Below are 114150 nucleotides of genomic sequence, written 5' to 3' on the forward strand. Positions count from 1 at the left end.
CCACTGCTCGCCGCCAGCGCGCGGCAGATGCACTGGCGCGTGCTCGCAAGCTATGCGGTCAAGATTCGGCGCAATACATACGCGAAATGCAGCGCGAATAGGCCAACAGCGGCTGTTCATAGCGCGCGAGCATATCGAGTTGCCAACGCGCACGTTGCATTTGCCGCTCGCCTGACGTGCGACTTGCTGCATCGCCAGCAGAACTCAGTCCGACTCCAAGCGCACCACGCAAGTCACTTCCACAACGGCCATCAAGTCCGTTTACACGATTTTTATATCTCCGCTTCATCTCTTCTCAAGTCCTTTACGTCCCTTCTCGTACGCTCCAGCCTGTCTTGAACTGCTTCGAAGGAGAACACGGCAATGGACTTGCTCTACCTCGCCGGGATCGTCCTCGTCTGGGGACTGTGCGCGGCACTCACGAGCGGCTGCGAGCGATTGAGCCGCCGCACGACGGGAGGCCATCCATGAACGCGTGGATGATCTGGCTGGCAAGCGCCTCCGCGCTGCTGCTTTTCGCGTACCTCGTGTACGCGCTGCTTCGTGCGGAGGACCTCGAATGAGCACCAACGCGATAGTGCAGATGACCGTGTTCATCGTCGTGCTGATCGGCCTGGCGATTCCTCTTGGACGCTACATGGCCAGCGTGCTCGACGGTTCATCGGTCGTCGTGCGCAAGTTCGGCCGCCCCGTGGAGTCGCTGTTGTATCGGCTTGCCGGCGTCGATCCCGGCGTCGAAATGTCGTGGAAACACTATGCGCTCGCCGTGATGCTGTTCAATGTGCTCGGCGCGCTGGTGCTCTACGGCATCCTGCGTCTGCAAGGCATGCTGCCGGCGAATCCGCAGGGAATGGCCGGCATGACGCCCGATGCGGCGTTCAATACCGCCGTGAGCTTCGTCACCAACACGAACTGGCAGGACTACGGCGGCGAAAGCATGCTCGGCTATCTGGCGCAGATGCTCGGGCTGACCGTGCAGAACTTCGTCTCGGCGGCCACCGGCATCGCGGTCGTGACTGCGCTGATTCGCGGCTTCAAGCGTCACGGCATGCAGACCATCGGCAACTTCTGGGTCGATCTCACGCGCACCACGCTCTTTATCCTCGCGCCGCTCGCGGTGATCTTCGCGCTCGTTTTCGTGAGCCAGGGGGCGATTCAGAACTTCAGGGCCTATCAGGACGTGCCGACGCTGCAAGTCACCACGTATCAGGCGCCGCAGACGGACGCCGAGGGCCACGCGATGAAGGACGCGGCGGGCGGCCCCGTGATGCAGGACATCAAGGTCGACAGGCAGACCTTGCCCATGGGCCCGGTCGCATCGCAGGAAGCCATCAAGATGCTCGGCACCAACGGCGGCGGCTTCTTCAATGCGAACTCGGCGCATCCGTTCGAGAACCCGACGCCGCTCTCCAACTTCCTGCAGATGCTCGCCATGCTGATCATCCCGGCTGCGCTATGCGTCGTGTTCGGGCGCACGGTCGGCGACGCGCGGCAAGGCTACGCGGTGCTCGCGGCGATGACCATCGCGTTTGCCGTGGCTTGCGGAAGCGAGATCGCGTCGGAGCAGGCCGGCAATCCCGTCTATGCATCGCTCAAGGTCGATACCCAGGCGTCCGCGCTGCAGGCGGGCGGCAACATGGAAGGCAAGGAGACGCGCTTCGGCATCGCGCAGTCGGGCATCTTCACGGTGGCGACGACGGCCGCTTCCTGCGGCGCGGTCAACGGCATGCACGATTCGCTCACGCCGCTCGGCGGCCTCGTGCCGATGCTGCTGATCCAGCTCGGCGAAGTGATTTTCGGCGGCGTCGGCTCGGGTCTTTACGGCATGCTCGCATTCGCCCTGCTCGCGGTGTTCGTCGCGGGACTGATGATCGGCCGCACGCCCGAGTACGTCGGCAAGAAGGTCGAATCGTTCGAGATGAAGATGGTGTCCATCGTCATTCTGCTGACGCCGCTGCTGGTGCTGGCGGGGACGTCCATCGCCGTGCTGACGGCGGCGGGGAAGGCTGGCATCGCCAATCCCGGCGCGCACGGTTTCTCCGAAGTGCTGTATGCGTTCAGCTCGGCCGCCAACAACAACGGCAGCGCGTTCGCCGGTCTCTCGGTGAATACGCCCTTCTACAACGTGCTGCTCGGCATCGCGATGTGGTTCGGACGCTTCGGCACGCTCATTCCGATTCTGGCCATCGCAGGGTCGCTCGCGGCCAAGAAGCGCCTCGCCGTCACGGCGGGCACGCTGCCCACGCATGGACCGCTGTTCGTGGTGCTGCTGCTCGGCACGCTGCTTCTGGTCGGCGCGCTGACCTACATTCCCGCGCTCGCCCTCGGACCGATCGTCGAGCACATCACGATGGTCCACGGCCACTGATTTCGAGGACAGCATGACTCAACAGACGCAAACGCCGCTGCACGCTCCCGGCCAGTCGGGGCGCGTGCGGACGGCTGCTCTTTCGATGTTCGACCCGGCGCTGCTGAAGCCGGCGATCGTCGATTCCTTCCGGAAGCTCGCCCCGCGCACGCAGTTGCGCAACCCCGTCATGTTCTGCGTGTACGTGGGCAGCATCCTGACCACCGTGTTGTGGATCGCCGCGCTCGCCGGCCAGGCGGAGTCGTCCGCCGGTTTCATTCTGGCGATCGCGCTGTGGCTCTGGTTCACGGTGCTCTTCGCCAACTTCGCCGAGGCGCTCGCGGAAGGGCGCTCGAAGGCGCAGGCCGCGTCGCTGCGCAGTGCCAAGCACAACGTCATGGCGAAGAAGCTCAACGAGCCGCATCCGAAGTCGCCCATCCGCATCACGACGTCGACCGACCTCGTCAAGGGCGATGTCGTGCTGGTCGAATCGGGTGACGTCATTCCCGCCGATGGCGATGTCATCGAGGGTGTCGCCTCCGTCGACGAATCCGCGATCACCGGCGAATCGGCGCCGGTCATCCGCGAGTCGGGCGGCGACTTCTCCTCGGTGACGGGCGGCACCCGCGTGCTGTCCGACTGGATCGTCGTGCGCGTCACGGTGAATCCCGGCGAAGCGTTTCTCGACCGCATGATCGCGATGGTCGAAGGCGCGAAGCGGCAAAAGACGCCCAACGAAATCGCGCTGACGATTCTGCTGGTCGCGCTGACCCTCGTGCTGCTGCTCGCGACGGCCACGCTGCTGCCGTTCTCGATGTTCTCGGTGGAGGCGGCGGGGCAAGGGCATGTCGTGACGATCACGGCGCTGGTCGCGTTGCTCGTCTGCCTGATCCCGACGACGATCGGCGGGCTGCTGTCGGCGATCGGCGTCGCGGGCATGAGCCGCATGATGCAGGCGAACGTGATCGCCACTTCGGGCCGCGCGGTGGAAGCCGCGGGCGACGTCGATGTGTTGCTGCTCGACAAGACCGGCACGATCACGCTGGGCAATCGCCAGGCGTCGGCGTTCACCGCCGCGCCGGGCGTGGACGAACGCGATCTCGCGGACGCGGCCCAGCTTGCGTCGCTCGCGGACGAAACGCCGGAAGGCCGCAGCATCGTCGTGCTCGCGAAGCAGAAGTTCGGCATTCGCGAGCGCGACATGGCGACGCTTCACGCGACGTTCCTCGCGTTCAGCGCGCAGACGCGCATGAGCGGCGTCGATCTGTCGCCCGGCAAGGCGTACTCCGGCGCGCCGGACCGCGAGATTCGCAAGGGCGCAGCCGATGCCGTGAAGAAATACGTCGAGCAGCATGGCGGGCGCTTCCCGCAGGAAGTGCAGCATGCGGTCGATGACGTGGCGCGTCGCGGCAGCACGCCGCTGGTGGTAGCCGAGCACAGTGAAGGCAAAGCGCGCGCTCTGGGCGTGATCGAACTGAAGGACATCGTGAAGGGCGGCATCCGGGAGCGTTTTGCCGAGCTGCGCAAAATGGGCATCAAGACGGTGATGGTCACCGGCGACAACGGCCTGACGGCGGCGGCCATCGCGGCGGAAGCGGGCGTGGACGGCTTTCTCGCGGAAGCCACGCCCGAGACCAAGCTCGCCACGATCCGCGCGCATCAGTCGGAAGGGCGGCTCGTCGCGATGACCGGCGACGGCACCAACGACGCCCCCGCGCTCGCACAGGCCGATGTCGCGGTGGCGATGAATACCGGCACGCAGGCCGCGAAGGAAGCGGGCAACATGGTCGATCTGGATTCGAACCCGACGAAGCTGATCGAGATCGTCGAGATCGGCAAGCAGATGCTGATGACGCGCGGCGCGCTGACGACATTCTCCATCGCCAACGACGTGGCCAAGTACTTCGCGATCATCCCGGCGGCGTTCGCGACGACCTATCCGCAATTGCGCATGCTCGACGTGATGCATCTTGCGTCGCCGTCGTCGGCGATTCTGTCAGCGGTGATCTTCAACGCGCTCATCATCGTGTTCCTGATTCCGCTTGCGCTGAAGGGCGTGAAGTATCGCGCGCTGGGGGCGGCGTCGCTGTTGCGCCGGAATCTGCTGGTCTACGGGCTCGGCGGGATCGTTCTGCCGTTTCCGTTCATCAAGCTGATCGACATGGCCATTTCGGCGCTCGGCTGGCATTGAACCGGGCATCACTTCAAAGGATAGCGACATCATGAAAAGCCTTCTTCGTCCGGCGCTGGTACTGTTCCTCGCGCTGACAGTCGTGACCGGGCTGATTTATCCCGCAGTCGTCACCGCGATCAGCCAGGCCGCGTTCGCGCATCGGGCCAACGGCAGCCTCATCGAGCGCGACGGCAAGACGGCCGGCTCGGAGCTCATCGGACAGCAGTTCGACGCGCCGCGATACTTCTGGGGGCGGCTCTCGGCCACGACGCCGAATCCGTACAACGCGGGCAGTTCGGGCGGCTCCAACCTCGGCCCGACCAATCCGGCGCTCGAAAGCGAGATCAAGACGCGCATCGATGCGCTGCGCGCGGCCGATCCCGACAACGCGACGCCGCCGCCCGTCGATCTCGTCACTTCGTCCGGCAGCGGCCTCGATCCCGACATCAGCCCGGCTGCGGCGGCGTATCAGGTGACGCGGGTGGCGAAGGCGCGCGGCATGACCGTGCCGCAGGTCGAGGCGCTCGTCGCGCAAGCCACGGCGGGGCGCCAGTTCGGGATCATTGGCGAGCCACGGGTGAATGTGCTAAAGCTCAATCTTGCGCTGGATGCCGCGAGACCGTGAACGCACCTTGACCACGACGAGCAATGACGATGACCCGCCCCGACCCCGATGACCTGCTCGACAAGCTCCAGCGCGATGAGCAAAAGCGCCGGCGCGGGCGCCTGAAACTGTTCTTCGGCGCATCCGCGGGCGTGGGCAAGACCTACGCGATGCTGCAGGCCGCGCGCCGGGCGCAGGCTGACGGGCGCGATGTCGTCGTCGGCGTGGTCGAAACGCATGGCCGCCAGGAAACGCTTGCTTTGCTCGACGGACTCGAAACCTTGCCGCTTGCGCGCATCGACTATCGCGCAAAGGTGCTGACGGAGTTCGACCTCGACGCCGCCCTCGCGCGCAAGCCGCAACTGCTGCTCGTCGACGAACTCGCGCACACGAACGTCAAGGGCGCGCGTCACACGAAACGCTGGCAGGACGTGCAAGAACTGCTGGACGCGGGCATCGACGTGTACACGACCGTCAACGTGCAGCATCTGGAAAGCATGAACGACGTGGTCGGGCGCATCACCGGCATTCGCGTGTGGGAGACGGTGCCCGATCGCGTGTTCGATCACGCTGACGAAGTGACGCTCGTCGATCTGCCGCCCGAGGAACTGCTGGACCGCCTGCGCAACGGCAAGGTGTATCTGCCGACACAGGCCGAGAGCGCGGTGCGCAACTTCTTTCGCAAGGGCAACCTGATCGCGCTGCGCGAACTCGCCTTGCGCCGCACGGCGGACCGTGTCGATGGACAGATGCGTGAGTACCGCGCCGACCGTTCGATCGATCGAATCTGGCGCGCACGCGAACGGCTGATCGCCTGCGTGGGGCCGGGGCCGCAAAGCGCGGCGCTGGTCCGCGCGGCGGCGCGTCTTGCAGCCGCGCTCAAGTCCGACTGGCTCGCGGTCTATGTCGAGACGCCCGCGCTGGAACGGTTCTCCGACGATGCGCGCGCCCGCACGCTCGATGCCCTCAAGCTCGCCTCCGAACTCGGCGCGGAAACGGTCACGCTCGCGGGCGCCGATGCCGCCGCCACGCTCATCGACTATGCGCGCATGCGCAACGTGTCGAAGCTGGTGGCGGGCGTGTCATCGACGCAACGCTGGCGGCGCTATTTCAGGCGATCCGTGAGCGAACGCATCGTCCGGCAGGCGGCGGATATCGACGTGACGCTGGTCCCGGCGGGCGTCCGCGAAGGCCAGCCGCAGCCGTCGCGTTCGTTCGCCGCGTTTCGGAAGGACATGCGTTCGCCGCCGCGCGCTTATGCTTTCGCGCTCGCGATCGGTGCGGGCATTACGCTCGCCGCAAGCGTGCTGGCCTATCACCGGTTCGCGCTGACGAATCTGGTGATGCTTTATCTGCTGGGCGTGATATTCGCTGCGGTGCGGCTGGGGCGCGGGCCGGGCGTGTTGCTGTCGTTCGTGTCGGTCGCTGCTTTCGATTATTTCTTCGTCGCGCCGGTGATGTCGTTCACGGTCAGCGACACACAGTACCTGCTGACCTTCGCGGTCATGCTGCTGACGTCGCTCACGATCAGCCATCTGACGTCGAGTCTTCGGCGCGAGGCGCGCGTCGCATCGCTGCGCGAGCGGCGCACCAGCGCGATGTACGCGATGACCCGCGAGCTGGCCGCTGCGCTGGTGACCGAGCAGATCATCGAGATCGGCATGCGGCACATCGCCGATGTCTTTCACGCGAAGACGCTCATTCTTCTCCCCGACAGCGCCGAGAAGGTCCAGCAAAAGGTGATCGACCCGGACAAAGACGTCATGCTCGATGCATCGAGTGTCGATCTGGCCGTCGCGCAATGGGTCTACGATCAGCAAAAGCCGGCCGGCTCCGGCACCGACACTTTGCCTGCCGCCGATGCGCTCTATCTTCCGCTCAGGGCGCCGTTGCGCACGCGCGGCGTCCTCGCGTTCGTGAGCGAGCGCATGTCCGATCTCGACATTCCGGAGCAGCGCCGGATGCTCGAGACTTTCGCGGCGCAGATCGCGCTTGCGCTCGAACGCGTCCATTACGTGGAGATCGCGCGGGATGCGCTGGTCAGCATGGAGTCGGAACGCCTGCGGAACTCGCTGCTGTCGGCGGTTTCGCACGATCTGCGCACGCCGCTGACGTCGATCGTCGGGTTCGCGTCCGTGCTGGAAGAGCAGGGCCGGACAGGGGGCATGCAAGCGGAAAATGCTCAGGAGATCGTCCAGTCGATCCACGAGGAAGCGCTGCGCATGAGCAGCGTCGTCACGAACCTGCTCGACATGGCGCGCCTGCAGTCGGGGACGGTTCGGCTCAACCGGCAATGGTTCATGCTCGAGGAGATCATCGGCGCGGCGCTGGCCACGATGCGGCGCACGCTCGAAGGACGGCGTATCCGCGTGAATATCGAGCCGGAATTGCCCTGGCTGCAACTCGACGCAGTGCTGATGGACCGGCTGTTCGTGAATCTGCTGGAGAACGCGGCGAAATACACGCCGCGCGGCACGGACATCGAGATCGGCGCGAGAACGGAACAGGCTGCGGACGGGCGTCAGGTGCGCGTGTGGGTCGACGATCACGGGCCGGGCGTTCCGATGGAAACACAGGCGCAGCTCTTCGAGAAGTTCACGCGCGGCGAGAAGGAATCGCCGCAAACGGGCGTCGGTCTGGGCCTTGCGATCTGCCGCGCGATCGTCGGAGCGCACGGAGGCGAGATCGGCGTGGAAAACCGTGAGGCCGGAGGACGGGTGGGCGGCGCGAGGTTCTGGTTCACGCTGCCCGCGAACGCAACGCCGCCGGATGTCGCGGAAGAACAGCCGTTGACTGGAGCCGCGACCGGGCAACAGGCGATGCCGCGCTCGCAGGTCCCGTAAAAAGCGACACGCATTAGCGCGATTGCCCCGCTTGCGATTACGCCTCACCATTAAGTCACCGCGTCAACTTTCCGAGCGCCCGATGCCCGAATCCCCGAATACTGCGATCCTCATCGAAGACGAAAAGCAGATCCGCCGCTTCGTGCGCGTGTCGCTCGAAGCACATGGCATGACGGTCCACGAGGCGGAAACCGGGCAGCAAGGTCTGATCGAAGCGGCAACGCGCAAGCCGGATATCGTGATAGTGGATCTCGGCCTGCCGGACATGGACGGCATCGACGTGATCCGCGAACTGCGCACATGGACCGCTGTGCCGGTCATCGTATTGTCGGCGCGCACGCAGGAAGATCAGAAAGTCGCAGCACTCGATGCCGGCGCCGACGATTACCTGACGAAGCCCTTCGGCGTATCGGAATTGATGGCGCGTATCCGTGCTCACTTGCGCCGGCGCGATCAGGCGGGCGCGAAGGAATCGGCGGCGGTGACGTTCGGCGATGTCACCGTCGAACTCGCGATGCGCCGCGTCACCAGGGCGGGCAACAGCGTGCATCTGACGCCGATCGAATATCGCCTGCTTGCCACGCTCGTGCGTCATGCGGGCCGCGTGTTGACGCACCGGCAACTACTGCTGGAGGTCTGGGGGCCGTCGCATGTGGAGAGCCCGCACTATCTGCGCATCTACATGGCTCACTTGCGCCAGAAACTCGAGCGCGATGGCGCTCAGCCCGAGCACATCGTGACGGAAACGGGAGTGGGATACCGGCTGGTCGGCGCGGTGTGAGGGATGCCGGCCGGCGCGGCGTTATCGGCGCAAGACGACAGATCAGCCGGGCGGCGCCCGATCGCGCCCGCCCGGCCAGAGCTGTCGTTTACTGCATCGCGAGCTTCCTGATATGCATCAGCGCGAACAAGCTGACGATGGCCGCCGCGATGAGATAGAAACTCGGCGCAAGCTGATTTCCCGTCAAGCCGATGAGCGACGTGATGATGAACGGAGCGAAGCCGCCGAACACCGTCACCGACACGTTGTAACCGACGGACATGCCAGTCGTGCGGTTCTTCGTCGGGAACAGGTCGCTCAGCAACGCGGGCAGCGCACCGAAATAGGCAGCGTTGGCGACCCCGAAGAAAATCTGCACCCCGACTAACGCTCCGAATGTCGGATGGTCGTGCAGCAGTCGAAAAACCGGATACGCGCAGACGAGGAAGAACACGCCCGCCACGATCATGATTCGGGTTCTGCCGATACGGTCGGACAGGTGGCCGAAGAACGGCGCGCCGATCATCTGGATGACGCCCGTCGCGATCGTGGCAGTGAACGCAGCGGATGCCGGCAAGCCCAGTTGCTTCACGGCATACGTGGGCATGTACAGGATCAGGTACGTCGCTACGGTGCCCAGAACCACCGCTCCAATGGCCAATATGAGGCGCTGCCTTTGATCCGTGAAGGTATCGGCCAGCGGCGTTTTCGCCGTTCCTGTGCTGACGAACTCGGGCGTTTCGTCGATGTTCCGCCTGATGTAGTACGCAACGGGGCCGATGAACAACCCGAAAAGAAACGGCAATCGCCATCCCCAGCTCAGGACTTGCTCGGGCGTGAGCGCCGTGGTGAGCCACGTTCCCGCCAAAGCTGCAAGCAGGGTAGTGAGTCCTTGACTGGCCGCTTGCCAGCTGGCAAAGAATCCACGGCGTTGACCACCGTGTTCGGCAAGAAATGCAGTCGCACTACCGAACTCGCCGCCGGCGGAGAAGCCTTGAATCATGCGAGCGAAGACGATTCCGACTGGCGCGAGGATGCCGATCGTCGCGTAGGTCGGCATGACCGCGATAAGCAGGGTGCCGATCATCATCAAGAGGATCGACAGCGTCAGTGCGGCTTTTCTGCCCGCCTTGTCCGCGTAGACACCCAGCATGACCGCGCCGAGCGGGCGCATGAAGAACGAGACCCCGAACGTGCCTAGCGTCAGCAGCAGGGAGACAGTCTCGCTGCCGGCGGGGAAAAAGAGCTTCGAGATCGTGACGGCGAAGAATCCGTAAATGACCAGGTCGAACCACTCGAGCGCATTGCCGATCGATGCAGCCACGATGATTCGCCACGCGCGACGGCTCGGTGCGGTCTTTTCGAGCGAGAAGCTCGGTATATCGGTCATTCAGTCTCTCCTCTTTTCTATTGTGATGTGAACATACGCGGCGCGTTCCGTGAGCGGAATCGTCACCGGCGTTCAGACGCATTATCGACTGGAAATAATCTTCGGGATCGGATTCGTTGCCGATAGTGAGGCGCGCGGCGTGATAGGCTCCACTGTCTTTTCGGACACCGCAAACGGACCATCCGCGCGTCTGGCGATGCCGTCAGCGCCCTTGCAACGTTCGACTACGCAAATCTCCACGCGCTCGACGCATACGCGCCTGCAGCGCACGCACGACAAGGATAATCACGCTTTGATCAAGGCAATTCTGTGGGACATGGATGGCACGCTCATCGAGAGCGAGTCACTGCATCTGGCCACGCTCGTCGAGGCGCTGGCGCATCACGGGGTGGAAGCGGGCGATGAACTGCATCCGCTCGTCTTCGGCAAGACCGGGCGCGAAGTGCATGCGCTCGTGCGTGAACGCTTCGGATTGTCGGTCGACTTCAGCGAATGGTCGGCGTTCCGTGCGCGGGCATATCTGAACGGCGCGCCACGGCTCGTGCCTCGTCCCGGCGCGCTCGAGGTGTATCGCAAGGCGAAGGCGGCGGGCATGACGCAGGCGATCGTATCGAATGCGTCGCGCATGTTGCTCGAAGCGAACCTGCGCTCGCTGGGCATCGAAGATCCTTCGCTCATCACGGTCAGCGTCAATGACGTGCGTCACGGCAAGCCGAGCCCGGAGCCGTACGAACGCGCTGCGTGGCTGCTGCGTCTCGCGCCCGAAGAGGTCGTTGCTGTCGAAGATAGCCCGACCGGTGCGGGCGGCGCGATCGCCGCCAACATGCGGGTGATCGGCTGGCCTGTCGATGACGATGCCGCCGCGCTCTTTCCGCCCGAAGCGCACATCGTGCGTTCGCCGGACGAACTGGCGGCAGTACTTGGTTTGAACGCGATCCCGCTATCGAAGTTACCGGAGATGGACAGGTAACCGAACTATCGCGAGCCTTCTTTCAGAACCGGTCGATCATCCCGACCTGCACCCCGCGAACCGGCGCACCGGGGTAAGCGGGCGGGAGGCCGGTGACATTGACGCCTCGCAGCGTGAACGTCGCATCGCCGCGATTGCGCAGCATCGCGCCGCTCGCGTACAGCATCAGCTTCGGCGATACATCGTATTCGCAGGCAAGACTGAACTGGTCCGCGTCGTTGCCGCCGCCCGAGCGGTCGCGCGCATAGGCATAGCCGACCGATGCTCGCAGACGCGGGCTGAACGCATAGCGCATCGATGCGGACAGACCGTCGTCGTGATAGCGCGGCGAACCGCCATCGCCATTGAAGAACGACAGAAAGGCCGTCGCGTGGCCGAGCCGATACGACACCCCGCCGAGATTGGCTCGCAGTGTCGTCGCGCCGCCGTGCGTTTGCTGATGCGCGTAGGACACACGCAGCGGACCGTGACGCCACGCGAACGTTTCATAGTCGCCGGACAGGCCGTTACCGCTGCCGCTGTCGCGCAGTGCGATCATCACGGTCATCGTGAACCCGTGCAGATCGGGCGACAGGTACGTGATGCCGTTATTCGTGTACGGCGTAATCTTCGACAGATTGTTGAGCCCCGATGCGATGGTCCCCGCGCCGAACGCATCCAGTTGCCCCTTGAACGGAATGTAGATCGGCGAGTACTGACGGCCCGCGCGCACTTCGCCCCACGGTGCGCCCACGCCGATCCACGCCTGGCGATTGAAGAGCGTGCCTGCGGTGGACATCGTGCCGTCGGCGGAACTGAAGCCGCTTTCGAGAGCGAACAAGAGACGCGTGCCGGAGCCGAGTGCTTCGGAACCGCGCACGCCGAATCGCGAGCCGCGATATGCGCCCGAGTCCATGCGCGGTGTCCACGATGAACCGGGGTTCGTAACTTCGATACTCGTATCGATGACGCCATATAGCGTGACCGAGCTTTGTGCGTGAACCGCCGATGTGCAGATGCCGCACATCACGGTCAGGCAGATCGAAACAGAGCGCCTCGCAAAAGGGCGGCGCGTGAGAATCGTCGAACTCATGGAACCTTCGAGGGAGCCGCCGATATCGCGAAAGCGAAGGATTCGAACGGCGGCTTGCACATTGCGCGCAGCCGCCGTTCGTCTTCAGGACGGAAGCATGTGCAGCATGTCAGCGATTCAATGCATAAGCGATGACATAGTCTCCGCGATCAGGCGACTGACGCGCGCCGCCCGCGGAGATCAGCACGTACTGCTTGCCCGTCTTGGGCGAGACGTAGCTCATCGGGCCGCCCTGGCTACCGACGGGCAGACGGTCCTTCCATACTTCGCGGCCAGTTGCGCTATCGAACGCGCGCAGATAGTAATCCTGCGTACCGGCGATGAACACGAGTCCGCCTTGTGTCGCAAGCGTCCCGCCGAGCGTCGGCATGCCGATGGGCATCTTTGCACGCATCTTGATGCCGAACGGACCGGTATCCTGCACGGTGCCCGCCGGCACTTGCCACAGCAGCTTGCGGGTCTTCAAATCGACCGCCGACAAGGTGCCGAAGGGCGGCTTCTGACACGGAATGCCGAGCGGCGACATGAAGCGGTTCTTGTTCACCGCGTACGGCGTGCCCTTCAGCGGTACCGCGCCCATGCCCGTGTTCACCGCTTCCCCGCCGTTGCTTGCGGCTGCGTTGTCCGTCTTCTGCGGGATCATTTGCACCCAGAGGCCGAGGCGCATGTCGTTCACGAAGATGACGTGATGATTCGGGTCCGTCGACAGGCTGCCCCAGTTCATGCCGCCGAGCGATCCGGGGAAGCTGAGCGATACGTCCGTGTCAGGCGCGGTGAACAGGCCGTCATAGCGCATCGACTTGAAGCTGATGCGGCAGATGAGCTGATCGAACGGCGTCGCGCCCCACATGTCCGATTCCTTCAGCGGTCCGACGCCGATGGTCGGCATGTCGACCGAGAACGGCTGCGTATCCGGATACTGCTCATTTGCAATCGTGCCTTTCTTCACCGGGCGTTCCTCGACTTTCGTCAGCGGCTTGCCCGTCATGCGATCGAGCACGAAGATCTGGCCGGACTTGGTGCCGAACACGACAGCGGGCTTCGTCGCGCCGTCTTCCTGCGGGAAGTCGATGAGGCTCGGTTGCATCGGCACGTCGAAGTCCCAGAGGTCGTTATGGACCGTCTGGTACACCCACCTCTCCTTGCCGGTCGTCGCATCGAGGGCGAGGATCGACGTTGCATAGCGATGATCCAGCGGCGTGCGGTTGCCGCCCCACAGGTCCACCGACGAGCTGCCCATCGGAATGAAGACCGTGTTCATCGCCGGATCGTAGGACATCGGCGCCCACGAGTTCGGCGTGCTGCGTGCGTAGGTCTGGCCCGGCGCGAGGCGCGCGTTCGGATCGTCGTGGCCGGGGTCGAACGCCCAGCGCATCTGACCGGTGATCACGTCGAAGCCGCGCAGGACGCCGCCCGGCATGTCGGTCTGCACGTTGTCGGCCACGCGTCCGCCCACGACGATCGTCGTGCCGGCCATCGTCGGCGCGGACGTGAGCTGATACTTCGGATCGGCTGCGTCGCCGAGGCCCGCTTTCAGATCGACGAAACCATGATCGCCGAAGCCTTCGCACATCGCGCCGCTATCGGCATCGATGGCGACGAGGCGCGCGTCGATCGTGTTCATCAACAGGCGGCGCTGACAGTTCGCGCCAGCCGCGATCGATACGGGAGTGACGGGCGTCGCGCCGCTCAGCGCGGGCTGCGCGAGCGGCTGGGTTGCATCGAAGTAAGCGAGACCGCGGCAGCGATTCCACACCTGCGCCTGCGCGTTGATTTCGCGCTTCCAGATCTGCTTGCCGGTGTCCGCATCGACGGCGATCACGTTGTTATGCGGCGTGCAAAGATAGACGCGATCGCCGATTTGCAGCGGCGTTTCCTGATCTTCCGCGCCGTTGCCGGTCGGGCTGACCGGGACATCGCCCGTATGAAAGGTCCAGGCAACCTGAAGGTTCTTCACGTTGTCGCGCGTGATCTGATCGAGCGCGGCGAAGCGGCTTCCGCCCGGCGTGTTGCCGTAATTGCTCCAGTCCTTCTGCGCCTGATCTTTCGCGACAGGGACGAGCGGCGTCGGCGCGCCATCGAACGCGACGGTCGGATGCGGCTGGAACATCTGCACGAGCGTGATGAGCATGCCGAGTGCGATCAAAGCCGCAAGCGCGAAAGCCGGTTTCGTCGCCGGTGGCGCTGCATCGGCCTTGCGAAGCGACGGCCATGCAAACAGCGACAACACCATGAAGCCCGCAGGCACCATGAGCCGCGAGACGAGCGGCCAGAAATCGAGGCCGACGTCGATCAGCGCCCAGATCAACGTGCCGAGGAATGCCGCGCCATAGATGACGACAGCGGACCACTTCGCTCGAAAGAACTGCACCGCGGACACGACGATGACGACGCCCGCAACCAGGAAATACGCACTGCCGTGCAGTGACACGAGCTTCGCGCCGCCGACCACGAAAAACAGGCCCATTGCCAGCAGCACGAATCCCAGCAAACCACATCCGACCCTCAGCGCCGCCGAAGGACGGACTTTACTTTTGGACATCTGACTTTCTCTCTCTTCTCTCTGCAGGAAACCGGTGAACGCATCGCGCGCGCAGGCCAGGCGACTCAAGGGTTCCGTAAGCCGATTCCGCGCGACGGCCGAATTTTAAACAAATAGTTAAAATTCTGCACGAATCGCGGCGCGGCCCTGTTTTTCAGGGGCCGAAATTCGAAGAGAGCGAGGATGAAAGGGCGAACGGGCGTGCAGTCAGCGCATCACGGCGCGCTTGGCCCGTTAGAACGCCGTACGCTTGCGCAACGTCTCTGACGGCATTTCTCCATATTCCTTCGCATAAGCGATGGAGAAGCGCCCGAGATGGAAGAAGCCGCAGCCGAGTGCGATATCCGCGACACGCGCGTTTGGTCCGGCGGCGAGCAGCGCATGGCGAGCGTGCTGCATGCGGACGTCGCGTAAAAACTGCATGGGGCTGATACCGCGTGCGCCATGAAATCGCTCGCGCAACGTACGCGCCGATACACCCGCCGCCCGCGCGATATCTTCCAGTTGCAACGGCTCGTCCGCATGGGCGCGCACGAATTCCTCGGCGCGCCTGACGAACGCGGGCGCGACCGACGACTGCGCAACCGCGGCGCTTGGCGCACTCGGCAACGAGCAAGTCAGCAGATCGATCAACAGCCGTTCCATGTGCCCGGCGATATGCGCGTTCGAGCGTGCGCTTTCCAATAGCGCCGATGAGCCCGTGAGCGCCCGCAACTGCTGCATCCATCCCTGCAGAGGCGGGCTGTCTATGCATATGCGCGGTGACAGTAGCGCGCCGGCTTCACGGCTCGCTCTCCTGAAGGCGTCCGCATCGATGCGAAGCACGAACTGCTCGCAGTCGGGCGACAACGATGCGTCGAACGGCTGGCCGGGCGCGCACAGCACCGCGTTGTTGCGATCGACGGCGAGCGTCGCATCGAGCGTGCGGACCTCTGCGTGGCCGCGCAGACAGAACATCAGAAGATAGTAGCCATCGACGGATTCGACATCCACATGCATGGACGTGCCGAACGAAATAGCGCCGAGGCCGAGGCGGCCCAGCTTCACGAAGTCCATGTACGAAGGCCCGCGATCCCTTCCCGATGGCACGAGCACATGAGGTTGCATGACCCGCGAGATCAGGTCGCGCGTCTCGTCGAGATCGTTCGATTCGAAAAGCCGATAGCTGCGTAACGCGTCGGGCGCGAAAAAAGTCGGGGACATGGCTATGCGAGCGAAAGCAGATATGAATCGGACCAGCGAGTGCCGCGAAGACCCGGTCAATAAAAACCGCCGTTTATGGATAGTACGTGAATCAGCGCTGTTTTTGGTGGATAGACCCGCCATTCTCTCTCTTCAAAAATGCGATGACACCGTGACGCTTCGATTACGGCGCCCCCGCAACAGGAGAACATCCGTGGAAACGGCTGAACTGGTTTTTCGCCCGCAAGGTCCGACGGATTCGGATCACGTTCACTTCCCGCACGACGACGGCTCGCGCGTGCCCTACAAGGTCTTCAGTTCACAAGCCGTGTACGACCGCGAGCAGGAGCGCATCTATCGCGGCCCGACCTGGAATTTCGTGGCGCTCGAAGCGGAGATTCCCAAAGCCGGCGATTACAAGGGCACGTTCGTAGGCGATACGCCGGTCGTCGTAACGAGGCTCGAAGACGGCGGCCTCGCAGCGTGGGTGAATCGCTGCGCGCATCGCGGCGCATCCGTATGCCGCAAATCGCGCGGCAACGCGACTTCGCATACCTGCGTGTATCACCAGTGGAGTTTCGAGAACAGCGGCAATCTGCTCGGCGTGCCGTTCAGGCGAGGGCAGAAGGGCATGACCGGCATGCCGGCCGATTTCAACCCGAAGAATCACGGCCTGCGCAAGCTGCGCGTCGATAGCTACAAGGGTCTCGTGTTCGCGAGCTTCAGCGATGAAGTCGCGCCGCTGCCCGACTATCTCGGCGCGCAGATGCGTCCGTGGATCGACCGCATCTTTCACAAGCCGATCGAGTATCTCGGCTGCACGCGCCAGTACTCGAAGTCCAACTGGAAGCTGTATTTCGAGAACGTGAAGGACCCGTATCACGCGAGCATGCTGCATCTGTTCCATACGACGTTCAACATTTTCCGCGTCGGCATGAAGGCCCGCTCCATTCCGGACGCGACGCATGGCCTGCACAGCATCATCACCGTGACGAAGACCGGCGAGGACACGTCGTCCGCGTACAAGCAGCAGAACATCCGTTCATTCGATGAAGGCTTCGCGCTCGAAGACGATTCCATTCTCGGCCTCGTCTCCGAGTACGAAGAAGACACGACGAACCACATTCAGCCGATCTTCCCGCAACTCGTCGTCCAGCAGATCCACAACACGCTCGTTGCGCGCCAGTTGCTGCCGAAAGGGCCGAACAACTTCGAGCTGGTCTTCCACTTCTTCGGCTATGCGGACGACACGCCCGAGTTGCGCGCGCTGCGCATCAAGCAGGCGAATCTGGTCGGTCCCGCCGGCTATATCTCGATGGAAGATACCGAAGCGACCGAGCTCGTCCAGCGCGGAACCGTGCGCGATGCTGATGCGACTTCGGTCATTGAAATGTCGCGCGCCAATCCTGATCAGCAGGATACGGTCATCACCGAAAGCCTGATCCGCAAGTTCTGGGTCGGCTACCAAAAACTGATGGGCTATTGAGCAGCGAGGTGACGCATGGAACAAATGAAGTTGTGGTTCGAACTGCACATGCTGCAGGATCAATACATCAACGCGCTCGACAACGACAGGCTCGAAGCATGGCCCACGCTCTTCACCGAAGACTGCCTCTACGAAATCGTGCCGAAGGAAAACGCGGACATGGGCTTGCCCATCGGCATCATCCACTGCACGAATCAGAAGATGTTGCGCGATCGCGTCGTGTCGCTGCGGCACGCGAATATCTTCGAGGAGCATAGCTATCGGCACATGACGTCGGGGCTTACCGTGACGCGCGAGCAAGACGGCGTGATCGAAACCGAAAGCAACTACGTCGTGATTCAGACGCGCACGAACGGCGAGTCGAACGTCTATCAGGCGGGCAAGTATTTCGACAAGGTCGTGCGTACTGCGGACGGTCTGCGTTATCAGGCCAAGCGCGTGATCTACGACACATCGCGTGTGCAGACGCTGCTCGCGACGCCGATTTAGGGAGCCGACATGGAACAAGTGACGAATACGTGGCAAGCCATCGGCATGCTCGACGATTTCATGGAAGGCGAGCCGGCAGCGGTCGTCGCGGGCGACAAGCCGGTGGCGGTCTTCCGTATCGGCGATGAAGTCTTCGCGCTGCACGATCTCTGCACGCACGGACACGCGCGGCTGTCGGAAGGCTATGTTGAGGACGGCTGCGTGGAATGTCCCCTGCATCAAGGGCTTTTCGATATTCGCAGCGGCGCGCCGCGTTGCGCGCCGGTGACCGAAGCCGTGCGCAGCTATCGCATCCGCATCGTCAATGGACAGGTCGAGATCCATGTCGAGTAAGCCTTATGTGATCGCCGGCGCGGGACACGCGGCGCGTCGTGCAGCGGAGACGCTGCGTGCGCGCGATGCCGACGCGCACATCGTCATGATCGGCGATGAACGCGCGTTGCCTTATGACCGCCCGGAACTGTCGAAAGGCGCGTTGCTGTCGGAAGAAGGCGAGCGCCGCATCTTCATCCGCGATGCCGCCTGGTACGGCGCGCAACGTGTCGATATGCGGCTTGGCATGCGCGTGGAGGCCATCGATCGCGCGTCGCAAAGCGTCGTGTTGAGCGACGGTGCGCGTGTCGAATACGGACGCTTGCTGCTTGCAACGGGATCGCGCGTGCGGCCGTTTCCAGGCCATGTCGATGACGGCGTGAAGCTGCATTACGTCCGCACCGTCGACGATGCACGCGCGTTACGCGCGGCGCTGTCGCCGGGCAAGCGCGTCGCGGTGCTGGGCGGCGGCTTCATCGGGCTCGAAGTGGCGGCGTCCGCGATCAAGGCGGATTGCGCGGTCGTGCTGATCGAGCCTGCGCAACGGCTGCTCATGCGTTCGATGCCGCGCGAAGTGGCGGACTTCATGCACGCGCTGCATCGCGCGAAAGGCGTGGACATGCGGCTCGATACGAAGCCGCTCGCCGTGCGACGTGGAGCAGGTCATGCGATCGTCGAGACGGATCGCGGCGATATCGCGGCGGACATCGTCGTCGTCGGCATCGGTGTCGTGCCGAATGTCGAACTCGCGCAGGCGGCGGGGCTCGCTGTAAACAACGGCATCGTCGTGGATGAGCAATGCAGGACCGGCGACCCTTCGATCTTCGCGGCGGGCGAGGTCACGATGCATTTCAACCCGCTTCTGAAGCGGCATGTGCGCGTCGAATCGTGGCAGGTCGCGGAGAACCAGCCCGTTATCGCGGCGGCGAACATGCTCGGCGCGGAAGAGCCTTATGCGGAAATGCCGTGGCTCTGGTCGGATCAATACGAATGCAACGTGCAAACGCTCGGCCTCTTCGATGTTGCGCATGAGACTGTGCTGCGCGGTGATCCGTCGTCGGGTTCGTTCTGCGTGCTGGCGCTGAACGGCGCCGGTGCGCTGGCCGCCGTCGCCGCCGTCAACGCGGGCCGCGACATGGGCGCATGCAAGCGGCTGCTTGCAGCAGGCAAGCCGCTCGATATCGGCGCGCTTCGCGACACTAACGTCGCCCTGCGAAGCCTGATTGCCGCATGAAAACAGGCTGAAAAATGAGCACAGCGATCATCGAACGTATTGAAACTCGTCTCGTCGATTTACCGACGATACGCCCGCACAAGCTCTCCGTCGCGACGATGCACGGACAAACGCTCATGCTGGTCAAGGTGTTTTGCAGCGATGGAACTGTGGGAATCGGCGAGGGCGCGACCATTGCCGGCATGGCTTATGGACCGGAAAGCCCCGAATCGATGAAGCTCGCGGTCGATGCCTATCTCGCGCCTGCGTCTATCGGCAAGGACGCGACGCGCGTGCAGGCATTGATGGAGCATCTCGGCAAGCTCGTCAAAGTGAATCACTTCGCGAAGAGCGCGCTTGAAACCGCATTGCTCGATGCGCATGGCAAGCGTCTTGGCGTGCCGGTTAGCGAATTGCTCGGCGGACGCCGCCGCGACCGGCTGCCAGTGGCATGGACGCTTGCTTCGGGCGATACCGACCGTGACATCGCCGAAGCACACACGATGCTCGAAGCGCGACGCCACAACATCTTCAAGCTGAAGATTGGCGCCAAGCCCATCAAGGCCGACATCGAACATGTCGCAGCCATCAAGCGCGCACTCGGCGATCGTGCCGCCGTGCGCGTCGATGTGAACACGGCATGGAGCGAAACGCAGGCATCGTGGGCGATTCCCGCACTCGCCGATGCGGGCTGTGAACTCGTCGAGCAGCCGGTTGCATCGCCCGCAGCGATGGCGCGCCTCACGCGGCGCTTTCCTGTTGCATTGATGGCCGACGAAATTCTCCAGGGACCGGACAGCGCGTTCGAAATTGCGAAGCACGCCGGCGCGGACGTGTTCGCGATCAAGATCGAACAGAGCGGCGGTCTCTTCGCCGCGCAGCGTGTCGCCGCGATCGCGGATGCCGCCGGCATCGAGCTTTATGGCGGGACGATGCTCGAAGGCGCCTTCAGCACCGTGGCATCGGCGCATCTCTTCGCTACCTTTGCGAATCTCCAATGGGGCACCGAACTGTTCGGACCATTGCTGATTACCGAAGAGATCTTGACGCAGCCGCTTGATTACAGCGACTTCCAGCTGACGGTGCCGAATGGCCCCGGTTTCGGTATCGAGCTGAATGAAGCCGTAGTCGAGCGATTCACGCGCGATGGCCTGATAAAACTCACTCGTTAAGAGGATAAAAGCGATGCTGTTCCATGTGCGAATGGATGTGAACATCCCGGCCGACATGCCCGCTGATGTCGCCAATGAAATCAAGGCGCGAGAAAAGGCCTATTCACAGGCGCTTCAGCGCAGCGGCAAGTGGCGTCACATTTGGCGTCTCGCCGGAGAGTACGCGAATTACAGCATCTTCGACGTCGAAAGCAATGCGGAACTGCACGAGATTCTCATTGAATTGCCGCTGTTCCCGTACATGAAGATTTCGGTGGCGCCGTTGTGTCGCCATCCGTCGTCCATAAGGGACGACGCTTGAGCGTCAAAACACTCAATTCCCCAATACAAAACGGAGACATGAATCATGAGGGTCAAGGTATTCCAGAGCGAGGAAGTGCAGGCCTTGTTGAAAGCCGCGACGAACATCGCGAGCGATGCAGGGAATGCGCGCACGAAGCACATTACGCATCGCTTGCTGAGCGATCTCTTCAAAGCAATCGACGATCTAGACATGACGCCCGATGAAATCTGGGCTGGCGTGAACTATCTCAACAAGCTCGGTCAGGACGGCGAGGCGGCGTTGCTTGCCGCAGGTCTGGGCCTCGAAAAATTCCTCGACATACGCATGGATGCGGAAGATCGCGAGACGGAAATCAACGGCGGCACGCCGCGCACGATCGAAGGACCGCTATATGTAGCCGGTGCGGCGGTGCTGGACGGTGTAGCGAAGATCGATCTCGACGCCGATGAAAACGCGGGTCCGCTCGTCATTCGCGGAACGGTCACGGGACCGGACGGCAAGCGTCTTGCGAATGCGGTGGTCGAATGCTGGCATGCCAATTCAAACGGCTTCTATTCGCATTTCGATCCGACCGGCGCGCAAAGCGACTTCAACCTGCGCGGCGCGGTGCGAACGGATGCCGACGGCAAGTATGAATTCCGTACGTTGATGCCCGTGGGGTACGGCTGCCCGCCGCAAGGGGCGACACAGCATCTGCTCACCGCGCTTGGCCGGCACGGCAACCGTCCGGCGCACGTACACTTCTTCGTGTCCGCGGATGACTGCCGAAAACTGACTACGCAGATCAATATCGAAGGCGATCCGCTCATTTGGGACGACTTTGCCTACGCCACGCGTGAAGACCTCATTCCTCATGTGGTGGAAAAGACTGGCGGCAAGGCATTGGGCCTGAAGAGCGACGACTACAAGGAAATCGAATTCGATTTCAAGCTTACGCCGCTGATTCAGGGGAGAGACAATCAGATCGTGCAGCGCAATCGCGCAGCGGCTGCTTGAGGATCGATTGACCGAGCAGCCCCCGCCTCGCGGGGGCTTCTGTTTTGTTGCTTCAGAACTTGTGCCGAACGCCCAACTGCACGAACGTTTGCCGATCCGACGATGATGCCGTCAACGCATTGAGCGTGGCTCGCGCGGGTCGTCCCGTCGAGTCGGTGCCGCCCGCGAACTGGGTGCTGCTGATGATGTACACATCGGTGCGCTTCGAGAGGTAATAGTCGAGCGACAACGACACGTTGTTATAGCGCGACCTGCCAATGCTTCCCACGCCCGATCCGCGCGTGTAGCTGTACACCAGTTCGCTCAGCAAGGCCGGCGTCCAGTAATAGGTGACGTTGATCTCCGCCGTATCGAACTTTGCGGTGCCCGAAAGCCGCAGCGGGTTCCAACCCGACGATGTGTCGCCGAGATCCTTGAACTGCACGTTGCTATACACGAGGCCGATGGTCGCCGGACCGATCGTATAGCGGCCCGCCGCAGCGATCGCCTGATATGTGCGCGCCGATGCATAGCCGCTATAGATCGGGCTCGCCGTCATGTTGTTCAGGTTCGTGCCAGCGACGTTGGTCGGCGTGGCCGTGAAGAACGACTGATTCGGGTTGCGCACGTTCATGTAGGCGACGCCCGCCGAGAAGTTGCCATAATCGTAGCCGATACCGGTCGACCATATCTGGTTGCGCGAAAAATCGCCCGCCTGTCCGCCGAATCCATAGACGCCGCCGAACGTGAAGCCGCCCAGGCTCGGGCTCATGTACTTGATCGAGTTGTTGACGCGCTTGCTATTGTTGAGGTTGTCGAGATCGCCCGGATGCGCGGTGGTGCCGCCACCATAATTCGACGAGTTCATGCGTGTTTCGACGAAGGTTACGAGCGAATCGTATTGACGCCCGAGCGTGACCGTTCCGTAGGCATTGCTGGAAAGACCGATCCACGCTTGCCGTCCGAACTGCGCGCCGCCTTGCAACGATCTGCCATTGCCGAGATCGAAGCCGTTCTCTAACTGGAAGATGGCGGCGAGACCGCCGCCCAGATCTTCATTGCCTTTGAAGCCCCAGCGCGAGCCTTGCATGATGCCGCTCGATCCGCCGATGACACGGCCACCGCCGCTGTTGCTCTGATAATTGACGCCGTAGTCGATGAGGCCGTATAGCGTGACCGAGGCGGCATGAGCCTGCCCGATGCCGCATACCGAGAGAAGCGCAGCGATGGAGGTCGTTCTTATGTTCATTGGCATAACGAATGAAGAGTGATTGGGGTGTCCGCAAGCTCCACGGAATGCAGTGCCGATTCCGTCTTGCAACAGTACCGAGCCTCGACGAACTGCGTATTCGCAATCTATCAACGCGGGTTTGCAAGAACCGCAAGGCTGATTCGGGACCCCGAATGCGCAAACAAAAAGCGCGCTGCCCAACGGACAGCGCGCCCCCGATCACATCGCTCAATGAAACTTCAGATAAGCTTGCCTTCGCTCGATTTCCAGTTGCGCATCAGCGTATTCGTTGGCAAGGTCTCGTCGATCATCTTCTTCGCTGTCTGAATGCCTGCAACAGGAAGACCCGTTGGATCGAGTACGCCGATCTGCACGAGCACGGACGCCTGATCCCAGTAAATGTGCTCGTTGTACAGCTTGTCGCCGCGAAAGCAGACGACCGCGAGCATCGGCACCTCGAAGTATTTGCCGGTCGGCTCCAGCCCCGGCAGCAGCCAGTCGATTTCGCGATCATGCGTCGCGCAGAAGACGAACTCGTCGACGATGCGGTCCGCGCCGATCGTGCGCGAGACCGGGATCAGCTTCGTGTCTGCAGGATTGGCGTCGACGAAGTGATACTTGTAGAAGCGTTTCAACTGATCGTGACCGACGCCGCCGGTCATCGTCGGGACGTGATTGACGTAAGGCTCGGCGACCATCGTCGGCACGACTGCGTCGACGTCTCGCGTGGCGAACTCGTAATAGCAGTGGCGTTCCCACAGCGCGTTCAGATCGTGAATCGGACCGAGCACGCTTCGCAGCAGCGCGACCGTGCGCGAGTAGGCCATCGTCGCGGCGGGCTTGTCGTAATGGGGCCGCTCGGGCGTGGCGAACGCGTGGTCGCAGTCCGGATACACATGGGCCGCGATGTGCGGATTGCGTGCGAAGGCTTCGAGCAGACGGTCGCGCGTGTCGGGCGGACAGAACGCGTCATTGCCGGCGAAATGAAAGAGCATCGGACAGCGGATATGCGGTATCTCGCCGATATACGCATCAAGCCCGACGCCGTAATAGCTCGTCGCGCAGTCCAGGTCCAGACGCGCGGCGGCAAGCATCGCGAGCTTCCCGCCGAGGCAGTAACCGATTGCGCCGACCTTGCCCGCCTGCATCGGCAACGCGCGGAGTGCGGATATCGTCGAGCCGATATCCGCAATGGCGAGGTCGATGTCGAGCCGCTCGTTATAGCCGAGTGCCTCGTTGAAGTCCGCTTCGCCATAGCCGAGTTCGACGCCCGGCTTCATGCGCCAGAGGAGATCGGGAACGAGCACGACGTAGCCTTCTTCGGCGAAGCGGTCGGCCATCGCGCGCATATAGCCGTTGATGCCGAAGATCTCCTGCAGCAGCACGAGGCCCGGCCCCGAGCCTTGCGCCGGTACCGCCTGATACGCACGAAAGCGCTGGCCATCGTGACTGTCGATGTCGATGTAGGAACCCAATGTCGTCTCCGTCGTTGAACGCGGCTAGTAAGTGGAGTGAAGCCGGGCGTGTATCGCGGCGCGATCAGCGGCGAGACCCGCTGCAAGCTGCTGCGCCATCGCGCCGATAAAAATCTCGCTCGCGCTGCCCGCCAGCGCGTCGAGTGCAGCATCCGCAACATCGGCGGGCGAGAGCTTCGGGCCGTCGAAGTCGCGGCTCATCTCCGTATCGATTGCGCCGGGGAGCGCCGCAATCACCCGCACGCGATGAGGCGAGAGTTCCGCGCGCAACGATTCGGTCAGGCGCAACGCCGCCGCTTTCGATGCACATAATGAACCCATCGCGGGAAGCGCGGTGCGCGCAAGGATAGAGAGTACATTGATCATCGCGCCTTCGCTTGCTTTCAGTGCGGGCGCGAACGCTCGTGACATGCGAAGGACGCCGAAGTAATTGACTTCGATTTCGGCGCGCGCATTGTCAATCGCATCGGCGGCAAAGAACGCGGATTGCCGATTGACGCCCGCGTTGTTGATGAGCAGCGTCGTATCGGCGGCGACGATCGCGGCGCGGGCCACGCTCGCATCGTCGGTGACGTCGAGTGCGATGGGGACGACGCGGGCATCGCGGATCGTCGTATCGCCGGTACGCGACGCGGCGTACACCTTGCCCGCGCCGCGTGCCAGCAAGCGCACAACGAACTGCGCGCCGAGTCCGCGATTGGCGCCCGATACGAAAGCAACGGTCGTGTGATCGATCATGGACGTTTCGTTCAATCCGCTCAGGCAAGCGGGAAGTCCGCAGGCAACGTGACTTCGAGCAGTTCGAGATCGGCGCTGCAGTTTGCGAACGCATAGCGGAGTTGGCCGGGTATCGCGATGCTGTCGTCTGGCTCGAGACGCCATTGCTGGCCGCTCGCGCTGACATCGACGCTGCCCGCGAGCACGAAGAAGAAGCAGAACTCCGTGTCGTGCATACGCGCGGCTTGCTGGCCGGCCATCGACGGACGCACGACGCGCACGCCTGCGAGACCCCTCGTAGCGCGGCCGATGCCCGTATCGCTCGCGATGAAACCCGGCGATTTCCACGGCGTCCACGCTGCATGCTTCGCGACATGACGCACGAAGGTTTGACCGTTGAAGTCGTGCGCGGCATCGTAGCGCGCGTTGGGCAGGGTCATGTCGTGATCGGCCATCGTGATGTGCTCGGCGGGGCTGCCCAGTTCGATCACTTCCGCGCCCGCCGAACTCTCCAGCACGCGATGACGAATTTCTGGCGGCTGCAAGACGCAATCGCCCGCTTCGAGCAGGAACGGCTCGCCCTGTCCTTCGTACGCGAGCCGCACCCAGCCCTTGCGGCAGAAGATGACCTGAAAGCGGATCTTGTGGAAGTGCACGTAGTCGGGCACCGGACCGCCGTCGAGAATGCGGATATGGGATGCGATGAACGCGCCGCCATGACGCTCCGGCAGCAGATCGCGATAACGCATGCCCGCGCGCCCGACGCTCCAGTGCGCGGCATCGCCTGCATGCGACAGCACGAGTTGCTGGCGCGTCTCGGGCAGACGCATCGGCGGATTGGCGTGCACGAGCCGAATAGTCACGCCATTCGGTGCGATCAGCTCGCGCGTCTCGCCGGGCGTATCGGATGGATCGTCGCACAGCACCTGCAAGGTTTGCAGGCCGTCCTGCACATCGAGGCCGAGGCGGATTGTGAAGCTGCCGCGCGAGAGGATTGCGGTACGCGGGCCATCGGCGGGGAAAATGGCGTCGAGACGAAAGCCCAGACGCGCGATGAAGAATTGCATCGTCGCGGGAAGATCCGTGCAGCTCATCGGAATGAGGAAGCCTTGCACGCCTTCGATCGCGGCGTCAGGGAGAATGGATGCGGAAACGGTGATGTTCATAGGAGATCGCGTGAGTGTCGAGGTCGGACGGCGGCGCATGACGCATATCATGCACGGCGACGGCCGGCGGACCCGTGAGCACGCAAGCGATGCCGATGCGTCGCGGCGCACGCGAGCGAACGATGGCCGGCTTCATGCCGGCAAACATTGCGCGAGGCGGACGAGCCCCGCACGCGTCGTGCAGACTCCCGGCGAAAAGCGCAGCGTGCGGCCTCGCGAGTCGACGAATACACCCGCTTCCTTCAGTTGCACAACGAGCTTCGCGGCGTCGAGATGTGCGGGCGCTTCGGCCATGATGCTGCCGCCGCGCTCGTCGTCGTGGCGCGGCGAGAGCAGGCGATAGCCTTTGTCGTCGACCATCGCAATGAGTTCGTGCGCGAGCGCGAGGTTGTGCGCGCGAACGCTTCCTGAAGGCTGCGCGCGCAGCCACGACATGCCGGGCTGCGATGCGACGAAGGGCAGCACGGACGGCGTTCCGGTATCGAATCGTCGTGCGTCGCGTGCATAGGAAAACGAATCAATGTTCCAGTTGAACGGGTCTTCCTGACTGAACCATCCGCGCACGGCGGGGCTTGCGTTGCCTTGCAATGCGTTCGGCGCGATATACCCTAGGCCCGTGCCGGGCGCTCCGCATAGCCATTTCAACGTCGATCCGCATACGAAGTCGAAGGGCGTTTCGTTGAGATCGAGCGGCAGGATGCCGATGCCCTGCGTCACGTCGAGCGCGACGAGACTGGCGCGGCGTCGCGCGTGGGCGGACATCGCGGGGAGATCGACGCGCTTCGACGTCAGCGACGAAACCCACGTGACGAGCGCAAGTGCAACATCGTCGGTCCATGCTTCGATGAAGTCTTCGTCGCGCACATACGATTCCCCTTCGCGCACACGCACGGTCCGCAATTCGAAGCCGCGCCTTTGCGCGAGACCCGAAAGCAGGAAGTGCAGGCTCGGGAAGCAATCGGCGGCGACGAGCACGGTGCGATTTTTCAGCGTCGCGTCGGCGAGGCCGTCGAGATAGCGCGCGAACGCATCGGTGACGTTCTGCGCGCCGAATACCTCGGCATCGTTCGCGCCGATGAGCGCGGCCCAGTCGCCGAGCAGCCGCGCGCGTGCGGCCAATGCCGCGTCCCAACGCGTATCGTCGGCGGCGCACCAGGTGTCGGCGAAAGAGGCGAGGGCATCGCGCATGGCCTGACGATGTCCCGGATAGACGCCGACCGAGTGATACATGAGCCAGCCGCTGAAGTCATCGGTTCGGTTGCGAAGGTCGTGGTTCATGGTCATCGTTTAGATATGCTTGACGAGCTTGAAGTGATAGACCGCTATGCATGAGAGACTCAGTACCGCACAGGCCATCAGATAGAACGCAGGGGACAGCGGATTGTGCGTGGCGCCGATCATCGCGGTGACGAGCCAGGGCGTGAAACCGCCGAACGCCATCACGCCGATGTTGTAGCTGAAGCCCAGCCCCGTGCTGCGAACCGAAGTCGGAAACAACGAAGAGAGCACGGCTGCGAGCGGCCCGAAGTAGATCGCCTTGAGCGCGCCGGCAAGCACCATGATCGCCATCAGCACCGCAAAGGACGGGCTCGACAGCAGCCACGCGAAGCACGGATAGATGGTGGCAAACGTGACGATCGCGGAGAGCACCATCATGCGGCTGCGGCCATAGCGATCCGCGAGATGGCCCATCAGCGGCGTGAACAGCATCAGGATGGTCCCGGTGACGACCGTCGCCGCGAAGCCCGTCGATGCCGGCAAGTGCAATTGCTTGACCGCATAGGTCGGCATATAGAGGATCATCAGATAGCTTGCGGCCGTCGACACCGCCATGATGCCCGCCGCCAGAAAGATGCGGCCCTTGTGATGCGCGAGCAGATCGCGAACGGGCGCGGCATTGTGCGTGTGTTGCGACGAGGCGGGCAGCGTGTCGTCGATATGCTTGCGAATATAAAGTCCCACTGGGGCGACGAGCAGACCGAAGACGAAAGGCGCGCGCCATCCCCATGACTCGATCTGATCGGGCGAGAGCATCGTGCTCAATGCGAGGCCCGCGCAGGACGCCAACACCGTGCTCATGCCCTGGCTCGAGAACTGCCAGCTTGCGAGAAACGCCTTGCGTTTGCTCTTCTGCTCGATCATCAAAGCGGTGCCGCTGCCGAACTCGCCGCCCGTCGAGAACGAAATCAGAATGCGCGCCGCCATCAGCCCGAGGGGCGCGGCAAGGCCGATCGACGCATACGTCGGAATCAATGCGCAGATGAGCGTGCCGACGGTCGTCAGTGCGAGCGAGACGAGCAACGCGGCCTTGCGTCCGCGCCGGTCCCCATAGCGCCCGAGAACCAGCGCACCGAGCGGGCGAAACACATACGAAAGGCCGAACGTGCCGAAGGTCATCAGAAGGGACACGTTCTCGTCGTGCGCGGGAAAGAACAGCTTCGACAGCGTGACCGCGAAGAAGCCATACGCGGCGAAATCGAACCACTCGAGCGCGTTGCCGATGCTCGTCGCGACGATGAGCCGTCGCAACGGCTTGGCGCTTTGCGGCCGCGAGCGATCCTCGATGACAGTCGAATCCATGATGTGCTTCCAGTCAGAGGTGGAACTTCGAATGTGGGCTTAACGTGCGCCCGGAACGCCGGCCTCGCCGAGGTCCCAGAAAACGCCGGTCATCAATTGCAGCGCTTCGCGCATCACGGGTGCGAGCACGTGTTCGTCGGGCGCATGCTGACGGCAGCCAGGATACGAATGCGGAATCCAGATGGTCGCGAGATTCAGCGTATCGGCGAAGCATTCGTTGGGAATCGTGCCGCCGAGGTTCGGCAAAAGCGTCACGGGCCTGGCCGTCGTTGCTTCGATGGATCGCTCGGTGAACGCGACCCAGGGATCGTTCGGATCGAGACGCGTGGCGGCACCCGATGCTTCGACCGACACTTCGATGCCGTCGAAACCTTCGCGCGCCAGGTGCTGTTCGATCAGCTCTTTTGCGCGCAGCCATTCGGTGCCCACAACGAAGCGCAACTGGCATACCGCTTCGGCCGCACGCGGAATCGCACTGACCGGGTTCGCCACGTTGCCCGCATTCATCGCGAGCACTTCGAGCGTGTTCCATGCAAACACGCGCTCGGCGGGCGTGAGTCCGGGTTCACCCCAATTCGACGACAACGCAGGATCGCCTTCGTCCGCGCCCACTTCGAGTTGCGCGACGCGCGCGCGGACTTGCGGCGGAATCGGCGGTGGCAGAAGCCCGTTGATGCGAATGCGGCCGTTGCCATCGACAAGACTCGCGAGCGCATTGGCCAGCACGGTTGCGGGATTCGCGAGCACGCCGCCCCAGTTGCCCGAATGACGCGCACCAGCGGCGTTCGTCACGCGCAAGCGGAAATGCAGCGCACCGCGCGAGCCGAGGAAGATGGTCGGCGACGAAGCGCGCTGGCGCGGGCCGTCGGATGCGATCAACAGGTCAGCCGACAACCGCTCTCGCATGTTCTCGCAGATCGCGTCGAGGCCTGGCGATCCCACTTCCTCGCCCATTTCGAAGATGATTTTCGCGTTGAAGCCTAGTTCGCCGCGCTCTGCAAACACAGCCGCGAGCGCGGCGAGATTGATCGAGTGTTGCGCCTTGTTGTCCGCGATGCCGCGCCCGTACCAGCGATCGCCTTCCACGCGCACTTGCCAGGGCGAACGTTCGTTCGTCCAGTTCGATGCATCGCCATCGATCACGTCGCCATGTCCGTAGAGCAGCACGGTCGGCCGATCCGGGGATTCGATGCGTTCGCCCACGAGAAACGGCGGCATGCCCGCCACGGGGTTATCGACGATCTCGCAGATGAAGCCGAGTTTCGCCAGCGAAGCTTCGATTTCTTCACTCAGGTAACGGCGTAAAAGCGGCGCGGCGTCAGCGCGCTGGCTTTCGGTTGCGAGCGCCACGCGGCGGCTCAGCGTAACGAGGAAGTCGCCGCTGTCGAAGTGCGAGCGGGCGAGGGCGAGAGCGCTTTGTCGGGACATGTCGTGTGGTGTTGGGGTCAGCCTGGAGTCAGGTTAGCCCTGTAGCGGTATTTTTGTATTCGCAATCAAACAAGGTACATTTGCGTTTTCGTCAAACCTCCGGCTTTGCCGGTGATTCGCCATGCGCAAGCTGCTCGAACCGTCGCTTTACTATTTTTCGGTGGTGGCGCAGGCAGGGTCACTCAGTTCGGCAACCGAGAAACTCGGCCTGACCGTGTCGGCCTTGAGCCGTCATATCGCGAAGCTGGAGGGCGATCTCGGTGTGTCGCTGTTCGAACGGCATGCGCGCGGCATGGTTTTATCGCATGCGGGCAGGCTTTTGCTGCGCCATGCGCAGCGCACGTTGGCCGATGCCGAAGCGGTATTCGAAGAGATCCAGGGCGAAGAGCGGCGACGCGCACGCACGCTGACCATTGCCTGCACCGAAGGCTTTGCGTTCGACTTCTTGCCGGTATCGCTGGCGGCATTTTGCGCAAAACATGCCGATGTGGCGATTCAACTGGAAGTGGTGCAGTCGGATCGCGCGAGCCAGATGTTGTTGTCGGGAGAGGCGTCGATTGCCCTTGCGTTCAGCTTCAAACCGGAAGCGGGCGTGGTCGTGCAATTCACGCAGCGCGCGCCGGTAATGGCGTTGATGCATCTGGAGCATCCGCTCGCGCAGCGATCGAAGATCGCATTGAAAGAACTCAGTGCCTATCCCGTTTTGTTGCAGGACAAGGGGACGACGAACCGGCAGCTCTTCGACATCGCGTGCAACGTCGAGAGCATTGAGATTTTGCCGGTGATGACGAGCCGTTACGTCGCGGCGCTGTATCGTTTTGCTCAGGTGGTGCCGAACGCCATCATGCCATCGGGGTATGTGTCCGTCGCGAAGCGGCTCGCCGCTGACGATCTGACCGCCATTCCGTTTGACAATCCCTTGCTCACACAGCGGCGCTTGCAGGTCATGTCACTGGCTGGAAGACAACTCGACCCCATAGCGGAAGAGTGCCTGCGATGGATTATCGACGATCTGACGCGGACTTCGCAGGAGTCGCGGCGCGGGTGAGTCTCGTTACGTCGGCGCAGCATCTCGACGCGCGCCACGTGGTCTGTTCGATCTGCATGTATCGCAACAACATGGCGAGTTTCTTGTTGGCGATGCGCACCGGCTCACGGTCGTTGAACAGGCGATAATCCGCCATCATTCAGCGATGACAGCGACGGCCTTTATTTCCACGATGTAACCTGCCGCACCGCCCAGCATATGCGCGCCCACTGCCGTCCATGCAGGCAGTGGATGTGTATTCAGGTATCGGTCACGGACTTCCATGAAGAGCGGAAGATCGCGCATGTCGGTGTGAAAAGTGGTGACGTCGACGATGTCGCCGAGCGTCGCGCCTGCCGCTTCGAGCACGGTCTTGAGGTTCTCGAAAGCTTGCACGATTTGCGCTTCGCGTTCTTCCACCAGTTTCATGTTTCCGTCTCGGCCGATCTGACCGGAAACGTACACCGTGCTGCCGACTTTCACCGCCGGAGCGTAGCGAATCTTGTCGTACACCGCTTCCATTCCTGCGGGGACAATGGCTTTGCGTTCGTTCATCGTGGCGTCTCCTTTTGATTCCGTTGTCATGCTTCAGCCGTTGTCACCGCCTGCAACCGGCAGCACCGCGCCTGTGATGTAACCCGCTTCGTCGGACGCGAGAAAGAGGATCGGTGCGACTTGTTCTTCGAGCGTGCCGTAGCGTTTGAAGAACGTCGACTGCGTGACCTGCTTCACCGCTTCGCTCATCCAGACCTTTTCTTGCGCGCTGTCTCCTGCGGCGTTGCGAGGCACGCGCCGGGGAGGCGCTTCGGTTCCGCCCGGCGCCGCCGCAACGACACGGATGTTGTGCTCGCCGTACTCCATCGCGAGGGCTTGCGTCATTGCGTTGACACCGCCTTTCGCCGCCGAGTAAGGCACGCGACGAATGCCACGGGTCGCATTCGACGATACATTCACGATCGTTCCGTGACCTTGCGCGAGCATGTGCGGCAACACCGCGTGGCAGGCATAGAGCGTCGGCATGAGCGAGCGGCGGATTTCCGCATCGATCTGGGCCGGTTCGAATTCGGCATAAGGCCGCATGCGGATCGCACCGCCCACGCCATTGATCAGAATGTCGATGCGGCCAAACCGCTGTATGGCGAATGCCATCGCCGAGGCTGCGCCTTCGTAGGTCTCCATATCCGCGACGAAGCCGGCCGTATCCGCGCCCGTCGCTTCAGCCGCGACTTCCGCAACGAAGTCCGCGCGATCGACAAAGAGAACCTTCGCGCCTTCGGATGCCGCACGCAGCGCCACGCCCTGGCCGATGCCCTGTGCCGCGCCGGTGACGACCATTACCTTGCCTTCGAATCTATGCGTGTTCATGGGCCACCGCTGCGACGTTGGGAGTGAATTTCTCGTAGTGAAAGCTGTTTGGCGCGACGCCGTTATCGTCGAAATGCTTGCGCACTGCGTCGACCATCGGCGGAGGGCCGCACAGATAGACATCGACATCGCCATCGTTCAGGCATTCAGCGGGCATGTGCTGCGTGACCCAACCTTTGCGCGGATGACTGGATTCGGCTTCGGCAACCACGGTCGTGAACGTGAAGTTCGGCAGCTTCCCGGTGTAGGCCTGAATGGCTTCGACCAGCACGAGGTCGAGGTCTCGCGTCACGCCATAGATGAGATGAACCTTTTGTTGCGAGTTCGTGCGTGCCAGCACTTCGAGCATCGAGAGGAAGGGTGCCAAACCGGTGCCGCCTGCGAGAAACAATAAAGGCCGTTCGACGGGGCGCAGATAGAAGATGCCGATAGGTCCGGTCAATTCCACCTTGTTGCCCGGTTGCGCGGATTCGAGCCACGTGCTCATCACGCCGCCCGGAATCTTCTTGATCAGAAAGCTGATCTTCGATTCCCCCGGCGCACACGAAAACGAATACGAGCGATGCTGCCCGCTGCCCGGCACGTCGATATTCACATACTGGCCAGCGAGGAAAACGGGAGGAACGCTGTCCACATCGAGTTCGAGAACCACGGCGGCATCGTTATGCTGCTCGACCTTCGTGACCGTTGCCGCGAACTTGTTGTGCTCGGTCTTGCAAGACGTCGACGACGCCGGGACCGCGATGACGCAATCGCTTTGCGGCACCATCTGGCACGTCAGCACGAGACCGCTGTCTTTCTCGTCGTCGGAGAGCGCGTCTTCGATATAGTCCTCGCCGAGATCGTAATTGCCGCTTTCAGCGCGGCACTTGCATGTGCCGCATACGCCGTCGGAGCAATCCATCGGCAGATTGATCCTGGCGCGAAAGGCAGCATCGAGAACCTTCTCGCCGGCCTTGCATTCGACAAAGCGCGTCACGCCGTCTTCAAAATTCAGTGCGATGTTATAGCTGGACATATTGCCTCCTACTTCCTTTGTCTCGTCTCTTCAAAGCGCATCAGACGTGGTAGACGTCGAGCACCTGGCGGATATAGTCGTTCTTCAGCGCGATCTTCTTGCTCGAAATGAGCAGGCGGTCGTCGATCTTGCGGAAGGTGACGTAAGCGGTGCCGAAGAACTGGTCCGTGACCTTGTAGCGATGACTGAGCGTGTTGAAGTTGTACCGGACCTCGACTTCATTGTCGCGTTGGGCCAGTACTTCGACATTCGTCACGTTATGACTGGTCCGTGGCTCCGGCATCGACGCGCCGCTGCGCTCGGTCTTGATGCGGAACACGCGATCTTCGAGTCCGCCGCGATCCGCGTAAAACATCAACGAAATCTGGCTATGCGGGTCGTCGGTCAGCTTGTCGTCGTCGTCCCACGCGGGCATCCAGTACGTGACGTCTTCGGTATAGCAGGCGAGCCATTCGTCCCATTGCCGATCGTCGAGAAAGCGCGCTTCCTGATACAGCGCATTGCAGACCTTCTGATAGTCGATGCTCATGCTGTCGTCTCCGACTGTTCCTTTTGCAGGGCGTCGCGCATCACCCGCATCCAGTAATCGTGCTGAACCACGAAGAGGCCTTCGTCTTCGCTGCGCTCGCCCGAGATGAGCGGATTCAAGCCCATGCCCTTTGCATTCGCGTCGGGACCATGCACCCACAGCGGCGCGCCGCGCGACATGTCGTTCCACATGGATGTCGTGTTCGCGTAACCGGCCTGGCATGCGCGGAATTCTTCGAGATCGTCGCTCGTGCCCATCCCCGAGACGTTGAAGAAGTCTTCGTACTGACGAATGCGGATGGCGCGGCTCTCTGCGCTTTCGCCCTTCGGCGCGAAACAGAAGATGCTGACTTCCGTTTTATCGACGCTGATCGGACGGATCACGCGAATCTGCGTGCTGAACTGATCCATCAGGAACACGTTCGGATACAGGCAAAGATTGCGCGTCTGATTGACGATGTACTTCGCCTTGTCTTCGCCCACGCGTGCCGCGATTTCGTCGCGATGCTGATAGACCGGCCGCACTTCGGGATTCATCGTGTTGGTCCAGAGCAGGATATGGCCATGCTCGAAGCCATACACGCCAGCAACCGACTTGCTCCAGCCGTTTGCATCGACTGCCTTGGTGCCTTCGACCTTGCGGCGTCCCATCGTCGCGGAATAATTCCAGTGCACGGTGCTGACGTGATAACCGTCGCATCCGTTCTCCATCTGCATCTTCCAGTTGCCGTCGTAGATGTAGGAGGAATTGCCGCGCAGCACTTCGAGACCATCGGGCGCTTGCGACACGATCTGGTCGATGATGACCTTCGTTTCGCCGAGATAGTCTTCGAGCGGCATCACGTCGTCGCTCAGGCTGCCGAACAGGAAGCCGCGATAGTTCTGGAATCGCGCGACCTTCTTCAAGTCGTGCGAGCCTTGCTTGTTAAATTGCACGGGATACTCAGTGGTTTTCTCGTCCTTCACTTTGAGCAGCTTGCCGGCGTTCGAGAAGGTCCAGCCGTGAAACGGGCACGTGAAGCTGCCCTTGTTGCCGTGTTTCCGGCGGCAGAGCATCGCGCCTTTGTGAGCGCAAGCGTTGATGACCGCGTGCAGTTCACCCGTCTTGTCACGCGTAATGACGATAGGTTGGCGGCCGATCCACGTGGTGTAGTAATCGTTGTTGTTCGGGACCTGGCTTTCGTGCGCGAGATACACCCAATTGCTCTCGAAGATGTGCTTCATCTCGAGTTCGTACAAGTCGGGGTTCGTGAAGATGTCGCGACGGCAGCGGAAAACACCGTTTTCCTTGTCGTCCTGCACCGCGTTGGCGAGCAGGTCGTCGAGCTGTCGTGCTTTATCGAGTGTTGCGGACATGAGTCGTCTCCCTATGCGGGCTTCGTCGAGAAGCCCATTGCATCGGTTTGAATAGTCGTGCGGGGGTGCTGGCGATATGGCGCGATGTTGCGTCAGGCTGCGACGGCGACGCGAGTGCGATTGACCAACTGGTTGTCCTTGCCCTGCACCAGCGGAGTCAACGCGATGTCGAACACGATTTCCTTGTACGCATCGGACTTGAGGCCAAGGGCTGCGCCGCCGGTCTTCTCGACCACGTGCGGCACGAGTTCTTCGCGTGTGGCGTAAGCGAAGTCATCCCAGATCAGCGGATCGCCTTCGATGTTGATTTGGGTCGTCAGCTTGCGAGTCTTGTCGCTCGTCACGAAGAAATGCACATGCGCCGGACGATTGCCGTGACGCGCCATCGCATCGAGCAGTTGCTGCGTCGCGCCTTGCGGCGGGCAGCCGTAGCCAACGGGCATCAAGGTGCGGAATTCGTATGTGCCGTCCGCGCCGGTTTTCACGGCCCCGCGAAGATTGAAGCCATCCTGCGCGCCGGTCGGATCGAAGTGCGAGTAGAAGCCCTTCGAGTTGGCGTGCCAGCATTCGACGACCGCACCGGCAAGCGGCTTTCCATCCGGACCCGTCACCGTGCCACGGATGATGAGCGGGCCTGCATCTTCATCGGCGTTGATATCGATTCTGGAAACGCCATCACGAACAGGCGCGCCCGCGACATACAGCGGGCCTTCGATCGTGCGCGGCGTGCCGCCGTGAACATCGGCTTCGCGATCCTCGGCGTCCATGCGAATGTCGAGATACTTTTCGAGGCCAAGGCCGGCGGCGAGAAGCGCGGCCTCGCCATCTTTGCCGAGCTTGTTGAAGTAATTCACGCCCGCCCAGATTTCATCGGGCGTCATGTCGAGTTCGTCGATGGCTCTGAAAAGATCGCTCAGCAGGCGATGCGTGATCTGCTTGACGCGGACGTTGCCGTCCTGACTTCCCAAATTCGCAGCGGCCTTCAACAGGTCCTGAACTTCCTTCGAGTCGAATACCTTGGCACTCATGTCTGCTCCTGTGTCTCTGTCTTTTGCTGGGGTTAACCCTCGTTTCAAGCCGAAGCACGTATGCTCATAAGGTATAGTCGGGGCTTGAAACAAAGCGTGAATGCAGAATAAAGGACGGCAAACAGCATGGTCCAACACTGATTTAGTATCGGGCTATATCCCGGAGGTATCGTATGGAGCTGCGGCATCTTCGTTACTTCGTGGCGGTGGCCGAAGAGCGAAACTTCACGCGCGCCGCGCAGCGGCTTCACATCGCCCAGCCGCCGCTCAGCCGGCAGATACAGCAGTTGGAAGAGATTCTCGGCGTGCAACTCTTCGAAAGAAACTCGCGCCCGCTGAAACTCACTGAGACCGGCAAATTCTTCTACGCTCACGCGGTCCAGTTGCTGGCGCAGACGTCCGAACTCGAATCGATGACGCGGCGAGTCGGCAATATCGAGCGCAGCATGTCAGTGGGTTTCGTCGCATCGACGCTCTATGGCCTGTTGCCGAAAATCATTCGCCGCTTTCGCGACGAGAACCCGACAGTCGAACTCAGTCTGCACGAGCTATCGACGATGGATCAGATGCGGGCGCTCAAGGATGGACGGATCGATGTCGGCTTTGGCCGCCTTCGTCTCGAAGACGCGAACATCCGCCGCGTGGTTCTGAGAGAGGAGAAGATGATCGTCGCGTTTCCCGTGGGGCATCCGCTTGCGCTTTCGAAGCCGGTCTGCGCGCTGCGCGATGTGATCAACGAGACGCTCATCGTCTATCCGAAGACGCCGCGCCCAAGTTACGCCGATCAGGTGCTCGCCGCATTCAAGGACCGGGGACTGGAGCCGCGCAAGGTGTACGAGGTGCGCGAAATCCAGATTGCATTGGGGCTCGTGGCGGCGGGCGAGGGCATTTCCATCGTGCCGAGCAGCGTCTATGGCCTGAAGCGCGATGACGTCAGCTACCGGGAACTCGACGACCCGACGCTGGTATCGCCGATCATCATGAGCATGCGGGCGATGGACGAGTCGCGCGACATCAGGGAGATGCTCGAACTGATCTATCGGCTCTACAACGAGGCGCAGATTCCCCATGTGGCGCCCGCCGAGAAAGGGCAGTGAGTTCGTCATACCTCCGGGGTATCGCATTAGACGTCGATGGTCTTGGACAGGCGGAGATTGCCCGGGCAATACTTGAGTGACTCCTTCCACTCCGCCATTTCAGGTATGAACGCTCAAATCACGTCTGTCGAAGCGATTCTGGTCGACCTTCCGACCATTCGCGCACACAAGCTCTCCATGACGACGATGCAGCAGCAAACGATGGTCGTCATCCGTCTGCGATCGAGCGATGGCATCGAGGGCATCGGCGAAGCTACGACCATCGGTGGCCTGTCTTACGGAGAAGAAAGTCCCGAAGGCATCAAGCTCACGATCGACACTTATCTCGCCCCGGCGCTGATCGGGCAGGACGCGACCAACATCAATGCGGCGATGCTTACGCTCAACAAGGTCGCACGCGGCAACCGGTTCACTAAGTCAGGACTCGAGACCGCATTGCTCGATGCACAGGGAAAGCGCCTCGGCGTGCCCGTATCGGCGCTGCTCGGCGGTGCGGTGCGCAAGACGCTTCCGGTGCTTTGGACGTTGGCGAGCGGAGACACCGCCCGCGACATTGAGGAGGCCGAAATGCTTCTGAACGAACGCCGCCACAATACGTTCAAGCTGAAGATTGGCCGTCGGAGCGTGCGCGAAGACGTCGCTCACGTGTCGAAGATCAAAGCGGCGCTGGGCGATCGCGCGAGGGTCACGGTGGACGTGAATCAGGCATGGAACGAAGTGGATGCCGCTCTGGGTATCCAGGCGCTGGAGGCAGCGGGTATCGACCTCATCGAGCAGCCCACGCCGCGTGAGAATCGCGGTGCGCTTGCGCGGCTTGCGGCGCGCTTCATCGTTCCCATCATGGCCGACGAAGGCGTCACCGGTCCCGAGGATGCGCTCGACCTCGTGCGCGATGCCTGTGCCGATGTCTTCGCCCTGAAGATCGCAAAGTCCGGCGGCATCTACGGCATGATGCGCACGGCCGCCATCGCCGATGCGGCGGGTGTATCGCTCTACGGCGGGACGATGCTCGAAGGCAGCATCGGTTCGATTGCTTCGGCACATGGTTTCAGCGCACTTCCGCAGTTGGCGTGGGGCACGGAGCTGTTCGGCCCGCTGCTGCTCAAGGATGACATCGTGACGAATCGTCCGCAGTATCGCGACTTCGATCTTCATCTTCCGCCAGGCCCGGGGCTTGGATTGCAGATCGATGAAGACAAGCTCGCTTTTTACCGACGCGACAACAAGGCGTGAGCGACCGTCTCGTTCAACATGCAGTGTGAGTGTTACCCTTGAGGAGAAGTCATGCTTTATCTAGTAAGAATGGACGTCCGCCTGCCGCACGACATGCCGCCCGCACAGGCAGAAGAAATCAAGGCGCGTGAAAAGGCCTATTCACAAGAATTGCAGCGCGCAGGGAAGTGGCAGCAGTTGCATCGCGTCGTTGGCGAGTATGCGAATTACAGCGTGTTCGACGTCGATTCGCATGACGAGCTGCACACCATGCTGTCGGCTTTGCCGCTGTTTCCATACATGACGATGCAGGTAACGCCGCTCGCTCATCATCCGTCGTCGATTCGCTAAAAGGCGCTGAATCATTCCATGAGTCAGAACAAGAACGGCACGCTGGATTCCGTCAATCAGAAAGGCTTATGGTCGATATCGGCGGTCACGGCGGGGCTGCTGGCTGTCGTCATTTCCTATGCCGGCCCGCTCGCGATTTTCTTTCAGGCGGCGCATGCCGCGCATGTCGGCAATGACGTAGTGGCCTCGTGGGTATGGTCGATTTCGATGGGCGCGGCGGTATCGGGATTGACGCTGAGCTGGTGGCTTAAGCAGCCGGTCATCACGGCATGGTCCGCGCCCGGATGCGCGTTGCTCGTAACGCTTTTTCCGGGGATGCCCGTCAGCGATGCGATCGGCGCGTACATCGTGGCCGGTGCATGTATTCTCGCGCTCGGTCTCTCGGGCCTGTTCGATCAGATCACGAAGCGGATTCCAAAAGGCATTGCCTGCGGGATGATGGCGGGCATTCTCTTTCAGTTCGGCACCAGCCTGTTCAAGTCGGTGGCCATTCATCCGTGGCTCGCGCTCGGGATGTTCGGCAGCTATCTCGTGTTTCGGCGCCTGGCCGCGCGTTACTGCCTGATTCTCGTGCTTGCTTGCGGTTGCGCGCTGGCCGCGGCGCTTGGCTTGACGCATTTCGATACCGTGAGCGTTCAAGTGACTCATCCGGTGTTCACGCTGCCTACCTTCAACTGGCAATCGACGATCAGCCTGGCGCTGCCGCTGGTCATCGTGAGTCTGACGGGCCAGTTCCTTCCCGGCTTTGCGATTCTGCGCGTCTCCGGATATGAAACGCCGAGCCGGCCGGTACTCGTCGGAACCGGCCTCGCGTCGATTCTGGTCGCCTTCACGGGCGGCGTGACGATCGTCATCGCGGCGATCACTGCCGCGCTATGCACGGGTCCGGATGCACATCGCGACCCGCAGCGCCGATACATCGCGGGCATTGCAAACGGCTTGTTCTATTTGATCGGCGGAACCTTCGCGGGAACCGTCGTCATGCTGTTCGCCGCGCTTCCGAACGCTTTCGTGGCCGTTCTCGCGGGACTGGCTCTGTTGGGCGCCATCGCCACGAATATCGCGGGCATCGTCCACGATGAGGCGCATCGCGAAGCCGCGTTCATCACGTTTATTGCGACTGCCTCCAACATGACTTTTCTCGGTCTCGGTTCCGCGTTCTGGGGAATCGTCCTGGGAACGGTCGCGCATCTCGTGCTGAGAAGGACCGCTGCTACGGGTTAGTGAACGTTCGCCGCCGAATCCTCACGAATAAAACGACGGCTTCGGCGCACGCCCATTGAGCGCCCAGTCGCCCAGTTCGCGCACCTTGTAGTCGATCGGATCATGCAGCGTATGCACACGCACGTTGCGCCAGAAGCGATCGAGACGCAGCGCCGCCGTCGTCGAACGCGCCCCGGTCACATCGAACATGCGGCTCGCGACTTCCAGCCCTGCACGCGCCGCCGCGACCTTCGACGTCGCCACTGCAATGGCCACTTCGCCGCGCTCGCTCTCCGTCAGCGCAAGGCCGCGTTGCCATGCCTCGTCGAACGCTTGCGTCGCGCGTTCGGCGAGCAGGCGGGCGCCCTCCAGCGCGACCCAGAAGTCGCCGTAATGCGCAATCACATACGGATCTTCCGAGGGCCGCTCTGCCTGCGATGCGATCCACGGCCGCGCCTGCGCGAGCGTCGCTTCGCGCGCCGCCTGCAATGCGCCTTCGCCGATGCCCACGTAGATGTGGCTCAAGATCGCCTGTGCGAGCAGCGGTCTAAGGCACGCGAAAGGACTCGACAGCGGGCCGGGATCGTTCAGCAATTCATCCGGCGCGATGCTGACGCGCTCGAAGATCACAGTGCCGCTGTCGGTCTGACGCTGGCCCATGTTGTCCCAGTCGTCGAGCGCGGTGATGCCCGCGCGATTCGTCGGCGTCACGCCGATGAGCAGCTTGCCGTCGCTGTCGAATGCGGAGGCGAGCAGTTGATCGGAGTCTCGGGCGCCGGAACAAAAGCTCTTGCGGCCATCGAAGAGATAGCCGTTCGTTTCACCGGGAAGCGCACGCGTGCTCTTGTCGAGCGGATTGAGCGCATTGCCCCAGAACCAGCCCTGACTTACCGTCTCGGACAGCCAGTGGCGAATCTGCGTATCGCGGCCGAAGAGGCGAATCGTCGCGAGTTGCAGATGGTGAAACGCGAAGAGATGCGCGAGCGAACTGTCGACTTGCGCCATGCGCCTAACGATATCCAGCGTCGTCGACCATGAAGCGCCGTTGCCGCCGTATTGCGCCGGAATCGACAGGCGAAGCAGGCCGCTCTTGCGCAGCAGGTCGCGCTCGTGAAATGCGGTGCCGCCGGATTTGTCGCGCGCTGCGGCGGTTTGCGCCCATTCGCGCAAGAGCGCGTCGAGCGGCTCGGTCCACGGGGCGTTCTCGGTGCGGCTCATTGCGGTACCTCCTGATCGTGATGGGTCATCCGGCGTCGTGTGCGGGGCACGCGGTGCGTGACTGCAAGCGTATAAGACGCGCATGCCGAAATCCATAGATTGGTAGCGGAATTTCACGGGGAATTGCAGCTGTTTTAAGTGGACGTGGGGTCGCCGCGCAAGTCCGCCCGGGCCGCGGATTTCGCTCAGTGGATCTATATTTCTCAGCCAATAAGTCGGAGCGGTTCCAAAGCTTCCGAAAGAAAGTCGTGCCCGGATGAAGTTAACCGAGCCGCGCACCTTCGCCAGAGAGCTTTTCTCGCAGCTTGCCTTCTTTGTACGAGGTCTTATAGATGCCGCGCGTCTGCAGTTAGGCAATGACGATACGGATGAAATCCTCGTAACTTGCGGGCGTAAGCGTGCGCGTGAAATCGAAGCAGATGTTGCACCGTGACGCCGCGCTTGCCATCGGCTGAGAGAACCAGTTGCTTCGCATGGCTGTATACGCGGAGGCGCGAGAGTTCGCGCTATCGCCTAATGCTCAAACCTCAATTGGTTATCGTTAGAAATTGGATGGAGCGAAGCGCGGCTGACGTTAGCATGTGCTTCTCTCCAACTCGTCCTCCGGTTCAATCAAGCGATGTCCAATTCTCCCCGCTTCGGTGTCTGGGAGCTCGTTCATGGCAGCCGCGCGGCGCTGCAAGATCCCGAGGAACCTTATGACGCCTCCTGGGCGCGCAACAAGGCGCTCGTGCTCGAAGCCGAGCGCCTTGGGTACGACTCGGTGCTCGTCGCGCAACACACGATCAATCCGCACGACCCCTCGCTCGATCAGCTCGAAGCATGGACCGCATCGGCGGCTCTGGCGGCGCTCACGTCGCGTATCGAGATCATCGCGGCCATCAAACCTTATCTCTATCACCCCGTGGTGCTGGCGAAGATGGCGCAGCAGATCGAACACATCAGCGGCGGGCGCTTCGCGATCAACCTCGTCAATGCGTGGAACCGGCCGGAGCTGGAGCGCGCCGGTATCGGCTTCGCCGAGCACGATGAACGCTATGCCTATGGCCGCGAGTGGATCACGGTCGTCGATGCCCTGTTGCGCGGCGAAGCCGTGAAGCATCGCGGTGACAACTTCCGTATCGACGATTATCAGTTGCGCCCGGCCGACCCGTTTCGTGCGCGTCCACGCATTTACGTGGGCGGCGAATCGGAACCCGCGCGTTCCCTCGTGGCGGCGCATGGCGACGTGTGGTTCATCAACGGCCAGCCACACGATGATGTAGCCAGCCTCATCGCCGATGTTTCCACACGCACGCGTCCGGACGGGCGTGAGCCGTTGCGCTTCGGGCTATCGGCATTCGTGATCGCGCGGGACACGGAAGACGACGCACAGGCTCATCTCCAGCATCTCTTTGCGCTCGCGGAACTGGACAAGCCGCTGCGCGAGCGGCAAAAGGCCAATACGGATCCGAACGCGGTGATGCACAAAACGTTCGCACGATCGGCGCGCGTCGGATCGAACGGCGGCACGGCTGCCGATCTCGTCGGCGATTACGATACCGTCGCGCGGCGCATCGTCGACTTCCATCGCGCGGGCATCGAACTGTTCATGCTGCAATTCCAGCCATTCGAAGCCGACATGTCCCGCTTCGCGCATGAAGTCATGCCGCGCGTGCGCCGCCTTTTGAACGCGTGATTGCGACGCGCCTCCGCCGTGGTTCAGCGGAGGCGCGTCTCATCATCAAAAGAACGCGCCCGTAGGCGGCAATTGCCCGGTCAGCAGGTTCTGCCCGAGCAGGCGTTCCTTGTAAAGCCTCGGGTTGTGCGACGCGATCACCTTGATATTGCGCCAGTGCCGGTCCAGCGCACCGATGCGCGACACGACCGAGCCCGAGCCGAGATCGATCAGCCAGCTTGCAATTTGCGGCGCGAGATCATCGATGACGACCTTCGCTTCCGATGCTGCGAGCGTGGCGGCGAGCGTCGCGTCGTAATCGTCGGGCGTGCCGTGAGCGTCCCACGCGCGTTGTAGTGCATCCACCGCGCGGTCCGCAGTCGCCTCGACGCTCGCTGCATAGGCGCGAATGCGGCCAAGTAGTGATTGCAGAACCGGCTCGTCCGTGGGATGCGCCGCTTCGCCGTGATAGAAGTTGCGTCCCCGCGTTCGCAATACATCGACCGCGTCCAGCGCCGCGCGACGCACGATGCCCGCAATGCAGTTGGTGAGATACACCTGATGGAAAGTGAATCCCCAGGGCGCGGCTTCGTCGGACTTCGGCGGATCGGCCGGATAGAGATGCGCGGCGGGAATCGTCACATCGCGAAAGCGCGCGGTTCCCGAGCCTGTCAGCCGTTGACCGAAGCCTTGCCAGTCATCGTCGTCGCTGACGCCGGGGCCGCGTTCCAGCACGTATTGCACCGTGCGGCCCGCGCGGCTTTCCACTGCCACGCCGATGAACGCATCGTTATAGAGATTGCCCGTCGCATAGACCTTGTCGCCGGAGCCGACATAGACATCGCGCGATGCGTCCCATTCGAGCCTGCTCAAGACCTTCGCCGGTCGGGCGCCGGCCGCCGTCACGTCGCTGTCGACGAAACTCAGTCCGAGTGTCTTGCGCTGTCCAGTCAGTTCCAGCACGCGCGCATGGAACGGATGATCGCGGCGTCGTAGCGCGGCTTCGACCTGCCACAGATGATTGCGAAACGCATGCGCGATGTTCGAGTCCGCCGCGGCGACATCACGCGCGACGCCGAACATGTCGTGCAGCGATGCGCCGTGGCCGCCGGCATCGGACGAAAGACGCAGCGCGCCGAAGCCGAGCGCCTTGAGCCTGGCGATCTCTTCATGCGGCAGCCGATGCGCGCGTTCACGTTCGGCGGCCGTCGCGGCGATATCGTCGATGACTTGTGCGAAGCCGAGCGTTGCCGACACGGCGGACACGAGCTTCGGCGCCGCGAAGTGCGTGCGTTCGGTCATGATCGTTGGTCTCCTCGCATCACACTTTGATGCTGTAATCCGCGACCCGGATGCGCGAATTGATGATCTTGCGTTCCGCGAGCCAGTCGGCGGCGCGCTGAAACTGCGCGATGAAAGCGGCGTCGTCGGGCTCGTGAAACTGATTGACGCGCTTGAGGCTCGTCAGATACTCGCGAACCTGATCCGGGTACTTGCCCTCGCGCTGCACGAGCAATTCGGCGTCGGCGGAATGCGCAGACTGCCATGCGCCTTCGACGTAATAGGCGTCGATCACTGCGCGGACCAGCTCCGAATTCTCTTCGGTGAACTTACGACGCGAGACGAGCGAGCTATAGTCGATGAGAAACTCCAGATCGCGGCCTTCGTTGAAGATGTCCTTTGCATCGTTCGAGAAGCGCGAGATGTCGACGCCCGGCGACCACATCGACCACGCGTCGACCTTGCCTTGTGCAAATGCAGGCGCGGCATCGGGCGGATTGAGGTAGACGAATTGCACCTTGTCCCGGTCGATGCGATGCTTTTCCAGCGCTGCAATCAACAGGAATTCGCCGAGTCCCGAGCGGTTGACGGCGACCTTGCGGCCCGGCAGATCCGCGACGCTATTAATGCCGCTCGACTTCTTCGCGATGATGGCCGTCGAGCGCGGCGAGTAGATGTCGAATGCGTTGAAGACGATGGGCGAACCGGCGAGCATGGCGGCAAGCGCGGGCGTTGTCGATCCCCAGAAGCCGAAGTCGGCGCTGCCGCCGACCACGGCCTGAATCGAGGGTGCGTGGTTCGGAAACGGGCCGATCCATTCGACCTTGATGCCTTTGGCGGCGAGCGTTTTCTCGAATACGCCGCGTTGTTTGGCGATATCCGGCAGACTGCCATAACCCCAGCCGATACGCACGGTATCGGTGTTACGCGTGAGCTTGCGTGCCTCGGCCGCGTACGCCGGGAAAACACTGCTGGCGGCCATGCCGGCCAGCAAGCCACCCGCCGCGCGCAATAACTGGCGCCGGGTCATTGAAGAATCATTCATCCTTTCGGGTCCTTCTGGTCTTATGGGAAATCGGTCAGTGACGTTGCACGCCCAGTTCCGCGAGAAGCGTGGGCCGCAGCGCGAGAGGCGCGTGGTCTTCGGTGTCGAACGACGCCGCGATGCGTCCGGCGCGCATGACGAGGATGCGGTCGGCGAGGGCGAGTGCTTCGTCGACATCGTGCGTGACGATCAGCACGCCCGGCTGATGAAGCGCGACGAGTTCTTTCACGAGCCCATGCATCTTGATGCGCGTGAGCGCATCGAGTGCGGCGAACGGTTCGTCGAGCAGCAATAACGCGGGGTCGTGGATGAGCGCCCGCGCGAGCGCCACGCGCTGCGCCTGACCGCCCGACAGATTGCGCGGCCAGTCGTCCTCGCGGCCGGCGAGCCCGACTTCGGCGAGCGCCCGGGCCGCGCCGTCACGGCCAATCGTGTGTTCGTGACCGAGCGCCACGTTCTCCCACAACGTCGCCCACGGCAGCAGGCGCGGCTCTTGAAACACAACGGAAGGCCGCTCGGGCGCGTGAATCTTGCCCGCGTCGGGCGTATCGAGCCGCGCGAGCGCGCGCAGCAGCGTGGTCTTTCCGCAACCGCTCTCGCCGAGCAGCGCGACGAATTCGCCTTTGCGGATATCGAGGTCGAGCGAATCGATGACGATGCGGCTGCCATAGCGGCGTTGCAGCCCGCGCACGGACACGGCGAGCGCCGATGGCTCCTTGCGGTCGCGGGTCCGTGCCCCCGTCGCGATGGGTTCGATGCTTTGCGTCACTTGCGCGCTCCGTTGACGTAGTTCGCGTGCCAGGAGAGCAAGCGGCTCTCGAGCATGCGAACGAGTGCGTCCGCGACGACGCCGATGATCGCGTAAATGATGATGGTGAGCAGAATGACGTTGGTGTTCAGGAACTCACGCGCGTCCATTGCGAGAAAGCCGATGCCTTGCGTTGTCGCGAGCGTCTCGGCGATGACCAGCGCGAGCCACGCATGTGCCAGCGCATAGCGCACGCCGGTGAGGATCGAGGGCATGGCGCCCGGAATGACGATTCGCCGCACGACGCCGGCCCGGCTCATGCCGATCACGCGGGCAAGTTCCATCAGCTTGGGATCGATCTGCCGGATGCCCAGCATCGTGTTGATGTAGATGGGGAAGAGGACTGCGAGCGCAACGAGAAAGATCTTCGCAACTTCGCCGACGCCGAACCACACGATGACGAGCGGAAGCATCGCGAGAAAAGGAACGGCGCGGATCATCTGGATAGGGCGGTCGAGCAGCGCCTGCGCAAACGGCGAGAAGCCGACGAGGACGCCTAGCGCCAGCCCGATGCTTCCGCCGATGACGAAGCCTGCGGCAGCGCGCAACAGCGAGACGCCGAGATGAATGAATAGCTCGCCGTTTTGCGTCATGTTCGCGGCGGTCGCGAAGACGCTGCTCGGTGCGGGAAGCACTTGCGGCGCGATCAGTCCGAGCCGGGCGGCGGCTTCCCATAGCAGCACGACGATCGCGGGAACTGTCCAGGATAGCCATCGATAGAGCACGTGCTTCGAAACGCCCATGCGAGGAGGCGGCGTCGACGCATAGGTGTTGCGCGAGGAAGTCAGGTCGGCCATGTCGGTTTGGATTCAGCGATCGTTCGGACTCGATACGCCGGTCGGTGAATGCTTTTGCAAAGCAACGCTGCCGGATTGTCGAGAGAGAAAGCGAGTCATTAGAAGCCGGCATGCACTTGCGTAACAAACGATTTATTGTTGAATGCTTTTCAGTCCGGGAGTGGCAAGCAATCGTCCGGGCTTGATTCAGGTCATCTCGCGGCCCAATTCTTGCTGCTTAGCGCCGCGCTACGGCAGACACATCACGGGCGCTACAATTCAGCCATCGCAGCCAGAGCGTTCGGCAAACACGGCAGAAGCGCACACATAGCTGAATCAGCAAAGACCAGAGAAAGGGAGAAGTTGAATGGCGGGGGAAGGGTTGAAAGCGGTCTTGCTTGTCGAAGACAGTGAGAACGACATCGAGTTGACGCTTCTCTCGCTACAAAGGGCAGGCCTGGAAAATCCCGTCGATGTCGTCCGCGACGGTGTAGAGGCGCTCGAATATCTGCGTTGCGAAAAGAAGTGGAGCGACCGTCCCGACGTGCATCCGGCCGTCATTCTGCTCGACAAGAAACTGCCAAGGCTCGATGGTCACGACGTGCTCGCCGCCGTCCGCGCAGACGAGCAATTGCAGCACATTCCGATCGTGATGCTCACGTCATCGAGACAGGAGACCGATCTTCTGACGAGTTACGATCTCGGCGTGAATGCGTATGTCGTGAAGCCGGTGGAGTTTACGGATTTCATGGACGCCATCAAGGACATCGGCGCGTTCTGGCTCGTTTTGAACAAGCATCGCGCACGGCAGCCAGGCACCACGTCGGCCGCGCAGCCCGCAAGCGACGACGACTAATCACTCAGCGGCAAAGTCACGACGAACGTCGTGCCGCAGCCGATGCCCGCGCTGTGCACGTCGATGCGCCCATGCTGGCGTTCGACGAGCGTCTTGACGAGCCACAAGCCCAATCCCAGGCCGCTGACGCGCCCCGACGAACTCGGCTTCAATTGCTCGAAGCGATCGAATACCTTGTCGATCGCATCGGCTGAAATACCGCAGCCCGAATCGCTGACGGTGAGTACGGCATGTCCGTTCTCTGACGACACGGATACGTCGATCACGCCCGTATCCGTGAACTTGATCGCGTTGGTGACGAGATTCCAGACGATTTGCTTGACGCGCGCGGCATCGCCCTGAATGGTGCACGGGTCCAGCCGGGCGCTCGTCAATTGCAGCTTCTTGTGATCGGCCTGCAAGCGAAGATCGTTGACGAGATCCATCACGAGCCGATTCAGCGCGAGCGGCGCAAACTCGATAGACAGCTTGCCGGAAACGATTGCCCCGCTGTCCAGCAGATCATCGACCATTAGCGCCAATTGCTTGGCGTTGCGCTGAATGGTGGCGGTGGCGCGTGGCAGACCGGCCTTGTAGTCGGTGCGCTCCAGCAATTCGGCCCAGTTGAGGATCACGCTGATCGGCGAGCGCAACTCGTGTGACACCGCCGTGAGGAAGTGATCCATGGCAAGCGCGTTCCTGTCGCTTTGTTCCCGTGCGAGCCGCTCATCGCCTGCGATGCGCTGTTGATCGATCTCCTGCTGCTTGCGAGCGGTGATGTCGAGCACGAAGCCGAGCATCTGCGTGGGCTGGCCGCCTTCTCCATAGCGTGCGCGGCCACCGACCATGACCCAGTGGCCCGAACCGTCCGGCCATATGACGCGATATTCCACCCGGTAATCCCGATGCGCGACGATGGACGTCTCCAGTTCCTCGCGCACGCGCTCGCGATCGGCCGGGTCGATGAGTTCATTGAACAGGCGCTCGGTCGTCAACTCTTCGTGCGGTTTCAGTCCGAGATTGATTTTGGCTTGCGTGGTGCAGGTGATGACGCCGCTCATCAAGTCCCGCTTCCATGCGCCTACTTTCGCGAAAGCGAGAACTTCGGCCAGTTGCTCGCGGCTTTCCTGTAGCTGCCTTTCTTTCTCCGCAGCGATGATCTGGCGAAGCTGGGCTTGCGATCGCAGACGCGCTTTCTCGCGCTTGTCGGCCTCGCTGCGCCGCACGCGATCGGTGACATCGCTGACGCGAATGGCGTAGTAGGAACGCCCGCTATCGGCGGGCACGATCACGCTCGCCTTGATCTTCCAGAAGCGAAGCGCGAGCTTGCCATCCTCGTTCGAAGGCCATTCGGCGCGAAAGGGCGGCGATGAACGTGTCTCGCCCGGTTGCAGATCCGCGATTGCAGTCGCAACCCACTGGTTGCGGGCGGCGCGATGTGCTTCGCTTCCGTGTTGATTGATCTCGTAGATGGACCTGCCAATGACTGCCTCGCGTGTATGCCCCGTCAACTGCGTATAACTGGCGTTGACAAAACATATACGGTAGCTCTCGTCCAGGATGACGTAAGCATCGAGGATCGCTTCAAACCATGCTGCCGCGTCCGGGACATCTGTTTGAGAAAGCGATCTATTGAAGTCATCCATAGGAGCTTAAAGGAAAACGCGAGCGCGTTATTGATATTGTGCGCGTTGCAAGATGACATTCTCCCATTTTTCTCGATTCGTGTACGTTGCCGACTGTCATTCTAATCGCTGATTCACAGTGAAAGAGTGCATCGCATGAAGCGAATGACGTTCTGACGGACATTCACTTCGCTTTCTTTCTGCGCTTGTTTCTTCTTGTTTCTGTGAGTTCCGATCTCGGCGGCGGTTCCGTGTCGATTACATCGGCGGCCGTTAATGGTTGTTATACGGCATCCATCGGTGAGCCTGAAGCTGAACAGAAATTGGACGAGTGAGCGAAAACGTCTATCCAAGTGGTAAGCGTGCAAACAATGGCATTTGATTTGCTTGTCCATCGACAGCCCGGAGCGCACATCCACGGGTAAGATATGCGCGAACTCACTGACCTCTGTAAAAGGTTCCTGAGTGAACGAAACCCGCCGAAGCGTCCAACCGCGGAAACTCACTCGTGACTCTCGACTGCCGTAGAAATGCCCACGACCAACGACGACGCACTGGCGCTCGCGCTGCTGGAACTCAACCCGTCCGCATGCGCCATTCTTGCCCGGGATCTGTCTGTCATTGCGGGTAACAGGCATTTCGTCGAACGCTTTGGCGAGCCTGCGCCGGGGCGAGTATCGGAAGAAATTCTTTCACTTCTCTTGAAAGACGATCCTGCTTCGTCGAGGGACGAGTGGGGCGCCCGCGTGTTCGCCGTCGCAACAGAAGCCCTGCGGACGATGCAGCCTGCGATCGTGGTTGTGCCTGCATCCACCGCTTCGACGGCGGAACACGGGGCAGCGTGGACGCTGGAGTTCCGTCCGCTCCCGAAGCGCACGAATGCCGCTCGAGAGCCCGCGGCGCTACTCGTCGTGATGCCGTCCGGTGCGCATCCGGCGTCGATGGACATCGAGACCGCGCTGGCGGGATATCGCATGCTCTCAGAGGCAATGCCGATCATTTTGTGGACGGCCGGCCCGGATGGCCTGCTCGATCACATGTCGAGCGCGGCATTGCGCCATACCGGCGCAGAACAGCCGCTGCTCGGACGCGCATGGGAGACGTTGACTCACCCGAACGATCGCGAAGCAACGGTTCAACGATGGGCCGCATCCGTGCAGGACGGCACGGACTATGTCATCGATCATCGGCTTCGTCAGCCAGACGGGACGTTTCGCTGGATGCGTTCGCTCGCGACGCCGCTCAGGGATCGCGAAGGCGCGCTGGTGCGCTGGCTCGGCGCGACCATCGACGTCAACGAGCCTAAGAACATCGAGCTGGAGCGCTTGCGGCTCGAATCGCGATATCGCGCGCTCGTGACGGTGGCGAGCACGATCGCCTATGTGTGCGACGAAATCGGCCGCTTCGTGATTCCGCAGCCCTCGTGGGAAAGCTATACCGGGCAGCCGTGGGAAAAGCATCAGGGCTACGGATGGATTGAAATGATCCATGAAGCGGACCGCGCGCTGGCTCAGGCCGCGCTCGAGCGCGCCGTCAAGACGGATCAGCCTTATCGTGCCGACGTGCGCCTGTGGCATGCGGCGTCTTCGACGTTCCGGCGGTGTCAGGTTCGTGCGGCGGGCACGCGCGGCAAGGACGGTGATATCTACGAATGGGTCGGCATGATCACCGATGTCGAAGAAACGCTACGCACCGCACAGAGCCTGCGCGAGGAACGCGAACGTCTGGACTTGTCGATCGAAGCGGCGGAGATCGGGACGTTTCATTGTCCCATTCCACTCAGCCGAATCATATGGAATCCGAAATGTAAGGAGCATTTCTGGCTCGCACCCAACGCGGAGGTCGATCTGGAACTGTTCTATCAGATCGTTCATCCGGAGGACAGGCAAAAGACTCGCGTGGCCATCGAGCGGGCCGTCAACAAAGGCATTCCCTACGATATCGAATACCGCACGGTTTCGCCGGCCGGCGACGTTCGATGGATTCGCGCGAAAGGGCGCACCCACGTCGATGACGACGGCCAGCCGGTGCGATTCGACGGCATTACCATCGACATCTCGCATCAGAAGAGCCTGGAAAGCGAGCGCAACCGGCTGCTGGCGAACGAACGGCTTCTGCGCCTGGAAGCGCAGCACGCGAGCAGCCTGAAAGACACGTTTCTCGCGACCGTATCGCATGAATTGCGCACGCCGCTCAACGCGATGCAATCGTGGAGCTATCTTCTGCGTCACGAGAGCGGCAACGCGGAGCTGCGCGCACGCGGGATCGACGCGATCGACCGGAACGTGAAGTTGCAGGCTCGCCTCGTCGATGACCTGCTCGACCTGAGCCGCATCGCGGCCGGGCAGCTTCTCATCGAGATGGGAAAGGTCGATCTCGTGCAGCTGTTGGTATCGGAGATGGAAGACGTGGCGCTGGAGGCGGTGGCGAAGGAAATCGACATCGTTCATGAACTTCCCGAATCGCTCGTGATAGAGGGCGATTCAACGCGGCTCAGCCAGGTCTTCTCGAATCTGCTCGGTAATGCGCTCAAATACACGAAGCCGGGTGGCCGCATACGCATCGACGCACGCAGAAAAGGGGACGCTGCCGAGATCGAGGTGGCCGACACTGGCGAAGGAATTCCGGCGTCCTTTATCGAGCGCGTCTTCGAACCGTTCGCGCAGGCTTCGAACGCGACGGCGACGACGCGGGCGTTCGGCGGACTCGGGATCGGCCTCGCGATCGCGAAAAGCATCGTCAATCTGCATGGCGGTTCCATCACGGCGTATAGCGGCGGTGCAGGGCAGGGTAGTGTCTTCACGGTGTCGCTGCCGTCCAAGACCACCGACGATGCGCGATCCGGCGGCGTTGCCCCGTTGCATGCTGCTTCAGCATCGCATCGCGATATGCTCGACAGTCTCGACATTCTGCTGGTTGAAGACGAAGCCGACGCGCGTGATGCAATGATCGCCGTGTTGGGTTCCGTCGGCGCGCAAGTGTTCGGGGCGGAATCGGCGTCGGCTGCGCGGACTTGCCTCGCGACGCGGCAGTTCGACGTGGTGCTGTCGGACATCGGGATGCCGCACGAAGATGGTTACTCGCTCATTCAATCGTTGCGGCAGGCGGGGCATCGGACGCCGGCTATCGCCGTGACCGCCTTCGGCAGCGCGGACGACAAAGCGCGTGCGTTGCAGGCGGGGTTCGATTTGCATCTGTCGAAGCCCGTAGATCCCGCCCGTCTTTTTGATGCAATACGGAGTCTTATCTCCGAATCACGGATTAGCCAGCGGCGGTGATAGTTGGATCGTCGGCATGTTGCGGCAGTCGGGCTAGGCGTCGGGCGGTGCGTTGTGTTCTTTGACGAGTGCAGACCGCTGCGATTGTGTGCTTTGCTGCGCGCCGCGCGTTCGAACAGGCCGCGCAAACGGTGGAACGTCCGCAAAGGCGAACGCTGATCCAAGTCACTTGCAGCGACGCTTCCGGTGCAGGCTAATTTTTGCGTCGGCAAATGGATCGATACGGGCGCGTCGCCGCCGAGCGTCACTTCCGGAAGCCGGTGGCCTTTTTAGTTAGCCACTGACGTAAGAGCGCCTATTGCGCTGCCAAAAGGCAACCGTAATGGCTTCGGCGCGCCGTTCGTTCAGAAGCGTCGCCAACGCGCGAAGCTCGACGCGCGTGGATCAAGCTCGCCCCGCCAAGCGGCACTGCCCTTGAACGGAGCAAACATTTAAAAGTGATAAAATGAAAGAGTCGTCGAGGCGCGTCAACTCGACAGTTTTACGCCTTAGGCTGATCCAGCTTGCCTTGACAGCCTCAAAGACTCAACAATAGGCGACAATCGACTCTCGCAAAAAAATGATAAAAATGAAAGTGAAAAAGCCAGCGGCGCTCTCCATCAGCTATACTGTCGTTTTTGTTCTGCGGATATCGGCGGAACGTTCGCTCTCTCAGGTTCTGGCACGGCCCTCGGAATGGCCAGAACTTTCAAAGCCGGCTCAATGAGCCGGCTTTTTTTTGCCTGCCGCTCGCGCATCCGGCTGGACGCCGTTGCAAATCATTGACCGTAATAACGATATTGCGAAAAACGATGCGACAATGGAACCGGTTCCAAGTTATCCTGCCCGCGCAGCGCTGGAATTAACCGTGTTTCGGCCAGCTAGAACCTGAGAGAGAGCCGAGGATCAAAAGCCAACGGCCGGCGCTGCATCCCCGAAGGCAACCGCACGCGCCGCTGCCTTCGTGCTGTGATGCTCAGACTTGCGCCTGACCGCCGTCGACGAACAATTCGGCGCCGTTCACGAAACTCGCATCGTCGGACGCGAGGAAGAGCGCGGCTGCAGCGATTTCGTTCGGATCGCCGACGCGCCCCATCGGAATGCGCGACGCCAGATAGTCCAGCAAGCCTTGCTGCTGCGTCTCGTCCGGGCCTGCGAGTTCGACGAGTCCGGGCGTCTTCGTCGCACCGGGGCTGATGGTGTTCACGCGGATGCCGCGGTCCTTCAAATCGAGAATCCAGCTTCGGGCGAAGTTGCGGATGGCAGCCTTCGACGCCGAATACACGCTGAACGCCGCCGTCCCTTCGATGGTCGTCGTCGACCCCGCGAGGATCACGGATGCGCCTTTCGACAGCAGCGGCAGCGCCTTTTGCACCGTAAAGAGCGTGCCCTTCACGTTGCGGTCGAAGGTGTCGTGATAATGCGCCTCGGTGATCTCGCCGAGCGGCAGCATGCTCCCGCCGCCTGCATTGGCGAAGAGCACATCGAGCCGGCCCCTTTCCCCGCGAATCTGCTCATAAAGCGCGTCGAGTTGATCGAGTTTCGACGAATCGACGCGCACGCCGGTTGCCGAGCCGATCGCGTTGATGGCCGCGACCGCTGCATCGAGTTCGGCTGCGCGACGGCCCGTGATGTACACGTGCGCGCCTTCCGCTGCGAACCGCTTGGCGGTGGCGAGGCCGATGCCGCTGGTGGCGCCGGTGACGAGTGCGATCTTGCCTTCGAGCTTGCGTGCCATGGTGTTGCTCCTTGTGTGTCCGGTTGAAGTGTCATGTCGTGAAGCGATGTGAGAAGGATATCGACGAGCGCGTCCTTTCGAAATAGAATCGTCTGCAAACCATCGTTGCAGAAATGAAATGACGAAGCTACCGGATTTCGAGGGCCTGGCGATGTTCGCGAAGGTGGCCGAAGAAGGCTCGTTCGCAGCGGCTGCCCGCGCGATGGGCGTCTCCGTCGCGACGGTATCGCGCGGCGTGGCGCGGCTGGAGGATCGGCTAGGCGCGAGGCTGTTCAATCGAACATCGCGGCAACTGGCGCTGACGGAGTTCGGCGGCACTATCGCGGAGAAGGCCGGCGACATTTATCGGCAGGCGGAGGAAGCGGAAAGCGCCGCACGCGAGATGTCGGTGCAGCCGCGCGGACTGGTTCGTCTCGCCGTGCCGATGTCGTTCGGCTTGCGCTGGGTCGCGCCGCTGATGCCCGCGTTCTTCCGGGCGTATCCGGAAGTCTCGGTCGACTTGCATTTGTCCGATGCGACGGTCGATATCGTCGCGCAAGGTTTCGATGCGGCGCTGCGGATCGCCGCCTTGCCGGATTCGTCGCTGGTGGCGAGGCGCTTGTGCCCGGTGTCGCAACTCGTCGTCGCGTCGCCGGACTATCTGGAGCGATACGGCCGCCCGGCGCATCCGCGCGACCTCGCGGGCCGGCCGTGCCTTTCCTACGCTTATCGCGCGGGCAACGCAGTGTGGCGCTTCACGAACGATGCCGGCGAAGAAGAGCCGGTCACGCCGACGGGACCGTTGCGCGTGACGAACGCCGATGCGCTTCTGCCGATGCTGCTCGATGGGCTCGCCATTGCCGAATTACCCGAGTTCATCGCGGGCGAATATCTCGCCGATGGCCGTCTGGAAACAATCCTGACCGACTGGCGGCTGACGCGAGGCGGCCTGTACTTCGTCACGCCATCGGCGAGGGCGCGTCCGGCGAAGGTGACGGCCCTCGGCGATTTCTTCGCGGCGCATCTTTCCGAGCCTGCGTGGCTGCTGCACCGCTGACACGCCAATCACATCGATAACGCTCAGTGCTGCCGAGGATGCGCCAGAAAGAATCGCAGCATGGCGGCGCTGGCGTCGGGACCGGTGGGATCAGTATAGGAGCCGCGTGAACTGCCGCCTGACCACGCATGCGGCGCGCCGTGTATCGTCCAGAACTCCGCCCGCGTGCCTTCCGGCGACACCAGCTTGCGCACGGTGTACTTGCGCGTACTCACCATGTCGCTTGCGGGCGCGGCGGACGCGGCGGTATCGACGCTGAAGCCGCGCAGGATCGCATCGGCGTTTGCGTGATGGACGGTCGTATCCGCATCGCCGTGGAAGACGATGAGCGGACAGGGCGACGGCTGCGTCGTCTTCGTGTGCCCGGGACGCTGGCCGCCGCGCATCGCTGCGAGCGCGGACGGAAGATCGTGCGCCGATCCGGCAGCCAGTCCCGAATGCACGCCTGCCGCAGCGTACAAGTCCGGATAGGTCTGCGCGAGTATCGCCGCCATCGCGCCGCCCGCCGATAACCCCGCGACATACACGCGCTTCGGGTCCACGCTATGACTCGCCATGACTTCACGCGTGATGCCCGCGATCAACGATGGCTCACCGCGCTCACGCGCCTGATCGGCCGGTTTGAACCAGTTCCAGCACTTCGACGGATTCGCCCCTTGCGGCTGGATCGGATAGACGACGATGCAGCCGTGCTCGTCCGCGAGTGTGTTCATTTGCGTGCCGGCCGCGAAATCGTCGGCGTCCTGCGTGCAGCCGTGCAGCATGACGATGAGCGGCACCGGCTCGCCGCGATATCCGCTCGGCACGTAGAGCTTGTAATCGCGCTGCCCGGCGGCATTCGCGTAGCTTTTCCGGCTGAAATGTCCGCGATCCTCGACGGCAGTATCCGTTTCAGTCCGCGTCTTGTGAAAGCGGCCGAAGGGCGTCGTATCGACCTTTGCTTGTTCAGGGCGTTGCCCTTGCGGCGGCTCCACGTGCGTGGATTCGCCGCTTAACGCGCGCCGGATGAGATCGGTGGCGGCGGCGGTGTCGTGTTCCTTGAAGCGTGCAAACGCTTCCTTCATCGAGTCCAGAAAGCCTTCGTTGAGTTTCATTGTGAGGTCCGTTGTTTGTTGGCGTGCATGGCGGCGTTAGCGGATTCGACCCGCGAGCGCAGCTTTGACGGCCGCTGGTGCGTGCAATGCGCCGCGCACCAGAATGGAATCGATCGTGGCCAGCGCGAGCTCGGGCGTCACGTCGGCGGCAATGCTGGCGAGTCCCAGCACCTGAATCTTGAGTCGCTCGTTCGCGGCGCGCACCGCTTCGAGATCGCGCTTTGAGAAGTACTGAAGGCCCAGCACCAGTTCGCGCCGCGTCACCGTTTCCCGAACGACGACCGCGTGAACGGACAGCTGGTTGCGAATGGCCGTGCGAATGAGGTCCGTCCGGTTCGAATAGAAGCCTTCTTCGACGAGCAAGTCGATCTGGCCCAAGTCCACTGGGCCGAGATTGATCGTAATTTTTTCCGTCTCGCCGCCGCGCGAGCGCGACGATTCGGGCGCATCCGTCTTTTCCATATTCGGTTATTCCATCCATTCACCATCCAATGGGATGGTTATAGGCTTATATTTCGCCGATGTCAAACGAATTCACGTTTGCGCGCCTCGATACTGGCGGGCGAATAGAGCGACTGCGGCACCGACCCGACGACACCCGGAACCTTGACTTCCCCCGCCTTTGCGCGCGAGCATGATTGACCCGTGCGATCCGTTTCATACCGGCCGAATTAGTACGTACTCCCTACATCATTGCCTCGCGATGAAGCAGTGCTCCTCCCCGCCGCGGCAACAGATACGTCTATGCATGGCGAGCGATGGCGCGCGCATCGCTTACGCGACGTGCGGTTCGGGGCCGCCGCTCATCAAGGCGGCGAACTGGCTGAGTCATCTCGAGCTGGACTTCTCTAGCCCGGTGTGGAGTCATCTGATGCTGGAGCTGTGCCAGCATCACACGTTGATTCGCTACGATCAGCGCGGCTGCGGCCTCTCCGACAGAGACGTCGCCGACATTTCCTTCGATGCGTGGCTGCGCGATCTGGAAACCGTCGTCGACGCGTGCGGCATCGCGCGTTTTCCATTGCTCGGGATATCGCAGGGCGCATCGATCGCCGTCGCGTATGCGGTGGCGCATCCTGAACGCGTGACTCATCTCGTGCTGCACGGCGGCTATGCGAGAGGACGCCTCAAGCGCACGAACGATCCCGCCCTGCACGAGGAAGCGGAAATGCTCGTGCGTCTCGCTGAGATAGGCTGGGGCAAGAGCAATCCCGCGTTCCGCCAGTTCTTCACCACACAGTTCATACCGGGCGGCAGTCCGGAACAGCATCGCTGGTTCAATGAGCTGGAACGCATGACCACCACGCCGCGCAACGCGGCGCGCATCATGCGCGTCTTCAACGAGATCGATGTGTTCGATTTGTTGCCCAAGGTGGAATGCCCGGTACTGGTGCTTCACGCGAGCGGCGATGCGCGCGTCCCGTTCGACGAAAGCCGCCTGATTGCAGGGATGATTCCGGGTGCGCGCTTCGTCCCGCTCGAAAGCGACAATCATCTCGTGCTCGAAGCCGAGCCCGCCTGGCAGCGATGGCGCGATGAAGTGCGCGGGTTTCTTCCGGCGTTGACCACGCCCGATCCCGCCTTCGCAATGCTGACGCCGCGCGAGCGGGACATCGTCGAATTGCTTGCGGGCGGCCGCGACAACGCGCAGATTGCCGCGCGCCTCGCATTGAGCGAAAAGACCGTGCGCAATCATCTCACCAGCATTTTCTCGAAGCTCGAAGTCGATAGCCGGGGACAGGCTATCGTGCTTGCGCGCCGCGCGGGCTTCGACGACGTTTCTTCGTAGACCCAGCCTGGCCGGGACACGTGTCCCGCTTTCACGCCCAGTGCGCGCCTCATCCCGGCGTCGACCGGGACGCGGGACTCATGTTTTCGCGCATGCGTCTGCCCAGAATGATCTCCAGACGGTGGCGCAACGCTTTCTTCCTTCTTCCGCCGAACCGTCCTTTATCTTCCGACAGACAGTTCACGGAGTATGTTCATGAAAGCCTTTAGTCCTCAAGCCGCCCAGCAACGCTATATGAAATGCATCGAAGCATCGCGCCGCATTCGCTGGGACATCGACCGGGACGTATTACGCGGCCGTCAATTCGACCCGTTGCACAAGTTCATGCCCGAAGGACTGAGCGAAACGGAACGCCTGCCGTTTCTCGATGACGCCGAGCGCCGCCTGATGTCGCAGATTCAGGGCCGCACGTACGCGAACATGTTCGGGCTGATCGAGCGTTTCATCGGCGCGAAGATGATCGAACTCGGCCGTGAACACGCGCTCGCCAATCAGACCGCTTTCGAGGCGATCGTGCGATTCACCGATGAAGAGCTGAAGCATCAGGAACTGTTCCGCCGTGTCGATGCACTGGCGGCCGCCGTCATGCCCCACGGCTATCGCTTCACTGCCAGCGCCGATGACGTCGCCGCGCTCGTGCTGACGAAGTCGACGTGGTCGATTCTTGCGCTGACCTGCTGCATCGAAATCGTCACGCAAGTGCATTACCGGCAGAGCATGGAAAGCGACAGCAACATGTCGCCGCTCTTCAAGGACATCTTTCTGTTTCACTGGCAGGAGGAGTCGCAGCACGCGATCATCGACGAACTCGAATGGCTGCGGGAAGACGCGCGCATCGACGAAGCCGCGCGTGACGAGGCAGTCGGCGATCTGATCGATCTGGTCTGCGCGATAGACGGCCTGCTGCAGACTCAGGCCGCAGCGGATGCCCATTGCTTCCTGTCGATGCTCGACCGCGCGTTGTCCGACGATGAAGAAGCGCGCGTGTGCGCCGGCGTGCTGGATGCGTATCGCTGGCAATACATCATCTCGGGCGTCGAGGCGCCGCGCTTCGCCGAGGTGCTGACGGGCATGGTAAGTGACGCACAAGGGCAACGGCTTGCGGCGGCGCTCGAACCGCTGCACGCCCGGACGCTCATTTGCGGCACGGATGTCTTCGCGCAATCGTGATGGCGCAAGCCGGATCACACGACCAAACGGTGAAATACCATGATCATGTTCTTGTTTTATCTGCTGAACGCCTGGCTCGACGCGAACGAGCGCAAGCGGTGCGATGCCTACGTCTCCGAAGCGACGGATCTTGCCGACGTTGAAAGGCGCATACGAAAGCTCGAAGCAGGGGACGTGCTTCGTTGATTCTTCGAAGCTCGTTTTTCGATGACGCATGCGCCACGCCGGACACAGAAGCCGGCGGCGCATGCATCGACCGCACGGGCCATCACACGCTCATACCGCTTCCGCTTGCAAATAGCGTTTGACTTCAGGGTTGGTCACGAAGCTCGCAGCGGACGAGGCCAAGAGTATGTCGCGGGCTTCTTGCGGCTTTGCAATGGCGAAGCCCTGTACGTAGTCGACGCCCAGTTCCTTCAGCGCATCGAGCGTTTGCAAATCCTCGACCCATTCGGCGATGCTGCGCATGCCGAGGTTGCGCGCGAGGTTGATGATCGCTTCGACGATCGCGATATCGGCGGGATGGTTGCACATCGTGCGCACGAACTCGCCGTCGATCTTGAGCGCATCGGCCGACAGCTTCTTCAAATAGCGCAACGATGTCTGACCCGCGCCGAAATCGTCGATGGCGATCTTCGCGCCCATGTCGTGAACGCGTGCGATGAAACGCTCCGTATGCTCGAGGTCGTGCAGCGCGACGCTCTCGGTGATCTCGATGCACAGGTAATGCACGATGTCCTCGTAACGCGAGAACAGCGCGAAGAGTTCGTCGAGGAAGTGCTCGTCGTTGAGCGAGCCGCCGCTCAGGTTCACGCACACGAAGCGCGTTCTTGAGAGCGATGCGCGGTTCTCGCTCAACCATGCGAGCGTCGTCGCGAGTACCCAGCGGTCGATCTGCACGATCGTGCCCGAGTCCTCGGCGGCGGCGATCAGCTTGCCAGCAGTCGCGACCGCGCCATCCGCGGTGCGCAGTCGCAACAGCATTTCGAAATCGAGCGATTCTCCCGGCGCCTGCATCGACATGATTGGCTGCATCACGAGGAAGAGTCCGTCGGGCAGGCGGCTTTCTCCCAGCGCTTCGATGAGGCTGATTTCGGCGGCGCGTTCCTCGAAGGCGGGCGCACCTTTACGCAATGCGACGAGCCGCGCGTTGCCGCCGCGCTTGGCGGCGCGGCATGCGCGGTCCGCGTAGGCGAGAGCGTCCTGGCCGTGTTCACCCTGCGAGCATTCGACGACGCCGATCGATCCCCTGACTTGGAAGGCGCGCGTATCGACGAGGAAGGGGGCCGCGTTCAACGCGGTGACGAGTTCCTTGCAGCGCGCGATCGCGTCGTCGATCTCCATGCCGGCAAGCACGCACACGAACTCGTCGCCACCGATGCGCCCGATCGGCACATGCGAGCCAAGGCGCTCGACCAGACGCGCGGTGACATGCCGAAGGATTTCATCGCCCGTGCTGTGGCCGAACAGATCGTTGAACACCTTGAAGCGGTCGAGGTCGAGATACGCGAGCGCCCATGCGTCGCTCTTTTCGCATTGACGGGCGATGGCGTGTTCGATCCCGCGCCGGTTCAATAGCCCGGTGAGCGGATCGTGTTCGGCGAGGAAGTGCAGGCGCTCGACGGCTTTGGAGCGGTCCGTGACGTCTTCCAGCGAGCCTTCGATGAAGCCCTTCGCGCGAATGGCTCGAAGCGAGTAGCGGCGTCCGTCGGTTGTCGTGCCGGGCGCGCCCTCGATTTCGATCGAGGCAGATTCATCGCCTTGCAGCAGTTCGTTCAACGCGCGCTCGGCGCCTTGCGCGAAGTAGTCGGCCCAGCGATGCGAACCATCCTGCCCATGCGGCAAGCCGAGCATGGCATGCAGCGCGGGATTGGCGCGCACGAAGCAATGTTCCTCGTTCAACGTGAAGAGGCCAATGGGCGTGACATCGTAGGTATTGCGCAGCTCGATCTGCATCTGACGGCGGCGTTCGCGGTCTTCGCGCATGCGTTCAGCGATTGCGAACGCGCACAGCATGCTCGACGACAGCGCCGTCAAGACGGGACTATGCGCGCCTGCGAGTCCCTTGAAGCCGAACGCCGCCTCCAGCACTTCCGACAGCGTCGCGAAGAGCACGATGCCCATCGACGCGACATACCACAACACCGTGCGCGATCTCGCCTTGAAGACGAGCTGCGCGAGAAAATACGTGAGCACCACGATGCAAAAGCTCGCGCTCGCCCACAGCACGGGAATGAAGTGGGCATAGCTCAGCATGAAGGCAGCGGCCATCAGAATGCAACCGCCGTATCGGACTGCGTGCAGAGTCCAGCGAAGGCCAATCGCTTTCAGTTCGCGGCGGAACAGTTCGACGAAGAGCGTCGCAGTCAGGATGTAGTAGGACGCGAACGTGAATTCGCGCAGAAACTCGATATGGCCGGGCGGAATGAGCCGGCCCATCCATTCGGTATCGAATCCCATTGCGTTGGCCGTCAAGCGCAGATTGCCAACGAGCCATGCGGCAAAAATGACGTACGTCCATTCGTGATTGATGATCGCCGTCACGAATACGAAGATCGCGAGCGTGAGCAGGCCGCCCGTGATCAGCGATGCGCCCTGTTGAAAATCGAGTGTGGTTTCTTCGAGCTTGTCGCGGCTCAGTGCGGTCGCGGTGATGTACGCGGGTCCGGAGAATGTGCCGCGGCAAAGAATGGGGATGTCACGTGTTTGCGCACTGAGTTGCAGCGCAAAGCCCGCTTTGTTGAAGCGAATGTCGCCGTGCGTGCCGTAGCGGTCGCCGGTGCCGAGCAGGGCAGGGGTAGGGGCCGCGCTCCAGCAGGATATCGTTTGCGCGTGCCGCGACGGAAGATCGATGAACGCGGGTACGCTGGTATTGCTTGCGGGCGCTTCGAGCAGAAACCAGAACGGCGTTTGCGCGAGATGGGTGCTGAAACGCGCAGTGGGCGCGATGGACGCCGTATCGCGCAGGCGGGCGATGGCATCGGTGGGCCGCAGCGTCGCGGCCGGATCGGCGATCACGTGGAAGCGAAGCGGAACGGTGCCCGTCGTGTCGAACTGACGCGGCGCCCAGAACATGACCGCGATGGTGCCGAGCGCAATCACGAACGGCGCTACGTATACGGAGAACCGCAGGAACGCCCAACTCGTCAGCCGGTCTCGAAACGTCCACTTATCGCTTGTCATTTAGTGCCCTTTCCTCCTTGGCTACCGCTTTCATCTGGTGGATCGAGATGCTACGACAATCGACAGCGGCAACGCGAATGCGTCGCCGCCGACGATCATCGGTACGCTCGTTATGCCCGGGCGTACGTTTGCTACCTTACGCTTCGCTCAGCGATCGCAGCCCGCTGTACTCGACGCCATCCGCTTGATCCGGCCTCGACGCCACGCTGACATCGATGTCGACATGATTCGTCTCGAAGAAGAAACCATAGAACGAGTGATTGACCGCGGCCCAACGCTGGCGGACCAGCGCAACCGGCTTTGCCATCACCCGATGCGGCATGCCGCCTACGTGCGTCATCGGAAGAAATTCGTTCTGGCCATACACATCGTTGAACAGCATCGCCTCGTACTCCCGGTCGAGCGGTGAACGCGCGGTAATCAGCATCCAGTCGATATCGTTCTCAACGCAATACATGTAATACGCCTTGCACAGCGCCACCTTGACCATCCGGCCGATTGCGCCGCGTGCGACGCCGAGCCGCGTCGCCTCGGCAAGTCGCGCCTGGTTCAGCCAGTCGGGCAGGCGGACGGATTGCTCAACCGCCAGCGGTCCGGATACGTTGGTCTGGATCCGCATCGTACCGAGCGGACCTCCGTCCAGCCGCGATTGCGCGAGCAGCACGACCGTGCCGGGCGCGGCATCGAGCGCCTCGACGTCCATCGTTTCTGCGAATTCCGGCAGGTGACGCCCATAGGCGGCCCGGCGCATTTCGACGGCTTTCGAGAGTTCTGCCTGATCACTCACGATCTTTATCGTAAACGGCAATCTTTCCGTTTTCTTGACTGTGCTTGGCGCCAGGCCTTCTTCGAGCGACGTGAAGCCCAGATGTTGCGTGAGAAGCGCTGAGTCGATGCGGTCCATTTTTTATCCCGTGGATTAAAGAAAGAAAAAAGTGCGCCGCTTTAGGGAATAAGGTTGGCCCCTAAACGCGACGACCAAGATTCTCACGAACGTGCGGGACGTGATGTGTCCCGGCCGGCAAGCCGGGAGTGTCGTGTCGACGGAGCGAGTAGCTTTTACATGAGTATTTACGAGTTCCTTTTTTCCTTAGCGAGTGCACGCAAAAGTCAAGGCGTTTCTTACCTATACGACACGAAGTCGCTAGCGTTCGTGCGTTGCTGGTAGTCTGCGGCCTTCGTATTCAAGACGCCGGATCTTTGACACTGGATCGGCTGCAACTCAATCCGCTATGCAGACAGGCAGATAATGAACCTGAGTTTGAAACGGGACCCGCGATCACTGGCCGTCCTTCTCGCAGGCCTCGGGCTTTACGGCGCGAGCGCGTGCGCTCAGTCGTCCGTGACGCTTTATGGACTCGTGGACACGGCGCTGCGCTACACAACTCATGCCGACACGTCCGGCAATGACCGCCTGCAACTTTCGAACGGCGGCCTGAGCGAAAGTCACTGGGGCCTGCTTGGTTCCGAAGACATTGGCGGCGGCAACAGCGTCGTTTTTCAATTGGAGAATCGCTTTTTCCCGAATAGCGGGACGAATGACCCGGCTTATCCTTTCTTCAATACGGCCTTCGTCGGCATCCGGTCGTCGACTTTCGGGCGTCTGACGCTGGGGCGGCAGGTCAATCCGCTTGCGACGGCCGTGCTGCGCACCTATGTCACCAATGCCTGGCTGCCGACGGTTTATGTTTTCCGCCCGGAGGTCGGCATGGCGCAGGGCGTCTGGACCAGCAACATGGCCAAATACACGGCGCGCTGGCAAGACGTCACGATGGAACTCTCATATGCGTTCGGCGGCGTTGCCGGGGCCTATGGCGCGGGGAGCCAGATTGGTGCATCGGTATCGTATGTGCCGGGCTGGCCGTTGCGGCTGGCCGCGGGCTATCTCGACACGCGCGACGCCGTGAACAGTTCAGCCCACATAAAGTCGTGGACGGCGGGCGGAGCCTATACGTTCGGCAACACATCGGTGAACGCGGGATGGGCGGTGAATCGCGAGGACGGTGCATATGTGGGCAACGCGCCAAACGGCCCCTATACGCCCGCGCTGTTGACGGCGCTGGGATTCACGCAGTTTTCATCGCGGCAATTGTTTTTTGGCGGGGTAACGCAGTTGATTGGCACGCGCACGCACGTGTCAGCCAACTTCTGGCGCACGCTTCAGGATGGCAAGAATGCAAGCGGAGACGGCAACGCGACGCAGTTCCAGGTAGTGGCCGATCACGGCATATCGCGCCGCACTGACGTCTATGTCGAAGCCGATTACTCGCTCTATCGAGGCGGCCTGATCGGTGCGCAATTGCAGGGCGTCAGCGGATTGAGCGCAGCGAACGGATCGACTCAACTGTCCGTCATGACCGGCCTTCGGCATAGCTTCTGAGCATCGAGCGATGACTTCATCGGACCAGGATATCGAGCGTTGCGTGTTCGAATTGCTGGGAAGGCGCGCGGCAACTGCATCCATTTGCCCTTCGGATGTCGCGCGTGAACTCATTCCCGACAGGGAAAGCGAATGGCGCAAGCTGATGCCCGCAATACGGCAAGTCGCCGCGCGGCTGGCGCGAGAGGAAAGCATTCTGATCACGCAAGGCGCGGTGACGTTGTCGCCGGAGTCGATCGATCGCGGTCCGATCCGCTTGCGGCGCGGCCCTCGATTTCCTGCGACTTGATGGCTCGCTCAACCACCCGCTATTCGATAGCTTCCCGTCTTCTTTCCGACGAAGTTGAAGGTTCCCTTGTCGGCGGGCAGCGGCTGCACCTGTTGCCAGTCGAGTTGGCCTTCGATGCCCTTGTATTTGCCCGTCCCTGAGCCAAGGACCGCTTTTCCTGCAATGGTGCCCGCCTTGTGACTGAACGTCTCGACGAACTTGTCGCCGTCCTTGTCAGTGAAGACGCAGAATCCGTTCGCCTCGCCGCCGCTGAATCCGGATTCCACACAGCGCGCAATCACGTTCTGCATCAAGGGCGTCTTGACGTTGTTGGTGAAGGCCATCGTCGCTTCATACAAGTAGACGACGTCCTCGCCGCCTGCGGGTATCGCGCTGATGTCGCGTCCGAGAGCCGTGAAAGTCACATCGATGGGGCCTTGTTTCGGGATCGTCTGCGCCGATACGGCGCTTGCCGCAAAGAACACGATGACCGAAGCCCTCACCAGTTTCTTACTAAAAAGGCACGTCTCGCCTTGCATGACGACACCTCCGTACATTAACCCCGACAAATCACTGCGTTATGCTTATCGATCGTTCGGTTTCCTTAACGGAAGAGAAATCGAAGTCGCCGATGCATACGGTTATAGGGCTTTCAAAGCGAAAGGTCCAGTCATCGGCGAATGATTAGGATATTTGATGAATGTTCGTTCCATCAAGGCGCGATAAGCGGAACGCGCAAAAAAGGCGAAACACTCGTTTCGCCTTTTCCCGAGCACAACGTCGAAGACTCAGGATGCCTTGGCACGCTTCTGCAATTCCGCGGTCGTTTCTCCTCCGCCATTGGGCAGCCAGCCCGGCGGGCGCAACACGAAGCTGACTGCATCGGACACGCTTTTAGCGTTCACCACGTCTTTCGCGAGGCTCGTCCAGTGCTCCGTCTCAACGACGATCGGATTGCGCGATGTAGTCGGCGTGGTCAGTCCATAGCGGCAGGGTTCATCGGCGCGTTCTTCGACATACGTGCCGAACAGTCGATCGAAGACGATCAACACGCCGCCGAAATTCGCATCGAGATAAGCCGCATTCGACGCATGATGCACGCGATGCGATGAAGGCGTGTTGAGCACGTATTCAAGCCAGCCGAGTTTCGGAATCCACGTGGCGTGCAGCCAGAACTGATACAGCAGGTTGATCGACAACGCGGCGAGCACGACTTCCGGCTTCACGCCGAACCATACGAGCGGCGTGAAAAACATCGCGGCGCCCGTGATCTTGCTCGTCCAGCCGAGCCGGTACGCGGAAGAGAGCGTCAACTGGTTGGGCGAGTGATGCACTGCATGCGTCGCCCAGAAGAAACGCATGGTGTGCGAAGCGCGGTGATACCAGTAGTAACAGAACTCCATGCCGATGAAGAGCACCAGCACGGTCAGGGGTGTGTTGCTCGTCACCGTGTGAATGCGATGCTCCCACGCGAACGCGAACACCGGCGTCGCGAGTGAAAGCGGCAGAAACGCAAGCAGCTTGCGGCCGACGAGATCGGCGAGGGAGATCCAGACTTCGTGCCAGCCGAATGCGCGCGCGGTGCCCTTGTGGACGCGGCTGAGAATCAGCGCTTCGAGCATCGACGCTCCGAGCACGATGATGAGCACGTACATCGATAACTTTCCGATCATTTCCATGATGTCGCCATGAGTGGGTTGCGGATGAACGCAACTGTAGTGATGGCGCCCGTTAAAAACCACGCAGCATTTGTTTCGCGAGATGTCGCGGTTGGGCGTGGACGCGCCGAACCTGACGAAAGGCTTGTCCCCGTCGCCTGTCCTGTATAACATTGCGAATAATTCCTATTTACCAACGGGCGTCGAATGACCGCAGCCGCGCGCAAATTTCCTTCGAAGGCAGTGTCAGCATGAGGCCGGTGCTCGTCCGGCTGCACCGCTGGTTTGGCGTCGCGACCGCGCTGTTCCTCTTCGTGTCGGGGCTGACCGGGGCGATCATCGCGTGGGATCACGAGATCGACGCGATGCTCAATCCGTCGTTCTTCCAGGCGCGCACCGGCGGCGCGCCGCTGCCGCCGCTCGAGCTAGCGCGGCGTGTCGAAGCCGCCGATCCGCGCGTCGAGGTCACGTATCTGCCGCTCGGCGTCGAGCCGGGGCATGCCGCGCAGATCATGGTCTGGCCGCGCACGAATCCGTCGACGGGCGCGCCGTATGCGGTCGACTACAACCAGATCGCCGTCGATCCCGCCACCGGCGAAGTGCAGGCGCGGCGCATGTGGGGCGTGGTGTCGCTCGCGCGAATCGATCTGATGCCGTTCCTCTACAAGCTGCATTACACGCTGCATTTGCCGGTGCTCGGCGGCTTCGATACCGGTACGTGGCTGCTCGGCATCGTCGGCATCATCTGGTTTTTCGACAGCGGCATCGCGCTCGTGCTGTCGTTCCCGAGCGTGAAGGCATGGCGAAAATCGCTCGCGTTCCGCTTCCGTCGCGGCGGCTATGCGCTGACCTTCGATCTTCATCGCTCGGGCGGCGTGTGGATCTGGGCGCTGCTGCTGATGATGGCGCTCACCTCCGTTTCGATGAATCTCGCGGATCCGGTCGTGCGGCCCATCGTGTCCGCGTTCTCGAAGCTGTCGCCGTCATTCCTCGAAAACGCCGATCTGGTGCGCCCCGCGCCAACGAGCCAGCCTCCCGCGACACGCGCGCAGATCATTGAAACGGCGGCGCGCGATGCGAAGCGCGAGAACATCGCCGAGCCGATGGGCGCGCTCTATTACGTCCCTGCGATGCAGGCGTACGGCGTCGGCTTCTTCGCGCCCGGTCACGATCACGGCGATGGCGGCCTCGGCAACGCTTGGCTGTACTACAACGGTCACACGGGAACGCTCGCGGGTTCGTCGATCCCGGGCCGCGGCTCGGCCGGCGATATCTTCATGCAGGCGCAGTTTCCGCTGCATTCGGGGCGCATCGTCGGGCTGACAGGGCGGATTCTGATCAGCGCGGTCGGCTTGGCAGTGGCCGTTCTAAGCGCGACCGGTCTCATCATCTGGATGCGCAAGCGGGCGGCGCGCCGGCACTCGGCCGCCGCTGCGGACGCTCGCGCGGCGCGAGGGCGGTCGCTGTCGTCGTGACGCACACGGCTGAAGGCGACAGCGCGGGACGTGGCAATGTCACAAATCGCACGGCCGTTTAAACAATAACGAATCTTATTTACGCTAGAATCCCGCGACAAATTGAGTCGGCCACGCTCCCGCGATGGCCGGCAAGACAAAAAATGCCGCCCGGATTCCATCGATGCCCCGGGCCGGAACCGACCAACATCGACGTACCTCCGATTCATGCCCGTTCTCCGTTCGCATCCCTTGCAGGCCGCGCCTGCGAAGGCGCTGTCGCATCGCGCCGTCATCGTCGCGGCGATTGCCGTTGCTTTTTCCGTTCCGGCCTACGCGCAAACCACCGCCGCCGCCGCTCCATCCGCTGACAACACGCTACCCGCCGTCCGCGTCGAGGCGAGCAAGGAGCAGCTTCCCGGCGATCTCGCCCCGACGTTCGCGGGCGGCCAGGTGGCGCGCGGCGCCGATTTCGGCGTGCTCGGCCAGCAGCGCACGCTCGACGTGCCGTTCAGCATGACGACGTACACGTCGAAACTGATCGAAGACCAGCAGGCGCGCACCATCGGCGACGTGCTCGCGAACGATCCTGCCGTGCGTACCGCGTACGGCTTCGGCAACTTCGCCGAGACGTACATCATTCGGGGCTTCCAGCTCGACGGCGACGATGTCTCGCTCAACGGCCTCTACGGCGTCACGCCACGCCAGCTCGTCGCGACCGATGCGCTCGCGCGCGTCGACGTGTTCAAGGGCGCGAATACGTTCCTGAACGGCGCATCGCCGAACGGATCGGCGGTTGGCGGCGGGCTAAATCTGCAACTGAAGCGCGCCGACGACAAGCCGCTCACGCGTGTCACGCTCGAAGGCACGGCGTCGGGCGAGATCGGCGCGCATGTCGACGTGGGCCGGCGTTTCGGCAGCGAAGGGCAGTTCGGCATCCGCGTGAATCAGGCGAATCACGACGGCGAAACGAGCATCGACGGCGAACATCGCCGCGACAACACCACGGCCGTTTCGCTCGACTGGCGCGGCGACAAGCTGCGGCTCTACGGCGACTTCCTCTATCAGCGGCAGCGCGTGAACGGCGGGCGGCCGACCGTCAACGTCAGCGGCGATTTCATTCCCGAGACGCCCTCGGCAACCTACAACTACGCGCAGACGTGGACCTACAGTTCAATCGAGGATACCGTCGGCATCCTGCGCGCGGAATACGACTTTCTGCCCGGCTGGACGGCCTATGTCGCGGGCGGCATGCGGCACACGGATGAGCACGGCGAGTACTCGTCGCCGACCGTTTCCAATACCGGCACGACCGCGTCGCGTCTCGGCGTGCCGCACAAGGAAGACGGCAGCTCGGCGGAAGCGGGCGTGCGCGGGCATTTCAATACCGGCCCGGTGTCGCATTTCGTGACGGCGGGCGCGTCGATCGTGCGCGTCGATTCGATGTCGGCCTATACGTTCGCCGGCGCGTTCCCGACGAGTCTCTACGACACGCCGCAGGTGCCGTATCCGGCGACCACACTGTCCGCCGGCAATCTCGCCGATCCGGGCACGACGGCGCTCAATCTGATGCGCAGCGCATCGGTGTCGGACACGCTCGGCTTTCTCAACGACCGCGTGCTGTTCACCGTCGGCGCGCGTTATCAGGAATTGCACACGAACACGTTCGATTACACCGGCAAGCAGACGCGCGCCTATAACGATTCGATCACGACGCCGCTGTTCGGCCTCGTCGTCAAGCCGTGGCAGAACGTGGCGTTCTTCGCGAATCGCAGCGAGGCGCTGGCGATCGGCGATTCCGCGCCGAACACGGCCGTCAACTTCGGCGAACAATTGCCGCCCCAGAAGTCGAAGCAGTACGAAGTGGGCGCGAAGTACGACAACGGCAAGTACGGCGCATCGCTCGCGCTGTTTCAGATCGAGAAGCCGCTGACGTACACGAACAGCGCGGGCTACTTCGTCGATAACGGGAACGAGCGGCATCGCGGCGTGGAGGCGTCCATCTACGGCGAGCCGTTGCGCGGCGTGCGCCTGATCGCCGGGGCGACGTACATCCACGCGACGCAACAGGACACGGGCAGCGCGACGACGGACGGCAACATGCCGATCGGCGTGCCGACCTTCATGTTCAACGTCAACGCGGAGTACGACGTGCCGGTGCTGAACGGCCTGACGGTGACGGCGCGCTGGATCCATACCGGCTCGCAATATCTGAACGTGACGAACACGCTGTCGATTCCGGCATGGGACCGCTTCGACCTCGGCGCACGTTACGCGACCGTGCTGTTCGGCAAGCCGACGACGTTTCGCGCAAGCGTGCTCAACGTGGCGAACAAGTCGTACTGGTCGTCGACGATCGGCGGTTATCTGACGCAAGGCGCGCCGCGCACGGTTCTTCTGTCGATGACCACGGATTTCTGATGAACGCGGAGTGAAGCAAGCGCCGCCGGTTCGCGTCTAGAACCGGCGGCGTGCTTTTTAGTGGCCTCGTGAACGCGCTACGCCGCATCGGCGAGCGGTATAAACTTAGATGTATATGTCTCGCGCACGATGCGCCCACACCGTCATCATGGAACCGACCTCGAGTAAAGAACCGTCCCGCAGGCGCTTGTCGGCGCGCTCGCTCAATGTCCTCTCGGCGCTGGTCGGCATCGGCACGCTGGCGCTTGGCATCGGCTGGCTGATCTACAACTGGGCGGTGAATCTGGAAGTGCCGTACTTCGCGATTCCGCTCGTGCTGACCGTGCCCGTGATCGCCGCCGTGGCGTTCCGGAACATGTGGGATTAGGGAAGTACAAAAGAGGAAGCAGAAAAACAAATCGCCGCGATGAACGCGGCGATTTGTTTTACAGCATATGCGTTGGTAGGCTCGATTGGACTCGAACCAACGACCCCCACCATGTCAAGGTGGTGCTCTAACCAGCTGAGCTACGAGCCTGTTGAGCCGCGCATTATAGAGACCCCCGAGCGGATATACAAGCCCGTGCACGAAGAATCTTCAGACGGCTCACGCGCTCACACGCTCACGCAGCGAAAGCCCGCATACACGTACTGATAATGCCCCTGGAACCAGTTGCGGAAGCTCGGCCGGAGCATGCACGCCGCCGTGCGCGGTGAGCCGCCCTTGATGATGAAGTGTTTGCCGTCGAAGAAGTTCGCCGAATAGCCGAGATAGAACGGGAAGGGCTCGAAGCCATCCAGCGGGCCGAATGTCGTCGATGTCCATTCCCAGCCGTTGCCGAACTGCCCCTCGACGCCGAACGCGCTGCGGTTCTCGGGATGCGCCTGCACCGGCGTCGGGTCCCAGCGGCGGAAATCGAAGTTGCCTTCCGCGACGTGCGGCGCGCCCGTGGCCGCGCGTTGCCACTGCGCTTCGGTCGGCAGCGTCTTGCCCGCCCAGCGCGCATACGCGCTGGCTTCCGCATGGCTCACGTACACCGGCCAGTCGAGCGGAAGCGGCATCTCTTCGAACATCGTGCGCAGCTTCCAGCTGGCATCGGCTTGGTCCGCGCTGGCTGCAGTGTCGTCGGCCTCGTCGCCCGGAATCCAGAAGGCCGGATGCGCAATGCGATGCCGTTCCTTCCACGCCCAGTCAGCGTCGTTCCCGAAGTCGCGATTCCAGTAGCCGCCTGCATCGATGAAGCGCAGGTAATCGCGGTTCGTGACCATGTAGCGGTCGATATCGAACGCCGGCACATCCACGCGCGTTTCATCGAACTCGTTGTCCCAGCCGAATTGGGCGCTCGCGCGGGAAAGACCCAGCGTGACCGTGCCTTCGGGAACGTGCACCGTCTCGTGCACGAGCGGACGGTCCGAGGTCCGCTCGGACGCCGCGTTCGCCGGTGCAATTTTTCTGTCGACCGGCAATTGATGCAGCATGTAGGCAAGCGTTTCGGCATGCATCAGCCGATGCTCGATCGCGACTTCGAGCAGCTTCACGGGAGGTTCGTCGGCGGACGCAGGTTCGGCGACGAGCCTCGTCGGATCGAAGCGTGCGTCGATGTCCGCGCGCACTCGCATCTTGTAGGCCTGTACTTCGTCGAGAGAAGGCCAGTCGCCCGGCTGATCGGTCGGCAGCCCGCCATCGACGGGATCGATGCCGAATGCGAAAAGCTGGTCGTAGGCGGGATCGGCGTTCGGCAGGTCGAAGAGGCGCTTGTCGAACAGATTGCGGTCGAACGCCTCCAGATGGCCGATATAAAAGACGATGCGATGCCGTTCAGCGATCGGCCGATCGTAGAGATGCTCGCGCCTGACGATGTCGAAAAGTTCGTCCGTCACACGGCGCGCTTCGGCGAGCCGCTCCAGCAGGGGATGACGCAGGGATGGTTCGCGATTCATTTCGCTCGGTCTCCGGTGCAAGCCGAAAGCATTGCATAGGATTCGAGCAAGCGCCAAAACGCCTGCCCGGTTGCATGAAAGAGCTAGTGTGTAGCGAAGTCCGTGCCACGCGCGCCGAACGCGGCGTTTGTTCGGGTGCGCCGAACAAACCTCCGCGCGCTCGCGCGATTGTCAGATGCCGCGCAGTCCGTCGAAATCGCGGATGCGGATGGACTTGCCCTGCGCCTCGATGAGCCCGAGCTTGTCGAAGCGCGACAGCGTGCGGCTCACCGTTTCGAGCGTCATGCCGAGATAGCTGCCGATGTCGTCGCGCGTCATGCGCATCGTGAACTCGGCGGTGGCGTATCCGCGCCGCGCGAGCCGCGCCGACATGTCGAGCAGCAGGCGCGCGACGCGCTCGTCGGCGCGCAGCAGGCCGAGCCGCACGACGTGTTCGGCTTCGCGGTTGATCGCCTGGCTCATCATGCGATGCATGCGCCGTTGCAGTGAATCCGTCTCGCGGCACATGCGCTCGAAGAGCGCGTACGGCACGACGCAGACGGAGCTGTCTTCCAGCGCGACGGCGTCGCACGTGTGGCGGCCATCGCCGATGCCGTCGAGGCCGAGCGCATCGCCCGCCAGCAGCAGGCCGGTCATGCGCTCGCGTCCGCCGTCGCGGCTACCGTCATTCGTGACGACGGTCTTGAGCGAACCAGAGCGCACCGCGTAGAGCGAATCGAACGTGTCGCCGGTGCGAAAGAGCGCATCGCCGCGACGGATCTTGCGCGTCACGGAGATGATGTGTTCCAGCTTGGTGACGTCCCGGGCGCAGAGGCCTTCGGGCATGCACAGATGGCGCATTGCGCAGCTGGAACAGTGCGCCGCTTGCCGCCGGGGAAGGATCGGATCAGACATGGCGAGCTCGGGTTCTTGATGGATGACAAATTGATTGTCCCATAGCCCGCTTGCCCGACCGTGCGGGAAAATGCCACGCCTCCGGTGCTTGCACAATCTTTACATCATGCGGTAGAGCCGTTGTCCGAATTCGTTGCCGCCGAGGGAATCAAGAGCACCGGCAAGCTGGCTTGCCGCAGGCAACGCTCCGCAACGCTGCCGAGAATCATCCTTTTGAAGCCCTTGCGGCCATGCGTGCCCATCACCAGCAGATCGGCGTTGAACGCGCGCGCAGCGCCGATGATGAGCGAGGCGACATCGTCGCTGACGGTGGCTTCGACGGTCACGATGTCGCCCGCGACGCCGCGCGCCTTCATCGCTTCGGCGGCTTCCCGCGCCACCGTCGCGCCCTGTTCGGTCAGGCCCTTCTGCAGTACGGACGGATCGTAGCCGGGCACGTCCATGTACATCGGCCCGCTCTCGACGACGTAGTACGGCTGGACGACGGCCTGATGCGTGACGGCGAGGTCGAGGGCGGTGTCGAAGGCGTGCTGGGACGTGCGGCTGCCGTCGATGGCGACGATGATGCGTTTGAACATGGCGTGTTCCTCGTGCAATGAAATGTCGGGCGCATCGCCGCCGGTGCTCGGCGCGGGCGCCTGCCTCGCCGCGATACGCGCTTTGCAGCATAACGCGCGGCCGTTGCCGCAAAACCGCGCAATTTTGGGATGAGTCGATCTGTCGCAAGCGACGCCGTACAATCCTTGATTCCACCGACTCAGCGCCCGCTTAACACGCCGCATGACCGACGACCGCACCACCGAACCCCAGCCGCATTCACTCGCGTTCCGAACCGCCCTTTACGCGATGCTCGGCATCGGGCTCGTCAACATGCTGGTGGCGCTGGACCAGACGGTGGTGAGCACGGCGCTGCCGTCCATCGTCGCGGAACTGCACGGCTTCGAGTATTACGCGTGGATCGCGAGCGCCTACCTGCTGGCATCCGTCGTCACCGTGCCGGTGTTCGGGCGGCTCGGCGATTATTTCGGCCGCAAGCGGTTCGTCATCGCGGCGGTCGTCACGTTCACACTTGCCTCGGTTTTGTGCGGGCTCGCGCCGAACATGCTGTTTCTGGCGTTGTCGCGCGGACTGCAGGGCGTGGGCGGCGGGATGATGGTCGGCACCGCGTTCGCCGCGATCCCCGATCTCTTTCCCGATCCCCGCACGCGCGTGCGATGGCAAGTCGTGCTCGCGGCGGCGTACGGCATCGGCACGGCGGCCGGGCCGTCGCTCGGCGGATGGATGAGCCAGCACTGGGGCTGGCGTTCGACGTTCCTGATCAACCTGCCGGTGGGCGCGGCGGCGTTGTACTTCATCTGGGCGCATCTGCCGAACCTGCACCGGCCGCGCGAAGGCGCCGTAAAAATCGACTGGACCGGCGCCGTGCTCGTCGCGCTCGTGCTGGGCGGTTTTCAGGCGCTGATCGAGTCCGTGCCGAAGTCGGGGCTGTCGGGCGGCAACGTGGCGCTCGGTTGCGCGGTGATCGGCGGCGCGGCGGCGCTCCTCGTCTGCGAGCGGCGCGCAACGCATCCGATCATCCCGCTGGACATCTTCCGCGATCCGCATCTCGTCACGCTGTTCACGCTGTCCTTCATGGCGGGCTTCGTGATGTTCTCGCTGATCTTCTTCGCGCCGCTGCTGCTGCAGGGCGGCTTCGGGCTTTCGCCGCAGGAAGCGGGGCTGCTCGCCACGCCGATTGCCGCGTGCATCGCGCTCGGCAGCTTCATCAATACGCGGATCGTCATCCATTTGCGCAAGCCGACGATGATCCTGACGATCGGCTTCTCGCTGCTGGTGCTGGCGTCGGTCGGGCTGTCGTTTGCGCGCGTGTCGACGCCGCACCTGTGGATCGAATTGCCGATGGCGGCCGTCGGCATCGGGCTCGGCTTCGTGCTGAACAACATGAACGTGTTCGGGCAGGAGATCGCGGGGCGCGAGCGCTTTGGCATCACGACGGCGCTGCTGCAATCGACGCGCATGGTCGGCGGCATGCTCGGCACGAGCATCGTCGGGACGATCGTCGCGCATCATTACGCGAGCGTCGTCGAGCGCACCATCAGCGTGCTCGGCGCGGCGGCATCGGCGCAATGGCAGCCGCGTTTCGTCGATCCGCGCATTCTCGTCGACGAAGCATTGCGCGATACGCTGCTGCGCGATCTGGGCTCGGCCGGGCTCGACGCGCCCGCGCTCTTCGACGCTGCCCGCGATGCGCTCGTGCAGTCCGTGCACATTGGCACCATGCTGACGGCGGTCGCGGCGCTCGTCGCGGTGTTGCTGGTGCGGCGGATCGGACATATAACGTTCCGGAAGGCCGGCAAGGGCTGACGCCGCGGTGATCGTGCGACGGAACGCTTTGGCCGTCCGCGAGTCACTTTGCCAGGCGCGCACCGATCCGGCACACGCCATGCGTTGCCGAATGCCGCATCCCTTGCCGCCCGCTCAGGCACGGGCAGCACCACCAGCACGGAGGTTCACCATGATGATTACCGGAGAAATGCTGATCGGCGCATCGGCCGTGCGGGGCGCCGAAGTTACGCTCCGCGCGTTCGACCCCGCTCGCAACGTCGACCTGGAACCCGTCTTCGGCGGTGGCGGTGCGGCGGAAGTCGACCGCGCGTGTGCGCTCGCGGACGCCGCGTTCGATCCGTATCGCCACGCGCCGCTCGAAACGCGCGCGCAGTTTCTGGAGGCGATCGCGGACAACATCATCGAACTGGGCGATGCGCTGATCGAACGCGCGCAGGCGGAATCCGCGTTGCCGAAAGCGCGGCTCGAAGGCGAACGCGCCCGCACGATCGCGCAGTTGCGGCTCTTTGCGTCGCTGGTGCGCGAAGGGCGCTGGCTTTCCGCAACGCTCGATTCCGCCCAGCCGGATCGCAAGCCGCTGCCCCGTCCTGATCTGCGTTTGCAGAAAATTCCGCTCGGCCCCGTTGCGGTGTTCGGCGCGAGCAACTTCCCGCTGGCGTTTTCGGTTGCGGGCGGCGACACGGCGGCGGCGCTCGCGGCGGGATGTCCGGTCGTCGTGAAATCGCATCCGGCGCATCTCGGCACCTCCGAACTCGTGGGCCGCGCGGTGCAGAAGGCGGTCGCCGACAGCGGCTTGCCCGAAGGCGTGTTTTCGCTGCTCGTCGGCGCGGGGAACGCAATCGGCGAGGCGCTCGTCGCGCATCCGGCCATCGCGGCGGTCGGGTTCACCGGCTCGCGGCGTGGCGGTCTCGCGCTCGTCGAGATCGCCGCCAGGCGAAGCGTGCCGATTCCGGTCTATGCCGAAATGAGCAGCGTGAATCCGGTCTTCGCGCTGCCCGGCGCGCTCGCCACGCGCGGCGATGCGCTCGCGGCCGGCTATATCGATTCGGTCGCGCTGGGCGTCGGCCAGTTCTGCACGAATCCCGGCCTCCTGTTCGCGCTGGCGGATTCGAAGCTGGAAGACTTCATCGACGATGCGATGGCCGCGCTCGAAAAGAAGGAAGCGCAGACGATGCTTACCGCGGGCATGGCGGCGGCGTATGCAGACGGCATCGCGCATCGCGATGCGTCGGGCGCGCAGCGTATCGCGACGGGCAAGGAGAGCGAGATGGCGAGCGGCGCGCTGCCGGCGCTGTATCGGGTGAGCGCGGAGCAGTTTCTCGCGACGCCGCAGCTTGCCGATGAAATCTTCGGCCCGACGTCCGTGATCGTTGTCTGCGCGAACGAGGACGAGATGGTCGCGGTCGCGCGTCAGCTCGAAGGCCAGTTGACCGCGACGCTTCTGATGGACAACGACGACATCGACCTCGCGCGGCGTCTGATGCCGGTGCTGGAGCGCAAGGTCGGGCGGATTCTGGCGAACGGCTTCCCGACGGGCGTCGAGGTGGCGTATGCGATGGTGCATGGCGGCCCGTTCCCCGCGACGTCCGATGGACGGTCCACATCCGTCGGCGCGATGGCGATCGAGCGGTTCCTGCGGCCGGTTTGCTATCAGGACTTGCCCGCGCCGCTCTTGCCACAAGCGCTGGCGGACGAGAATCCGCTCAATCTGTGGCGGCTGCGCGATGGGGAACTCGGGGCGAATTGAGCTAATTCAGTCGCCACACAGATACGCGTATGAACCGCGCGCTTTCGGCGCGCCGTCGCCCGCAACGACTTTGCATTCTCAAAAAGGACCACTCGATGCCTCCATCCGACCGCCGCTATCCTGACCCCGCCATCCGCGTGCTCGATCCGCGCTTCAACGCGCTGCGCATCGCTTCAGCGTCGGTCGAATGCCTCTATCAGGGCGCGCGCTGGTCGGAGGGCCCGGTGTGGTTCGGCGATGGCCGCTACGTGCTGTGGAGCGACATCCCGAACAATCGCATCCTGCGATGGGACGAAGAAAGCGGGCAGGTCGGCGTGTTCCGGAAGCCGTCCAACAACGCAAACGGCAATACGCGCGATCGTGAAGGGCGGCTCGTCACTTGCGAGCATCTGACGCGGCGCGTGACGCGCACCGAGTACGACGGCTCCGTGACCGTGCTCGCGGATCGCTTCGAAGGCAAGCCGCTGAATTCGCCGAACGATGTCGTCGTGAAGTCGGATGGATCGATCTGGTTCAGCGATCCCGTGTTCGGTATCGACGGCTACTACGAGGGCGAGAAGCAGGAGCCGCAACTGAGGCCATGCGTGTATCGCGTCGATGGACAGAGCGGCGAGATCACGAAGATGATCGACGGCTTCGTCGGCCCGAACGGACTCGCGTTCTCGCCCGATGAATCCGTGCTGTACGTCGTCGAATCGCGCTCGACGCCGCGCAAGATCTTCGCGTTCGATGTGCTGAACGGCGGCCGGTCGCTCGGCGAACCGCGCCTTCTGATTGACGCCGGTCCCGGCACGCCCGATGGCTTTCGCGTCGACATCCACGGCAATTTGTGGTGCGGCTGGGGCATGGGCGATGCGGAACTCGACGGCGTGCGCGTATTCACGCCGCAAGGCGAGGCGATCGGGCATATCGATTTGCCGGAACGATGCGCGAACGTGTGTTTCGGTGGCCGGCATCGCAACCGGTTGTTCATGGCGGCGAGCCACGGCTTGTATTCGCTGTATGTGAACACGCAGGGATGCTGAAGCAGGCCTGACGTCTCACGTCTTCGGTCACGCGCCGCCAAGCCTCAGTCGAGCGACGGCTCGCACGGACCCTTCGTGGCGCGCGCCATGCCCGAACGTCCCAGCGCCGTCACGCGCTGCAAGGTCAGCAGGCCGAGCACGGCGAGTCCCGCGCCGAGCATGAAGTCGGTTTCCACGCCCGCGCGGTCGACGATCGCGCCGCCCACTGCGGAGCCCATCGCGATCGCCACCTGAATGATGCTGACGAACATGGCCGAGCCGGCTTCCGGATAGTCCGCCGTGCCGCGCTGAATCCACACGCTGAAGCACAGCGGCAGCGCGCCGAACGCGACGCCCCAGATCAGCATGGCCGCTGTTTCGCCGATGTGCGAATGCCCGAACAGCAGCATCGATACGATCGCGCCGAGAAGCAGCAGAATCATCACGGCCACGGACTTGACGAGGTGCTTCGCGACGATCGCCGACATCAGCGCATTCGAGAAGAAGCCGATCACGCCGAAGCCGAGCAGCAGCAAGGTGATCGCGTTCAGTGAGAAGTCCTGTTCCAGCAAGGGCGCAATGTACGTGTAAGTCGAGAAGTGCGCGCCGAATGCAAACGCCACCATCACCATGCTGAGTCGCGCATGCGGCCTTGCCAGCAGCGCCTTGAAGTCGTGGATGCGCAGACCGGACGCGGACGGCAGCCGTGGCACCAGCAGCGCCTGCGCCATCAGCGCGACGGCGACGAGGCCCGCAGTCGCGGCAAACGAAAGCCGCCACGACGCAAACGACGCGATGAAGATGCCGAGCGGCACGCCGATGACCGTCGCGAACGTAACACCCGTCAGGATGATCGCCGTCGCCTTCGCTGCGTCCTTGCCCTGCACGAGGCGAGGCGCCGCCGCCGTCGCGAGCGTCCAGAAGCCGCCGAGCGCCGCGCCGAGCATCGCGCGTCCGACGAGCATCATCGCGAAGCCGGGGGCCATCGCGCACACCACGTTCGACACGAAGAGGACGGCGGTGAGCAGCAGGAACACATATCGACGATCCATGCGGCCCGCGCCGATGATGAGCGTCGGTGCGAAGATCGCGGCCATGACGCCGGGCGTCGTCACCATCAGGCCCGCGATGCCCGGACTGACGCCCAGGTCGCGAGCAATCTGCGGCAGCAGGCCGACCGGCAGAAATTCCGCCGTCACGAACGCGAACGCACTGACTGCGACCGCGAGCACGGCAAGCCACTGGCGTAGCGTGGTGGAAACGTCGTCCGGTGCCCCGGAGACGGTGGGCGAGTCGATATGCATAGAATGAAAACCGGAAAGTGCCGGCGAAGCCGTGGCCTCGCGTTCGGCCGTCGCAAAGCTGACGCCCGGCGCGTTCAGCACTGAACGGCCGGCGCGGCGAAGGACACACTGTAAAAGGACGGGCGGCGAGGAAAAAGGGCGGCGCGTCGAATTGACAATCCAGGGCAGCCGAACAATCGCGGCAATGTACGCCCAGCAACGCGCGAGGCGTCAGGAGCGGCTGATTTTTTCCATGATCCTCTCCGGATGCTTTGGCGCTTCGAAGCCAAACCGCGCATAAACGCCGTGCGCATCTAGCGTGACCAGCATCATTCGGCGGAGCCCTTGCAAGCCGGGATGCGCCATGATGCATTCGATCATCCACGTGCCGAGTCCGGCGCCTTGATGCTCAGGCAAGACGAACACATCGGCGAGATAGGCGAACGTCGCGGTATCGGTAATGACGCGCGCATAGCCAATCTGCCGTTCGCCCTCGAACAGTCCGAACGCGAGCGAATGCCGCGCAGCGCGCTCGACCGTCTCGCGCGCTATCCCCGGCGACCAGTACGCCACTTCGCTCAGATAACGGTGAACGACATCGAAGTCGAAGGTGTCGATATCGGTGGTCACGCGATAATCGTCGCGCGTGCATCGCATGGCATCGTTTTGCATGCTTAGTGAACCTGATAAATACGCCCCGTCTCGGCGCCTTCGACACTGCGGCTGTACGCAAGCGCCACGCGCGCTCCGCTCGCTGATTCGAACCCGCGAAAGTAAGGGCCGTAGCTCTCCATCGCTTCCGTGAGCACCGTCGGACTGACCGCGTTGATGCGCAAGCCGCGCGGCAGCTCGATTGCCGCGCCGCGCACGAAGCCGTCGATGGCGCCGTTGACCGCCGCAGCGCTCGCGCCCAGCCGGATCGGCTCCGCGCCGACGATGCCGCTCGTCAGCGTGAATGAACCGCCATCGTTCAGATAATCGCGCGCCGTGAGGACGAGGTTGACCTGGCCCATCAGCTTGTCGTCGAGGCCGACGCGAAATTGCGCGGGCGTCATCTTCACGAGTTCGCCGAAATGGACGTGTCCCGCCGTGGCGACGATCGCATCGACGTGGCCAATCGTGTCGAAAAGACGCTTGATGCTGTCGACATCGAGCAGATCGACGCGATGTGTCCCGCGCGTCGCGCCGATGTCGATTATTTCGTGACGCGCCTGCAATTCGGCGCATACAGCCCGGCCGACCGTGCCGGTCGCACCGATAACGGCAATTTTCATGAGCAGCCTCGCTATGCGTTGCGGTTGAAGATTCGCAACGCATTGTGCACGCGCCACTGCACGATGAAAAGCCGCGAAGCTTTTGCTTATCCGGCCTTGCGCGACGGCATCGGCGAAAGCAGGTAGAGCGACGCCGCGAGCCGGCACGCCAGCATTGCGCCGGAAAGCACGGCGGCGCTGGGAAACACATGCCACTGCATCGCGAGCGTCGGAGCAACGAGTCCAACCGATGCGAACCCGAGCGCCACCGTCACCCAGCGCGCCCATTGCAACCGCGACGCGACGCACAGGTAAAGGAGGCCGACGAGCACGCGGGAAACGATGGACGCCGCCACGGGATGGCTCGCCACATCGCCGGGAAAGCCCAGCGCGAGCGAGAGGCCTAGTTCGGCCCATGAGAGGGCGTAAGCCGTGCCGAGACACGCGAGCGCGGTCTTGAAGCGTTGTTCGGCCGACGATCGCGCTGGCGCGGCGGCGTGCGTTTCCAGTGGCGGCGGCGCGGGGGTGTCGGCAGTTTCGTCAGTGGCGTTGTAATCGTCGTATGCCTGACTCGTGCTCATGTTTCCCTTCCTCTTCTCGTTCGATTGATGCGGCTGTCATCCGAATCTTCTGTGCGGCCAAGCTCTTGCGCAATCGGTGTGCCTGCTTTTGCCCGTGTTGGAATGAACGTTGCTGCATTGCATGAAGACACCCACGGCTCGCCTCGCGAGCCCACGACAAAGGAGCCGACAATGAGCAACACCAAGGAACAGAATCCCCATTCGGAGCGCCATGAAGAGATCGTGGACAAGGCAGTAGAAGACACGTTTCCGGCGAGCGATCCGCCCGCGACCGGCGGCGTGACGCGCATCGAGACCGACGATGAGGCAGAGAAGAAGAAGGACGAGTAAAGCCGATCCGCAGACAGGCCGCGCATGTCGTGCGCGGCCTGTCTGCACGCCATCACGAACGCTCTATTTCAATGAGACGCGATGGCCGCAGGTGGTTCAACGCATAGTGCTTGCGGCCGCGCAACGTGTGGCCGCGCGCATCGCGTGCTTCGAAGCGCTGCTGCGCTTCGACTTCCGGCAGCGCCGGCGTGACCATGCCGCGATCGATCATCCGGCAACCGCGCTCCAGCGCCAGCGCAAGGCCATTGCGCGCGGGACGGCTGTCGAAGCCGCCGAGTCCGTCACCCGGTTCGGGAACAGTATTGACGAGCGTCGCATTCGATGAAATGACCGAATCCGGCTCGCGTGCGCGCATCTCCGCTTCCCGTTTCGCATGGATGTTCTTGCCATCGGCATCGACGGTGTCGTCGAGTGACTCGTCGTTGAGGACATCGATGCCGCGCGGATGACGGCTTTGCGCCCGGTTCGGCGCGGCCGTGTCTTCCATTGCGCCCGCGCCGGCATGCGCTTCGCGGCCGGCCTCGGCTTTCCTCGCATCGTCCATGCTGACGTGCGCGGTTTCGGTCGCAGGTGTTTTGATCGGGCTACGCGCCGCACGATCGCTCTGCTTGTCTTGCGGTTCGTTAGCTTCAGCGTTGTTCACGATGACCTCCTGCAGTGGCATGAGTGACGATGCTTTGCTGCAAGAGCCGTTCCGGATTTCTGACGACGCAAGCGGAAGCCTTGCACGATGGGCGCTCCATCGACGATAAAAATTTCGCGGATTTTTTTCGCCACTCAGGGGTTTTACTACCAGTATTATTTGAAGCTTGTCCGCAGCAAAGCGCAATAGGGCGCAACACGCGCGACGCTGCCCGACTTCAGGCAACGCCATTCGAGAGAGCAGGGCACTTTAGGACGGGTGACTCATGCAACACGATGCAGCCTTTTTCCATCGAGGCTATCTACTCAACTGCGCGCCAGCCCGGACGGCGGACGGAAGCTATCAACCGTATGTCGTCATCTCGCGTTCGAGCGATGGCGAACTCGTCGCGAACCGCTTTTTCCCCGCTGAATTGCGCTTCCCGAGCGAGGAGGACGCGATCGCGCACGCACGCGACTGGGCCGTGCGCTGGATCGATGCAAGCCATGTAACGGTGTGAGCAAGCGCGTCGAATCGACAGAGTCGCGTGCGAAAGCGCCAACTCCGGACTGCGTCGACGCAAGGCCAGTCGAAACCGGGTACGCTTGAGGTAATTCCGCCGTGCGCGTCACGGTCGCCGTTTACATTTTTTCGTTGTCGATATGCAGAACACGCCTTCGGTCAGAACTTCCATGCCACGCGACATCGCGCCTGACTCCCTCAACGACGCGCCGCTTCACGACTCGCGCGAATGGGGCTTGTCGCGCATCGTCGCGGAACTGCGTGAGTCGCGCGAGGAATTGCATCGCACGCGGCATCCGCTTGGCATACGCGAATTGCCGTCGCGCGACGCCATTCTTAAGATCGTCAATGGTCTGCGCTCCGCACTCTTTCCGACGCATTACGGCGCGCCGGATCTGACTGACGAAAGCGTCGATTACTACGTCGGGCAGACGCTCGAAAACACGCTGCGCCTGTTGCATGAGCAGATTCGCCGCGCATTGCGCTTTCTGCCCGAATATCGCGACACGAACGATTCCCAGCTGAACACGCTTGCATTCGGCATCGCGCGTGAATTCGGCGCGCAATTGCCGGCAATCCGTGCGCTGCTCGTCTCGGACATCAAGGCCGCTTTCACGGGCGATCCCGCCGCGCAGCACATTACCGAGATCCTGCTGTGCTATCCGGGCGTGTGGGCCATGACGCATCATCGTCTCGCGCATGCGCTGCACAAGCTCGGCGTGCCGCTGCTCGCGCGCTTCATCAACGAGATCGCGCATTCGCTGACGGGCATCGACATTCACCCCGGCGCGACGATCGGACCGAGCTTTTTCATCGATCACGGCACGGGCGTGGTGATCGGCGAGACGGCGGTCATCGGCGAGCGGGTGCGCGTGTATCAGGCCGTGACGCTCGGCGCGAAGAGCTTTCCATCAGGCAATGACGGCGTGCTCGTGAAGGGCAACGCGCGGCATCCGATCGTCGAGGACGATGTCGTGATCTATGCGGGCGCGACCATCCTTGGCCGCGTCACCATCGGCAAGGGCTCGGTGATCGGCGGCAACGTGTGGCTCACGCATAGCGTCCCGCCCGGCAGCAACGTTTCGCAGGGCAAGGTGCGCGAAGGCGCGGGAGCGGATGCGCCGCGCAATGGCGTCGGCGGCGACAACGGCCACGGCGCATAGAAAACAAAAAAGGGCCGCTAAGGCCCTTTCTTTTGCGTGCCGCGAGTGTGCGCGTCAGGTATTCGTCACGCTGAACGCGCTCGATTGTCCGACAATCGCAAGAAACTCGCGCCGCGTGGAAGGATCGTCGCGGAACGATCCCAGCATGCGCGACGTCACCATCGCCACGCCCGCCTTGTGCACGCCGCGTGTCGACATGCACTGATGCGCCGCTTCGAGAATGACGCCCACGCCGAGCGGCTGCAGTACTTCATCCAGCGTATCCGCGATCTGCGCGGTCATCTTCTCCTGGATTTGCAGGCGCTTGGCGAACGCATCGACGAGGCGCGCGAGCTTCGAGATGCCGACTACGCGCTTGTTCGGCAGATAAGCGACATGCGCACGGCCGATGATCGGCACCATGTGATGCTCACAATAGCTCTCGAAGCGAATGTCCTTCAGTACGATCATTTCGTCGTAACCCTGCACTTCGGAGAAGGTGCGGGCGAGGATGTCGTGCGGATTCTCGGCATAGCCGGCGAAGAACTCTTCATAGGAACGCACGACGCGCGCCGGCGTGTCCAGCAGGCCTTCGCGGCGGGGATCGTCGCCGGCCCAGCGCAACAGCACGCGCACGGCGGCTTCGGCTTCCTCGCGCGACGGACGATCGGCTGAGTCAGCGGGCATGTCCGAGCCGGTTAGATGATTTTTGCGCGGGCTGCTCATTGAAAACTCCTTCTGTTCGGTTTTGCGGATAGCGCCTTATATTGTTCCACGTTTTGGAAGGCCTATACGCTTGTCCGGTCTTTAGAGCTTTCAATGGCCGCCCGTGCCCGCATGACAGCATGCGATCAGGCCGGGTGGCTCTCCACGCCGCCGAGCACCATCCACGACACGCCGAACTTGTCCTGCACCATGCCGAAGCGCTTGGCGAAGAACGTCTGCGTCATCGGCATCTGCACCTGGCCGCCGTTGCCGAGCGCGTTGAAGAACTTCTCGGCCTGTTGCTCGTCGTTGGCCGTCAGCGAGAGCGATACGCCCTGAAAGTTGGGCTTGCCGCTGCACATGCCGTCGGAGGCCATCAGCATGGAATCGCCGATGGTGAACGCGGTATGCATGACCTTGTCCTCCGAGCCTGCGGGCAGGCTGCAGCCGCTGGCCGCTTCGCTGCCGCTGTCTTTCGACGCATCGGGATTGTCCCTGAACCGCATCATCATGAGCACTTGTGCGTCGAGCTGTTCGCGATAGAACGTGACCGCTTCTTCGCAACGGCCTTCGAAAAACAAATAGGGTTGAACTTGCATGTCTGCTCCTTGAAAGAGACGGTCAGGGCTTTTCGTCGGGGTCCATGTCCATCATCAGCGGCACCGAGGCGTGCTCGTGCACCACGCGCCAGTCGCCGTCTATTTTTCTGAAACATACGGTGGCGCGAACGATGTCGTCGCGCCCGCCCGCCGCCACGCGATTGAGCGAGTGCAGAAACGCGAGGTCGCCGCTTGCCGCGACATGCATCTCCCGGAACTCGAACGTGAACGGGCCATTGATGCTGTCGAACCAGCGCTGCCAGTTCTCGCAATAGTGCTCGACGCCCTGCATCGACGCGGGCGGTACGACATCGAACACGACGGCATCCGCCGCGTAATGCGCGACCAGCGCAGACGTGTCTTTTGCGAGCACCGCTTGCCGCCACGCCTCGGCAATCTCGCGTATGCGCGCTTCGTCATTCATACGGTCGTTCAGAACGGACATGCTGCCTCCACACGTGACGGTATTCCTACGATGCACGCCTGTCGTGACAGAACAACGGCAAAGGCGTACGCAAAATAATTCTTCACTTGTGTACACCGTCCACAAAAAGTAGCAGAGATAATGGACGCTGTCCACATAACGCATCGCCCGTGCAAGCAAAAATGACAAGACCGAACGCGACGAAAGCGCGAAGCACTTACAGACATGGCGATCTGAGGCGTGCGTTGATCGACGCCGGGATCGAGCTTGCGCGCGAGGGCGGGCCGGATGCAATCGTGCTGCGTGAAGCGACGCGCCGTGCGGGCGTCGTGCCTAACGCGGCGTATCGGCATTTCGAAAGCAGGCAGGCGTTGCTGTCGGCGGTGCGGTCGGCGGCGTTGTCATCGGTGGCTGCGGCGATGGAAGACGAACTGGCCGCGCGCCCGAAGAAGCGTCGCCGCGCCGATGCCGCGCGCTCGGGGCTGCGCGCGATCGGTGCGGGTTATCTGCGTTTCGCGCAGGAGGAGACGGGATTGTTCCGCACCGCGTTTGCCGCGCCGCAAGCGGAGTGGGCCGAGCACGACGCGCCCTATGGCGCGGGACCGAGCGGTCTCGATCCTTTCCAGCTATTGAGCCGCGCGCTCGATGAGATGGTGGAGGCGGGCGCGCTCGAAGCGCGTCGCCGCAGGCAGGCGGAGTATCTGGCGTGGAGCGCGGTGCATGGTTTCGCGCTGCTATTGATCGAAGGTCCGCTGCAAGGGCTCGGTCCTGAAGAGGTCGAGCCGCTTGCCGCGCGTCTGCTTTCGATGGTCGAGCAAGGATTATGAGCGGTTAGCCCTTGTTTTTCGCATCGACGCTTGCCACCGGTTCGACAATGCTGAGGAGCAGCAAGAGACAGAGCAGGGACGTGCCGAACATATAGAGGAACACGCTCGTCCAGCTATAGCGATCGAGCAGCAGCCCGACGGCGAGCGGGGCGCACGCGCCGCCGATCTGCCCCAGGGAATTGACGATGCCGAATGCCGTCGGATACGTCGCTTTCGTGGCAAGGCCCATCGGATACGCGGAATAGCCCGCGAAGCCGATGCCGAGCATGAGGCCGGACACGATCAGCGCCGCGCCGAGATAAGCGACGCTATCGGGCGCGTCGATCAGCGCGAACATCATGATCATGGTGCCGAACGCGCCGAGCATCATCATCGGCTTGCGGCGGCCGCCGAGCAGACGGTCGGAGATCAAGCCGCCGAGCATGTTGCCCGCTACCGCGCCGATGAACGGCGCCGACGCGAGAAAGCCCATCTTGACCGAGGCGAAGCCTTTCACGGTGACGAGATACGTGGGAATCCACGAGATGAAGATGTTGCTGATGCCGATCATGCAGCCATAGCCCAAGGCCACGCCGAAGATATTCCACGAGCGGAACACCTGGCGAATCGTGTCGAGCGGGGCCACGCGCTTCGTGCGATTGATGGCGTCGAGCCAGGGCATCGGTTCGAGATGGCCGCGGCTCGCGGCCTTGGCTTCGCTCTTGCCGGCGGGCGCTTCATCGAGAATATAGCGGCGTTCCTCGGGTGAACAGAACCTGTTTTCTCCGGGTGAATTCGTGACCAGCACCATCCACACGAACGCGAGGACGATACCTGGCACCGCGAACACGTAGAAGATTTCACGCCAGCCCCAAAGCTGGATCACGATGATGCACACAGGCGGCACGATCAGCGGCCCGAGCTTCGACGCTGCGATCCAGAGGCCGGTTGCCGTGCCTTTCTCTTTGGCCGGAAACCAGCGGTTGATGATGTTCGTGCAGCCGATGCCGAGCGGTCCTTCCGAGAAACCAAGGCCGACGCGATACGCCTGAAGCAGAAACACCGACGACGTGGTGCCCATGAGGCCAGTGAACACGGACGTCAGAATCATGAACACGGCGAAAAGAAAGCCCGTGGTCTTTTCGCTGAGACGCTTGTAAAGCAGGCCGACTGGGATCTGCACGAACCCATAGGCGAACGAAAAGAGGCTGACGATCAAGCCAGCCTCGGTATTCGTGATGTGGTATTCCTTCTTGAGATAGGGCAGTGCGATGCCGAAATTCGCGCGGTCCGCGCAAGCGATGGCCCAGATACAGAAGATCAGGCCCATCACGATCCATCGATGACCCGTGCGCTTGCCCGCAATGGGCTCGGCCTGCACGGACGAGACAACGCCTTCAGCGTTATTCATGTGACTTCCTCCGGTTCATTCGACGCAAGGAGAACATCGCGCATGGGTTGAACGCGTGTTCTTGCGAAGGGGACAGCCTTAGCGGGCGGGGCCGCTAAAACGTGCGAAGGCGGGGAAGTGCAAGGGAAGTGCGAATGTAAGGCTCGATTTCACGCTGATGTCTCCGATCAGATTCAAGGCAATTTTTTGTGTTCTTTCTGCCGATGAACCGATTCTCGCGGCGGACGTGATCAGCCGTCCAATCTTTTATTGCTATTACCTGATTCCCGTATTGAATCGGTTGCAGCGCTCCGCGTGAAGCATCGAATCGTGGATCAATTGATAGCGATTTGGGATTGGACGCGCACTGGAAAAGACGACATGATCCGTCGCAATCCATCGCCCGCGACGAACGCGATTCACACGGAGACACTCTCTTGAAGCCCAACATCCTGCAACTGAATCCCATCCTCGTGCCCGCGATCAACGACACCTTGAACGCGCAGTACACGATGCATCGCCTCTTCGAACAGGACGACAAAGAGGCGTATATCCGCGAGCATGGTGTCTCGATCAGGGGTGTCATCACAGGCGGGCATACGGGCATCTCCAACGAACTCATCACGAAGCTGCCGGCGCTCGAAGTAATCGCGGTCAATGGCGTGGGCACGGATGCCGTCGATCTCGAATTCGCCCGCTCACGCGGCATTCCTGTGACGGCCACCTTCGGCGCATTGACCGAAGACGTGGCGGATCTGGCTATCGGTTTGATCATCACGGTGCTGCGCGAGATCTGCCCCGGCAATGAGTTCGTCAAGGCCGGCAAGTGGCCGTCCAATCCGAGCCCCGCTGCGATCCCGCTGTCGCGCCGTTTTAGCGGCAAGCGCGTGGGCATCGTCGGGCTTGGGAAGGTGGGCCGCGCGATCGCGCAGCGCGCATCGGCGTTCGGCTGTCCGATCGCTTATACGGACATTCGCCGCATGGACGATGTCGAGCATCGCTTCGTGCTCGATCTTCTATCGCTCGCTCGCGAAAGCGACATTCTCGTGCTGGCCGCCGCAGCGGATAAAGCGCAGGGCATCGTCAATGCAGCCGTGCTCGATGCACTCGGCAAGGACGGCTATCTCATCAACGTTGCACGCGGCAAGCTGGTGGCGGAACACGATCTCGTCGATGCGCTGAAGGGCGGCGTGATCGCAGGCGCGGGCCTCGATGTGTTCGTCGATGAACCGAATGTGCCGTCCGAACTGTTCGGCATGGATCGCGTGGTGTTGCAGGCGCATCGCGCGAGCGCGACCGTGGAATCGCGCACGGCGATGGGCGAGATGGTGCTGGCGAGTATCGCCAAGGCGCTCGCAGGTCAGCGTCCTGAAGGCAGCCTCACGACCTGATTGACGCGGCAACGCAGCGCGACACCTCTGGCAGCGCACCTATAATGATCGGCTATGCCGTCACCCGCGCCGTTTGCGCCGATCACGATGCTCGACCTTGGACAAGTACGTTGCTTCGTCGCCGCCGCGACGGAGCTGAACTTCCGACGTGCCGCCGCGTTGCTCAACATGACGCAGCCGCCGCTCAGCAGGCAGATTCATCTGCTTGAAGAGAACCTGGGCGTCAAGCTGTTCGAGCGCATCGGACGCACCGTCAAGCTGACGACCGAAGGCCACGTTTTCCTCGCCGATGCATCGCGGTTGCTCAATCTCTCCGAGCAGGCGGAAAGCGCCGTGCGTCGCGCGAGCAAGGGCAAGACGGGGCGCGTGCGAATCGGCTTCACGGCGCGGCGGGGTATGAACTCATTCCGGAAGTGCTCGTTGCTGCACGGCGCGAATTGCCGGATATCGATGTCGTGTTGCTCGAACTTATTTCCGTCGCGCAGATCGAGGCCTTTGCCGCTAATGCAATCGACCTTGGTTTTCTCAGGCCCTTGCCGTCGCGTCAAAAGCTCGAGTTTCAGCTTGTCGACCGAGAGCCTTTGATCGTCGCACTGCCAGCGGGTCACGCGTTATGCGGCCATGAACAGATCGCGCTCCGGCAGCTCGATCAACAGCCGTTCATCATGCACTCGCCTACGCACGGAAAATACTTCTATGAACGCATCATGGGCATGCTTGCTGCGGAAGAAGTGAATCCGCATTTCACGCAATATATCGATCAGACGCCGACCATTCTGTCGCTCGTGCGCGCCGGGCTGGGTGTGGGCATTCTGCCGGCATCGGCGCAACGCTTCCATTACGACAACGTTGAGTTCCGCCTGATTGCGAACCACAGCGTGCAGGCGGAAATGAGCATGGCCTGGCGCGCGGATCAGGACAATCCCGCCGTCACCGCTTTCAGGCTGATGGCGGCGGATCACTTCGCCAGCAAGGCACAAAGCTGACTACAAGATGTGAAGCGCCTTCGCCGTCGCATCGATCGCCGCGTTGGCCCTGGCGACGATCTCATCGATTTCATCGTGCGTCACCACGAGCGGCGGCGATAGCAACATGCGGTCGCCGCTTGCGCGCATCACGAGATTGTCGTCGAAGCTGAAATTGCGGCATAGAGTTCCGATCTCGCCGCCATTGGCGAACCGCTTGCGATTGACCGGATCTTCAGCGAGTTGAATGCCTGCAACGAGACCCGCACCCTGTATCTCGCCGACGAGCGGATGATCACTCAGCGCATCACGCAATCGCTGTTGAAAATATGGTCCCGCATCGTCTTTGACGCGTGCGACGATGCCTTCATCGCGCAATAGCCTCAGGTTCGCGACCGCGACGGCCGCCGCGACCGGATGCCCGGAATAAGTAAATCCGTGATTGAACTCGCCGCCATTAACGATCGCATCCGCGATGCGGTCCGACAGCCCGACCGCGCCCATCGGGACATAGCCGCTCGTGAGACCCTTCGCCATCGTGATGACATCCGGCGCGAATCCGAAGTGGCGATGTGCGAACCATTCACCCGTGCGCCCGAAGGCGCCGATCACTTCATCGGCGATAAGCAGAACGTCGTGCTTGCGGCAGATGCGTTCGATCTCCGGCCAGTAAGTCGATGGCGGAAAGATCACGCCGCCCGCGCCCTGAAACGGCTCACCGATGAACGCAGCGACGTTCTCCGCGCCGAGTGCGACGATCTTTGCTTCGAGCTGACGTGCACGCGCGAGGCCGAATGCTTCGACGTCCATTTCGCCGCCTTCGCCGAACCAGTAAGGCTGATCGATATGCGCGACGTGCTCCATCATCGACGGCATCTGCTCGTGCATGTAAGTCATGCCGCCGAGCGTGCCGCCCGCTATAGTCGATCCGTGATAGGCGTTGTGTCGCGCGATCACATGACGCTTGTTCGGCTTGCCTTGCAAAGCCCAATAGCGATGCACCGCGCGCAGCGCCGTATCGTTCGCTTCAGAGCCGCTGTTGCAGTACAGAAAGCGATTGAAGCCTGCCGGAGCCAGTTGCGCGAGCATGCCGGATAGCTCGATCACCGGCGGATGCGTCGTTCTGAAGAACGTGTTGTAGTAGGGCAATGCCTGCATCTGTGTGCATGCTGCATCGACGAGTTCGCGCCGTCCATAGCCGACGTTGACGCACCACAGCCCCGCCATGCCATCGATGATGCGCTCGCCATCCGAGTCCCACAGATAGACGCCATCCGCTTTCACGATTACGCGGCTTCCCGCGCGATTGAGTTCCGCCATATCCGAAAAGGGATGCAGATGATGCGCGGCATCGAGCGCACGATAACGCGCTGTCGAGTGGATACGATCATTCATGTTTGCCTCCGCTATCAGACGTGCAGCAATAGATGTTTGCGTTCCCATGAACTGATGACTCGGAAGAACGCTTCGTATTCGGTTTCCTTCAACGCAAGATAGGCGCGCACGAATTTCTCGCCGAACATGTCCGCGAGCGGCTCGCAGGCGCCCATCAGCGTCAAGCCTTCGTCGAGATTGCGCGGCAACTGAAAGGGCATGCGATAGCCGTCGCTGGCGAGCGGCGCAGTCGGTTCCAGATGCTGCGTCATGCCGAGATAGCCGGCAGCAAGCGTTGCCGCAATCGCGAGATAAGGATTGCAGTCCACGCCCGGAAGGCGATTCTCTATGCGCCTTGCTTCGGGTGACGCATGCGGCACGCGAAAGCCGACCGTGCGATTGTCGTAGCCCCACTGGACGTTGATCGGCGCGGCCATGAAGCGTGAGAATCTTCGGTATGAATTGATATACGGCGCGAACACCGGCATCAGCGCAGGCGTGTATTTCTGCAGGCCCGCGATGTAGCTATAGAACAGGCCCGTTGCTTCGCCGTCGCGCCCGGTGAAGAGATTGCGCCCGGTCTCTTCATCGACGATGCTTTGATGCACATGCATGGCCGAGCCCGGTTCGTTCTCCATCGGCTTGGCCATGAACGTCGCGTACATCTTGTGGCGCAACGCGGCTTCGCGCACGGTGCGTTTGAACAGAAACACGCGGTCCGCGAGATTGAGCGCATCGCCATGCAGAAAGTTGATCTCCATCTGGGCCGCGCCGACTTCGTGAATCAGCGTGTCCACTTCCAGTTCCTGTACCTCGCAATACTCATAGATGTCTTCGAAGAGCGGATCGAACTCGTTGACCGCGTCGATGGAATACGCTTGCCGGCCCGTTTCCGCGCGGCCCGTGCGGCCGACGGGTGGCTGCAACGGAAGGTCGGGATCGCGATTGACATCGACGAGGAAGAATTCCAGTTCAGGCGCGACGACGGGCCGCCAGCCTTTCGCCTCGAATTTCTGAAGCACTTGACGCAACACGCGGCGCGGTGAAATGGCGACCGGCGTGCCGTCGAAATGCACGCAGTCGTGAATGACTTGCGCGGTCGGGTCAGTGGCCCACGGAATGAGGCGGATCGTCGATGCATCCGGTACGCAGATCATGTCGGGATCGGTCAGGCCCGTGAAGCTCGCGTCGTCGGGATAATCGCCGGTTACCGTCTGGATCATGACGGCCTGCGGCAGGCGCATGGATTCGCCCGATTCGAACTTGCTGCGCGGAATGATCTTGCCGCGTGCGGTGCCCGCCATGTCGGGAATGATGGCTTCGATTTCAGTGATGCGATGCTTGCGCAGGAATTCGTCTATGCGTTCCATTTGCGTTCTCTCTTTCCGATGCGTTTTCATAGGCGCGCGCATCTCCGGCCAGGGCGGGAGATGTCGGCCGCAAAGCGTGCAGACGAGCCAGGCCCGCGCGAATGCTCGCGCTCAAGCGGCTGTGCAGGGAAGAAGCGGAAGAAGCGGAAGAAGAGGCGCTACGGCAGCAGCGAAGCCGCGCCGACGCAATCCACGGCGATGAACGCGCGCGCTGCAATGGCGTTGCGTCGCCGCACGGAACGGCGAGACAGGATGGTGACGACCGGCATGAAGCGGCAATCGGGATAGATGCCGCAGCGATCGGTGAAGAAGCGGCTCGCGCTTCTGCTAACCAGAGGGCTTTGGACGCTCACGATAATGCTCGTTTGGCGAAATTGAACTACTCGAGGGATGGCGGCGCATGGCCACTGAGTCCCTCTAGCGAGAATATACGAGCCATCGACGCCGTCAAGCCGTGTTTTCCAGCGCAGAGGTTTTTGTCATGCAGAAAGGCTCAGTCCAATTTCATTGATAATGTCGCCTCGTCGTTCTTTTGCCTTCTCGTTTTCAACGCGCCCGATGCTCGCCAATCTGCTCGTCCAACTCGTCAACGGTCTCGCCGATGCCTGCGCGCTCTTTCTCGTCGCATCGGGACTCTCGCTGATCTTCGGCGTGACGCGCATCGTCAACTTCGCGCATGGTTCGCTGTATATGCTCGGCGTGTACGTGGCGTATAGCCTGACGAGCCGCTTCGGTGCGAGCGTAGCGGGATTCTGGGCATCGGTCGTGGCCGCAGCGGTCGTCATCGGCGCATTGGGCGCGGTCATCGAAATCGGCGTGCTGAGACGCATCTATCACGCGCCGGAGCTATTCCATTTGCTCGCGACCTTCGCGCTCGTATTGATCTTTCGCGACGCCGCGCTTTACCTGTGGGGCCCGGAAGATCTGTTCGGCCCGCGCGCGCCGCATCTCGCGGGCGCGGTGCAAGTGCTCGGCCATGCGTTGCCGGCTTATAACCTCATGCTCATCGTGATTGGACCGCTCGTGCTCGCCACGCTCTGGTATGCGCTGACGCGCACGCGCTGGGGCACGCTCGTGCGCGCGGCCAGTGCGGACCGCGAGATGCTCGGCGCGCTGGGTGTGAATCAGGCGTGGCTCTTTACCGGCGTGTTCTTCGTCGGCGCATGTCTCGCGGGGCTGGGCGGCGCATTGCAGGCGCCGCGCATGTCGGCGAATCTGTCGCTCGACATCGCGACGATCGGCGATGCCTTCGTCGTCGTCGTGGTGGGCGGCATGGGCTCGATTCCCGGCGCGTTCGTCGCGGCTCTGCTGATCGCGGAGATCAAGGCGCTGTGCATCGGGATTGGACACGTGTCGGTCATGGGCGTGGACTTCTCGTTGTCGCGATTCACGCTGGTCGCGGAGTTCGTCGTGATGGCGGTCGTGCTCGTGTTGCGGCCCTGGGGGCTCTTCGGTCGTCCGCAAGCCATCGCGCGTTCCGCCGCGCCCGCCGACAGGCCGCTCGTTCCCGCGACGCGGCGCACGAAGTTCGCGGCGGGCGCTGTCGTGTTGCTGCTCGTGCTCGCGCCGCTTGCTGCAAACGCTTTTCCGTACATGCCGGTGTTGCTGGTCGAGATCATGATCGCCGTGCTGTTCGCCGCAAGCCTGCATTTCATCATGGGACCGGGCGGCATGCATTCGTTCGGACATGCCGCTTATTTCGGCCTCGGCGCATACGGCGCGGCGTTGTTCCTCAAGGCATTTTCCTTGCCGATGGAAGCGGCGCTCGTTCTATCGCCGATCATCGCGGGCCTGGGCGCTATCGTCTTCGGCTGGTTCTGCGTGCGCTTGTCCGGCGTCTATCTTGCGATGCTGACGCTCGCGTTCGCGCAGATCGTATGGTCGGTCGTGTATCAGTGGGACGCCGTGACGGGCGGCAGCAACGGCCTGCTCGGGTTGTGGCCATCGCCGTGGCTTTCGTCGCCGGTCGCCTTCTATTACTTGACGCTGTTGGCCGCGATAGCGGGCGTTTGGTTTCTGCGCCGCATGCTGTTTGCACCGCTCGGTCTTGCAATGCGCGCGGGCCGCGATTCGCCTTTGCGCGCGGAAGCAGTCGGCATCGACGTGGCGCGCGTGCAGTGGGTTGCCTTCGTCGTTGCATCGCTCGTGTGCGGACTCGCAGGCTCACTGTACGCGTTCTCGAAGGGGAACATTTCACCGGACGTGATCAGCGTCGCGCGCTCCGTCGACGGCCTCGTGATGGTCCTGCTAGGCGGCATACAGACGCTGACCGGGCCTATCGTCGGCGCTGCGGTGTTCACGTGGTTGCAGGACACTGTCGCGCGGCAAACCGACTACTGGCAGGCGCTGCTCGGCGCGGCCATTCTCGTGCTCGTCATCGCGTTTCCGCAGGGCATTGCAGGCTTTCTGCGCGATAGATTCCCGGAGGCGCAATGACGCTCTTGCGCATCGAACATCTGTCGAAATCGTTCGATGGCGTGCAGGCCGTCGATGACGTGTCGTTCTCGTTGAAGGCGGGGGAGCTGCTTGCGCTCATCGGTCCGAATGGCGCGGGCAAATCGACGTGCTTCAACATGATCAACGGGCAACTCAAGCCAGGCGCAGGCTCGATCGAGCTGGACGGTCAACGGATAACGGGTAAGCGTCCGCGCGACATATGGCGGCTCGGCGTAGGCCGCACGTTTCAGATCGCGGCCACGTTCAATTCGATGACCGTGCTCGAAAACGTGCAGATGGCCTTGCTGTCGCACGAACGGCGCGTTTTCAGCCTGTTTTCACGCATCGCTTCGTGGCGCGAAGACGAAGCCATGGCGTTGCTGGATCTCGTCGGCATGGCGGGACATGCACAACGCAGTTGCGCCGTGCTGGCTTATGGCGATGTCAAGCGCGTCGAACTGGCCGTTGCTCTGGCGAATCGCCCGAAGCTGTTGCTGATGGACGAGCCGACCGCCGGCATGGCGCCCGAAGAACGCAACGCGCTGATGGCGCTGACCGCGCGCCTTGCGAAAGAGCGCAACATCGGCGTGCTTTTCACCGAGCACAGCATGGACGTGGTGTTCGAATATGCGGATACGCTGATCGTTCTGGCGCGCGGCAAGCTGATCGCGCAAGGCGATGCCGATGCTATTCGCAACGACTCACGCGTGCGCGAAGTGTATCTGGGCACGGGCGCATCGTTCAGTCCGCATGCCGCGCTCAACGACGGAGCCGCTCGATGACGCTGCTCGAGGTCGGCGCCCTCAACGCATTTTATGGCCGTGCGCAGATTCTTTTCGATGTCGCCTTCGACGTGCGGCCCGGCGAAGTGGTCGCCTTGCTGGGCCGCAATGGCGCGGGCAAGTCGACGACCATGAAGGCCATCATGGGCCTGTTGCCGCGTACGACGGGCGCGATATCGTTCACGGGCGAGAGCATCATCGGCTTGCCGCCGTATCGCATCGCGCGCATGGGGCTGGGCTATGTGCCGGAAGACCGTCGCATATTCGGCGATCTGACCGTGATGGAGAATCTCGACACCGGCCGTCAGCCCCCGCGCGAAGGCGCGCCCTTGTGGACGCCCGAGAAACTCTTTCGCGTGTTTCCAAACCTGAACGAAATGCGGGGCCGCCGCGCGAGTCGCATGAGCGGCGGCGAGCAGCAAATGCTGACGATTTCCCGCACGTTGATGGGCAATCCGCGCGTGGTGCTGCTCGATGAGCCGTCGGAGGGCGTGGCGCCGGTCATCGTCGAGCAAATGGCCGATATGATCCTCGAATTGAAACGTGAAGGCATCGCCATTGTTTTGTCGGAGCAGAATCTGCACTTTGCGGCGCTCGTCAGCGACCGCGTTTATGTGCTCGAAAAAGGCCAGATTCGCCATGAAGGCCCGATGAATGAATTCGTGCGCGACGATGCCGCGCGTCGTGCGTACCTGGGCGTTTGAGCGTCATGCTCGCGCGAAAGCAATATCGCTAAAGGAGAAAGATTGATGACGATTCGTGCAGGACGATTGCTCAAGCTCACTTTGACCGCCATGGCGGCGCTAAGCGTTTTCGAAGCCCACGCGGACACAATCAGAATTGGCGAAATCAATAGCTATAAAGCGCAGCCCGCTTTTCTGATGCCCTATAGAAATGGCTGGAATCTCGCGCTCGAACAGATCAATGCCGCAGGCGGCGTCAACGGCAACAAGCTCGAAGTCGTCTCTCGCGACGACAACGGCAACCCCGGCGATACCGTGCGCGTGGCGCAGGAACTCGTCACCCGCGAACAGGTGAAGCTTTTGTTCGGCGGCTATCTGTCCAACACGGGCCTCGCGCTCGCTGACTACGCCAGGCAGCGGCGCATATTCTTTCTCGCCGCCGAACCGCTGACGGACAAGATCGTCTGGCAGAACGGCAACAAGTACACCTATCGCCTGCGGCCTTCCACTTACATGCAGGTCGCGATGCTCGTGCCGGAAGCAGCGAAGCTCAAAAAGAAGCGCTGGGCGCTCGTCTATCCGAACTATGAATACGGCCAGTCCGCGGTGGCGACCTTCAAGCGCCTGCTGAAAGCCGCGCAGCCCGATGTCGAATTCGTCGCGGAGCAAGCCACGCCGCTTGGCAACGTGGACGCAGGCGCGGTCACGCAAGCCCTGGCCGATGCGAAACCCGACGCCATCTTCAACGTGCTTTTCAGCGCGGACCTCGGCAAGTTCGTTCGCGAGGGCAACACGCGCGGGCTGTTCAAGGATCGCGCGGTGGTGTCCTTGCTGACCGGCGAGCCGGACTATCTCGACCCGCTCGGCGCGGAAGCGCCCGCGGGCTGGATCGTGACGGGCTATCCGTGGTATTCCATCGATACCCCCGCGAACAAGCAGTTCGTCGCGGCATATCAGGCGAAATACCATGACTATCCGCGCCTGGGCTCGGTCGTCGGCTATACGGCGATGATGTCGCTTGCCAATGGGCTCAAGAAAGCGGGCAGCGCCGATGCCGACAAGCTCGCAGCCGCATTCAAGGGCTTGCCTGTCGATACGCCCTTCGGTCCGATCGTCTATCGCAAGCAGGACAATCAATCGACGATGGGCGCCTACGTCGGCGTCACCGCGCTGAAGGACGGCAAAGGCGTAATGACGAATTTCCGTTATGTCGATGGCGCGAGCGTGCAACCATCGGATGAAGAAGTGAAGAAGCTGCGCCCGGCAGATTGATCAGTCTTTGGGAAAGGGCTTGCTGAAGTATTTCGATCCGGCAAGCCCGAAACGCCAGGGCACATCCATCGCCTTGCTGATGCCGATGCGCGGCCCCGATACGATGTCGAACGCTTCTTCGGGCGGCTCGATATGAAAGGGCGCTTCCAGCAGCGACATGCCGTTGTTCTTGTGCGTGATGCCGAGCGCCTGCGCCACGCGCCCCGGTCCCGAGCACAACAGCTTGAGCGGTTCGAGTCCGCGCCGCTCGCGCATCGCGTCGATGCCGGTCAACGGTTCGATCGCGCGAATCAGCACCCCCGCGCCGTGACCGGCTTCGCGGCACACGAAGTTCAGGCACCAATGAATGCCATACGAGCGATACACATACGCATGCGCGGGCGGCCCGAACATGACCATGTTGCGGGGCGTGGGGCCTGAGAAGCTGTGCGATGCCGGGTCTTCGCGGTCGTAAGCTTCGGTTTCGACGATACGGCCGCCGACGCCATCCACGGTCACGATCGCGCCGATGAGACGGCGCGCGACCACATCCGAGGCGGCGGAAAAATCGATGGGATCAGGGTTCGCTTTCACACCCGGCATTTTACGGGCGAATGTTGATCGGCGTCATTGCGTCAGCCGCAGCACACCGAGCCTGCCCGCGATCTGCTGAAAGATGCTGTTCAGCGTGGCGTTGTCGGGTGCATGGTAATAGTTGCCGGGACTCGCGCAACTTTGCATCGTGACCTGCGCGGTCGAACTCGAGGCCGACGCGCCGAACGTGATCGCATAGACCGTGATGCCCTTCGCCTTCATCGCCGAGCAGATCGCCAACTGAAACGTGTTCGCGTCGTCGGGCCAGCCCGCGTTGTTGCCGCTCGAAGGGTCTCTCGGATCGCCGCCATGCAGTTCCGCGGAATCGGTGCGTGCATTGGTCATCGAGGAGCCGTCCGCGCGTTTCACCGCGTTCGCGGCAAGGCTGTTCGATCCCACGCCGGACAAGCCGTTGAAGTACAGCGTATTGGGAATGGAACCCGCTGCGCCGATCTGATTCAGTCCATCGGTCAGCACGATCATCACGCGCTGGAGATTCGACACGGTGCCATCGGTGGGCTTGGGCAAGCTCGTATCCGTCGATACCCATCCGTTTCCCTTGCCCGCCACGTTCTGCGACCACGCGGGTTCGAGCATGCGCCAGCCCCATAGCAGACCGATCGGAATGACGGTCGAACCGGAAGGCGTCATCGCGTTGACGGCACTGGTGAGCGCCGTCTCGTCTTGCGTGAGGAAGGTGACCGGTGTGGTAAGACAGCCGGAATTTTGCGTGAGCGTTTGCCCGGAGGACGTGTACTGGTCGTAGCGATACCCGATGCCGGTTCCTTGTCCCGAACTGGGATAGTCACACAGATTGGCGCCGCCCGAACCCAGCGTGACCGGAACGTTGCTCGCGACCGTGGGAGAGTAGTTTCTCGAAAGGCTGCACGAGCTGTAATTGCTCCTGCTGCTATACGTGTAGACGCTCAGTCCGCTCGTCGGCACGTTGTAGTAGTAACGGCCGAACTTGCGCGTATCGCCCGGCGAATACGCTTCCGGGGACAGGTAGCCTCCCGTGCGCGGCTCGACGGGGCAACCGCTCCAGCTTGCCGTCTTGATCGAAGAAGTCGCGTTATAGACGGGCCATGACGAACTGAGCCAGCTCCCGCTCGACGACAACGCGCCGCTCACGTTCACCGTGCTCGCAAACGGCACGAGCCCGATATAGCTCTTCTTCGATGCCGATGGCAGCACGCTGTCGATCAGCGTGTTTGCCGCTTTCTTCAGTCCGGTCATCTTCGTATCGCCGCTGACGCCATTCGCGGGCGAACTCATCGAGCCGGTGTTGTCCAGCACCATCACGAGTTCCAGCGTGCTTTCGGGCAGGCGCAACGCCGTGTTCGTCGCCGAGACGATGGACGCCTGCGGCGACGACGGCGTCGAGCCGGAGCCGGACCCCGACCCCGGACCGCTCGCATGCATGCTCAGGACCTTCGGCGCGAAGAGCGGCATCGAGCCCGATGCGGACAACGAAATTTTCTGACCGGCGGCGGGCGTGCCGGTCACGGTCGCGACGAAACTGGCGTCGGGCATCGTGAAGCCCAGCGCGTTCGTTGGCATGTTCGCGTTGTAGTAGGCGCGGGCGTCGGCCTGCCAGGTCGCGAGATTCGCGCCGGTCGGCGTGCCATTGAAGTGCGAGAGGTCCGCGCCGGCCGACAGCGTCGCGACGTCGAGCGCCATCTGCATGCGGCCCTGCGTCATCGCGTAGTCGATCGCATCGAGGGACATGCACATCGAGCCGATCGTCGCGCTCGCGCACATGGCGAACAGAATCGCGACGGCGCCGCGTTCACCATCGCGCACGCGGCGCACGAAGCGCCTCGCGGCGGGCATCGGCTTGAACGTGAGCCTGGCTGAGAGTCGGGCGCGCGGGTCCATGGTCATTGCTTGTAGAGCGGAAGGCCGGTACGCGTTCGCACGTAGACGCGGCGATAGATGGTCTGCTTGCCCGGCAGCCCGGACATGAAGTTCGATGTCATCGTGAACGGGTTATACGACAGGAACACTTCCACGATGATCGCGGAATCGCCGATGCGGAACGGCCACGTCGCCGGCAGCAGATTCGTCTTCGTGACCTGTGACGTCATGCCCGCGTTCTTCGTCCAGCCCGACGGCGATGCGGTCCAGTAAATCGTCGCGGTCCCGGCTTTCAGCGAGTACGAATTGTCCGTGATGCACGGCAGCGAGTCGCACACGGACGTGATGTAGACCATGCCGTTTCCGTTGAGCTTGTAGGGCGCGGCGATCAGCGCAGCCGCGCGCCATACCGATGCGGTGCTGTTCGCATTGGTGGTGTCGGAGTCATCGATGATCACGCTCGACATTTGCCCGAGCGAGTTTGCGACGGTAAAGGCCGTGCGATCCACCGCACTGACCGCGCGCATGTACATGTACAGCTCGGTGAAGCCGAGCAGAACCAGCAGCATCAGCGGCACGATGACGACGAACTCGACCGACACGCTGCCGCGATCCGAATGCAGCAGCGCCCTGATTCTCCGCGCCAATTTATCGAATAGCCGGGCCATGTTCATTTCTCGTTCTGCACGATGTAGTTGCGCTGGAACGTCAGCTCCTTGACGCCGAACATCTTTGGAATCCCGGTGACGCCCTGCATCGTGAGCTTGATGTTGTAGACCACGACATCGCCGTATGCGCCCATGTCGCTCGACGGCGTGTAACTCGCATTCGCGAGGTTGCCGAACGTGACGTAGTTGGCTTCGGTAATGGCCACCTTGGCGCCGAGCTTCGTCCATCCGTTGAGAATCCGGTTCACGATCGCGGACGCCTGATCCTGTCGAGTGCCGCTGGCGGGCGCCGTCGTCGTGAGGCCCACGCGTGACGCTTCCTGCGCCGCGACCTGCACGGTCGCATCGACGATCATCTCCAGCGCCAGTTCGATGGTGCCGACGATCAACACGACCGCGACCATCAGCACGAAAGCGAATTCGATCGCCGCGATGCCGCTGTCGTCGCGAAGAAGGCGCGTCGCTTTCACTTGATGCCGCCGGCTTGCGCGAGCCGTTCGCGCTGAATGTCGTAGTAGCGCAGGTTGTCTTCCACCGATGCCTTCGGCAAATCGCGCGACAGGATTTCGGCGGCGGCTTCCCTGTTTCCGAGCAGGCCGTAGGCGAGCGCGAGGTCCTGACGCGCTTGCGGCGGCGCGGCGGGGAAGCGCGTTACATCAAGCAGGACGTTCGCGCCTTCACGCGGATCGCCGCCGAGGATCAACGACATGCCGAGGTTCACGGACAGCATCGGGTCCCCGGCATGCTTGCTCAACGCATCGCGCAGGAACGCCTGTGCCGCCGCGTGATCGCCCGTCATGTCGATGGCCGCGCCGAGTCCGGCGAGCGCGAGCGTATCGTCCGGCGAGAGCGCGACGAGGCGTCGATACGTCGCAATCGCGTCATCGAAGCGGCGCTGGCGCAACGCCACGCGCGCCATGCCGATGAGCGGCGCGGGCGCGTTTGCATCGACCTTGCTCGCGCGGTCGTAGTACACGCCTGCCCGCGTGAAGTCGCCGACCGCATACAGCGTGTTGCCGAGCCCGGTGAGACCCGCCGAGGAACGAGGATCGGCCTGCACCGCTTTTTCGTAGAGCGAAGTCGCCAGTTCGAGATTGCCGGATTCGAGCGCGGTGTCCGCGATGCGCAACTCGCTCATCGTGCTGGGCGCGGAGTTGCGCATGACCGGATGCGTATCGGTGACCTGGCGCGTGGTCGTCGTGCACGCGGCGAGTGCAATCACGAGCGATGCCGCGCCGGCTCTCAACGCAAGATTCAGTGCGCGATGCGCGGCGGTTTTTCGAGTGTTCATTTTTTTGCGAAAACGCTCATGAGTTGAATGACGGCCGGGCCTGCGGCAATGAGCATCACCGCGGGAAGGATGAAGACCATCATCGGCACGGCCATCTTGGGCGCGAGCTTCGCGGCCTTTTCTTCGAGCGACACGATGTGTGCAAGCCGCTCCGTATGCGAAAGCGTGCGCAGGGCCTGCGTGATCGGCGTGCCGTAACGCATCGATTGCGTGAGCGTCGAAATGAGCGCGCGAATCGACGGCAGGTCGATACGATCGGCCAGCGCGTGCAGCGCGCGCTGGCTGTCGCCCGACAGTTTGAGTTCGTCCGCCGTCAGCGCAAACTCGCTTGCAAGCGGCGGACAGATGGTCTTCATTTCATCCGCGACGCGGCGGATCGACACGCCGAGGCTATTGCCCGCGTTGGTGCAGATAACGAGCAGGTCGAGTGCATCGGGCAGGCTCGACGCCATCGCCTTGCGTCGGCGCGAGGCGAAGAACGCGAGCACGTATTCCGGCAGAATCATGCCGACGACGAACACGAGCAGCATCATGATGCCGCGCACGGCGGGATAGCCGCCCACCACGGGGATATGCGAGCCGAGCATCACGGTGAACGCGGCGCAGATGAGGCCGACGACGAACTTCACCGCGAGCAGCACGGACACCGCTGCCTGACTGCGATAGCCGCTGCGCACCATCTCTTTCCTGAGCTTCTCGCGATACTTCGCGTCGAAGAGCGGCAGACGGTCGCCGAGCCGCGCGAGCCAATGCGTCGCGCGCACGACGGCACTGTCGTTCTGGTCGTCTTCGTCGCTCGCGCCTTCATTGCGATGCGTGAGCCCGGCCTGACGCACGCGATCCGCGATGCGCCCGCGCTGGCCGCCATGCTTCGTCGCCCACCAGATCGCAATCGCGATCACGAGCGTCAGCAGCATCAGCAGGTTGATGAGTGTTTCGACGTTGCCCTGGCTCATCGCGATGTATCCAGTTTCGACATCTTGTGAACGACGCTCAATCCCATCACGAGCGAAATCGCCGCACAGGTGAGCACTTTCTGACCCGTCGCCGTGTCGAACAGCACCATCAGATAGGCGCGATTGAGCAGGAACATGCTGCCGAGGATGACGAACGGAACGGACGCGAGGATCTTCGTCGTGATGCGCGCCTCGCCGGTCAGCGCACGCGTCTTCTGGCGAATCTCACGGCGCTTGCGCACGATGCCCGCGAGGTTTTCGAGCGTCTCGCCAAGCTGTCCGCCGGTTTCGCGCTGAAGCAGCAGACATACGCAAAAGAACGAAAAATCCGCGATGCCGATGCGCGCGACCGCGACATTGAGCACTTCTTCGAGATCGAGGCCGACCTGAAGCGCATCGCCCATCTGCTTGAATTCGCTGCTGAGCGGCTCGGGACATTCGCTGGCTGCCGTGCCGATCACATGCGTCACCGGCACGCCCGCCCGCACCGCGCGCACGATCAGGTCGATCAGATCGGGGAAGCCATCGAGGAAGCGCCGCTTGAAGCGTTCGATGAGAAAGCGGTAAGCCTGCATCGACACGAACACGGGCAGCCCGATCAGCAACACCGGCGTCAGCATCGAAGGCAAGGGCAGAAAGCGCGCCATGGCGAGCGCGATGATCTCCGCGACGATGGCCGCGCCCAGCACCACGCGCAACCCGATCGCGCCGGCCACCGTCTTGAGCCGAGCGATTCGCGGCGCGAACCAGAGGCTGAACGCGTTGTCGTTGCGGCTCAATGTATAGAGGTCCGAATGATCGTGACGCGCATCGTGCACGCGCATGCCGTTCTGCGGAAACGCCGAGCGGATGCGCGCGCGGATGCGAGCGTCGGGCCTCTGATTGCGCATGTCCTGCAGCACGAGCGCCATGATGCCGAGCAGCAGCACGCCGGCAAACGCGCAGAAGGTAATCAGGTCGACGGAGGTCATGGCCTCATCGCCTCCAGCAGCGCATCTTCGAGACCGTAGTAAGCAGCGCGCGTCGCAAACGAAGGCCGCACCGCCGCACATTCGTAGACGCCCTTGACTTCCTCGCTATAGGCGCTCGCGTCGTAGCGGAACGTGAACAGGTCCTGCGTGATGATCACGTCGCCTTCCATGCCGACCAGTTCGGTGATGCGCGTCACGCGCCGCATGCCGTCGCGCATGCGTTCGATCTGCACGATCATATGCACCGCGCTCGCAATCTGGCGGCGGATCGACAGCAGCGGCAGGTTGCCGTTCGCCATCATCACCATGCTTTCCAGACGCGTGATGCCGTCGCGCGGCGTGTTCGCGTGGATGGTGGTCATCGAGCCGTCGTGACCGGTGTTCATCGCCTGAAGCACGTCGAAGGCTTCCGCGCCGCGCGTTTCACCGAGAATGATGCGGTCGGGGCGCATGCGCAGCGCGTTGCGCACGAGGTCGCGTTGCGTGACCGCGCCGAGTCCTTCGGCGTTTTCCGGGCGCGTTTCGAGGCTCACGACATGCGGCTGCACGAGCTGCAGTTCCGCCGCGTCTTCGATCGTCACCGTGCGTTCGCGATGTTCGATGAAGTGCGACAGCGCGTTCAGCAGCGTCGTCTTGCCTGAACCGGTGCCACCCGACACGATGATGTTGAGCCGCGACGTGCTCGCGAGCTTGAGCACGGTCGCCATCGCGCTGGACATGTTGCCTTGCTGCGCCATGCGATGCAGCGTGATGTTGCGCTTCGAGAACTTGCGTATGGAAATGGATGCGCCGTGAATCGCGAGCGGCGGCAGCACGACGTTCACGCGGCTGCCATCGGCGAGACGAGCATCGACCATCGGGCTGCTTTCGTCGACGCGACGCCCCACGCCCGCCGCGATCCGCTGCGCCACGTTCACCACGTGGTTGTTATCGCGAAACTTGCAGTTCGTGAGTTCTAGCCGTCCGTGACGTTCCACGTAGACCTGATCGGGACCGTTGACGAGTACGTCGGTGATGGTGTCGTCCGCGAGCAGCGGTTCGATCGGGCCGAGCCCGAACATGTCGTTCAGCAGTTCGCCGACGATCTGCTGCTGCTCCGCGATGGTGATGTTCAGGCGCTCGCGTTCGGCCACATCGAGCACGAGTGTCTCGACGCCCGGCTTCATCTGCTCGCGCGTCTTGCCCACGGCCGCGGACGGGTTCATCGCTGCGAATACGCCGTTGCGAATGACTCTGAAGAGGTCCGAGCGCACCAGCACGTCGTTGCCTTCGGGCGCGGCGGGCCGCGCGGGCGGGGCGACGGGCGCGGCATGAACGACCGGCGCGACGGCTTCTTCGTCCGCTTCCGGCGTTGATCGCGAGGCCTGCTTCTGCCCGAACATCATCCTCTCCCGCGCTTGAGCTTCTGGAAGAAGGAACGTTCGGCGCTGACCTGCTGCCCGGTCAGGTCGCCGCCGATGCGCGTAATCATCTGATTGAAGCCGTTTGCTGTTTTGTCCTTCGGCGCTTCGCCCAGATTTTCGGCGGTGGCGAGCGCCTTCGCCTCGAACGGGATTTCGTACAGCACGGTGCGTCCGACTGCCGCCATGAAGTCGCCCGTCTGCACCTTGCCGCTCGTCGCGGCGTTGGGGTTGTTCAGCAGGAGCGAGGTCGGCGGGTTGTTGTCGCGATCCTCGATGTGCCGCAGCAGGCGAATGGTCGAACGCGTCGAGTGTACCGAGCGGTCCGCAACGAGATAGACGCGCGCCGCGTGATCGAACGCTTCCTGTGCAAGCGGGTCGTTCGGGTTGCTCACGTCGAGAATCACGTAGTGGAAGCTGTCGCACAGCAGTTCGAGCACGCGCTGCAGCGCGCCTGCGGAAAAAGGCCGCGCCGCGGCGAGTTCCAGTTCCGCCGACAGCATGAACAGGCGCGTGCCCTTCGGGACGAGCGTGCGCTCGACGTATTGCGGATCGAGCCGGTGCACGTTCTGCAAGACATCGACGAGACCGTTGTTGGTCTGCAGGCCGAGCATCGAATTGGCGGCGCTGCCGTAGAGATTCAGATCGACATACGCGACCCGCCGATGCGTGTCCTCGGACAGATGGCGCGCGACGTTGAGCGCGAACGTCGTTACGCCGACGCCGCCGCGTGAGCCGACGAAGGCGATCGTTTTGCCCGCCCGCGCGAGCATCACCGGACTGACCTTGCCTTCCGACACGCTGATCGTGCGCTTCAGCAATTCAACCGTTACCGGCTTCACGAGATAGTCGCGCACGCCGATTTTCAGCAGGCTGCGGAACAGGCCGACATCGTTGCGCTCGCCGAGCGCGACGACCTGCACCGACGGCTCGCACACTTCGGCGAGACGGCCGAGATCGGACAGCGGCATCACCGATTGCTGCAAGTCCACGAGCAGGAACAGCGGCGAGCGGTCGATCTTCGCGAGATAGGCGATCGCGTCGTCGACATTGCCGACTGCAACATGCGCATGCGGCATCGCCTGTTCGAGCACGAAGCTTTTGACGATCTGCTCGGTCTTGCGATCCGCGACGAACGCGATGAAGTCCGCGTTGCGCGCGCCGGACTTGCTCTTCGTGAAGGAGAATTCAGTGCTCATGGATGTCTGCCTTGTCGTTCGTCACTTGCTGCTGCGTGAAGTCGACTTGTCGAGTTCGATCACCCGGCCGGTTTCATACCGGCGCACCGCGCTCGCCGCGACGGCCGCATCGGCGGGGCCGAGCGTGCGCGGCGCGACGAGGTCCTCGCCATGCGCGACTTGCGCCGCGAGATTGGTGTAGGTCGCGCATCCCCACTGCATGCGCGGCCGGCGAATGCCGGCGTCGGTCAGCAGCGACGGACGCGACAGGCTCGCGCAGTCGGGCGGCACGGCGGCCGTGCCGTCGAAGCCGATCACCGACGCTTCCGGCATGTTGCGCGGCGGCTTGAAGCAGCCGCTCGCGCTCATCGCGAACGCGCAGACGAGAAGGAGAGAGAGCAGTCGTGTGGGTTTCATGGCGGCCTCAGTACACATATCCGGCCGCGCCGACGAGACGCGGCTGACCGCTTTCCACGGCCCCGCCGTTCTTGCGCCGGAAGCCGTATTCGACGTCGCTCGACGGCGAAATCAGCGATTCCAGCGGCGAGCGCAGATTCGACGGATTCGTCGGCTCGACGAGATACGGCGTAACCATGATCACGAGTTCGGTCTTGTTGTTCAGATAGTTCGTCGACGAGAACAGCTTGCCGAGCACGGGAATGGAGCCGAGACCGGGCACTTGCGAAACGATGTCGCTCGTATTGCTCTGCAAGAGGCCGCCGATCGCAAAGCTCTGTCCGCTGCCAAGCTCGACGGTCGTATCCGCGCGACGCACCGACAGCCCCGGCACCGTCACGCCGCCGGTGGTGACGCTCGCGCTCGTGTCGATCTGACTGACTTCCGGACGCACCTTCAGGCTGATGCGGCGGTCGTTCAGCACGGTCGGCGTGAAATCGAGCTTGACGCCGAACTGCTTGAACTCGACCGAGATCGCGCCGTTCGTCTGCGAGACGGGAATCGGAAATTCGCCGCCCGCGAGGAAGCTCGCCGTCTGACCGGACAGCGCGACGAGATTCGGCTCGGCGAGCACCGTGAGCAAGCCTTCCTGATTCAGCGCATCGACGAGCGCGCGAATGTCGACGTTGTTGGTCCTGAAGCCGCCGAAGATCGAGAACGCATTGTTGGTCGGCAAGTTAACCGGATACGACACGCTGCCATTCGAGCCGGTGATGGGGTTGCTCAGGTTATAGATCGGACGGCCGCTGAAGATGCCGCTATAGAAGTTGCCGACCGCGTTGCCCATCGCCTGCCAGTTGATGCCGAGTTGCTGCGTGACGTTGCGATCGACCTCGGTGATGCGTACGCGCAGTTGCACCTGCAACGGCCGGTCGATGGTCATGCGGTTGATCAGCACTTCCTTGTCCGCCAGATACGGCGTGACCGCCTGCACGATGGCGTCCGCATCGGCGGCCGTGGCGGCCTGGCCCGTCAGCAGCAGGGAGCCTTGTCCGGTGCTGACCTGGAGGTTCGTATTCGGGAAGCGGGCGGCGAGCGAGGCGCGCAGCGTCAGCATGTCGCGCGTGACGACGACCGTGCGCTGCACGATCGGCTTGTTGTTCGCGCCGAGCACGTAGAGCGTCGTCGTGCCGGTCTTCTTGCCGAGCACGAAAAGCGATTTGGGCGACGGCACCTGTACATCGGCGATCGCGGGATCGGCGATGAACACCGATACCGCCGGTTCACCGAACTGCAGCAGCGTGCCTTTGCCGGCATCGAGCGTGAGCGGGCCTTGCTGGCCCGCGTAGGCGGGCGGCGTCGCCCCACGCACGATCGACGGTGCGGTGTAGGGTGGCGGCCGCACGGACTCCGCTGCCTGCGCGGTGCCCGCGGCGATGGCCGCGCACATCGGCAGGGCGGCGAGCAGCCTTGCATCGGTACGGATCGAACTGAACTGCGTTTTCATGAACCTGAATCCTGGCGATGGCGCGCGAAAGGACGGTGACGCGGCGTCAACGTTCGGTGGGAAGGGCCGGCAGCGGCGGCGAAACGCCGGCGATACCGGTGACGCCCGCTTGCGCGCCGCCCGACGTGTCCGACTTCTCGGAGCCGCGATAAATGGTCACGGTGCGTGCAACGGCCGGCGCGTGCGGCGCGGCGTTCGCCGTCCCGGCCGGCGCCTGTCGGTTGCGCGGCAGATCGCGGACCGCGCGGGAAATGTCGCCGGCCCAGATTGGCTTGCGCTCGTCCGCCGTCGATGCCGCCGTCGCGGCCGGATCGCGCGTGACGGTGGCGAAGCTGCGCAGCGCGAGCGACAGGCTGCCGAGCCGCGCGGCGACCGCGACGACTTCGCCCATGTGCGGCGTGACTTCGAGCGTGACGGTGCGGGCGCGGGCGATGGCGGCGTCCTGCCCGTCGCTGTCGTTCTTCGGGCGCTTGATCTCCGAGCCGACCGCCAGCACGCGGACATGCTCGACCACCGTCTCGCTCGATACCGCGAGATCGGGCGAATCGGTGCGGCGCTCCATCTGTTGCGTCAGCAGCAGGTCCACGTAATCGCCCGGCTGGATCAGGCCCGCGTTGCCGGAGACGTCATCGACGGCGACGGACACCGCGCGCATTTCCGGCTTGAGCGTCGCGGCGAGAAAGCCGGGCGCGCTCGGGAGGATCACATCGTCGGTGACGAGCACCGCGCCGCTCTCGACCGGATGGCGCAGCAGCGCGCCCTTGAGTTCGGGCGCTTTCGCATCGCCGGAAACGATCGCGTTCGGCGGCACCTGCGTCTTGTCGACCGTCTTCCACGAGAGATCCTCGTCGCGAAGCAGCAGTCCTTGCGGAAGGCGTGCCGCGCTCACGAGGACTTTCTCCATCGTGACGGCGGACTTGCCCGAATGCGATGCGCTGGCGATCACCACGCGCACGATCAGCGCGATCAGAAGCGCGCCGACGAGCAGCACCGCGAATTTGATGATGTTGGACATGAGGATGCCGTCCTATTGCGTCGAAAGAAGGCGCAGCACCGCGGGCAGCACGATCACCGCGCCGCCGCCGAACGCGAGCGCGACGCCGTACGGCACACCGCGCCGGGCGGAGAACATCGCCAGCGCGCGCAGCGGGACGAAGCGCTGCGACGGATTCATGTTGCGCGTGGCGAGGCTGAGGAGCGAGACGAGCGTGCCGATCACGGACACGAGCGTGAGCGTGGCGAGCGACAGGCCGAAGCCGACCCACAGAAAGATGACGGAGGCGAGCTTGGCATCGCCGCCGCCGAGGAGCCGCGCCGCGAACAGCAGCGCACAGGCGAAGAAGACGATGACCGCGAGCACCAGATGCGCGATGAGGTCGTCGAGCGGCATGCCGGCCATGAGCGCATCGACGAAAAAGAGCGCGCCGATCGCGTGGACTATTTTCGTGGGCAGACGTCGCGCGCGCACGTCGACGACTGCGAGCCACAGGAGCCCGCAGACGACGACAAGACGAATGACAACGGAAAGAGTCGGCACGATGGATCGATGGGTAATTGGCAATACGGAGAACGGCAAGGTGGAGATCCGGGCGAAGCGCTGCACGGATCTCCGGGTGCATCGCCGGCGATTAAGGTTTCGCAGCGGTGATGGCGTTGGTAATGCCAGTCCACAGGCCGCTGATCGCGGTCGAGAAGCTGGTGCCGGCCGCGACCAGCGCGATCACGACGATGCCAGCCAGGATGGCGTATTCCATCGCGCTGACGCCGCGTTCGTCGCGTACTAACGCCTTCAAGAACTTTTGCATGGTTGCTTCCTTTCAAAGGGAGGAGAGAACGACTTCAAGCGCTGCAGGGGATTGCTTACCGGTTGAAGCTTATCCACCACCGCCGAGAGGCAATCCGTCGAACAGGAGGCAGAACCACGCCTATATCGAGAACGTTTGGCGGTGGGGTGGATAGGAGCTTTATCGGCAGAAACGCGGTCGTCTTGAGTGGGGTTCATGGCTACCGCTCCGCATCGAAGAAGACTTGATTTCGGCGCGTTACAGAAAACGCGCGAAACCGCAGCGCGCAATCGTTTGCGCGTCATGCGAATGCCTTCGATGCGGTGCTTCTCTACCGCGCCGAGAAGGCACGCCCGTTGCTCAAAGGGCGATACGACTAACTTCAAAAGGAGCACCGACATGCCGGAGAAAAAAACCGTCGAGCGCGCAAAGAAAGCGAAGCGCGAAGGGCAGTCCTCCAGCACCCAGGCGGGCGCGTTCGTGAAGGAGCAGATCGATCACGTCCGCGAGGGCAAGCACGGCGCGAAGTCGGCGAAGCAGGCGATCGCCATCGGCTTGTCGGAAGCGCGGCGCTCGGGCGTCAAGCTGAAGGCGCCAAAGAAGGGCGAGGCGTCGGAAGGCACGCGCAAGAAGGCCGCGCAGGATACGAAGGCCGCGCATCGCAAGACGAAGAGCCCGAGCACCGAATCGAAGGCGAAGCGTTCGGAGACGTCGACGCGCGTACTGAAGCGCGAAAGCACGAAGGCGGCGTCGCACAAGTCGCTGTCGAAGCAGGCCCACGCCAGCGCGAGCCGACGTTCGGCCGCCGATCGTTCGGCGTCCGCGAAGAAGGGCTGGGCGACGCGTCGCGCGCACGCGGCGGGCAAGAAGTCCGCGTCGAGTTCGCGGCACGCGTCGCGGTGACGAAGCGTTGAGAAGCGTTAGAACAGCGGGATTCGCGCGAGTCCCGCGTTTCGCTTAGCGCGGATCGCTTACCGTCTGGTTCAGCGTCTGCCCCGCGATCACCGTGTTGACGAGCTTGATGTCGTGCACGTTGTACGCATAGATCGGTCCGGGCGATGCCGCCGTCGCCGGGCCCGCTGCGACGGGTGTGCCGAAGTCGCAATTGGTGATGGTCACGCCGGTGATCGCCGGAATCGCGGGTGTGGGCGGCGCGCCGTTGTAGTCGAACGCGACCGGCCCTTGCGCGACGATCGCCTGAAAGCACGATCCCGTCTTGCCGCTGAGGGTCACGTTGCTCGCCTTCACGTTCGAGATGTTGACGTTCTGCACGAGCGCCGGCCGCGTGCGGATCGCATCTTTCGACGGCTGATAGTCGCAATCGAACGTGATGATCCCGCCTTGCGCCGCCGACGGGTTCGCCGCCGTCGCCGTCACCACGCCGAGCGGAACGGTCGAATTGATCGGGCTGCCCGCGAGCAGACTGCTGCCATAGCCGGAAGGCGTGAGGCTCACGCCGTTCGGCAGTGTCACGTTGTCGACATAGAAGTCCTTCACGAAGCCGCCGCGATTCATGTTCGTCTTCACGCGGATCGCGATGTTGAGCGAGTTCGTCGCCCAGAACTGATTCAGCATTTGCAGGTTGCGCGCGTAGATCTTCTGCACGCCGCCGCCCATTTCGCTGCCGAGCGTGATGCCGCCGTGGCCGCTGTTCATCGTGCAGTTCTGAATGACGTGATTCTGCGCGGGGCCGTATTGCGTATCGAGATCCTTGCCCGACTTGATCGCGATGCAATCGTCGCCCGTGTTGAACGTGACGTTTTCGCAGAGCACCATGTCGCAGGCGTCCGGGTCGAAGCCGTCGTTGTTCGGGCCGATGCTGTCGACCGTGACGCTGCGGATCACGACGTTGGTGCAGTCGGTCGGATGGTGCTGCCAGAACGGCGTGTTGATCGTGCGATAGCCCTCCATCAGCACGTTGGTGCAGCCGATGAATTCCACCATGCATGGCCGCAGATAATGCCCGATGCCGAAGACGCGCTTCTCGATCGCGACGCCGGCTTCGGACAGCGCGGGCAGGTAGTTCTGGTCCTGCTGCCACGGTGTCGCCGGGTCGGTCAGCTTGGCGTAGAGCGAATCGGCGATGCCGGGCGCGGCCGTTTTCAGGTCGACGTTATTCGGATTGGCGAATGCCTGCGAGGGCGTCGACGATCCCGCGAAGCCGTATGCGCCGCTGTTGCCTTTCCACGTCCACCAGCACGTCGCGGTGTTGCCGCTGCCCGCGAACGGCGTCATCGCCTGGCCGTTCAGCACGGAGGTATCGCCTTCGCCGGTGATCGCGATGTTGGTCTGATTGCGCGCATAGACCGGCGGGCCGTAGTTGAGGCAATCGTTTGCCTGCCAGCGGCTATAAAACAGCTTGCCGTTCGCGCCGCAGTCGATCGGGCCGTCTTTCGCGAAGTCCGCCGGGTTCTGACTGAAGAAGATTTCGCAGTTCGCG

105 protein-coding genes, 1 tRNA gene and 1 pseudogene (1 of these 107 only partly in view) are annotated in these 114150 nt (G+C 62.6%); 46 read left to right on the top strand and 61 right to left on the bottom strand.

Annotated elements, in window-relative coordinates; all coding sequences use genetic code 11:
- The first annotated feature begins 467 nt into the window (after positions 1-467).
- From kdpF to kdpE, 6 genes are all read left to right on the top strand, one after another.
- Complete coding sequence (kdpF, locus tag AB6804_RS10050) at positions 468-563, top strand: K(+)-transporting ATPase subunit F (RefSeq protein ID WP_035965954.1); 96 nt, start codon at positions 468-470, stop codon at positions 561-563.
- On the top strand, positions 560-2368 hold the full coding sequence (kdpA, locus tag AB6804_RS10055) for a potassium-transporting ATPase subunit KdpA (RefSeq protein WP_370886324.1): 1809 nt from the start codon (positions 560-562) through the stop codon (positions 2366-2368). The genes kdpF and kdpA overlap by 4 nt, the downstream gene beginning before the upstream one ends.
- Positions 2369-2453: 85 nt before the next feature.
- The gene (gene kdpB, locus AB6804_RS10060) at positions 2454-4538 is read left to right on the top strand and encodes a potassium-transporting ATPase subunit KdpB (protein WP_370886571.1); all 2085 of its coding nucleotides are present in this window, start codon (positions 2454-2456) and stop codon (positions 4536-4538) included.
- 31 nt (positions 4539-4569) lie between these two features.
- Positions 4570-5145, top strand: coding sequence for a potassium-transporting ATPase subunit KdpC (gene kdpC, locus AB6804_RS10065; protein ID WP_370886325.1), 576 nt, complete (start codon positions 4570-4572; stop codon positions 5143-5145).
- A gap of 29 nt (positions 5146-5174) precedes the next feature.
- The gene (locus AB6804_RS10070) at positions 5175-7967 is read left to right on the top strand and encodes a DUF4118 domain-containing protein (protein ID WP_370886326.1); all 2793 of its coding nucleotides are present in this window, start codon (positions 5175-5177) and stop codon (positions 7965-7967) included.
- 82 nt (positions 7968-8049) lie between these two features.
- Complete coding sequence (gene kdpE, locus AB6804_RS10075) at positions 8050-8748, top strand: two-component system response regulator KdpE (RefSeq protein ID WP_370886327.1); 699 nt, start codon at positions 8050-8052, stop codon at positions 8746-8748.
- Positions 8749-8836: 88 nt separating this feature from the next.
- Here the strand turns inward: kdpE and AB6804_RS10080 are convergent, their stop codons facing one another.
- Positions 8837-10117, bottom strand: a complete 1281-nt coding sequence (locus AB6804_RS10080) for an MFS transporter (RefSeq protein ID WP_370886328.1) — start codon at positions 10115-10117, stop codon at positions 8837-8839.
- A gap of 292 nt (positions 10118-10409) precedes the next feature.
- Here AB6804_RS10080 and AB6804_RS10085 point away from each other — a divergent pair, with 292 nt between their 5' ends.
- Positions 10410-11087: an HAD family hydrolase gene (locus AB6804_RS10085; RefSeq protein ID WP_370886329.1), complete on the top strand. Its 678-nt coding sequence runs from the start codon at positions 10410-10412 to the stop codon at positions 11085-11087.
- 22 nt (positions 11088-11109) lie between these two features.
- Here AB6804_RS10085 and AB6804_RS10090 read toward each other — a convergent pair whose 3' ends face one another.
- The 3 genes from AB6804_RS10090 to andR form a co-directional block, all read right to left on the bottom strand.
- Complete coding sequence (locus AB6804_RS10090) at positions 11110-12093, bottom strand: porin (protein ID WP_370886572.1); 984 nt, start codon at positions 12091-12093, stop codon at positions 11110-11112.
- A 175-nt stretch (positions 12094-12268) separates the two neighbouring features.
- Positions 12269-14701, bottom strand: coding sequence for a glucose/quinate/shikimate family membrane-bound PQQ-dependent dehydrogenase (locus AB6804_RS10095; protein WP_370886330.1), 2433 nt, complete (start codon positions 14699-14701; stop codon positions 12269-12271).
- A gap of 234 nt (positions 14702-14935) precedes the next feature.
- Complete coding sequence (andR, locus tag AB6804_RS10100; RefSeq protein WP_370886331.1) at positions 14936-15904, bottom strand: anthranilate 1,2-dioxygenase regulatory protein AndR; 969 nt, start codon at positions 15902-15904, stop codon at positions 14936-14938.
- A gap of 193 nt (positions 15905-16097) precedes the next feature.
- On the opposite strand from andR, the gene andAc reads away from it, so the two are divergent.
- The 7 genes from andAc to catA (AB6804_RS10135) are packed head-to-tail and all read left to right on the top strand — an operon-like array spanning position 16098 to position 21834.
- Positions 16098-17369 (top strand): anthranilate 1,2-dioxygenase large subunit AndAc, encoded by a 1272-nt coding sequence (andAc, locus tag AB6804_RS10105; RefSeq protein ID WP_370886332.1) that lies wholly within the window; start codon positions 16098-16100, stop codon positions 17367-17369.
- 15 nt (positions 17370-17384) lie between these two features.
- The gene (gene andAd / locus AB6804_RS10110) at positions 17385-17858 is read left to right on the top strand and encodes an anthranilate 1,2-dioxygenase small subunit AndAd (protein WP_370886333.1); all 474 of its coding nucleotides are present in this window, start codon (positions 17385-17387) and stop codon (positions 17856-17858) included.
- A gap of 9 nt (positions 17859-17867) precedes the next feature.
- Entirely contained in the window at positions 17868-18191 is a 324-nt protein-coding gene (gene andAb, locus AB6804_RS10115; RefSeq protein ID WP_370886334.1) for an anthranilate 1,2-dioxygenase ferredoxin subunit AndAb, read from the top strand.
- Positions 18181-19404: an anthranilate 1,2-dioxygenase system ferredoxin--NAD(+) reductase gene (gene andAa / locus AB6804_RS10120; RefSeq protein ID WP_370886335.1), complete on the top strand. Its 1224-nt coding sequence runs from the start codon at positions 18181-18183 to the stop codon at positions 19402-19404. The genes andAb and andAa overlap by 11 nt, the downstream gene beginning before the upstream one ends.
- Before the next feature lie 14 nt (positions 19405-19418).
- Entirely contained in the window at positions 19419-20555 is a 1137-nt protein-coding gene (locus AB6804_RS10125) for a muconate/chloromuconate family cycloisomerase (RefSeq protein ID WP_370886336.1), read from the top strand.
- A gap of 13 nt (positions 20556-20568) precedes the next feature.
- Positions 20569-20856, top strand: a complete 288-nt coding sequence (catC, locus tag AB6804_RS10130) for a muconolactone Delta-isomerase (protein ID WP_370886337.1) — start codon at positions 20569-20571, stop codon at positions 20854-20856.
- Positions 20857-20901: 45 nt separating this feature from the next.
- On the top strand, positions 20902-21834 hold the full coding sequence (catA, locus tag AB6804_RS10135) for a catechol 1,2-dioxygenase (RefSeq protein ID WP_370886338.1): 933 nt from the start codon (positions 20902-20904) through the stop codon (positions 21832-21834).
- A gap of 52 nt (positions 21835-21886) precedes the next feature.
- Here the strand turns inward: catA (AB6804_RS10135) and AB6804_RS10140 are convergent, their stop codons facing one another.
- The 7 genes from AB6804_RS10140 to AB6804_RS10170 all read right to left on the bottom strand — a co-directional run bounded on the left by AB6804_RS10140 (position 21887) and on the right by AB6804_RS10170 (position 30410).
- Entirely contained in the window at positions 21887-23062 is a 1176-nt protein-coding gene (locus AB6804_RS10140; RefSeq protein WP_370886339.1) for a porin, read from the bottom strand.
- Between the two features lie 221 nt (positions 23063-23283).
- The gene (locus AB6804_RS10145; RefSeq protein WP_370886340.1) at positions 23284-24519 is read right to left on the bottom strand and encodes a dienelactone hydrolase family protein; all 1236 of its coding nucleotides are present in this window, start codon (positions 24517-24519) and stop codon (positions 23284-23286) included.
- Positions 24520-24543: 24 nt separating this feature from the next.
- Positions 24544-25257: an SDR family NAD(P)-dependent oxidoreductase gene (locus tag AB6804_RS10150; RefSeq protein WP_370886341.1), complete on the bottom strand. Its 714-nt coding sequence runs from the start codon at positions 25255-25257 to the stop codon at positions 24544-24546.
- 20 nt (positions 25258-25277) lie between these two features.
- Positions 25278-26402 (bottom strand): cupin domain-containing protein, encoded by a 1125-nt coding sequence (locus tag AB6804_RS10155; RefSeq protein ID WP_370886342.1) that lies wholly within the window; start codon positions 26400-26402, stop codon positions 25278-25280.
- A 132-nt stretch (positions 26403-26534) separates the two neighbouring features.
- Positions 26535-27680 carry an aminotransferase class V-fold PLP-dependent enzyme gene (locus tag AB6804_RS10160; RefSeq protein WP_370886343.1) on the bottom strand — a complete coding sequence of 382 codons (1146 nt, stop codon included), beginning with the start codon at positions 27678-27680 and terminating at the stop codon, positions 26535-26537.
- Between the two features lie 9 nt (positions 27681-27689).
- A complete protein-coding gene (locus AB6804_RS10165; RefSeq protein WP_370886344.1) occupies positions 27690-28982 on the bottom strand; it encodes an MFS transporter in 1293 nt (430 codons plus the stop codon).
- Between the two features lie 39 nt (positions 28983-29021).
- Positions 29022-30410 carry a M20 family metallopeptidase gene (locus AB6804_RS10170; protein WP_370886345.1) on the bottom strand — a complete coding sequence of 463 codons (1389 nt, stop codon included), beginning with the start codon at positions 30408-30410 and terminating at the stop codon, positions 29022-29024.
- 121 nt (positions 30411-30531) lie between these two features.
- Between AB6804_RS10170 and AB6804_RS10175 the strand changes: the two genes are divergently transcribed.
- The gene (locus AB6804_RS10175) at positions 30532-31458 is read left to right on the top strand and encodes a LysR family transcriptional regulator (RefSeq protein ID WP_370886346.1); all 927 of its coding nucleotides are present in this window, start codon (positions 30532-30534) and stop codon (positions 31456-31458) included.
- A 135-nt stretch (positions 31459-31593) separates the two neighbouring features.
- On the opposite strand, the gene AB6804_RS10180 is transcribed toward AB6804_RS10175, so the two are convergent.
- From AB6804_RS10180 to catA (AB6804_RS10205), 6 genes are all read right to left on the bottom strand, one after another.
- On the bottom strand, positions 31594-31992 hold the full coding sequence (locus AB6804_RS10180; RefSeq protein ID WP_244795644.1) for a RidA family protein: 399 nt from the start codon (positions 31990-31992) through the stop codon (positions 31594-31596).
- 33 nt (positions 31993-32025) lie between these two features.
- On the bottom strand, positions 32026-32802 hold the full coding sequence (benD, locus tag AB6804_RS10185; protein ID WP_370886347.1) for a benzoate diol dehydrogenase BenD: 777 nt from the start codon (positions 32800-32802) through the stop codon (positions 32026-32028).
- Positions 32789-33820 (bottom strand): benzoate 1,2-dioxygenase electron transfer component BenC, encoded by a 1032-nt coding sequence (gene benC, locus AB6804_RS10190; RefSeq protein ID WP_370886348.1) that lies wholly within the window; start codon positions 33818-33820, stop codon positions 32789-32791. The genes benD and benC overlap by 14 nt, the downstream gene beginning before the upstream one ends.
- A 40-nt stretch (positions 33821-33860) precedes the next feature.
- A complete protein-coding gene (benB, locus tag AB6804_RS10195; RefSeq protein ID WP_370886349.1) occupies positions 33861-34349 on the bottom strand; it encodes a benzoate 1,2-dioxygenase small subunit in 489 nt (162 codons plus the stop codon).
- The gene (locus AB6804_RS10200) at positions 34346-35704 is read right to left on the bottom strand and encodes a Rieske 2Fe-2S domain-containing protein (protein WP_370886350.1); all 1359 of its coding nucleotides are present in this window, start codon (positions 35702-35704) and stop codon (positions 34346-34348) included. The genes benB and AB6804_RS10200 overlap by 4 nt, the downstream gene beginning before the upstream one ends.
- A 92-nt stretch (positions 35705-35796) precedes the next feature.
- On the bottom strand, positions 35797-36732 hold the full coding sequence (gene catA, locus AB6804_RS10205; protein WP_370886351.1) for a catechol 1,2-dioxygenase: 936 nt from the start codon (positions 36730-36732) through the stop codon (positions 35797-35799).
- Positions 36733-36905: 173 nt separating this feature from the next.
- On the opposite strand from catA (AB6804_RS10205), the gene AB6804_RS10210 reads away from it, so the two are divergent.
- The 4 genes from AB6804_RS10210 to AB6804_RS10225 all read left to right on the top strand — a co-directional run bounded on the left by AB6804_RS10210 (position 36906) and on the right by AB6804_RS10225 (position 40616).
- A complete protein-coding gene (locus tag AB6804_RS10210; RefSeq protein WP_370886352.1) occupies positions 36906-37829 on the top strand; it encodes a LysR family transcriptional regulator in 924 nt (307 codons plus the stop codon).
- A 105-nt stretch (positions 37830-37934) separates the two neighbouring features.
- Entirely contained in the window at positions 37935-39062 is a 1128-nt protein-coding gene (locus AB6804_RS10215; RefSeq protein ID WP_370886353.1) for a muconate/chloromuconate family cycloisomerase, read from the top strand.
- A 51-nt stretch (positions 39063-39113) separates the two neighbouring features.
- Positions 39114-39392 carry a muconolactone Delta-isomerase gene (catC, locus tag AB6804_RS10220; RefSeq protein WP_370886354.1) on the top strand — a complete coding sequence of 93 codons (279 nt, stop codon included), beginning with the start codon at positions 39114-39116 and terminating at the stop codon, positions 39390-39392.
- 18 nt (positions 39393-39410) lie between these two features.
- Positions 39411-40616: a benzoate/H(+) symporter BenE family transporter gene (locus AB6804_RS10225; protein ID WP_370886355.1), complete on the top strand. Its 1206-nt coding sequence runs from the start codon at positions 39411-39413 to the stop codon at positions 40614-40616.
- Between the two features lie 21 nt (positions 40617-40637).
- Here AB6804_RS10225 and AB6804_RS10230 read toward each other — a convergent pair whose 3' ends face one another.
- A complete protein-coding gene (locus tag AB6804_RS10230; RefSeq protein ID WP_370886356.1) occupies positions 40638-41813 on the bottom strand; it encodes an acyl-CoA dehydrogenase family protein in 1176 nt (391 codons plus the stop codon).
- 256 nt (positions 41814-42069) lie between these two features.
- On the opposite strand from AB6804_RS10230, the gene AB6804_RS10235 reads away from it, so the two are divergent.
- Together AB6804_RS10235 and AB6804_RS10240 are read left to right on the top strand one after the other, a co-directional pair.
- Positions 42070-42246: a hypothetical protein gene (locus AB6804_RS10235; RefSeq protein ID WP_370886357.1), complete on the top strand. Its 177-nt coding sequence runs from the start codon at positions 42070-42072 to the stop codon at positions 42244-42246.
- A gap of 186 nt (positions 42247-42432) precedes the next feature.
- Positions 42433-43491, top strand: coding sequence for an LLM class flavin-dependent oxidoreductase (locus tag AB6804_RS10240; RefSeq protein WP_370886358.1), 1059 nt, complete (start codon positions 42433-42435; stop codon positions 43489-43491).
- Between the two features lie 45 nt (positions 43492-43536).
- Here the strand turns inward: AB6804_RS10240 and AB6804_RS10245 are convergent, their stop codons facing one another.
- The 4 genes from AB6804_RS10245 to AB6804_RS10260 are packed head-to-tail and all read right to left on the bottom strand — an operon-like array spanning position 43537 to position 47401.
- A complete protein-coding gene (locus tag AB6804_RS10245) occupies positions 43537-44772 on the bottom strand; it encodes an acyl-CoA dehydrogenase family protein (RefSeq protein ID WP_370886359.1) in 1236 nt (411 codons plus the stop codon).
- Between the two features lie 19 nt (positions 44773-44791).
- Positions 44792-45796 carry an NrtA/SsuA/CpmA family ABC transporter substrate-binding protein gene (locus tag AB6804_RS10250; protein ID WP_370886360.1) on the bottom strand — a complete coding sequence of 335 codons (1005 nt, stop codon included), beginning with the start codon at positions 45794-45796 and terminating at the stop codon, positions 44792-44794.
- Between the two features lie 34 nt (positions 45797-45830).
- On the bottom strand, positions 45831-46544 hold the full coding sequence (locus tag AB6804_RS10255) for an ABC transporter ATP-binding protein (protein ID WP_370886573.1): 714 nt from the start codon (positions 46542-46544) through the stop codon (positions 45831-45833).
- Between the two features lie 17 nt (positions 46545-46561).
- Positions 46562-47401 (bottom strand): ABC transporter permease subunit, encoded by an 840-nt coding sequence (locus AB6804_RS10260; RefSeq protein ID WP_370886361.1) that lies wholly within the window; start codon positions 47399-47401, stop codon positions 46562-46564.
- 346 nt (positions 47402-47747) lie between these two features.
- Between AB6804_RS10260 and AB6804_RS10265 the strand changes: the two genes are divergently transcribed.
- The gene (locus AB6804_RS10265; RefSeq protein WP_370886362.1) at positions 47748-48236 is read left to right on the top strand and encodes a response regulator; all 489 of its coding nucleotides are present in this window, start codon (positions 47748-47750) and stop codon (positions 48234-48236) included.
- On the opposite strand, the gene AB6804_RS10270 is transcribed toward AB6804_RS10265, so the two are convergent.
- Complete coding sequence (locus AB6804_RS10270) at positions 48233-49861, bottom strand: PAS domain-containing sensor histidine kinase (RefSeq protein ID WP_370886363.1); 1629 nt, start codon at positions 49859-49861, stop codon at positions 48233-48235. The genes AB6804_RS10265 and AB6804_RS10270 overlap by 4 nt on opposite strands.
- 509 nt (positions 49862-50370) lie before the next feature.
- On the opposite strand from AB6804_RS10270, the gene AB6804_RS10275 reads away from it, so the two are divergent.
- Positions 50371-53118: a PAS domain-containing protein gene (locus tag AB6804_RS10275; RefSeq protein ID WP_370886364.1), complete on the top strand. Its 2748-nt coding sequence runs from the start codon at positions 50371-50373 to the stop codon at positions 53116-53118.
- A 955-nt stretch (positions 53119-54073) separates the two neighbouring features.
- Here the strand turns inward: AB6804_RS10275 and AB6804_RS10280 are convergent.
- Positions 54074-54835, bottom strand: a complete 762-nt coding sequence (locus AB6804_RS10280) for an SDR family NAD(P)-dependent oxidoreductase (RefSeq protein WP_370886365.1) — start codon at positions 54833-54835, stop codon at positions 54074-54076.
- A gap of 118 nt (positions 54836-54953) precedes the next feature.
- Between AB6804_RS10280 and AB6804_RS10285 the strand changes: the two genes are divergently transcribed.
- Positions 54954-55871, top strand: a complete 918-nt coding sequence (locus AB6804_RS10285; RefSeq protein WP_370886366.1) for a LysR family transcriptional regulator — start codon at positions 54954-54956, stop codon at positions 55869-55871.
- A 23-nt stretch (positions 55872-55894) separates the two neighbouring features.
- On the opposite strand, the gene AB6804_RS10290 is transcribed toward AB6804_RS10285, so the two are convergent.
- Both AB6804_RS10290 and AB6804_RS10295 read right to left on the bottom strand, forming a co-directional pair.
- Entirely contained in the window at positions 55895-56965 is a 1071-nt protein-coding gene (locus AB6804_RS10290) for a PHB depolymerase family esterase (RefSeq protein ID WP_370886367.1), read from the bottom strand.
- Between the two features lie 36 nt (positions 56966-57001).
- Entirely contained in the window at positions 57002-57427 is a 426-nt protein-coding gene (locus AB6804_RS10295; RefSeq protein ID WP_370886368.1) for a CopG family transcriptional regulator, read from the bottom strand.
- Between the two features lie 241 nt (positions 57428-57668).
- On the opposite strand from AB6804_RS10295, the gene AB6804_RS10300 reads away from it, so the two are divergent.
- The 3 genes from AB6804_RS10300 to AB6804_RS10310 all read left to right on the top strand — a co-directional run bounded on the left by AB6804_RS10300 (position 57669) and on the right by AB6804_RS10310 (position 60110).
- Positions 57669-58754, top strand: a complete 1086-nt coding sequence (locus tag AB6804_RS10300; RefSeq protein ID WP_370886369.1) for an alpha/beta fold hydrolase — start codon at positions 57669-57671, stop codon at positions 58752-58754.
- Between the two features lie 195 nt (positions 58755-58949).
- Positions 58950-59924: a hypothetical protein gene (locus AB6804_RS10305; RefSeq protein WP_370886370.1), complete on the top strand. Its 975-nt coding sequence runs from the start codon at positions 58950-58952 to the stop codon at positions 59922-59924.
- Between the two features lie 39 nt (positions 59925-59963).
- Positions 59964-60110: a DUF3563 family protein gene (locus tag AB6804_RS10310; protein WP_370886371.1), complete on the top strand. Its 147-nt coding sequence runs from the start codon at positions 59964-59966 to the stop codon at positions 60108-60110.
- 90 nt (positions 60111-60200) lie between these two features.
- On the opposite strand, the gene AB6804_RS10315 is transcribed toward AB6804_RS10310, so the two are convergent.
- On the bottom strand, positions 60201-63107 hold the full coding sequence (locus AB6804_RS10315) for a putative bifunctional diguanylate cyclase/phosphodiesterase (protein WP_370886372.1): 2907 nt from the start codon (positions 63105-63107) through the stop codon (positions 60201-60203).
- Positions 63108-63243: 136 nt separating this feature from the next.
- Complete coding sequence (locus AB6804_RS10320) at positions 63244-63894, bottom strand: hypothetical protein (RefSeq protein WP_370886373.1); 651 nt, start codon at positions 63892-63894, stop codon at positions 63244-63246.
- A gap of 462 nt (positions 63895-64356) precedes the next feature.
- On the opposite strand from AB6804_RS10320, the gene AB6804_RS10325 reads away from it, so the two are divergent.
- Complete coding sequence (locus AB6804_RS10325) at positions 64357-65487, top strand: porin (RefSeq protein WP_370886374.1); 1131 nt, start codon at positions 64357-64359, stop codon at positions 65485-65487.
- A gap of 10 nt (positions 65488-65497) precedes the next feature.
- Positions 65498-65776, top strand: coding sequence for a DUF3253 domain-containing protein (locus AB6804_RS10330; RefSeq protein WP_370886375.1), 279 nt, complete (start codon positions 65498-65500; stop codon positions 65774-65776).
- A gap of 8 nt (positions 65777-65784) precedes the next feature.
- Here the strand turns inward: AB6804_RS10330 and AB6804_RS10335 are convergent, their stop codons facing one another.
- Entirely contained in the window at positions 65785-66294 is a 510-nt protein-coding gene (locus AB6804_RS10335) for a hypothetical protein (protein WP_370886376.1), read from the bottom strand.
- A gap of 249 nt (positions 66295-66543) precedes the next feature.
- Positions 66544-67434, bottom strand: coding sequence for a sterol desaturase family protein (locus AB6804_RS10340; RefSeq protein ID WP_370886377.1), 891 nt, complete (start codon positions 67432-67434; stop codon positions 66544-66546).
- Positions 67435-67664: 230 nt separating this feature from the next.
- On the opposite strand from AB6804_RS10340, the gene AB6804_RS10345 reads away from it, so the two are divergent.
- From AB6804_RS10345 to AB6804_RS10355, 3 genes are all read left to right on the top strand, one after another.
- Entirely contained in the window at positions 67665-68888 is a 1224-nt protein-coding gene (locus AB6804_RS10345) for a PepSY-associated TM helix domain-containing protein (protein WP_370886378.1), read from the top strand.
- 207 nt (positions 68889-69095) lie between these two features.
- Positions 69096-71288: a TonB-dependent receptor gene (locus AB6804_RS10350; protein ID WP_370886379.1), complete on the top strand. Its 2193-nt coding sequence runs from the start codon at positions 69096-69098 to the stop codon at positions 71286-71288.
- Positions 71289-71436: 148 nt separating this feature from the next.
- A complete protein-coding gene (locus AB6804_RS10355; protein ID WP_370886380.1) occupies positions 71437-71655 on the top strand; it encodes a hypothetical protein in 219 nt (72 codons plus the stop codon).
- A gap of 73 nt (positions 71656-71728) precedes the next feature.
- Here AB6804_RS10355 and AB6804_RS10360 read toward each other — a convergent pair.
- The 4 genes from AB6804_RS10360 to AB6804_RS10375 form a co-directional block, all read right to left on the bottom strand.
- A tRNA-Val gene (locus tag AB6804_RS10360) sits at positions 71729-71805 on the bottom strand.
- A 77-nt stretch (positions 71806-71882) separates the two neighbouring features.
- A complete protein-coding gene (locus AB6804_RS10365; RefSeq protein ID WP_370886381.1) occupies positions 71883-73208 on the bottom strand; it encodes an SUMF1/EgtB/PvdO family nonheme iron enzyme in 1326 nt (441 codons plus the stop codon).
- Positions 73209-73379: 171 nt separating this feature from the next.
- On the bottom strand, positions 73380-74102 hold the full coding sequence (locus AB6804_RS10370; protein WP_370886382.1) for a helix-turn-helix domain-containing protein: 723 nt from the start codon (positions 74100-74102) through the stop codon (positions 73380-73382).
- A gap of 104 nt (positions 74103-74206) precedes the next feature.
- Positions 74207-74680, bottom strand: a complete 474-nt coding sequence (locus tag AB6804_RS10375) for a universal stress protein (protein WP_370886383.1) — start codon at positions 74678-74680, stop codon at positions 74207-74209.
- 268 nt (positions 74681-74948) lie between these two features.
- On the opposite strand from AB6804_RS10375, the gene AB6804_RS10380 reads away from it, so the two are divergent.
- The 3 genes from AB6804_RS10380 to AB6804_RS10390 all read left to right on the top strand — a co-directional run bounded on the left by AB6804_RS10380 (position 74949) and on the right by AB6804_RS10390 (position 79220).
- Positions 74949-76466, top strand: coding sequence for an MFS transporter (locus AB6804_RS10380; protein ID WP_370886574.1), 1518 nt, complete (start codon positions 74949-74951; stop codon positions 76464-76466).
- A gap of 151 nt (positions 76467-76617) precedes the next feature.
- Positions 76618-78195: an aldehyde dehydrogenase (NADP(+)) gene (locus AB6804_RS10385; protein WP_370886384.1), complete on the top strand. Its 1578-nt coding sequence runs from the start codon at positions 76618-76620 to the stop codon at positions 78193-78195.
- Positions 78196-78290: 95 nt separating this feature from the next.
- Entirely contained in the window at positions 78291-79220 is a 930-nt protein-coding gene (locus AB6804_RS10390) for an SMP-30/gluconolactonase/LRE family protein (protein WP_370886385.1), read from the top strand.
- Between the two features lie 44 nt (positions 79221-79264).
- On the opposite strand, the gene AB6804_RS10395 is transcribed toward AB6804_RS10390, so the two are convergent.
- The 4 genes from AB6804_RS10395 to AB6804_RS10410 all read right to left on the bottom strand — a co-directional run bounded on the left by AB6804_RS10395 (position 79265) and on the right by AB6804_RS10410 (position 82316).
- Entirely contained in the window at positions 79265-80503 is a 1239-nt protein-coding gene (locus AB6804_RS10395; RefSeq protein WP_370886386.1) for an MFS transporter, read from the bottom strand.
- A gap of 210 nt (positions 80504-80713) precedes the next feature.
- A complete protein-coding gene (locus AB6804_RS10400) occupies positions 80714-81154 on the bottom strand; it encodes a GNAT family N-acetyltransferase (RefSeq protein ID WP_370886387.1) in 441 nt (146 codons plus the stop codon).
- Positions 81155-81156: 2 nt separating this feature from the next.
- Positions 81157-81756, bottom strand: coding sequence for a short chain dehydrogenase (locus AB6804_RS10405; protein WP_370886388.1), 600 nt, complete (start codon positions 81754-81756; stop codon positions 81157-81159).
- An 86-nt stretch (positions 81757-81842) separates the two neighbouring features.
- Complete coding sequence (locus tag AB6804_RS10410) at positions 81843-82316, bottom strand: hypothetical protein (protein ID WP_370886389.1); 474 nt, start codon at positions 82314-82316, stop codon at positions 81843-81845.
- Between the two features lie 171 nt (positions 82317-82487).
- Between AB6804_RS10410 and AB6804_RS10415 the strand changes: the two genes are divergently transcribed.
- Complete coding sequence (locus AB6804_RS10415) at positions 82488-82646, top strand: hypothetical protein (RefSeq protein ID WP_370886390.1); 159 nt, start codon at positions 82488-82490, stop codon at positions 82644-82646.
- 52 nt (positions 82647-82698) lie between these two features.
- Here the strand turns inward: AB6804_RS10415 and AB6804_RS10420 are convergent, their stop codons facing one another.
- Complete coding sequence (locus tag AB6804_RS10420; protein WP_370886391.1) at positions 82699-83289, bottom strand: DUF3005 domain-containing protein; 591 nt, start codon at positions 83287-83289, stop codon at positions 82699-82701.
- 265 nt (positions 83290-83554) lie between these two features.
- On the opposite strand from AB6804_RS10420, the gene AB6804_RS10425 reads away from it, so the two are divergent.
- Both AB6804_RS10425 and epsC read left to right on the top strand, forming a co-directional pair.
- Complete coding sequence (locus AB6804_RS10425) at positions 83555-83788, top strand: hypothetical protein (RefSeq protein WP_370886392.1); 234 nt, start codon at positions 83555-83557, stop codon at positions 83786-83788.
- 172 nt (positions 83789-83960) lie between these two features.
- Entirely contained in the window at positions 83961-84953 is a 993-nt protein-coding gene (epsC, locus tag AB6804_RS10430; RefSeq protein WP_370886393.1) for a serine O-acetyltransferase EpsC, read from the top strand.
- A gap of 54 nt (positions 84954-85007) precedes the next feature.
- Here epsC and folE read toward each other — a convergent pair whose 3' ends face one another.
- The 3 genes from folE to AB6804_RS10445 form a co-directional block, all read right to left on the bottom strand.
- Positions 85008-85658, bottom strand: coding sequence for a GTP cyclohydrolase I FolE (gene folE, locus AB6804_RS10435; RefSeq protein ID WP_035969081.1), 651 nt, complete (start codon positions 85656-85658; stop codon positions 85008-85010).
- A gap of 125 nt (positions 85659-85783) precedes the next feature.
- Complete coding sequence (locus AB6804_RS10440; RefSeq protein ID WP_370886394.1) at positions 85784-86236, bottom strand: VOC family protein; 453 nt, start codon at positions 86234-86236, stop codon at positions 85784-85786.
- 22 nt (positions 86237-86258) lie between these two features.
- Entirely contained in the window at positions 86259-86681 is a 423-nt protein-coding gene (locus tag AB6804_RS10445; RefSeq protein ID WP_370886395.1) for a nuclear transport factor 2 family protein, read from the bottom strand.
- A 161-nt stretch (positions 86682-86842) separates the two neighbouring features.
- Here AB6804_RS10445 and AB6804_RS10450 point away from each other — a divergent pair, with 161 nt between their 5' ends.
- Positions 86843-87487, top strand: coding sequence for a TetR/AcrR family transcriptional regulator (locus AB6804_RS10450; RefSeq protein WP_370886396.1), 645 nt, complete (start codon positions 86843-86845; stop codon positions 87485-87487).
- 4 nt (positions 87488-87491) lie between these two features.
- On the opposite strand, the gene AB6804_RS10455 is transcribed toward AB6804_RS10450, so the two are convergent.
- Positions 87492-88877: an MFS transporter gene (locus tag AB6804_RS10455; protein WP_370886397.1), complete on the bottom strand. Its 1386-nt coding sequence runs from the start codon at positions 88875-88877 to the stop codon at positions 87492-87494.
- A 416-nt stretch (positions 88878-89293) separates the two neighbouring features.
- Here AB6804_RS10455 and AB6804_RS10460 point away from each other — a divergent pair, with 416 nt between their 5' ends.
- Together AB6804_RS10460 and AB6804_RS10465 are read left to right on the top strand one after the other, a co-directional pair.
- Positions 89294-90247, top strand: a complete 954-nt coding sequence (locus AB6804_RS10460; protein ID WP_370886398.1) for a 2-hydroxyacid dehydrogenase — start codon at positions 89294-89296, stop codon at positions 90245-90247.
- A gap of 87 nt (positions 90248-90334) precedes the next feature.
- Positions 90335-91233: pseudogene (locus tag AB6804_RS10465) on the top strand (LysR substrate-binding domain-containing protein).
- On the opposite strand, the gene AB6804_RS10470 reads toward AB6804_RS10465, so the two are convergent.
- The 3 genes from AB6804_RS10470 to AB6804_RS10480 form a co-directional block, all read right to left on the bottom strand.
- Positions 91234-92607, bottom strand: coding sequence for an aspartate aminotransferase family protein (locus tag AB6804_RS10470; protein ID WP_370886399.1), 1374 nt, complete (start codon positions 92605-92607; stop codon positions 91234-91236).
- A gap of 14 nt (positions 92608-92621) precedes the next feature.
- The gene (locus tag AB6804_RS10475; RefSeq protein ID WP_370886400.1) at positions 92622-93956 is read right to left on the bottom strand and encodes a glutamine synthetase family protein; all 1335 of its coding nucleotides are present in this window, start codon (positions 93954-93956) and stop codon (positions 92622-92624) included.
- 158 nt (positions 93957-94114) lie between these two features.
- Complete coding sequence (locus AB6804_RS10480; protein WP_035969094.1) at positions 94115-94309, bottom strand: hypothetical protein; 195 nt, start codon at positions 94307-94309, stop codon at positions 94115-94117.
- A gap of 205 nt (positions 94310-94514) precedes the next feature.
- Here AB6804_RS10480 and AB6804_RS10485 point away from each other — a divergent pair, with 205 nt between their 5' ends.
- From AB6804_RS10485 to AB6804_RS10500, 4 genes are read left to right on the top strand one after another with little or no spacing between them, the layout of a single operon-like run.
- Positions 94515-96392, top strand: coding sequence for an ABC transporter permease (locus AB6804_RS10485; RefSeq protein WP_370886401.1), 1878 nt, complete (start codon positions 94515-94517; stop codon positions 96390-96392).
- Positions 96389-97174, top strand: coding sequence for an ABC transporter ATP-binding protein (locus AB6804_RS10490; protein ID WP_035969097.1), 786 nt, complete (start codon positions 96389-96391; stop codon positions 97172-97174). The genes AB6804_RS10485 and AB6804_RS10490 overlap by 4 nt, the downstream gene beginning before the upstream one ends.
- The gene (locus tag AB6804_RS10495; protein ID WP_370886402.1) at positions 97171-97878 is read left to right on the top strand and encodes an ABC transporter ATP-binding protein; all 708 of its coding nucleotides are present in this window, start codon (positions 97171-97173) and stop codon (positions 97876-97878) included. The genes AB6804_RS10490 and AB6804_RS10495 overlap by 4 nt, the downstream gene beginning before the upstream one ends.
- A 45-nt stretch (positions 97879-97923) precedes the next feature.
- A complete protein-coding gene (locus tag AB6804_RS10500) occupies positions 97924-99129 on the top strand; it encodes an ABC transporter substrate-binding protein (RefSeq protein ID WP_370886403.1) in 1206 nt (401 codons plus the stop codon).
- Here the strand turns inward: AB6804_RS10500 and AB6804_RS10505 are convergent, their stop codons facing one another.
- From AB6804_RS10505 to AB6804_RS10570, 14 genes are all read right to left on the bottom strand, one after another.
- Positions 99130-99702: a DNA-3-methyladenine glycosylase gene (locus AB6804_RS10505; RefSeq protein WP_244795698.1), complete on the bottom strand. Its 573-nt coding sequence runs from the start codon at positions 99700-99702 to the stop codon at positions 99130-99132.
- A gap of 33 nt (positions 99703-99735) precedes the next feature.
- Positions 99736-101580, bottom strand: a complete 1845-nt coding sequence (locus AB6804_RS10510) for a VWA domain-containing protein (protein ID WP_370886404.1) — start codon at positions 101578-101580, stop codon at positions 99736-99738.
- Positions 101581-101582: 2 nt separating this feature from the next.
- Positions 101583-102227: a TadE/TadG family type IV pilus assembly protein gene (locus tag AB6804_RS10515; protein WP_370886405.1), complete on the bottom strand. Its 645-nt coding sequence runs from the start codon at positions 102225-102227 to the stop codon at positions 101583-101585.
- Between the two features lie 2 nt (positions 102228-102229).
- A complete protein-coding gene (locus AB6804_RS10520) occupies positions 102230-102697 on the bottom strand; it encodes a TadE/TadG family type IV pilus assembly protein (RefSeq protein ID WP_035969104.1) in 468 nt (155 codons plus the stop codon).
- Positions 102694-103518: a tetratricopeptide repeat protein gene (locus AB6804_RS10525; protein WP_370886406.1), complete on the bottom strand. Its 825-nt coding sequence runs from the start codon at positions 103516-103518 to the stop codon at positions 102694-102696. Before AB6804_RS10525 ends, AB6804_RS10520 begins: the two co-directional genes overlap by 4 nt.
- Complete coding sequence (locus AB6804_RS10530) at positions 103515-104474, bottom strand: type II secretion system F family protein (protein WP_370886407.1); 960 nt, start codon at positions 104472-104474, stop codon at positions 103515-103517. Before AB6804_RS10530 ends, AB6804_RS10525 begins: the two co-directional genes overlap by 4 nt.
- Positions 104471-105445: a type II secretion system F family protein gene (locus AB6804_RS10535; RefSeq protein ID WP_370886408.1), complete on the bottom strand. Its 975-nt coding sequence runs from the start codon at positions 105443-105445 to the stop codon at positions 104471-104473. Before AB6804_RS10535 ends, AB6804_RS10530 begins: the two co-directional genes overlap by 4 nt.
- The gene (locus AB6804_RS10540; protein ID WP_370886575.1) at positions 105442-106827 is read right to left on the bottom strand and encodes a CpaF family protein; all 1386 of its coding nucleotides are present in this window, start codon (positions 106825-106827) and stop codon (positions 105442-105444) included. The genes AB6804_RS10535 and AB6804_RS10540 overlap by 4 nt, the downstream gene beginning before the upstream one ends.
- Positions 106827-108044, bottom strand: coding sequence for a CpaE family protein (locus AB6804_RS10545; protein ID WP_370886409.1), 1218 nt, complete (start codon positions 108042-108044; stop codon positions 106827-106829). Before AB6804_RS10545 ends, AB6804_RS10540 begins: the two co-directional genes overlap by 1 nt.
- Before the next feature lie 21 nt (positions 108045-108065).
- The gene (locus AB6804_RS10550; RefSeq protein WP_370886410.1) at positions 108066-108440 is read right to left on the bottom strand and encodes a CpaD family pilus assembly lipoprotein; all 375 of its coding nucleotides are present in this window, start codon (positions 108438-108440) and stop codon (positions 108066-108068) included.
- A 7-nt stretch (positions 108441-108447) separates the two neighbouring features.
- Positions 108448-109926 (bottom strand): type II and III secretion system protein family protein, encoded by a 1479-nt coding sequence (locus AB6804_RS10555; protein WP_370886411.1) that lies wholly within the window; start codon positions 109924-109926, stop codon positions 108448-108450.
- Positions 109927-109972: 46 nt separating this feature from the next.
- Positions 109973-110941, bottom strand: coding sequence for a Flp pilus assembly protein CpaB (gene cpaB / locus AB6804_RS10560; RefSeq protein WP_370886412.1), 969 nt, complete (start codon positions 110939-110941; stop codon positions 109973-109975).
- Positions 110942-110953: 12 nt separating this feature from the next.
- Positions 110954-111463 carry a prepilin peptidase gene (locus AB6804_RS10565; RefSeq protein WP_370886413.1) on the bottom strand — a complete coding sequence of 170 codons (510 nt, stop codon included), beginning with the start codon at positions 111461-111463 and terminating at the stop codon, positions 110954-110956.
- A gap of 91 nt (positions 111464-111554) precedes the next feature.
- Complete coding sequence (locus AB6804_RS10570; protein ID WP_370886414.1) at positions 111555-111731, bottom strand: Flp family type IVb pilin; 177 nt, start codon at positions 111729-111731, stop codon at positions 111555-111557.
- 378 nt (positions 111732-112109) lie between these two features.
- On the opposite strand from AB6804_RS10570, the gene AB6804_RS10575 reads away from it, so the two are divergent.
- Complete coding sequence (locus AB6804_RS10575; RefSeq protein ID WP_370886415.1) at positions 112110-112613, top strand: DUF6496 domain-containing protein; 504 nt, start codon at positions 112110-112112, stop codon at positions 112611-112613.
- A gap of 54 nt (positions 112614-112667) precedes the next feature.
- Here AB6804_RS10575 and AB6804_RS10580 read toward each other — a convergent pair whose 3' ends face one another.
- A protein-coding gene (locus AB6804_RS10580; RefSeq protein ID WP_370886416.1) for a glycoside hydrolase family 28 protein crosses the window boundary here: on the bottom strand, positions 112668-114150 show its 3' portion. It continues 506 nt past the right edge of the window; 1483 of the gene's 1989 nt are visible here — the last part of the coding sequence; the start codon falls outside the window, past its right edge; it ends in the stop codon at positions 112668-112670.

The organism is Caballeronia sp. RCC_10 (assembly GCF_041360715.1).
Classification (GTDB): Bacteria; Pseudomonadota; Gammaproteobacteria; order Burkholderiales; family Burkholderiaceae; genus Caballeronia; species Caballeronia grimmiae.

Coding starts and splice junctions, on each gene's coding strand:
- kdpF (WP_035965954.1), top strand. CDS start 468: ATGAACGCGTGGATGATCTGGCTGGCAAGCGCCTCCGCGCTGCTGCTT.
- kdpA (WP_370886324.1), top strand. CDS start 560: ATGAGCACCAACGCGATAGTGCAGATGACCGTGTTCATCGTCGTGCTG.
- kdpB (WP_370886571.1), top strand. CDS start 2,454: ATGTTCGACCCGGCGCTGCTGAAGCCGGCGATCGTCGATTCCTTCCGG.
- kdpC (WP_370886325.1), top strand. CDS start 4,570: ATGAAAAGCCTTCTTCGTCCGGCGCTGGTACTGTTCCTCGCGCTGACA.
- AB6804_RS10070 (WP_370886326.1), top strand. CDS start 5,175: ATGACCCGCCCCGACCCCGATGACCTGCTCGACAAGCTCCAGCGCGAT.
- kdpE (WP_370886327.1), top strand. CDS start 8,050: ATGCCCGAATCCCCGAATACTGCGATCCTCATCGAAGACGAAAAGCAG.
- AB6804_RS10080 (WP_370886328.1), bottom strand. CDS start 10,117: ATGACCGATATACCGAGCTTCTCGCTCGAAAAGACCGCACCGAGCCGT.
- AB6804_RS10090 (WP_370886572.1), bottom strand. CDS start 12,093: ATGTGCGGCATCTGCACATCGGCGGTTCACGCACAAAGCTCGGTCACG.
- AB6804_RS10095 (WP_370886330.1), bottom strand. CDS start 14,701: ATGTCCAAAAGTAAAGTCCGTCCTTCGGCGGCGCTGAGGGTCGGATGT.
- andR (WP_370886331.1), bottom strand. CDS start 15,904: ATGTCCCCGACTTTTTTCGCGCCCGACGCGTTACGCAGCTATCGGCTT.
- andAd (WP_370886333.1), top strand. CDS start 17,385: ATGGAACAAATGAAGTTGTGGTTCGAACTGCACATGCTGCAGGATCAA.
- andAb (WP_370886334.1), top strand. CDS start 17,868: ATGGAACAAGTGACGAATACGTGGCAAGCCATCGGCATGCTCGACGAT.
- andAa (WP_370886335.1), top strand. CDS start 18,181: ATGTCGAGTAAGCCTTATGTGATCGCCGGCGCGGGACACGCGGCGCGT.
- AB6804_RS10125 (WP_370886336.1), top strand. CDS start 19,419: ATGAGCACAGCGATCATCGAACGTATTGAAACTCGTCTCGTCGATTTA.
- catC (WP_370886337.1), top strand. CDS start 20,569: ATGCTGTTCCATGTGCGAATGGATGTGAACATCCCGGCCGACATGCCC.
- catA (WP_370886338.1), top strand. CDS start 20,902: ATGAGGGTCAAGGTATTCCAGAGCGAGGAAGTGCAGGCCTTGTTGAAA.
- AB6804_RS10140 (WP_370886339.1), bottom strand. CDS start 23,062: ATGAACATAAGAACGACCTCCATCGCTGCGCTTCTCTCGGTATGCGGC.
- AB6804_RS10150 (WP_370886341.1), bottom strand. CDS start 25,257: ATGATCGATCACACGACCGTTGCTTTCGTATCGGGCGCCAATCGCGGA.
- AB6804_RS10155 (WP_370886342.1), bottom strand. CDS start 26,402: ATGAACATCACCGTTTCCGCATCCATTCTCCCTGACGCCGCGATCGAA.
- AB6804_RS10160 (WP_370886343.1), bottom strand. CDS start 27,680: ATGAACCACGACCTTCGCAACCGAACCGATGACTTCAGCGGCTGGCTC.
- AB6804_RS10165 (WP_370886344.1), bottom strand. CDS start 28,982: ATGGATTCGACTGTCATCGAGGATCGCTCGCGGCCGCAAAGCGCCAAG.
- AB6804_RS10170 (WP_370886345.1), bottom strand. CDS start 30,410: ATGTCCCGACAAAGCGCTCTCGCCCTCGCCCGCTCGCACTTCGACAGC.
- AB6804_RS10175 (WP_370886346.1), top strand. CDS start 30,532: ATGCGCAAGCTGCTCGAACCGTCGCTTTACTATTTTTCGGTGGTGGCG.
- AB6804_RS10180 (WP_244795644.1), bottom strand. CDS start 31,992: ATGAACGAACGCAAAGCCATTGTCCCCGCAGGAATGGAAGCGGTGTAC.
- benD (WP_370886347.1), bottom strand. CDS start 32,802: ATGAACACGCATAGATTCGAAGGCAAGGTAATGGTCGTCACCGGCGCG.
- benC (WP_370886348.1), bottom strand. CDS start 33,820: ATGTCCAGCTATAACATCGCACTGAATTTTGAAGACGGCGTGACGCGC.
- benB (WP_370886349.1), bottom strand. CDS start 34,349: ATGAGCATCGACTATCAGAAGGTCTGCAATGCGCTGTATCAGGAAGCG.
- AB6804_RS10200 (WP_370886350.1), bottom strand. CDS start 35,704: ATGTCCGCAACACTCGATAAAGCACGACAGCTCGACGACCTGCTCGCC.
- catA (WP_370886351.1), bottom strand. CDS start 36,732: ATGAGTGCCAAGGTATTCGACTCGAAGGAAGTTCAGGACCTGTTGAAG.
- AB6804_RS10210 (WP_370886352.1), top strand. CDS start 36,906: ATGGAGCTGCGGCATCTTCGTTACTTCGTGGCGGTGGCCGAAGAGCGA.
- AB6804_RS10215 (WP_370886353.1), top strand. CDS start 37,935: ATGAACGCTCAAATCACGTCTGTCGAAGCGATTCTGGTCGACCTTCCG.
- catC (WP_370886354.1), top strand. CDS start 39,114: ATGCTTTATCTAGTAAGAATGGACGTCCGCCTGCCGCACGACATGCCG.
- AB6804_RS10225 (WP_370886355.1), top strand. CDS start 39,411: ATGAGTCAGAACAAGAACGGCACGCTGGATTCCGTCAATCAGAAAGGC.
- AB6804_RS10230 (WP_370886356.1), bottom strand. CDS start 41,813: ATGAGCCGCACCGAGAACGCCCCGTGGACCGAGCCGCTCGACGCGCTC.
- AB6804_RS10235 (WP_370886357.1), top strand. CDS start 42,070: ATGAAGTTAACCGAGCCGCGCACCTTCGCCAGAGAGCTTTTCTCGCAG.
- AB6804_RS10240 (WP_370886358.1), top strand. CDS start 42,433: ATGTCCAATTCTCCCCGCTTCGGTGTCTGGGAGCTCGTTCATGGCAGC.
- AB6804_RS10245 (WP_370886359.1), bottom strand. CDS start 44,772: ATGACCGAACGCACGCACTTCGCGGCGCCGAAGCTCGTGTCCGCCGTG.
- AB6804_RS10250 (WP_370886360.1), bottom strand. CDS start 45,796: ATGAATGATTCTTCAATGACCCGGCGCCAGTTATTGCGCGCGGCGGGT.
- AB6804_RS10260 (WP_370886361.1), bottom strand. CDS start 47,401: ATGGCCGACCTGACTTCCTCGCGCAACACCTATGCGTCGACGCCGCCT.
- AB6804_RS10265 (WP_370886362.1), top strand. CDS start 47,748: ATGGCGGGGGAAGGGTTGAAAGCGGTCTTGCTTGTCGAAGACAGTGAG.
- AB6804_RS10270 (WP_370886363.1), bottom strand. CDS start 49,861: ATGGATGACTTCAATAGATCGCTTTCTCAAACAGATGTCCCGGACGCG.
- AB6804_RS10275 (WP_370886364.1), top strand. CDS start 50,371: ATGCCCACGACCAACGACGACGCACTGGCGCTCGCGCTGCTGGAACTC.
- AB6804_RS10280 (WP_370886365.1), bottom strand. CDS start 54,835: ATGGCACGCAAGCTCGAAGGCAAGATCGCACTCGTCACCGGCGCCACC.
- AB6804_RS10285 (WP_370886366.1), top strand. CDS start 54,954: ATGACGAAGCTACCGGATTTCGAGGGCCTGGCGATGTTCGCGAAGGTG.
- AB6804_RS10290 (WP_370886367.1), bottom strand. CDS start 56,965: ATGAAACTCAACGAAGGCTTTCTGGACTCGATGAAGGAAGCGTTTGCA.
- AB6804_RS10295 (WP_370886368.1), bottom strand. CDS start 57,427: ATGGAAAAGACGGATGCGCCCGAATCGTCGCGCTCGCGCGGCGGCGAG.
- AB6804_RS10300 (WP_370886369.1), top strand. CDS start 57,669: ATGAAGCAGTGCTCCTCCCCGCCGCGGCAACAGATACGTCTATGCATG.
- AB6804_RS10305 (WP_370886370.1), top strand. CDS start 58,950: ATGAAAGCCTTTAGTCCTCAAGCCGCCCAGCAACGCTATATGAAATGC.
- AB6804_RS10310 (WP_370886371.1), top strand. CDS start 59,964: ATGATCATGTTCTTGTTTTATCTGCTGAACGCCTGGCTCGACGCGAAC.
- AB6804_RS10315 (WP_370886372.1), bottom strand. CDS start 63,107: ATGACAAGCGATAAGTGGACGTTTCGAGACCGGCTGACGAGTTGGGCG.
- AB6804_RS10325 (WP_370886374.1), top strand. CDS start 64,357: ATGAACCTGAGTTTGAAACGGGACCCGCGATCACTGGCCGTCCTTCTC.
- AB6804_RS10330 (WP_370886375.1), top strand. CDS start 65,498: ATGACTTCATCGGACCAGGATATCGAGCGTTGCGTGTTCGAATTGCTG.
- AB6804_RS10335 (WP_370886376.1), bottom strand. CDS start 66,294: ATGCAAGGCGAGACGTGCCTTTTTAGTAAGAAACTGGTGAGGGCTTCG.
- AB6804_RS10340 (WP_370886377.1), bottom strand. CDS start 67,434: ATGGAAATGATCGGAAAGTTATCGATGTACGTGCTCATCATCGTGCTC.
- AB6804_RS10345 (WP_370886378.1), top strand. CDS start 67,665: ATGAGGCCGGTGCTCGTCCGGCTGCACCGCTGGTTTGGCGTCGCGACC.
- AB6804_RS10350 (WP_370886379.1), top strand. CDS start 69,096: ATGCCCGTTCTCCGTTCGCATCCCTTGCAGGCCGCGCCTGCGAAGGCG.
- AB6804_RS10355 (WP_370886380.1), top strand. CDS start 71,437: ATGGAACCGACCTCGAGTAAAGAACCGTCCCGCAGGCGCTTGTCGGCG.
- AB6804_RS10365 (WP_370886381.1), bottom strand. CDS start 73,208: ATGAATCGCGAACCATCCCTGCGTCATCCCCTGCTGGAGCGGCTCGCC.
- AB6804_RS10370 (WP_370886382.1), bottom strand. CDS start 74,102: ATGTCTGATCCGATCCTTCCCCGGCGGCAAGCGGCGCACTGTTCCAGC.
- AB6804_RS10375 (WP_370886383.1), bottom strand. CDS start 74,680: ATGTTCAAACGCATCATCGTCGCCATCGACGGCAGCCGCACGTCCCAG.
- AB6804_RS10380 (WP_370886574.1), top strand. CDS start 74,949: ATGCTCGGCATCGGGCTCGTCAACATGCTGGTGGCGCTGGACCAGACG.
- AB6804_RS10385 (WP_370886384.1), top strand. CDS start 76,618: ATGATGATTACCGGAGAAATGCTGATCGGCGCATCGGCCGTGCGGGGC.
- AB6804_RS10390 (WP_370886385.1), top strand. CDS start 78,291: ATGCCTCCATCCGACCGCCGCTATCCTGACCCCGCCATCCGCGTGCTC.
- AB6804_RS10395 (WP_370886386.1), bottom strand. CDS start 80,503: ATGCATATCGACTCGCCCACCGTCTCCGGGGCACCGGACGACGTTTCC.
- AB6804_RS10400 (WP_370886387.1), bottom strand. CDS start 81,154: ATGCAAAACGATGCCATGCGATGCACGCGCGACGATTATCGCGTGACC.
- AB6804_RS10405 (WP_370886388.1), bottom strand. CDS start 81,756: ATGAAAATTGCCGTTATCGGTGCGACCGGCACGGTCGGCCGGGCTGTA.
- AB6804_RS10410 (WP_370886389.1), bottom strand. CDS start 82,316: ATGAGCACGAGTCAGGCATACGACGATTACAACGCCACTGACGAAACT.
- AB6804_RS10415 (WP_370886390.1), top strand. CDS start 82,488: ATGAGCAACACCAAGGAACAGAATCCCCATTCGGAGCGCCATGAAGAG.
- AB6804_RS10425 (WP_370886392.1), top strand. CDS start 83,555: ATGCAACACGATGCAGCCTTTTTCCATCGAGGCTATCTACTCAACTGC.
- epsC (WP_370886393.1), top strand. CDS start 83,961: ATGCCACGCGACATCGCGCCTGACTCCCTCAACGACGCGCCGCTTCAC.
- folE (WP_035969081.1), bottom strand. CDS start 85,658: ATGAGCAGCCCGCGCAAAAATCATCTAACCGGCTCGGACATGCCCGCT.
- AB6804_RS10440 (WP_370886394.1), bottom strand. CDS start 86,236: ATGCAAGTTCAACCCTATTTGTTTTTCGAAGGCCGTTGCGAAGAAGCG.
- AB6804_RS10445 (WP_370886395.1), bottom strand. CDS start 86,681: ATGTCCGTTCTGAACGACCGTATGAATGACGAAGCGCGCATACGCGAG.
- AB6804_RS10450 (WP_370886396.1), top strand. CDS start 86,843: ATGACAAGACCGAACGCGACGAAAGCGCGAAGCACTTACAGACATGGC.
- AB6804_RS10455 (WP_370886397.1), bottom strand. CDS start 88,877: ATGAATAACGCTGAAGGCGTTGTCTCGTCCGTGCAGGCCGAGCCCATT.
- AB6804_RS10470 (WP_370886399.1), bottom strand. CDS start 92,607: ATGAATGATCGTATCCACTCGACAGCGCGTTATCGTGCGCTCGATGCC.
- AB6804_RS10475 (WP_370886400.1), bottom strand. CDS start 93,956: ATGGAACGCATAGACGAATTCCTGCGCAAGCATCGCATCACTGAAATC.
- AB6804_RS10485 (WP_370886401.1), top strand. CDS start 94,515: ATGCTCGCCAATCTGCTCGTCCAACTCGTCAACGGTCTCGCCGATGCC.
- AB6804_RS10490 (WP_035969097.1), top strand. CDS start 96,389: ATGACGCTCTTGCGCATCGAACATCTGTCGAAATCGTTCGATGGCGTG.
- AB6804_RS10495 (WP_370886402.1), top strand. CDS start 97,171: ATGACGCTGCTCGAGGTCGGCGCCCTCAACGCATTTTATGGCCGTGCG.
- AB6804_RS10500 (WP_370886403.1), top strand. CDS start 97,924: ATGACGATTCGTGCAGGACGATTGCTCAAGCTCACTTTGACCGCCATG.
- AB6804_RS10510 (WP_370886404.1), bottom strand. CDS start 101,580: ATGGACCCGCGCGCCCGACTCTCAGCCAGGCTCACGTTCAAGCCGATG.
- AB6804_RS10515 (WP_370886405.1), bottom strand. CDS start 102,227: ATGGCCCGGCTATTCGATAAATTGGCGCGGAGAATCAGGGCGCTGCTG.
- AB6804_RS10525 (WP_370886406.1), bottom strand. CDS start 103,518: ATGAACACTCGAAAAACCGCCGCGCATCGCGCACTGAATCTTGCGTTG.
- AB6804_RS10530 (WP_370886407.1), bottom strand. CDS start 104,474: ATGAGCCAGGGCAACGTCGAAACACTCATCAACCTGCTGATGCTGCTG.
- AB6804_RS10535 (WP_370886408.1), bottom strand. CDS start 105,445: ATGACCTCCGTCGACCTGATTACCTTCTGCGCGTTTGCCGGCGTGCTG.
- AB6804_RS10540 (WP_370886575.1), bottom strand. CDS start 106,827: ATGTTCGGGCAGAAGCAGGCCTCGCGATCAACGCCGGAAGCGGACGAA.
- AB6804_RS10545 (WP_370886409.1), bottom strand. CDS start 108,044: ATGAGCACTGAATTCTCCTTCACGAAGAGCAAGTCCGGCGCGCGCAAC.
- AB6804_RS10550 (WP_370886410.1), bottom strand. CDS start 108,440: ATGAAACCCACACGACTGCTCTCTCTCCTTCTCGTCTGCGCGTTCGCG.
- AB6804_RS10555 (WP_370886411.1), bottom strand. CDS start 109,926: ATGAAAACGCAGTTCAGTTCGATCCGTACCGATGCAAGGCTGCTCGCC.
- cpaB (WP_370886412.1), bottom strand. CDS start 110,941: ATGTCCAACATCATCAAATTCGCGGTGCTGCTCGTCGGCGCGCTTCTG.
- AB6804_RS10570 (WP_370886414.1), bottom strand. CDS start 111,731: ATGCAAAAGTTCTTGAAGGCGTTAGTACGCGACGAACGCGGCGTCAGC.
- AB6804_RS10575 (WP_370886415.1), top strand. CDS start 112,110: ATGCCGGAGAAAAAAACCGTCGAGCGCGCAAAGAAAGCGAAGCGCGAA.